The following is a 115343-nucleotide window of genomic DNA, read 5'->3' as shown; positions in this document are numbered from 1 at the left end:
GTGTTACTTCGGTGATGAAAACTAATCAAGAAGTTTCAATGAACTATTTAAATTTACTTTAAATGACAAGTGAATAATTTAAGAGAACAAAAAAGCAGCAAACATTATTCCGACAACACCAAAAGAAGCAAGGTTTACAAAAACAAAATTTACAAAGCAATATTTAATAAATGTCTTTATGTAACCTTGTTGGTAAAACTTCTTCATGGCTAAAAACAGGTAAATTAAAAAGGCTAATCCAAATATTAAGAAAGCATTAGAGTTGTTGTTTATAGTGTAAATAAACATGAATAAAGTTAATAGTATGAAAAATATGGTTTGCGTATGAAAGACAAAAACCAAATGTTCTACATACGTAAATTTTCTTCTTATATACACAAACTTAATGAAAAGGGTGAAAATAGGCAGTAAGATAAATAATGCGATAGAGGCGTAGGAAATAGCTTGTTTTAAAAAAATAGAAGGATTAGATTCCCAAGAATTAATAACACTACATCTTGTGTATAAAAACTTGTTAAAAAAAGTTTTTTCAATTTGTAGGCTGTCTAATGCAGTTTGAGTTGATGTTAAAGGTTTTCGTTTTTGGAACTTTCTCATTTTAGAAATTGAAGAAATTCCAATATTGATATTTATAGGGTTTTTATTGGTTTTTTTTACGTTTGATGAATCTAAATCTGGAAGAAGGTTTGTTAATTGCTTTTTTGTAGTAGAATCTACATTTTTAAATGTTTCGCTTAGTTCAGTTTTTAAAGCATTGTTAATGGAATCTAATTCTTGTTGTGTTAATTTTTCTGTGGCTTCTGTAAAACTAATTTTTTTTGGAGCTTCGTCGTTGTTTAAATCCGTAAAGCTTTGGTAAGTGTTTATAATACCTAGACTTATGAAAAATAAAATTGAAACTGTAAGATAAAATCGAAATGGATTTGTATATCGAGCACGTTTTCCTTCAATATAATCTTTTGATACTTTTCCTGGAGAAATTAATAAAGGGATTATGGTTTTCCAAAACTTAGCATCCCAAGAAAAGAATCCTGCAAAAATCTCTTGAATAAAACTTTTAAACGTTATTTTTTTTCCTTTGTTTTTTTGCCCGCATTCAGGACAAAATCTTTCTTCTCTGGTAAAAGGAAATCCGCAATTTAAGCAGTTAGGGTCTTTAATAACTGCTACTTTATTCTTTTTGGTCATTAGTTTAAAGTAAACGTAGAGGTTAGTTGAAAAGTTGGAATGATAACTAAAAATTCTTCAAGCGTTTTGGTGTTTATCATTTTATAGTTTCCTCCCATCGCTCCTGTTGTTGATAACAAGAAGCAGTTTGATCTGTAATTGTAAATATCATTAGGTTTTAAGGTAGGGGTTTCTCCAACAACGCCTTCGCCTTCTACATATTCAATATCGTTTAACGCATCAAAAATTACCCAATAACGTTCTAGTAATTTTACTGTTTCTTTTGATTTGTTTTCAATAGAAATATAATAACTAAAAGCATAGAACTGTTGATAGTTTCTAAGAACAGTTCCTTTAAAGGAAGTTTTAACCGATATTTTTATGCCTTTTGTTATTTGTTGAAACATAGGATAAAGATACTCCTTTTTCGGTTTTTAATCAATTTTTATAGATGCAGTTACCTATTCTGATTAAAATAACCGTTACCAACGCCAATAACTCGGTCATAAATTTCACCAAAAGGTTTGTAGTAAACAATCACAGTATACTCGTTTTCAGTTTCAAAAAAAGAACCATCAATACCGTATAAATCAACAGTGTTGTTGCTGTCTATAGTCGCATAACTGTAGTTGTAAAAACCTTGCTTGAAAGGAATTGATGCTTTATAAATTTGTTGTGAAGCATCGTAGGTCATCTTATTTTCTTCTGATAATTCATAATTATTGAAAGCCCCATAAACATAAACTTCTTTGTTGTTAAGAGGTTCGTAAGCATCCAAAGAAAAATGAACTAACGAGTAGTCTGCTTCTGTGTTGTCTTGTTCGTTAATAACATCACGTTCGGTGGTTCTAATAACAAATTGTCCGTTAATATCTGGGTTGTAGGTATAGATTTTGTCGGCTCTAGGCTCGTCAGTGTACAAGTAACTATGATAAATTTCTTCGCGTTCAACTCTAGCGACATTCAAACTACTGCTTCTAATAAATTTAGTGTCAAAATTTAAAAACTCATTACCAGCCCAAAAATTAGTTGCTACTGTGTGGTTGTATTGTAATTGTTGAGGTTTTATAAAAACAGGTTCAAGATTGTTAATTGCTGTATTCCAGTTATGATTCTGAAAAAGTGTAACATTAATTTCTTGATTTGGGTTGTTAATTTGCAGGTTTGGGTGATTTATTAAAAACTGAACAGTTTGCTGTTCGTTTGTTGTTGAAGCATTTCTACTTCTAAACACAGCAACGCCTACAGTAGTTATATCTTCATAAAATACACAGCGCCTTGTAAAAACTACTTCGTAATCTTCATCTAATACTGAAATTAGGTAATTTCCACTTTTGGTAATAATTGTATTTTGATTAGGAATTTCTACCCAATAATGCGTGTAGGGTTGTAAGGTGTTGAAGGAATTGGAGAAATTGATAATTTCATTCTGTTCAAACCCTTGAATGTATTGATTGCTGGTCATTGAGCTTGGTTTCCAATCGTGAGTCATGTGCTCAATTTTGTACTGATATTGTTTGCTGTCGGCATCCAAATCATCAAAGGAAAGTTTTAAAACATCTCCTAAGCGAACAATAGCAGTATATTGATGTGGATTGTTTTTAGGTCTTAACTGAACCGTTTTTATATTTTGACTATATACCGAAGTAGCTAAAAAAATAAGAGCTACCAAAACGTTTTTTGTTTTCATATCTAAACAAAAGTATCAAAATATACGCCAAAGACAAGATTTTTATTTAGAATTGTTATAAATAATGTTGTTTGCAAAAGATAAAAATGGTTTTGTTCTGCAATGGTTTTCAAAATTTTTAAATTTGCATGTTTTTTAAGAAAATCAAATTAATCAGTTCCTATGTCAAAAGACATCCGTATTAAGAAAGGCTTGGACATCAAGCTAGTTGGCGAGGCAGAACAAGTAACTACTGAACTTTCATTAGGTAGTGTGTTTGCAGTAAAGCCAGATGATTTTCACGGCGTTATTCCTAAAATTTTAGCTAAAGAGGGTACAGAAGTAAAAGCAGGTGAAGCACTTTTTTATGATAAAAGTGATGAGCGTATTTTATTTCCTAGTCCTGTTAGTGGAAAGGTTACAGAAATCGTACGTGGAGCACGAAGAAAAGTTTTAGCAATTAAAATCACTGCTGATGCACAGCAGGAATACAAAGATTTTGGTAAGAAAGATGTAAATGCAATGTCTGGTGAAGAAGTGAAAAATCACTTATTTACTTCAGGTTGTTGGCCATTTGTAAAGCAACGTCCGTACGACGTGGTTGCAAATCCGAATCAAGCACCAAAAGCAATTTTTGTTTCAGCGTATGCAAGTGCACCATTAGCTGCTGATTATGATTATGCGTTAAAAGGTAAAGAAGCTGAATTACAAGCTGCTTTAACTGCGTTAACAAAGTTAACTGACGGTAAAGTTCACGTATCTGTAGCGAAAAACTCAACATTATCTCCGTTTAAGGATGTTAAAGGTGTTGAATTGCATAAGGTTTCAGGACCGCACCCAGTTGGTAATGTAAGTACTCAGATTGCTCAAATAGATCCTATCAATAAAGGTGAAGTTGTTTGGGTGGTAAGTCCGCAAGATTTAGTAGTAATGGGTGAGTTATTCTTAACAGGGAAATTTAACGCTACTAGAACAATTGCTTTATCAGGGTCTAAATTTAACAAGCCACAATATGTAACTGCAGTTGCAGGAGCAAACATAGCTGATGTTGTTAAGGGTAACTTAAACAACGATAACGCTCGCGTAATTAGCGGAAACGTGTTAAGTGGAGAGCAAGTTGGTGAAGACGGATTCTTAGGGTATTACGACAACGTAGTTACTGCAATTCCTGAAGGAGATGATTATGAATTCTTCGGATGGAACAAGCCAATCTTTAACAAGATATCTACTTCTAGAGCATTAACATTCTCTTGGTTAAATCCGAAGAAAAAATACGACTTAAATACGAATACTAACGGTGAACACAGAGCATTTGTGGTAACTGGTTCGTATGAAGAAGTATTTCCGTTAGATATCTATCCGATGCAATTATTAAAAGCTTGTATGTATAAAGACCTAGACGAAATGGAAGGGTTAGGAGCTTATGAAGTTGCACCAGAAGATTTTGCGTTAACAGAATTTATTTGTGTATCAAAACAGCCTCATCAAAAAATCATTCGTGAAGGATTGGATTTAATGAGAGCAGAATTAGGATAAGATATGGGCTTAAAACAGAATTTACATAATTTAAAAGAAAAATATAAAGGTACTAAGATGGCACCTGCGTTTAACGCAATCCACACCTTTTTATATTTGCCTAATGAAACTACTCATGGTGGTACGCACATTAAGGCAGCAGACGATTTAAAGCGTACGATGAATATCGTAATTATGGCATTGGTTCCGTGTTTAATCTTCGGAATGTTTAATGCAGGATATCAACACAACGCTGCAATTAACGGATTTTCAGAAGGAATGTCTTTCTTTAGTGGAGACTTCTGGAATATGGATAATTTCTTCATTGGTTTAAAGAAAATTTTACCATTAGTAATTGTATCATATCTAGTTGGTTTAGTAATCGAATTCATCTTCGCAGTAATTAAAGGACACGAAGTAGAAGAAGGATATTTAGTAACAGGAATGTTAGTTCCGTTAATCGTACCAGTAGATTTACCATTATGGATGTTAGCAGTTGCGGTTGCTTTCGGGGTAGTAATAGGTAAAGAAGTATTTGGTGGTACAGGAATGAATATTTTAAACCCAGCGTTAACTATTCGTGCATTTTTATTCTTCGCATATCCTACTTGGATGTCGGGAGATAAAGTATGGGTTCACGGAGCAGTTGAAACTGCTGGAACTGCAGATGCTATTTCAGGAGAAACTATCTTAGGTAGTTTAGCGCAAACGCAACCAATAAATTACTCGGTTTCTGATATGTTCTTCGGATTTATTCCAGGTTCAGTAGGAGAAACTTCAACATTATTAATCTTATTAGGAGGGTTATTCTTAATCTTAACTAAGATTGGAAGTTGGAGAATCATGTTGTCTTCAGTAATCGGAGCATTAGTAATGGGATTCATCTTTAATCAAGTAGTTGATATGGGATGGATTGGTGAAACAAGTAAGTTTTACGGATTAATGAGTTTAGATTTCTGGAAACATTTATTAATTGGAGGTTTTGCATTTGGTGCGGTATATATGGCAACTGATCCTGTATCAGCAGCACAAACTAATAAAGGAAAATGGATTTACGGTTTCTTAATCGGATTTGTTTCAATTATGATTCGTGTATTCAACCCAGCATATCCAGAAGGAGTAATGTTAGCAATCTTATTAATGAATGTATTTGCTCCAACAATCGACCATTATGTGGTTCAAGGAAATGTAAAAAGAAGATTAAAACGTTTAAAAGCTAAAACTGCCTAATTATGAGTAAGAAGACAGATAGTAATGTATACACAATACTTTTCGCAATAGGAATGGTATTAGTAGTAGGTGCGTTGTTAGCTTTTACAGCGTCATCTCTTCGCCCAATGATTGATGCTAACAAACGTATCGAGAAGCAACAAAACATTTTGTATGCAATGGGTGTAAATGAAAATGACGAAACAAATGTAGAGTTTGTTTCTAAAGATAAAGTAGCAGATGAGTTTGCTAAATACATTAAAAAGCAATTAGTAATCGAAGGAGATAATGTTTCTGAAGACACTAAAGCTTATTTAATTGATGTAAAAAAACAACAAACAGCTGCTAAAGAAGGTAAAACAAGAAAATTACCATTATTTGTTGGTGAAAAAGATGGACAAACTTTTTACATCGCACCAATTAGAGGTAAAGGTCTTTGGGATGCTATTTGGGGATACGTTGCTATGGATAAAAACATGGTGGTTCAAGGTGTGTTTTTCGATCATAAAGGAGAAACTCCAGGTTTAGGAGCTAACATTAAGCAACGTTTCTTTATGGATGATTTTGCTGGAGAAGATTTAATGAACAACGGTTCTTTTAAAGGAATTGCGGTTTCAAAATCTAACGGAGATCCTAAGAATGAAGATAAGAATGATAACGAGGTAGATGCTATTGCTGGAGCAACTATTACTGGAGACGGTGTTGCTGCAATGCTTAAATCAGAATTAGCATTATACGTACCTTACTTTAAAACATTAAAATAATTATGGGACTTTTATCAAAAAAAGACGCAGCGTTAATTACTGATCCATTAGCAGATAATAACCCAATTACAATTCAGGTATTAGGTATTTGTTCTGCATTGGCAATTACAGCAGAGTTAAAGGCTTCTATCGTAATGTCAATCTCAGTATTATTTGTATTAGGAGTAGGAAACGTAGTAATCTCGTTAATGAGAAATATTATTCCATCTAAAATTAGAATTATCGTACAGTTAATCGTAGTTGCTGCTTTAGTAATTATTGTTGATCAGGTACTAAAAGCGTTTGCTTATGAGTTAAGTAAAACCTTATCGGTATTCGTAGGATTAATTATTACGAACTGTATTATTATGGGACGTTTTGAAGCGTTTGCCTTAGGAAACGGACCATGGAGATCGTTCTTAGACGGAATTGGAAATGCTTTAGGATATGCAGTAATCTTAATTATTGTAGGTTTCTTTAGAGAATTATTAGGTTCTGGTACTTTATTAGGAATTAAAGTATTAGGAGATCCTATTGAAAAGACAGGATTGTATGCTTTTGGATATGAAAACAACGGATTTATGTTATTGTCACCAATGGCATTAATCGTTGTAGGTATCATTATTTGGGTACAACGTTCAAGAAATAAAGCATTAATTGAGGACTAACCTAGTTAGTATTCATTAAAAATATAGAAAAATGGAACATATAGAATTATTTTTCAAGTCGATATTTATAGATAACATGGTATTTGCAACCTTTTTAGGAATGTGTTCATACCTTGCAGTATCTAAAAAAGTATCTACAGCTGTAGGTTTAGGAGCAGCCGTAATTTTCGTATTAGCGGTTACTGTACCAGTAAACTGGTTGTTAGATCAATATTTATTACAACCAGGAGCATTAAAATGGTTAGGAGCAGAGTATGCAGATTATGATTTAAGTTTCTTGTCATTTATTATGTTTATTGCAACCATTGCAACAATGGTACAATTGGTAGAAATTATTGTTGAAAAATTTGCGCCTGCATTATATAACTCTTTAGGGATTTTCTTACCGTTAATTGCAGTAAACTGTGCAATTTTAGGAGGATCTTTATTTATGCAATCACGTGAAATCCCTACGTTAGGTTTATCATTTACCTATGGTGTTGGTTCAGGTATCGGATGGTTTTTAGCAATTCTAGCGATTGCTGCAATCCGTGAAAAAATCAGATATTCATCTGTGCCACCAGCCTTAAGAGGATTAGGAATCACATTTATTATTACTGGTTTAATGGCTATCGGATTTATGAGTTTCGGTGGAATGTTAACAGGTGGTGATGATGAAGGTAAAAAAGAAGAAACTACAGCAGTTCAGGTTCAAAAGAAAGAAGTAGAAGAGAAAGTTGTTGAAGAAACTGAAGAGAAAGCTGAAGAATTAGCTAATAACACTAAAGAAATTACAGAATAATGGTATTTTTAGAAGTAAGCACAGGAGGAACAGTTGCTATTACAGTATTAGCGTTTTTAGCGGTAATCTTAGTTTTAGTAGCCTTATTATTATTTGTTAAGCAAAAACTGGCACCATCTGGTCCAGTTAAAATAACAATTAATGGAGATAAAACTATTGAAGTTCCTTCAGGAGGAACGTTATTGTCAACTTTAGGAAATGAAAAAATATTTTTACCATCTGCTTGTGGTGGAGGGGGTTCTTGTGTACAATGTGAGTGTCATGTAAATTCAGGTGGAGGAGAAGCTTTACCTACAGAAACACCACACTTTACACGTAAAGAATTACAACACGGTATCCGTTTAGCATGTCAGGTAAAAGTAAAGCAAGACATGGATATCTCTATTCCAGAAGAAATTTTCGGAATTAAGAAATGGGAAGCAACTGTTGTAAGAAACTATAACGTAGCAACTTTTATTAAGGAGTTTGTAGTTGAAATTCCTGAAGAAATGGATTATAAAGCAGGTGGATATATTCAAATTGAAATACCTCCATGTGAAATAAAATATGCTGATATGGATATTTCAGCACATCCACAAGATCATCCAGGTGAGCCTGATAAATTTGAGGCAGATTGGAATAAATTTAACCTAAGGCCATTGGTAATGAAGAATACCGAAACGGTAGAGCGTGCATATTCTATGGCTTCTTATCCTGCTGAAGGAAGAGAAATAATGTTAAATGTTCGTGTTGCAACACCTCCTTTCGATCGCGCTAAAGGTGGATGGATGGATGTAAATCCAGGGGTGGCATCTTCGTATATTTTTAATCAAAAACCAGGAGATAAAGTAACTATTTCTGGTCCTTATGGTGAATTCTTTATCAATGATTCTGAAGCAGAAATGTTATATGTAGGAGGTGGAGCTGGTATGGCACCAATGCGTTCTCATATCTATCATTTATTTAAAACTTTAAAGACAGGTAGAAAAGTAACATACTGGTACGGAGGTCGTTCTAAAGCAGAGTTATTCTACATTCACTACTTTAGAGCGTTAGAGAAAGATTTTCCAAACTTTAAATTCTACTTGGCATTATCTGAGCCATTAGAACAAGATAATTGGAAGGTTAAAAAAGATATTAATGATGAAGCTGGAGATGGTTTTGTTGGATTTATTCACCAAGTTGTAATAGACCAATATTTATCTAAGCATGATAGTCCTGAGGATTTAGAATTATATTTCTGTGGGCCACCATTAATGAACAAAGCAGTACAAAAAATGGGTGAAGATTTTGGTCTAGATGACGAGAACATCCGTTTTGATGACTTTGGAGGATAAGAATTTTATCATCAAAGAGATAATAAAAAGACCGATACATTTTTGTATCGGTCTTTTTTATGCCTTAAAATTAGCCGTTAGTAAGTAATTTTTAGCTATTTAGAAGTTTTTTAACTTTAAGTTAAACTTAAAGTTGTTCCTTTGTAATTAACTACTAACCAAAAGAAAAGAAACTATGAACTGCCCAAAGTGTCAATCGACATCAGTAAGAAGAAAAAGAAGAAGTGTTTTTCAAAAACTAATCTATTTTAATAAAAAAAGGTTTAAGTGTTTTGAATGTAAAACAGTTTTTTTAGCAAAGTATAACTAATAAATTACATCAAATTTATAAACAGGATTGTTCTCTTCGTATTCAAAAACTTTAGCATAATCCATAACATTAGCTATATCTTCTAACTTACATAAATAAGCTACAACAGCACACAAAGCGTTAAATAATATTTCTTTGTTGGTTGTGTTTTGTGGCTTCGGATTGTAGTGGCATAAGGGAACCATAAATCCACAAGCTTCTAAAAATACTTTTTCAATTTGTAAAAGCTCAAACGGAGTATAACCATTAAACTTTCTACCTAAGTTTTGATGTACCCTACCAACATAACTTAATTCCAACGAACCGTGACCATTTGTTAAATGTTTCCAACTATCTTGATTGTCAAGAATATTACCAACAGCACATGCCGAACAACATTCAGGATTTAATTCGTCATTATGAAAAGCGTTATAAAGTTTTATAAGCGCTTGCTCTAATCGTTTAGGTATTTCCATAATCAAAAAGAATTAACTCCTTTAAATATACAAAATATTGGTTGTACCTTTGCAGCAAATTATTGTTAATGACTACTTTTCAAGATTTAGACTTATCAAATTCACTTAGAAATTCAATTGAAGAATTAGGTTTTGTAAACCCAACACCTATTCAAGAAGAAGCATTTCCTGTAATTCGTTCAGGAAAAGATGTTGTGGGAATTGCACAAACAGGTACAGGTAAAACTTTTGGGTATTTACTACCGATACTTCGTGATTTAAAATTCTCGAAACAGCAGCATCCAAGAGTGATGATTTTAGTACCTACACGTGAATTAGTTGTTCAGGTAGTAGAAGAAATTGAAAAGTTAGCTAAATACATTACGTTAAGAACTATTGGAGTTTATGGTGGGGTAAATTTAAACCGTCATAAAGAAGCAGTAATGCAAGGAGCGGATATTATTGTAGCTACTCCTGGGCGTTTATACGATTTGGCATTAAGCAATGTGTTAAAACTAAAATCGGTTCAAAAATTAGTGATTGATGAAGTAGATGTAATGCTCGATTTAGGTTTTCGTTTTCAGTTGTTAAATATTTTTGATTTATTGCCTCAAAGACGTCAAAACATTATGTTTTCGGCAACTATGACTGAAGATGTAGAGGCTTTAATTGATGACTTTTTTGTAGCACCACATAAAATTGCAATTGCAGTTAGTGGAACACCACTTGACAATATTCAGCAAACAAGTTATGATGTTCCAAACTTCTATACAAAAGTCAATTTATTAAACTATTTATTGTTTGATAAAAATGAGTTTAGTAAAGTACTTGTATTCGCGCCAAATAAGCGAAATGCAGATAGATTGTTCGACTGTGTAGCTGAAGAATATCCATCTCAAGCTTGTGTAATTCATTCTAACAAAACGCAGAATTACCGTTTACGTTCTATTGAACAATTCAATAAGGGAGAAAAACGAATTTTAATTGCAACTGATGTAATTGCCCGTGGATTGGATTTAGAAGAAATTACGCATGTAATCAACTTTAATGTGCCACATTTTCCTGAAAACTACATGCACAGAATTGGTCGTACAGGACGTGCAGAACACGAAGGAAAAGCTATTTTATTTGCTACAGAAAAGGAGCAAGAAGCAAAACAGCGAATTGAGGAGTTAATGGACTATACAATTCCGAAGTTAGCAATTCCAGAGCAAGTAGAAATCTCTAAAGAGTTAACAGAAGAAGAGCGTCCGAAGGAAGAAAGAGAAATCAATAAAAATAGAACTTCTCAAGAATATATCCCGGGACCTGCGTTTCACGAGAAGAAAGAGAAAAATAAAAAAACGAATCAAGGTGGTTCGTATAGAAGAGAGTTGGCAAAAAAGTATAAAAAACCTAAAACTAAAGGTGATAAAAACTTTAACAAACGCAATAAGAAACGAAAATAATGCAAGAACTTACCAAACAAGAACTCCATAATTTAGGGATGAATATTATTGGTAAAAAGCTGCAAGAAATGGGCTATGAATTTATTGCGGTTAATAGCGAATTAAAAAAACATCCACAGTTTGTGTTATTCAAAAAAGGAGAGCCAACAATTTTCGTTATAGTAAAAACTACAAACAATATTCAATCTCCTCAAGAGTACGATGTTTTATGGATGGAGACCTTTAAAGAGCATGCAAAAAAGCTGAATGCAAAAGTGTGGTATGCAGGAATAGGTATAGCAAATGCAGAAAGTGTAGAGTTACCAGTTTTTAAAGATCAACCCTACTATGTTGCTTTTGATGATTTTATAAAATTTTAGTAGCAAAGAGCTTCATTTTAAGGGTTTTAATAGTAAAAGATAAAACTTTTTTTACCGTTTATACATAATTGTTTACCACTTATACATCAATGTTTATTTAGTTGTTTTACAGTGTTTTAAATACTTAAATTTGTGGTAGGGGAAAATTACAAATTACATTTATGAAAAAACAATTACTTAACAAGGGGAAAAACTTATTTAAAAATTTTATTTCAATTTTAGCAGAATTTGGTAAAGGGGCAAGTTATGCGATAAATAACTAAGATTTTTTAAAAAAGTTTAAAAAAACACTCGTTTAAATATTTAAACGAGTGTTTTTTTATGCATAAAAGTTAACTTTATAAAATGGAAGGATTGTTAACTAAAATACATCAGTGTAGAGTTTGTGAAGAGTATATTGAACCCAATCCAGTAATATTAGCAAGTAAAAGCTCCAGAATTATAATTATAGGACAAGCACCAGGAATTAAAGTACACCAATCTAACATTCCATGGAACGATGCAAGTGGCAAACAGTTAAGAAAATGGTTAGGAGTTACAGATGAAGAATTTTATGACGTTAATAACTTCGGAGTTATACCTATGGGTTTTTGTTACCCTGGAAAAGGAAAGTCAGGAGATTTACCTCCAAGAAAAGAATGTGCTCCAAAACGGCATCAACAATTGTTAGATGAAATGCCTAATGTAGAGTTAATTGTTTTGATTGGGATGTATGCTTAAAACTATTGTTTAAAAGAAAAATCAAAAGAACACTTACACAAACTGTAAATTCTTTTAAAGAATATTTGCCAAAGTATTTTGTGCTACCACATCCATCACCCAGAAACAGATTTTGGTTAACTAAAAATCCATGGTTTGAAAATGATGTCTTACCAGAATTAAAAAAGGCAATTAAAAAGGTGTTAAAAGCGTAAAAAATAATAGAATCTCAAATAGTTTAGTTAAGTACTTTAAAACGATTAATTCGTATTTTTGCAACGTATGATAGAAACACGTGAAGCCATATCTGAAAAAGCGGTTTTAATAGGAATTATAACCCAACATCAAGATGAAAAGCAATCTGAAGAATATTTAGATGAGTTAGAGTTTTTAACGTTAACAGCAGGAGGAGTTGCTGTAAAACGTTTTGTTCAGAAGTTAGATAAACCCAATCCGAAAACTTTTTTAGGAACAGGAAAGTTAGAAGATGTTAAAGCGTATATAGAATCACATAATATCGGAACCGCTATTTTTGATGATGAATTATCGCCAGCACAATTAAGAAACATAGAACGTTTTTTAGATTGTAAGATTTTAGATAGAACCAATTTAATCTTAGATATTTTTGCAAGTAGAGCACAAACAAGTTCCGCAAAAGCTCAAGTAGAACTAGCCCAATATCAATATTTACTACCTCGTTTAACACGAATGTGGACACACCTTGACAAGCAAAAAGGAGGTATTGGTATGCGTGGACCTGGGGAAACAGAGATTGAAACAGACCGTCGTATCATCCGTGATAAAATTTCGTTATTAAAGAAAAAACTCGAAACGATAGACAAGCAAATGTCAATCCAAAGAAAAAATCGAGGAAAAATGGTGCGAGTTGCTTTGGTGGGGTATACCAACGTTGGTAAATCTACTTTAATGAATGTGATTAGTAAAAGCGAAGTGTTTGCTGAAAATAAATTATTCGCAACATTAGATACCACCGTGAGAAAAGTAGTGATTAAAAATATTCCGTTTTTAATGACTGATACTGTTGGTTTTATCAGAAAATTACCAACTCAATTAGTCGAGTCGTTTAAATCTACTTTAGATGAGGTTAGAGAAGCTGATCTTTTATTGCATGTAGTTGATATTTCCCATCCTAATTTTGAAGATCATATTGCTTCGGTAAATAAAATTTTAGATGAAATAGATAGTAAAGATAAACCTACAGTAATGGTGTTTAATAAAATTGATGCCTACACTCATGAAACTATCGATGAAGATGATTTAACTACAGAAAAAACGAAAGAACATTATACGTTAGAAGATTGGAAAAAAACTTGGATGAATGATTTAGAAACTGAAAGTATTTTTATCTCTGCACTTAATAAAGATAATCTTGAAGATTTTAAAGAAAAGGTTTACGAAGAGGTGAAAAAGATACATATACAACGTTTTCCGTATAATGATTTTTTATACCAAGAATATTAGATTTTACTGTTAAAAAACATATTCGTAACAAAAAAAAGAACTTAAATAATTGGAATTTAAGTTCTTTTTTATTACATTTAGATTCGCTTAAGTATAAAAGCATAGTTTTTTAAGCGCTATAAATCAGTATTTTTAACCATTTTATCCCCCCAAAAAAATGATAAAAAACAAAACTTCACAAAAAAAGAAATCTGAAATTTTCTTAGTAGAATATCCCTCAGAAAAAAACTTAATCACTAGCTATTTATTATAGTTTTTATTAAACCTTAAACTTGTTAGTATTCATAGGCTTTTAAGAAATTTAAAAGACGGTGAAATGTCTACTCAAATTTTTGAGTTATCATGTGTTAACAAAAAACAGATTGAAATGAAAAATCTATTAATATTCTTGCTAGTAACTTGTTATAGTATGCAAATGGCTTTTGGGCAAGAAAAATGTATCTCAAAAGAAAATAATTTAGTCGATGTAAATTCGGTAAATAAATGTTTGATAGAGAAAAAAGAAGAAAAAATTAATAATAAAGAAACATCTTTTATAGCAACAGTTTCAACCAGGAGACATGTAAAAAGACGTGTTTATTTTGAAAAAGTAACATCTTTAACATCAGATTTAAAATCAAAAAACACCATAGATACATCAGTATTGAAAAAAAATGATTTAGAATTATGTTATCTAAACAACGTAGTTCCTTTAGTAAAATCTAACAAGATAAAAGAGGTAGGAATCCTTTTTGATGTTGTAGACGAAATACCAATGTTTCAAACTTGTGTAAGCTCATCCATCAATAAAGTCGATTGTTTTAATTATGAAATGCAAAGACATATTGTACAAACTCTTATATACCCTGAAGAAGCTTTAGATAATGGTTTAGAAGGAGAGGTTAAAGTAAGTTTTATTATTGATGAAACAGGTAAGGTAATTAATTTAAAAACAGAAGGAGACGGTGTTGCTGAAGTTTTAAAAGAAGAAGCTAAGAGGATAATTTTGTTGTTACCAGATTTTAACCCAGGAAAACACAAAGGAGAATTTTCAAAGGTTTTATATAGTTTTCCTATGAATTTTACGCTAGCACCAGTGTCAGACTAATATTTTAACATTTTTTTGCAAAAAAAATAGTATATTTGGCCCCCACATTCCCCCAAAATATTCAAGCGTTAATCGTTTGATAGGGAGATTTTTAAAGGCCCTAAGTATGAGAAAATTGATGTTGCTTTTAATGTTAGTTGGTATGTATGCGACTAATGTTATGTCACAACGTGAAGTTTGTGAAACCCCTGAAGACAATTTAGATCTTAATAGTATTACTAAATGTACTATTGAACAAAAAGACAAAAAAGACAAAACAACTCGACAAATTTCTGTTAAAGTATCGGCTAATAAAAGATACTTAAAAAAGAGAGAGTTGGTAAAAAGAAAAGCTGTTTCTAGTGCTACAGACTTATCTAGCACAGGAACTACTTCTATTGAAAAAGTTGACGATAACACAGAAATTGCTGAATCATTAACTTTAAAAACCAACATTGAGCATTTAACAAGTAAACTTTCTGCAGAAGAAGTTCGTAAAGCAGAGAAGTTTAGTACTGTTGATGTTATCCCACTATTTACTGGATGTAAAAAAGCAAAAAAAGGCGAAAGATTAGATTGCTTTAATGTTGAAATGATTAAACACATCCAAAAACATTTCCGATACCCAAGTCAAGCAGTAAAAGAATCGATTCAAGGAGAAGTTTGGGTTCGATTTATTATTGATACAAACGGTCAAGTAAAAAACATTAAAACACTTGGGCCTAAAAATGGTGAGCTTCTAAATAATGAAGCTGTACGTGTTGTATCACAATTACCACAGTTTATCCCTGCAAAGAAATCAGGAGACGAGGCATCTGTTAAGTACGGATTCCCAATTATGTTTTCTTTAGACGAGTAAACCCCAATACATATCAATTAACTTAAAATAAACATTATGTTTAAAAAACTACTAGTTGCAATTTTTGTTTTGAGTAGTATTGCTTTTTATGGGCAAACTACTGTTACAGGAAAGGTATACGATGAGTATCTAGAGCCTTTTCCTAGCGCATTGATTAACTCTGTAAATGGGCAAACAACATCTGATAATGATGGTAATTTTACTTTTACTGTAAAATCAGGTTTTCCATTTTCTATCCAAGTATCTGCTTTCGGTTATAAAACAGAGGTAATAGAAATTACATCAGCAAATCAAGAGATTAATGTAATTTTAAAAGAAAATACAGCTTTAGATGAAGTTGTAATTTCAGCATCTAGATCTCCTGAGCGTATTATTGAATCACCAGTAACTATTGAAAGAATAGGTATTACTGATATTAAGCGAAATACATCGGTGTCGTTTTACGATGGTTTAGCTAATTTAAAAGGGATAGAATCACGTGAGTCTAACTACGGTTATAAAGCCATTAACTCAAGAGGTTTTGCTACGTTCGATAATACTCGTTTTGTTCAATTGGTTGACGGTGTTGAAACTTCAATACCAGCCTTAAACTTCTCAGCAGGTAATATTTTAGGATTGTCAGACTTAGATGTAAAAAGTGTAGAAATATTACCAGGTGCTTCTTCTGCATTATACGGTGCTAACGCTTTTAACGGTATACTTTTAATGAGGAGTAAAAACCCATTTGATCATAGTGGTATAAGTACCTATTTTAAAACAGGTCAAATGACTCAAGAAGCAGCAGGTACTAATTGGTTTTATGATGTAGGTGTAAGAATGGCGTATAAGTTCAGTGATTATTTTGCAGCTAAAGTTAATTTTACAACTTTTAAAGCAGAAGAATGGCACGCTAATGATGATGCCAACACAACAGGTGTGGGAGGTGTTAAAAAAGAAGGTAATAGAGATTCTCATCCTGATTATGACGGAGTAAATTTCTACGGTGATGAAGTAGTGATTGATATACTAGGTATAGGAAGAGTAAGTAGAACAGGTTATGCTGAAAATGAATTGTATGATTACGACGGACACAATGTAAAGTTTGATGGTTCATTGCATTATAGACCTATGGGTAACGATAAGTTAGAGTTGATTTATAGTTCTCGTTTTTCTCAAGGAAATAACTCTTATCAAGGAACAAATAGGTTTTCTCAAGAAGGATATTTCTTAGAACAGCATAAGTTAGAAGTAGTAGGTAAAAACTTTTTCGTTAGAGGATATTACACAGGTAATAATACTGGAGATAGAACTCATGACCTTAGGTTTGCTGGTGTTGCTTTAAACGAAAAGTATAATCCTAATAGAAATTGGTTTGGCGAATATATTGCTGCTTATTCAGGAGGAGTACCAGGTGTAACACCAGGAAATGATAAAAGCGCTCGTGATTTTGCTGATAGAAATAGATTACAACCAGGTACAGCAGAGTTTAAAAATGCTTTAAACGAAATTATTGCAACACCAATAAATGAAGGAGGAGCAGGGATTAAAGATAAAACAGGGTATTATCATGCTGATGCAAATTATAATTTTAGAGATTTAATTTCTTGGGCTGAAATCCAAGTAGGGGGTTCATATCGTAAATTCAATATTAACTCTCAAGGAACATTATTTACAGATAAAGACAGTCCCATAAACTTCGATATGTACGGGGCTTATTCTCAAATTCAGAAAAGTTTCTTAGATGAAAGAGCAAAATTAACAGCATCTATACGTTATGATAAAGCAAAGAATTTTGAAGGAAACTATTCGCCAAGGATCGCATTAACCTATGATGTTGGAGGAAGTAAAAACAAGATTATTCGTGCGTCTTATCAAACAGGATTTAGAAACCCTAGTATTCCTGAACAGTATTTCGGATTAAGATCAGGACCTAATCGTTTTATTTTAGGAACTTCAGAAGAAAACTTAACTAGATTTAATACTGTAGTTACTAATTCTGGTACTGGTGCACCTGCAACTTCAGTAATAACAGGTGAAGATATATTAAGAAAGTCAGGTGTAAAGCCTGTTAAAGCGGAAAATGTTAAATCATATGAATTAGGATACAGAAGTATTATTAATATAGGAAGTACTAACATTCTTGAATTAGATTTGAGTGGATACTATAACCAATATGAAAATTTTGTAGCATTTAAAGATGTTTTAGTGCCTAATTATGGTGAAGTTTCAAACGGAGTTCCTGACGCAGAAGCAATTTCAGCGTTTGCAAATGGAGATTTTTTAGAAGTTACTTTAAACACAAACACGACAGCAGATATTGATTCGTATGGTTTTGGTGTTGGTTTAAGTACAAAAGTATTTAAGACTTTTAATTTCGGAGCGAACTACACCTATAGTAAATTAGTTTTTGATCAAGCTAGTGACCCTTCATTCCAACCTGGATTTAACATACCAGAGCATCAACTTAAAGTTATGTTTGGTAATCCTAATTTATTTGAAAATTTTGGGTTTAATATTAATGCAAGATGGCAAAATGAATTTTTATGGCAATCTAGTTTCTTAGATGGTCAAGTTGATGCTAGAACTGTTTTAGATGCTCAAATGAATTATAGAATTCCATCATTAAAATCTAAAATTAAAATTGGAGGTACAAACTTAACTGGAAAAGAGTACGTAGTTGCTCCTGGTTCTGGTTTAATTGGTTCTGTATATTATATTTCTTGGACAATTAATGAATAAGAAGTTCGTTTTTTATTTCATATAAAAAGAGGAGTGAAATTAATTTCACTCCTCTTTTGTTTTTAGTTATGTTGTGTTATTGATTTTCTTCAGAATCATTAATAATTCCTAAACGTTTAGCACGTTGTTCCCAACTTTTTCTTGCCAAACTTTGTAGGTTAGCTACATTGTCACTCTCATCCATAATTTCAAAACCTAATAAGGTTTCTATTACATCTTCTTGACTTACTAAACCGCTTACTGCTCCGTATTCATCAACAACTAAAGCTAAGTGTTCTCGTTGCTCTATTAGCTTTTCAAATAAATTAGGAATTGAAAGCTCTCTGCTAGCAATAATAATTTCTCTTTTAATGGACTTTAAAGGTTCGTTTCCTTTATTATCAACCAACGAAAGAAGTAGTTGGTCTTTTAAGAAATACCCTGTAATATTATCAGAATTTTCTGCGTAAACAGGGATTCTTGAAAAGCGTAAAGGTCTGTTTTCATTAAAAAAAGATTCGATTGTTTGGTTTTCATCTGCAGTTTTAAGCACGGTTCTAGGAGTCATAATATGTTTTGCTTGTACTTCTTTAAAGTTTAGCATATTTCTAATTACTTTTCCTTCATTTTCTTGAAATACTCCCTCTTGTTCAGCAATATCAGTCATGGCTGTAAAATCTTCTCTGCTTAACACGCTTTCACCGTGCGCTCCTTTTCCAAACATTTTAGTAAATAATTGCAAAATCCAAATAATTCCGGTGTATTTACATACAAAGATTAAGATGTTTAAAGCTCTTGTGGTAAAACCAGCAAGTGATTTCCAATAAGTAGCACCAATGGTTTTAGGAATAATTTCAGAAGCAACTAAAATTAAAATTGTCATTATTGCTGAAACGATGAATACACCATTACCTTCATCATTAAATATTTTTTTGGCTTGAGCTCCCACTAAAATTGCTCCAACAGTATGTGCAATAGTGTTTACAGTTAAAATTGCAATTAACGGTTTGTCAACATCTTTTTTTAGTGTTTCTAATTCTGTAGCATACGCTTTTCCTTCTTTTTTCTTCACGTTTACAAATGTTGGGGTAACACTTAGTAAAACAGCTTCGAGAATGGAGCATAAAAAAGAAAAGAAGATTGATAAAGTTGCGTATATAATTAATAAAGTCATCTGATATATTTTTTAGGCTAAAATACATAAAAAAGAAAACCTCAAGAACTTGTTCTTGAGGTTTAGTTTGTATAAAGTAGTGTTTTTTAGAAACCGTAGTTTATTCCTAAACCAAATACTTCTCTTGTTTGGAAACCTTCAAAAGCATTATCGTCATAAATGGCTTGTAACGCTAAGTTAGCAGATAAATACTTGTTGATTTTCATTATAACGTTTACAGTATAATCGATATCAACATTTTGAGCTTCTTCTAAATAATTACTGTATAAGTTTAAGATGTTTTCTACAGATACATTTTCCATTAAGTTAAACTTGTAATAAGCGTTTACAGCAGCACCTAATTCGTAACGAGTAGTTTCATTTGCTTTAACACCAAAATAACCACCAGCAGCATTAAATGCATCTACTTCAGCAGTTTTTTTTGCTGTAAAATGATCGTGAACTACAATTAATTTTGAAGTTGCTGGAGCAATATTCACTTTTAAATTATCAGATTTCTTCCATAACATACCTGGTCCAAATTGGAAGTAAGCAGGAGAGAAAAAGTGTGATTGTTGTACTCCGTTAACATCTGTTGAAGACATTTGAGTTTTGAAATTGAAAAACGCAGAGTAATACCAGTTTCCACTTGCTTTTTTACCAGCTAAAGAGTTTAATTCTAAACGGTCGTCAGTTTTTTGAACATCTTCACCTTTTAATTTTGTTAAACCGTAAGAAGCAATTAATTTATTGTCCCAAGTCCAATCTCCTTTTAAGTAGTTAAAATCGTAGTTAAGCCCTAAAGTTCCAGAAATGTTGTTTGTTCCACCGGCTAACCAGTTGTTAAAAGCTGATTGATTGAATAAGAATGAAATATTACCACTTCTTTTCCATCCTTCTTTAGGTTCTTCTTTTTTTTCTTCTTGAGCGTTAGCTGTTAAAGCTCCGAATAAAATAGCGATTGCTAATAATTTTTTCATTTTACTATTTTTAATTTTGATTTTTTTGAGCGCGAAAGTACACTTTATATTAGTTTAGACAAAAGAAGTATGATAAAGTCACGTTTTATGAAAAACATAGTTTAACCCTACTCCAAATACTTCTCTAAATTGGATTTTATTAGATGCATCGTCATCAATAATAGCATGTAAACCAAGATTAGTTGAAATATATTTGTTTATTTTAACGAATACATTTAATTGATAATCAGCATCTATGTTTTGCGGTTTATTTAAGTAGTCTGAATAAACAGATAAAATATTTTCAATAGTAATATTTTTCATTACTTCTTTTTTATAGTATGCCGAAAGATTAAAACCTAAACCAAAGTTTACAGTTTTACCTTCTTTAACACCGTATTTTCCTGAAAATTCGTCAGAAACAAAAGTATAACGTCCAGTAGCAGGAGCGATGTTAATTCTAGCATCATCATTCCTTTTCCATAACATACCAGGTCCAAAGCTCCAATAAGCTGGCGAGAAAAAACCTGAAACAGCTAATTTGGGCTCTTTTTTATAATCATAACCTCTAGTGTATTGAGTTTTAAAATTACTGAAAAATGAAAAGAACCAAAGTTTTGAAGATTTTAAACCTAAAAGCGAGTTAAACTCGAAACGATCGTCAGTTTTTCTTATTCCTTGGCCATCAATATAACTCAATCCGTATGCAGAAATGACTTTATTATCCCAATTCCATTTTTCTTTTTTGTAATTAAAATCGTATCCTAAAGTCATGTTTCCTGCAACAGTATTATTTCCTCCAGCTGTCCAATTAGAAAATGAAGATTGATTAAATAAAAAAGAATATTTCCCGGTTACCGACCACTTTTTGGGAGGGTTCTTTTTAATTAAAGGGTTAGGGTAAATAGTGTTATTGAAAACTACTGATGCAAAATTCTTATCTAAAGGAATATTCACTAATCCTAATGTTTTAATAACTTCTTTTGGTTTTTCTTGAGAAAAGAAAGTAAAAGAATATCCTAAAAATAAAATTAAAATTAGCTTTTTCATTTTTTTTAGTTAAAAATTACAATTTAAATTAATTATATCTTCTTAAAAAGAGGTACTGTAGAACAAGCTTCACCAAACATTATGGTTTTAGCTACAGGTTTAATTTTTTCAACTAGTAAAGTATAAGCAGTAGAAGGAATTGGTTTATTAGCACAACCTTTAATAATTACTGGTTTGTCTTTATATTCTGACACATCAAACTCGTTAATTATTTCTTGATAAATGGTGGTTTCTAATAATTCTAAATTTCCAACAACAACCTTTTTTGCAAAAGAAGTTAGTTCAACGCTTAATAATAAGTAAGTCCAAGAAGGAATAATGGCATCAGAAGAACAGGTAAGCGCAACATAGTTATCTTGGTATTGAGACCAATCGTGATTTTTTACCGAATCTCTAAAATCTTTTTCTCTTAGAATCAATTCTTCAAACAGCCAATCTTTGATGTCGAAAATTACACGATTACCACTTGGATAAAAATCTTCTAAATCAATAGTTTTTAAACTGCTGTTAGTAACTCTATTTACGATTTCTTCTGCCATTTGTTACAATTAAAGCATTCCTAATTCTAGCTTAGCTTCTTCACTCATCATGTCTTGTGTCCAAGTAGGATCAAAAGTAATTTCAACTTCACAGTCGTTAATTTCTTTTAGGGTTTTTACCTTTTCTTCAACTTCAACAGGTAAAGTTTCTGCTACCGGACAGTTGGGTGAAGTTAACGTCATTAAAATTTTGGCATCGTTTTCTTCAGAAATGAATACATCGTATATCAATCCTAATTCATAAATATCAACAGGAATTTCAGGGTCGTATATCGTTTTTAATACACGAACAATTTTATCTCCTAATTCTTCTAATTTATCTTCAGTCATTTTTGCTATTCTTTAATCTACTAATCTAGATTGTTGCGCAATCGCATACATTTTAATTTGTTTCACCATCGATACTAATCCATTAGCACGCGTAGGGCTTAAATGTTCTTTTAAACCAATCTCATCAATAAAATCAGTATCAGCTTCTAAAATTGCTTTAGGTGTTTGGTTAGAAAATACTCTCAACAATAAGGCCACAATTCCTTTCGTTAAAATGGCATCGCTATCAGCAGTAAATTCAATTGTATCACCATTTAATTCAGAATGTAACCATACTTTAGATTGACATCCTTTAATTAAATTTTCATCTAACTTATAGGCTTCATTTATTAATGGTAACGATTTTCCTAATTCAATAATGTACTCGTAACGCTCCATCCAGTCTTCAAACATCGAAAACTCATCAATAATTTCTTCTTGTATTTCTTTGATAGTCATTTTTTAAAACTATTTTTGCACTGTCGCAGACAGATTTTATTTGAAAGCGCAAAAATACGTATTAAATTTAAGATAAAGTCATTTGTGAAGTGATGATGTAAGTTCTTTAAAAATAGAATTTTCTAATCAGAAGAATAATGGCTAAATGAAATTAAGATGAGTAAATTATTAGCAGTTGGAACAGTAGCTTTTGATGCTATTGAAACGCCTTTTGGAAAAACAGATAAAATTTTAGGAGGATCAGGGACTTTTGTAGGATTAGCAGCTTCTCAGTTTGGAGTTGAAACTGGAGTAGTTTCTGTAGTTGGTGGAGATTTTCCACAGTCATATTTAGATATGATGAACGATAAAGGAATTAATACTGATGGAATTGAAATCGTAAAAGAAGGAAAAACATTCTTTTGGAGTGGAAAATACCATAACGATATGAATTCTCGTGATACTTTGGTGACTGAGTTAAATGTGCTAGAGCATTTTCAACCAGTAGTCCCAGAATCATTTAAAGATGCGCCAATTGTAATGTTAGGTAATTTACACCCGTTAACACAAGCGTCTGTATTAGACCAAATGAATGAGCGTCCAAAATTAGTAGTGTTAGATACAATGAACTTTTGGATGGATATCGCGTTAAACGATTTACACGAAGTTTTAAAACGTGTAGATGTTATAACAATTAACGACGAAGAAGCGCGTCAGTTAAGTGGAGAGTATTCGTTAGTAAACGCTGCGAAGAAAATTCATGAAATGGGACCAAAATTTGTGGTGATTAAAAAAGGAGAACACGGAGCTTTATTATTTAATGAAGGAAACATGTTCTTTGCACCAGCATTACCATTAGCTGAAGTTTTCGATCCAACAGGAGCAGGTGATACGTTTGCAGGAGGTTTTTGTGGTTATTTAGCAAAAACAGAAGATATTTCATTTGAAAACATGAAGAGTGCTATTATCTTCGGATCTAATCTTGCGTCGTTCTGTGTAGAGAAATTTGGAACGCAGCGTATGGAAGAGCTTACAAACGAAGAAATGCAAAGACGTTTACAAGCGTTTAAAGAATTAACACAATTTGAAATAGAATTATCATAAATTATAAATCCGCGCTTTTTGCTGCGGATTTTTTTATACAACACACAAAACCACAACACAACTAAATTAAAGAAATTAAATGAGCGACGCTATTAAACATGAATGCGGAATTGCAATGGTTCGCTTAAAAAAACCATTACAATATTATAAAGACAAATACGGTACCGCGTTTTATGGTGTGAATAAAATGTATTTGTTAATGGAAAAGCAGCACAATAGAGGTCAAGATGGTGCTGGATTAGCAAGTATTAAATTTAATGTAGAGCCAGGAACAAGATATATAAGCAGAATTCGATCTAACGAATCACAACCAATTCAAGATATTTTTGGAAAAATCAACAAACGAATTAATGGTGTTTTTGAAGAAAATCCTGAAAAAGTTGACGATGTTAAGTGGCAAGAAGAAAATGTGCCATATTTAGGTAACTTGTTTTTAGGTCATGTTCGTTATGGTACCTTCGGAAAAAACTCAATAGAAAGCGTACACCCTTTTTTGCGTCAAAGTAATTGGAAGCATCAAAGTTTAATTGTAGCAGGTAATTTTAATATGACCAATTCAAAACAATTATTAAATGATTTGATTGAGTTAGGGCAGCATCCAAAAGAATTTACCGACACCGTTACTGTGATGGAAAAAATCGGTCACTTTTTAGAGTCTGAAGTGTCTGATTTATACCTAAAAGCAAAAGAAGAAGGATTTAATAAAAAAGACGCTTCACCTTATATTGAAGAGCATATAGATATTCAAAGAATTTTAAAACGTTCTGCTAAAAACTGGGACGGTGGTTATGCAATGGCGGGATTATTAGGTCATGGTGATGCGTTTGTATTGCGTGATCCTTCAGCTATTCGTCCAGCATTCTTTTATGAAGACGAAGAGGTAGTTGTGGTTGCGTCTGAGCGTCCGGTTATTCAAACGGTATTTAATGTTGATATTAATTCAATAAAAGAAATTGAAAGAGGTCACGCATTAATTATTAAAAAGAGCGGAGAAACAACCATGTCGCCAATTTTAGAACAGCGCCCTAAAAAAGCATGTTCTTTTGAGCGTATTTACTTTTCTAGAGGAAGCGATGCTTCAATTTATGAAGAACGTAAAAACCTAGGAAAATATGTGTTCCCTGAAGTTCTGAAATCTATTAATAATGATATAGAAAATTCGGTGTTCTCATATATTCCAAACACTGCGGAAACTTCGTTTTTCGGAATGATGGAAGCTGCTGAAGATGTGTTAAATCAGCAAAAAACTGAAGCTATTTTAGCAGGTGAAGGTAAATTGTCCAAAGAAAGAGTGATAGAAATTCTTTCTAAACGTCCTCGTTTTGAAAAAATAGCCATTAAAGATGCAAAACTGCGTACGTTTATTACCGATGATAGCAGTCGTGATGATTTGGTTGCGCACGTATATGATGTAACTTACGGAGTGGTAAAACCAACCGATAATTTGGTAATTATTGATGATAGTATAGTAAGAGGTACTACTTTAAAGAAAAGTATCATCAAAATTTTAGATCGATTAAATCCAAAGAAAATAGTAGTAGTTTCATCGGCGCCTCAAATTCGTTATCCTGATTGTTATGGTATCGATATGGCTAAGATTAATGATTTTATCGCTTTTAAAGCTGCTTTAGAATTGTTAAAAGAAACCAGTCAATATACTATTGTTGATGAAGTATATAAAAAATGTAAACAACAAGAAAATAGCGAAGATAAAGATGTCGTGAATTACGTAAAGGAAATTTATGTACCTTTTACTGATGAAGAGGTTTCTGCTAAAATAGCTCAAATGCTAAAAACCGAAGAAATTAAAGCTGAAGTAGAAGTTATTTTTCAACCTGTAAGTGGTTTGCATAAAGCGTGTCCTAATAATTCAGGAGATTGGTATTTTACTGGTGATTATCCTACAGATGGAGGTCATAGAGTAGTAAATCAAGCCTTTATTAATTTTTATGAAGGAAATGATAAAAGAGCTTACTAAGTAGCTAGACAGTATAAAACAAAAAAGAGTAATCAATCGATTACTCTTTTTTGTTTTATATAGGTTTTACTTTACATAGGTACCACAATAGCACCTGAGAATTTTTCTCTAATTTTATTCAAAGCTCTGTCGGCATGTAGTCGAGTTTTGTAATTACCAACTTGAATTTTCCATTCAGGAGCTTTATAGGTTAGTTTAGTGTAAACACCAGGGTATTCAATTTGAAATCTACTGCGAGTACTTTTAGCAGTTCTTTCTAATCCGTTATATAATTGAATCCTAAACCCAGTTCCGTGATTTTTATTATACGTGCGTTTTTTCTCTATTAAAGAAGTGATGTCTTTGTTTTCAGTGAGATTCTCTTGTGCGTTCACATCAATAATATTGATAGCAAATAAAAATAGAATCGTTATTAATAAGCTAATTTTCTTCATTTTTTGAATCTTTTTACAAAAGTAACGACTTGTCCGCTAATAGATTGTTGATGCTTGTTATTTAGAATTGTTATAAATTATAAATTAGGAAACTCTTAACATTTCACAATTTAGACAGAAGTAGTACTTTTGTGCAACTTTCTGTGTGCTAATTTTAGATTAGTACTACAGAAAAAATTGTACCAAAATAGATACAAAACTTATATTTTATAGTATGAAAAGTGTGAATCATCACAGTAAATTAATCAAAACTCTAGTAAGGAGTTTAGCTTTCTTTTTAGTTTTCCTAGTAAGTTTTTCGGCGTTTTCACAAGATGTTGACGAGGCGCGTCAGAAAGAAGGGAAGAAATTATTTAAGTCTTTATGTGCTTCTTGTCACAAGTTAGATAAAAAACTTGTAGGACCTGCGTTAGGTGGTGTTGAAGAAAGAAGAACAAATGAGTGGTTAAAAGCTTGGATTAAAGACAATGCTGCTTTAAGAGCTTCGGGAGATAAAGATGCTATTGCGATTTTTGAAGAGTACAACGGGTCTAACATGACTGCTTTTCCACAGTTAACAGATCAAAATGTTGATGATATTCTTTATTATTCAACTGTTGGTGAGCTTAAAAAAGCAGGAGAAGCAGGAGCTGAAGTTGCCGGTGCAACTAAAGGCGATCAAGCACCAGGTTGGTTAATTTATATTTTAGCTGCAGCTATAATTGTAGCGTTTTTAATTATTGCTAGTTTATTAAAAACAATTAGTGAATTAAAAGGAGCACCAAAAACTCCAGGATTAACAGGGCAATTAGCTGAGTTATGGGAAGGTGTTAAGCAAAATACATTCTTAAAAGTGTTAACAGTAATTTTTGGTGCGTTGGTAACAGCTTACTTCTTGTTTGGTACGTTGTTTAAAGTTGGTGTTGATACTGACTATCAACCAATTCAACCAATTGCTTTCTCACACAAAATTCACGCAGGAGACAATAAGATTGATTGTCAATACTGTCACTCGTCAGCTAAACATAGTAAAACATCAGGTATTCCTTCTGTAAATGTTTGTATGAACTGTCATAAAAATATTTCTGAAGTTGCTGATGATACTAAAGTGGTGATGGATGACCATACCTTAGTAAAGGCAGATTTAGATAAAGAAATTGCTAAGATTTATGAAGCTGCTGGTTGGGATGCTGATAAATTAGCGTATACAGGTGAAACTAAACCAATCAAATGGGTTAGAGTTCATAATTTACCAGATTTTGCATACTTCAATCACTCACAACACGTAACTGTAGGTGGGGTTGCTTGTCAAAAATGTCATGGACCTGTAGAGGAAATGGAAGAAGTGTATCAACACTCGCCATTAACAATGGGGTGGTGTATCGATTGTCATAAGGAAACTAAGGTTGACTTAAAAGGTAATGAGTACTATGCTAAAATTCACGAAGAATTAGCTAAAAAGTACGGTGTTGAGCAAGTAACAATTGCACAATTAGGAGGAAAAGAGTGTGGTAAGTGCCACTATTAATCAATTTAGAAAGTAGAAAAACACATATATAAATGGCTTCAGACAAAAAATACTGGCAAAGTGTTGAGGAACTTAAAGGAAGTTCTATTGTTGAAACGCTACGTAATAATGAGTTTGTACAAGATATCCCTACAGATGAGTTTTTAGGTGATAAAGAAACCTTAGAAACTTCATCAACATCACGTAGAGATTTCTTGAAATATGTTGGATTTACCACTGCAGCAGCTTCTTTAGCAGCTTGTGAGGGTCCAGTAAGAAAATCAATTCCTTATGTAGTGCAACCTAATGATATAGTTGTAGGTGTTGCCGATTGGTACGCAACTACAATTGCTGATGGTTTTGATTTCGCAAACGTATTAGTTAAAACACGTGAAGGGCGTCCAATTCAAATCATGCCTAACAAAGAGGCAGGAGGAGTAACAAACGCACGTACTCAAGCATCGGTTTTATCATTGTATGATGGTAAATTACGATTAAAAGAGCCAAGAAAAGGAGAAACTGAAATTTCTTGGGCTGATGCAGATAAAGAAATCGTTGCTAAGTTAAACGAGTTAAAGAACGCTAACGAACCAGTAGTGTTATTAACAGGAACTTTAGCGAGTCCTTCTACTGATAAAGTAATAGCTGATTTTATTACTGCTTACCCAAATGTAAAGCACGTAGTATATGATGCAATTTCTGAAAGTGCTACAGCTGATGCTTTTGAAGCTATGTATGGTACAAGAGCGTTGCCAAATTACGATTTTAGCAAGGCAGGAGTTATCGCGTCTATCGGAGCAGATTTCTTAGGAGATTGGCAAGGTGGATACGAAAAGTCTTATGCAGATGGTCGTAGAGTAGCAACTGGTAAAATGTCTTACCATGTTCAGATAGAAAGTAACATGTCTTTAACAGGTGCTAGTGCCGATAAAAGAATTGTTGCTAAATCATCTGAGCAAGTTTTCGCTTTAATCAACTTATATAATAAGGTAACAGGAGGAAGTCTTCCTTCAAAAGCAACTAAATTTGATACTGAGGTTGAGCAATTAGCAAAAGATCTTAAAAAAGCAGGTTCAAAAGGAGTTGTAGTTACTGGTTTAAATGATAAAAATGCTCAATTAATTGCATTAGCAATCAATAAAGCGTTAAATAGTGAGGTAATCGATACCAATGCAGTAAACTTAACTCGCCAAGGTAACGATACTGAAGTTGCTCAATTAGTAGCAGATGTTAAAGCAGGTAAAGTAAAAGGTTTAGTTACTTATAATGTAAACCCTTTATTCTCTTTAGCTAACGCAGCTGATTTAGCTGAAGGAATGAAAAACTTAAAATTATCTGTTGCAATCTCTACTCAAAATGATGCTACAGCTAATGCTACACAATATACATTACCAGCACCTCATAACTTAGAAAGTTGGGGAGATGTAATGGCTACAAAAGGTGTGTATAGTTTAATGCAACCTACTATTCAACCATTATTTAATACACGTCAGTTACAAGATGTGTTGTTAAAATGGTCAGGAAGTACTGTAAACTATTACGATACGTTAAAAGAATTCTGGAGTACAAATGTATTAGGGGGAGCTTCTTGGAATCAAGCATTACATGATGGATTCTTTAAATCGGAAGCTGCTGCTGAAACTACTACTTTTGAATCTACTGCTGATGTAAATGCAGCAGCTGTTCAATTAGTAAGAACTGCAAGTAACTCTTCAAAATTCGAATTAAACTTATATTCATCAACTGCATTAGGAGATGGTAAACAAGCCAATAACCCTTGGTTACAAGAATTACCAGACCCTATTACACGTGCTTCTTGGGATAACTACTTAACTGTTTCTATGGCTGATGCTAAAGAATTAGGTTTTGAGAATCCTGTAAAAGATAACGGTGCAATTGATGGTAATTATGCTAACGTTACGGTTAATGGAGTTACAATTAACAAAATTCCAGTAATCATTCAACCAGGTCAAGCAAAAGGAACTGTTGGTTTAGCATTAGGTTACGGTAGAACACAAGGATTAAAGCCTGAAATGCAAGTAGGTATTAATGCTTATCCTTTCTATCAAAACGGAAACAATGTTCAGTACAATGTTTCTATCGAGAAAGCTTCAGGATGGCACAAGTTTGCTTGTATGCAAGTACAAAGTACTTTAGCTGGTCGTCACGATATTTTAAGAGAAGCTTCATTAAAAGAAGTAAATGATAAAAATTTAGATCCTAAGCATACATGGAATAAGCCATTTATGGTTTCTTATGATCACCAGGAAGTTGAAGGAAGTAAAATCGACTTATGGGATGAGCATGATAGAAGTTTAGGACACCACTTTAACTTATCTATCGATTTAACATCTTGTACAGGATGTGGGGCATGTGTTATCGCATGTCACGCAGAAAACAACGTTCCAGTTGTTGGTAAAGATGAAATGAGAGTTGGTAGAGATATGGCTTGGTTACGTATCGATCGTTACTATTCTTCAACTGTTGAAGATAAGCAACACGAAGCAGCCATGACATTAGAAGAGTTCAAAGCTCAAAATCCAAACTTAGCGAATCAAGAGGTTGAAAGACGTTATACTGAAAAAGTATTAGAGTTAAGTAAAGGAGATTTATTTGATGCTTTAGAAAATCCAGCTGAAAACCCACAGGTTGCTTTCCAGCCTATGATGTGTCAACACTGTAACCACGCACCATGTGAAACAGTATGTCCGGTAGCAGCAACATCTCACGGTCGTCAAGGTCAAAACCAAATGGCATATAACCGTTGTGTAGGTACTCGTTACTGTGCAAACAACTGTCCTTATAGAGTACGTCGTTTCAACTGGTTTAACTATGCTGAAAACAACGAATTCGACTTTAATATGAACAACGAATACGGTAAAATGGTATTAAACCCAGACGTAGTAGTTCGTTCTCGTGGAGTTATGGAAAAATGTTCTATGTGTATCCAAATGACGCAAGCAACTATTTTAAAAGCTAAGAAAGAAGGTAGAGCAGTAAGAAAAGACGAGTTTGAAACAGCTTGTTCATCTGCTTGTTCTACAGGAGCTATGGTGTTTGGAGATGTTAACAACTCTGAAGATACAGTTGCAGCGTTAAAAGAAGATAAAAGAGCTTTCCACGTGTTAGATTATATTGGTACAAAACCAAACGTAGTGTATCAAGTGAAGGTAAGAAATACAAACGAAGCTTAATAGTAAAATTAATAAGTATATAGATTTATGTCGTCTCATTACGAATCATCTTATAGAGAACCTTTAATACTTGGTAACAAGAGTTACCATGATATTACTGAAGATATTGCTAAACCTATCGAAGGGAAAGCAAACAAACATTGGTATGTAGCATTCTATATCTCTTTAGCAGCAATGTTATGGGGGTTCGGATGTATCTTTTATACCGTAGGTACCGGTATTGGTGTTTGGGGATTAAGTAAAAACATCGGTTGGGCATGGGATATTACCAACTTCGTATGGTGGGTAGGTATTGGTCACGCAGGAACACTTATTTCTGCAGTACTATTATTATTCCGTCAAAAATGGAGAATGGCAATTAACCGTTCTGCTGAAGCGATGACAATCTTTGCGGTATTCCAAGCAGGATTGTTCCCAATTATCCACATGGGTCGTCCATGGAACGGATACTGGGTATTACCAATTCCTAACCAATTCGGATCATTATGGGTAAACTTTAACTCTCCGTTATTATGGGACGTATTTGCAATTTCTACCTATTTATCGGTATCATTAGTATTCTGGTGGACTGGTTTATTACCTGATTTTGCAACCATTCGTGATAGAGCAGTAAAACCTTTCCAAAAGAAAATTTACGCCTTATTATCTTTTGGATGGTCTGGTAGAGCTAAAGACTGGCAACGTTTTGAAGAAGTATCTTTAGTGTTAGCAGGTTTAGCAACTCCATTAGTACTTTCTGTACACACAATCGTATCGATGGACTTCGCAACCTCTATCAACCCAGGATGGCACTCAACAATTTTCCCTCCTTATTTCGTAGCAGGGGCGATTTTCTCAGGATTCGCAATGGTACAAACTTTATTAGGTATTATGCGTAAGGTTACAAATATGGAAGCATATATTACACGTTTACACGTTGAGTATATGAACATCGTAATCATCTTAACAGGAGGTATCGTAGCTGTAGCTTATGCAACTGAATTCTTCATCGCATGGTATACAGGTTCACCATATGAAAATTATACATATTTATCTTTTGGAGCTGAAGCAGGAGCTTACGGGTGGGCATTCTGGTCGTTATTAATCTGTAACATTTTCACTCCACAGTTATTATGGATAAAGAAAATTAGAAGAAGCTTTATTTGGTCTTTCATTATCTCAATCGTAATTAACATCGGTATGTGGTTCGAACGTTTCGATATCATTGCAATTGTATTAAGTAAAGGTCAATTACCATCAACATGGTGGCGTTTTGAGCCAACGTTTGTAGACGTAGGTATCTTTATTGGAACTATCGGATTCTTCTTTGTATTATTCTTATTATATGCAAGAACTTTCCCAGTAATTCCTACAGCAGAGATTAAAACAATCTTGAAGTCGTCAGGTGAGAATTTTAAAAAATCAAGAGAAGAGAACAATGAGCACTAATAAAGTAATTCACGCATTATATAATGATGATGATATCTTAATGGATGCCGTTAAGAAAGTAAAAGCAGAACATCATCATATCGAAGAAGTATTTTGTCCATTTCCAGTTCACGGATTAGACAAAGCAATGGGATTAGCACCAACACGTTTAGCTATTACAGCTTTTATGTATGGAATTACAGGTTTATCTGTTGCAATTTGGTTAACATGGTATACTATGATTGCTGATTGGCCACAAGATATTGGAGGTAAACCAAACTTTTCTTGGGCTTCAAACATGCCAGCATTCGTACCAATTATGTTCGAATTAACAGTATTTTTTGCAGCGCACTTAATGGTAATCACTTTTTATATGAGAAGTAAAATTTGGCCATTTAAAAAAGCTGAAAACCCAGATCCTAGAACTACAGATGATCACTTCTTAATGGAAATTCCAGTTCACGGAAATGAAGAAGAGTTAATGGCATTGTTAGAAACAACAGGAGCTGTAGAAATTAACGTAGTAGAAACGCACTAATAAAGAGATATGAAGAGTTTAAAAATAATTATCGCTTTAGCTGTAGTAGCAACAAGCTTAAGTTCTTGTAACGATAAACGTAAACCACAAGTACAATACATGCCAGACATGTATGTATCTGTACCTTACGATGCAAACGGAGCAAATGGCTTAAACGGTAAAGAAGTAAACAAATTACCTGTTGCAGGTACAGTAAGTAGAAACGGTGTTGTAGCTTATGATATTCCTGATACTAATGAAGGATACGAAAAAGCAAAAGTTGAATTAACAAACCCATTACCAGCTACTGAGGCTAACTTAGAAAAAGGTAAAGAGTTATACGGAATTTACTGTGCTTCTTGTCACGGAACAAAAGGTGATGGAAACGGGGTATTATCTCAAAGAGATAAATTCAACGGTATTCCAAACTATGCAGAAAGAGATTTAACACCAGGTAACATTTACCATGTAATTATGTATGGTAAAAACTTAATGGGATCTCATGCATCACAGTTAAGATACGACGAGCGTTGGCAAGTTGTACAATACGTAGAAAAATTAAGAAGCGAATTAAAATAAGTCTATAATAGATAGTTAAGATATGTACCAGTTTTCAGGAAAATTAAAAATGCTTGCTATTATTTTAATGGCAGTAGGGCTTTTAGGAACAGGTTATAGTTTCTGGTCAGCACCTAAAACATTAGAACAAGCAAAAGAAATTTTAGCAAAACAAGATGCTCACCACGGTGGTCATGAAGCTGCAGCGACTCATACAGAGGAAGCTCATCACGCTGAAGAAGCTAAAGTTGAAGAGCATGTTGAAGAAGTAACTACTGAAGAAAACCATGCACAAGACAGTACAGCTACTCACACAGAAGAGCATAATGTAGCACAAGATTCTACAGCTGTTAACACTGAAGAAGCTCACGAAGAAGTAGCACATACAGAGGCAAAAGAAGAAGCACACAATGAAGTTGCAGTAGCACACCATGGTGAAGATCATGGAGATGCTCATGCAGAACACGCTTTTCATCAAATGCAAAACAGACCTTGGTCTGCAATGTATGTAGCGTTATTATTCTCTTTAGGAGTAACATTATTAGTATTAGCATTCTATGCGTCTCAAAGAGTTGCTCATGCAGGTTGGTCTGTTGTATTACACAGAGTAATGGAAGCTATTTCTGCTAACTTACACTATGTGAGTTTAGCAATGTTATTGTTTTTAATTGCTACTGCAATGCACATGAATCACTTATTCCCTTGGATGGGTGAAGGAGTTGTAGATCCTACAAGCCCTAATTATGATGCTATTGTAGATGGTAAAAAATGGTACTTAAACACACCAGGATGGTTAATGAGGAGTATTTTTTACTTAGTAGTTTGGAATGCATACCGTTTTATCATTAGAAGAGATTCTATCAAACAAGATAATGGAGATTTAAAATTACATAAGAGAAACTATAACGTATCTGTAATCTTCTTATTCTTCTTTATGATTACTGAAAGTATGATGTCTTGGGATTGGATTATGGGTATTGACCCTCACTGGTTCTCTACATTATTTGGATGGTATGTATTAGCTACTTTCTTAGTATCTGCATTAACAGTAATTGCAATGGTAACTATTTACTTACGTTCTAAAGGAGCTTTACCATTAGTAAACGACAGTCATATTCACGATTTAGCGAAATTTATGTTTGGTTTCTCTGTTTTCTGGACATACTTATGGTTCGCACAGTTCATGTTAATATGGTATGCTGATATGCCAGAAGAAACTACGTACTTCTTATTACGTTTTAACGAGTACAAAGTACCTTTCTTAGCAATGGTTGCAATGAACTTTATCTTCCCAGTATTATTATTAATCAACAGTGATTTCAAGAGTATTCCTTGGTTTGTAGTATTAGGAGGTATTGTAATATTAGCTGGTCACTATATCGATTTATTTGTAATGGTTATGCCAGGTACAGTAGGTGCTCAATGGGGATTCGGAATAGGTGAAGTAAGCGGATTATTATTCTTTATAGGATTGTTTATCTTCGCAACCTTTACTGCATTTGCTAAAGCAAACCCAGTACCAAAAGGTAACCCATTCTTACACGAGAGTGAAACATACCATTACTATAATATCGAACACAGAGGAGAAGATAGTAATCATCATTAATAAAAAGAATTAATAAACAAATAGTTTAGATAATATGCTCGCTTTATTTTATATTTTCATAGCAGTTGCAATAGGAGTAAGTTTTTGGCAAATTACTCGTATCATGAATTTCCGTGGTGTAATTGCTACAGATAAAGACAACGAAAAACAAGGTAAATACGCTTTAGGTTTCTTAGCATTCCTTTATGCAATGATGATTTACTGTTTAATTGCCATGAATGTAATTATGTTACCAGAATCTGCTTCTTTCGAAGGAGAACACGATGACAACTTATTCAATATTACATTTTGGTTGATAGGAATTGTTCAGTTTGGAATGCAGTTTTTAATTTTCTTCTTTACTTATAAGTACAGAGGAAACAAAAACAACAAAGCATTGTTTTATGCTGACAGCCACAAATTAGAATTAATTTGGACAACAATTCCAGCGGTAACAATTGTATTATTAATTGGATACGGTTTATGGGCTTGGAACAACATTATGTATGTTGGAGACGATGAAAACCCGATCGTTATTGAAGTGTATTCTCAACAATTCCGTTGGGATGCTCGTTACGCAGGTGAAGACAACCAATTAGGTTTAGGAAATGTAAACTTTATTAAAGGAATCAACACAATGGGTGTTGATATGTCTGACCCAAGTGCACAAGACGATAAACAAGTAACAGAATTATACTTACCTAAAGGTAAAAAAGTATTATTCAAGTTCCGTTCGCAAGATGTATTACACTCTGCTTATATGCCTCACTTTAGAGCACAAATGAACTGTGTTCCAGGTATGGTAACTCAATTCGCTTTTACTCCTAAGTATACGACTGATGAAATGCGTCAGAACAAAGAAGTAATGGCTAAAGCAGAAGGAATTAACAAGATTAGAAAGGCTAATGGTGAAGACCCATATGTGTTTGATTACTTATTATTATGTAATAAAATTTGTGGAGCATCTCACTACAATATGCAAATGAAAATCACTGTTGTAGAGCAAGAAGCATACGACAAGTGGTTATCAGAACAAAAAACATTAGCTCAAGTTATTAAATAAGATATTTTTTTAAAGTATATATAGATTATGTCAGATCATCATCACAAAGAAACATTTGTAACTAAATACATCTTTAGTCAAGATCATAAAATGATCTCTAAGCAGTTCCTTGTTACAGGTATATTCATGGGAATCATAGGAGGTTTCATGTCTATGTTATTTCGTTTGCAAATTGCATGGCCAGATACATCGTTTTCAATTATTGAAGCATTCTTAGGAAACCATCAAACAGATGGAATTATGAACCCAGATATGTACTTAGCGTTAGTTACAATTCACGGTACAATCATGGTATTCTTTGTATTAACGGCAGGATTAAGTGGTACATTCTCAAACTTATTAATTCCGTTACAAATTGGAGCTCGTGATATGGCTTCTGGATTCTTAAACATGGTATCTTACTGGTTATTCTTCTTATCATCAGTAGTAATGGTTATTTCATTATTCGTTGAAGCAGGACCAGCATCTGCTGGATGGACAATTTATCCTCCATTATCTGCATTACCACAAGCAATTCCAGGATCAGGTACAGGTATGACATTATGGTTAGTGTCTATGGCAATATTCATTGCTTCGTCATTAATAGGATCGTTAAACTACATCGTTACAATTTTAAACTTACGTACAAAAGGAATGAAGATGACAAGATTACCATTAACAATGTGGGCATTCTTCATTACAGCTATCATTGGTGTAATTTCATTCCCAGTATTATTATCTGCTGCGTTATTATTAATTTTTGATAGAAGCTTTGGTACTTCTTTCTATTTATCTGATATTTTCATTTCAGGAGAAGTATTACACTACCAAGGAGGATCACCAGTATTATTTGAACACTTATTCTGGTTCCTAGGTCACCCAGAGGTATATATCATTTTATTACCAGCATTAGGTATTAGCTCAGAGGTAATTTCAACGAATGCTCGTAAACCAATTTTTGGTTACCGTGCAATGATTGGATCTATCATGGCAATTGCATTCTTATCAACAATTGTATGGGGTCACCACATGTTCATCTCAGGAATGAATCCATTCTTAGGTTCTGTGTTTACTTTTACAACTGTATTAATTGCAATTCCTTCTGCAGTAAAAGCGTTTAACTACGTTACTACTTTATGGAAAGGTAACTTACAATTAAATCCAGCAATGTTATTCTCTATCGGATTAGTTTCTACATTCGTGACAGGAGGTTTAACAGGATTAGTTTTAGGAGATTCGGCGTTAGATATCAACGTACACGATACATACTTCGTTGTAGCTCACTTCCACTTAGTAATGGGTGTGTCTGCTTTATTAGGAATGTTTGCTGGTGTTTACCACTGGTTCCCTAAAATGTATGGTAGAATGATGAACAAAACATTAGGATACTGGCACTTCTGGTTAACAATGATTACTGCATACGGAGTATTCTTCCCAATGCACTTTATCGGATTAGCAGGTTTACCACGTCGTTATTATACGAATACAAACTTCCCAATGTTTGATGATTTAGCGGATATCAATGTATTTATGACCGTAATGGCATTAGTTGGTGGAGCTGCTCAGTTAATCTTTATTGCTAACTTCTTTATCTCAATGTACAGAGGTCAAAAAGCTACGCAAAACCCATGGAATTCGAATACGCTAGAATGGACTACTCCAGTAGAACACATTCACGGAAACTGGCCAGGAGCGATTCCAGAAGTTCACAGATGGGCTTACGATTATAGTAAAACAGATGAAAATGGAGAGTATGTTCACGGACAAGATTTTGTGCCACAAACAACACCATTATTAGATGGAGAAGAGCCATCTTAAAATAAATTACAAAAACAAAAAGCCTTCCAATTTTGGAAGGCTTTTTTGTTTCCTACCTACAGAACAACACTTTATAATACGTATCTTAGCATGAAAAAGCTACGTAACTTAGATTACATAACAAGCGTTATATTTCAAGTATATTTGTAACAATATGAATGAAAACCTAAATCCTGAAAACAAACATTTTTCTAATGAAGAGCTAGATGTAGAAAAAAAACTACGTCCGCTGTCATTCGAAGACTTTACAGGTCAAGATCAAGCTATAGAAAATCTTAAGATTTTTGTAGAAGCAGCGAATCAAAGAGATGAAGCTTTAGATCACACGTTGTTTCATGGACCTCCAGGTTTAGGAAAAACGACTTTAGCACATATTTTAGCAAATGAGTTAGGAGTTGGAATCAAAGTTACATCGGGACCTGTTTTAGACAAACCTGGAGATTTAGCAGGTTTGTTAACCAATTTAGATGAGCGAGATGTGCTGTTTATTGATGAAATCCATCGATTAAGTCCTATTGTAGAGGAATACTTGTATTCAGCTATGGAAGACTACAAAATCGATATTATGATCGAAACAGGACCCAATGCACGTACTGTTCAAATCAATTTAGAACCCTTTACTTTAGTTGGAGCCACAACACGTTCAGGATTGTTAACTGCACCAATGCGTGCTCGTTTTGGTATTAGTAGTCGATTACATTATTATTCAACCGAACTATTAACGACTATTATTCAACGAAGTGCTTATATTTTAAAAGTTCCTATTTCTATGGAAGCAGCTATTGAAATTGCAGGAAGAAGTAGAGGTACACCTCGTATTGCGAATGCTTTGTTGCGTAGAGTGCGAGATTTTGCACAAATTAAAGGAGATGGTAGCATTACTATAGAAATTGCTAAATACGCCTTAAAAGCCTTAAATGTTGATGCTCACGGACTAGATGAAATGGATAACAAAATATTATCTACTATTATTGATAAGTTTAAAGGAGGTCCAGTAGGAATTACTACGTTAGCAACAGCAGTAGCTGATAATGCAGAAACTATAGAAGAAGTTTATGAGCCCTTTTTAATTCAACAAGGGTTTATTATGCGAACACCAAGAGGAAGAGAAGTAACCGATTTGGCATACAAACATTTAGGTAGAATAAAAGGTTCAAGCCAAGGAGAGCTATTTTAAAAAATGAAGCTATTAAAAAAACTCATACCTATTTTAGATTGGTTACCCAATTACCATAAATCACAATTAAGAGGTGATATCATTGCGGGTATTACGGTAGCAATCGTATTAATACCGCAAGGTATTGCGTATGCGCTTATCGCAGGATTACCGCCAATTTATGGGTTGTATGCAGCTTTAGTCCCACAGTTAATGTATGCTATTTTTGGAACAGCTCGTCAAGTAGCCATAGGTCCCGTAGCAATGGATTCACTTATTGTAGCAACAGGAGTTTCAACGTTGGCATTAGCGGGTTCTGAAAGTTACATAGCAATCGCAATTTTACTAGCATTAATAGTTGGTTCAATTCAATTTTTAATGGGGATTTTCCGCTTAGGATTTATAGTCAATTTTTTATCAAGACCTGTAATAACAGGGTTTACATCAGCAGTTGCACTAATTATTGGATTGAACCAGTTTAGAAATTTATTCGGAGTTGAATTTATTCAAAGCGACCAGATACACATTTTGCTTGAAGATGTGTATGATAGGTTAAAGTATTTTAAAGTCAATACCACGATCATCGGGTTAGTAGCTTGTCTTATCATTATAGTTTTCAGAAAAATCAATAGAAAAATTCCGAATGCTTTGATTGTAGTTGTATTAGGAATTGTCACGATTCGTTTTTTCGGTCAACATTTTTCAGATGTAGCAATTGTGAAGGATATTCCTTCAGGTTTGCCCAAGTTTTCGATGCCCGTTTTAGATATCGCTTTGATACGAGAACTGATGCCTATAGCAGCAACATTGGTAATGGTTGGTTATTTAGAAACTATATCCATAGGAAAAACACTAGAAGCGAAACAAGATGAGTATAGAGTAAGACCCAACCAAGAATTGGTTGCCTTAGGATTGAGTAATTTTATTGGTTCTTTGTTTCAGTCATATCCATCAGCATCAAGTTTTTCACGTTCAGCAATTAATGAAGAATCAGGAGGAACAACAGGGGTATCTGCAATTGTTTCCGCAATTATTGTAGTGTTCACCTTACTGTTTTTAACTCCGATATTTTATCATTTACCAAAAACTATTTTATCAGCAATTATTATTGTAGCGGTTTTTAATTTGATAAATGTAAAAGAGGCAAGAAGACTTTGGAAAGCCAATAATTTAGATTTCTGGCTCTTATTAGCTACTTTTTTAGCTACTATTTTCTTCGGAATTGAATACGGTATTTTAATAGGTGTGGGTTTATCATTAGTCGTTTTAATATTTAGAACCTCAAGACCTTATGTAACCGAATTAGGAAAAGTACCAAATTCAGATTTTTACCGAAATAAAAACAGGTTTAAAGAAGTTATCATACATGATGAAATTTTAGTATTTCGCTTCGATGCTCAATTATTCTATGCCAATTCTAGTTATTTCCGTGATAAATTAGACGAAATGACAGAAGAAAAGGGGAAGGCATTAAAATTGATTGTATTAGATGCAGAGAGCATTAATAGAGTTGATAGTACAGGTATTGAGATGTTAAAAGAACGCATACGATACTATAACAAAAGAGGTATTCAATTTTATTTTGCTGGCGTAAAAGGTCCGGTAAGAGATGCTTTTTTTAGAGGAGGTTTGTTAGATGTTGCAAGTTTAGATCACTTTTTTATGCGTGCTAACGGAGCCGTTAATTTTTATAAAACAGGAGATAATCAAAATCAGAAGAAATACGCACAATACATACATCAAGCGTATAAATAATTTAATATTATGAAGATAGAGCAAATTTATACAGGTTGTTTAGCACAAGGAGCTTATTATATTGAAAGTAACGGAGAAGTAGCAATTATAGATCCTTTACGTGAGGTAGCTCCTTATATAAACAGAGCTGAAAAAGATGGCGCTACAATCAAATATATATTCGAAACACATTTCCATGCCGATTTTGTAAGCGGTCACGTTACCCTTGCAGAAAAAACAGGAGCAACCATTGTGTACGGTCCAACAGCGGAAACAAATTATGAAGCTCACGTTGCAACCGACGGAGAAGTCTTTAAAATAGGAAATATTACCATTACAGCATTGCATACTCCTGGTCATACTATGGAAAGCACTACATATTTGTTAAAAGATGCTGATGGTAAAAATCACGCTATTTTTAGTGGAGACACCTTGTTTTTAGGAGATGTTGGTCGTCCAGATTTGGCACAAAAAGCAACGAACTTAACACAAGAGCAATTAGCAGGATTGTTATACGATAGCTTAAGAACTAAAATTATGACGCTAGAAGATGAAGTTATTGTGTATCCAGCACACGGAGCAGGTTCTGCATGTGGGAAGAGTTTGAGTAAAGAAACTGTAGGTACGATTGGAGATCAAAAGAAAACCAATTATGCATTACGTGCTGATATGACCAAAGAAGAGTTTATCAAAGAAGTGACAGACGGTTTGTTACCTCCACCTGAGTATTTTCCTTTAAATGTAAAAATGAATAAGGAAGGATATCAACCTATTGATGAAGTTATAAAAAGCGGAGCAAGAGCATTATCTGTTAATGATTTTGAGAAAATAGCGAACGAAACAGATGCGTTGGTGTTAGATGTACGTCCTCAATCAGAATTTATCAAGGGATTCATTCCACAATCAATTTTTATTGGTTTAGGAGGAACGTTCGCCCCTTGGGTAGGTGCTTTGATAAAAGATGTTACACAACCAATTTTATTGGTAACACCAGTTGGAGAAGAAAAAAATACCATCACACGTTTATCACGCGTTGGTTTTGACAATGTTTTAGGATATTTAGATGGAAGTTTTGATACTTGGAAAGCATCAGGAAAAGAAGTAGATACATTGCGTTCAGTTTCTGCGGATGTATTAGCAGAAGCAATTACAGAAAATGCACCAGTTTTTGATGTTCGTAAACCAGGGGAATATGAAAATGAACATATCATCGATGTTCCAAGTACTCCGTTAGATTTTTTAAACGAACATATTGAAGAATTTCCAAGAAAAGAAGATTTTTATGTGCACTGTGCGGGCGGATATCGTTCAGTAATTGCAGCGTCTATCTTAAAAGCGAGAGGTTTTCATAATATAATTGATGTTGCAGGTGGGTATAAAGCAATTAAAGAAACTGCTATTCCAAGAACAGCAACTGTATGTCCATCAACTTTAAAATAGTAGAAATGAAAAAAGGTATTTTATTAGTAAGTTTAATTTTAACAGTAGTATTTTCTTGCAAACCGCAAACCAATGAAGCAAAAGATATTACTGTAGAAGATTTAAAAGTAATTTTAGACAACGAAAGTAGTATTCAGTTATTGGATGTTAGAACTCCTAGTGAATGGGCAGAAGGTGTAATAACTACTCCGATTAAAATTGATATTACTGCAGAAGGTTTTGAAGACAAAGCGATTGAAAAGCTTGATAAATCGCAACCAGTGTATATTTATTGTAGGTCTGGTGGTAGAAGTAAAAGAGCTACTGATTTATTAGTGAAAAAAGGTTTTGAAGCCTATAATGTTTTAGGTGGATATATGGAGTGGGAACAAAAAAACAAGTAAAATGAAACACGAAATTTATATAGAAAATTTAAAATGTGGCGGATGCGCAGCTACTATTACTAAAGGATTATCTGGAATAGAAGGTGTTGCTGAAGTAAATGTAAATGTTGAAGAATTGTTCGTGTCATTTACTTCAGAAGAAAGTTTATTACCAAGTGTAAAAGAAAAACTTTCTAAATTAGGTTATCCTGAAGTAGGTGACAAAAACACCTTAGGACATAAAGCAAAATCGTTTGTAAGTTGTGCCGTAGGTAGAATGAATAAAGAATAAAAAAATCCCGAGTAAATTTTACTCGGGATTTTTTTCTTTTTCACAATTAATTCTCCCTCTTTTAAAATTTTAAAGTAGCTCCAATTAAAAAGTTTCTTGTGGCTTGTGGGTAATAGAAAACTTCAGTGATAGCAATATTATTAGAGTTCTCAGGTCTATAATAGTAGCTATAAGTATAACCGTTAGCTACATATTCTTTGTTAAAAATATTATTAACTAATAAGTTTAATGTAATTTCTTTAATCCAAGTTGGTTTTATTGAATATGATGCGTTAAAGTCGCTTACAAAATATGAAGGCATACTTTTATAGTCACTTGAAGTATTGTCTAAGTATTGTTTACCAACATATTTAGATATAAAGCCTAATGATAAGTTTTTAAGAGGATTATAAGTTAGTGTACTTCCAGCTATAATGTTTGGAGAAAAAGAAATATCAGTATCTTTAAAAGTTGTAGTAATTGGTGTATACGATACGGTTTCCCAAGTATTCGGATCGTACTGAGTATCGTAAACCACATAATCAAACTGTTTAATTTTATTCATACTAAAGGTTGCATTAGCATCAATTCTAAATTTTTTAGAAAATGTATAACCTGCTTGTAGTTCAATACCAGCCCTATAGCTATCTGCTACATTTTGTCTAATAGCATCACCAACATCATCTAGTTCACCAGTTAAAACTAATTGATTTTTATAATCCATATAATACAAATTAGTATTAACATAAAGATTTTTTCTTTGATACTTATAACCTGCTTCCCAATCTAATAAACGTTCTGATTTTGGTAAAACAGGATTTTTAATTAAATCGTCTCTATTAGGTTCTCTATTACCAATTGCTAATGAAGCGTAAAAATTATTATAGTTATTTAACTTATACGATAATCCTAATTTAGGATTAAAAAAATTATACTCTTGATTTGTGTCAATGTTTAATAAATCTGAACTAATACCTTTTGCCTTGTAAGTAACCTTTCTATATTGTAAGTCGGCAAATAAAAATAAGTTGTTTAGGTTGTATTCTGCCTTAACATAGGTGTTATAGTCTCTTTTGCTACCTAAATTATTATAGTAGTTTTCTCTAATATTTATTTCTGACGGAAAAGAATCCCAAATAATTTCACCAAAATGATCACCGTCATACTTGTTATAACCTCCACCAAAATTAATGTTTAAGTTTTCTTTTTTATAATTTAAAGAATATACAAAAGCATAAAAATTATTGTCTAACCAACGTCTTCTTATTAAATTTCCTTCTTCAGTTGCATTAGGACTATTAGGAAAATAATCACCTAACTCTTCATTATCCTTAAATTGTTCGTAAAAACCTTTTCCTTTAGTGAAATTTACAGAGAAATTTCCTGTAAAATATTGATTAAATTTATGAGAAACATGTACTTGATAATGGGTTTGTTCATAATTATCTATTTCATTATCGTATAAATAATGATTGTAAGTTCTACCTGAAGTTAAAAGGTTTTGTGCTTCTGCATCTGAAGGGTAGTTTCTATCAATAAAAGCCTGAATACCCTCTGTATCTCCTTCAACAACAGCTTTAGGGGTACCATACCAAGATTGATATGTTTTTTCTTTACCTCCAAAAATAATAGCTTTTATAGAGGTTTTATTGTCAATGTAACCAGCTTCAGTATAAAAAGAGGATAAATCAGAAGATGCTCTATCAATGTATCCATCACTTTTAATTTTTGATAATCTTACATTGGCGTAAAAGTTATTATGAATTCCAGAACCAACACTTAAATTATGTTTTCTAGTACCAAAGCTTCCAATTGTATTTGTAGTGTTAGCATAAGCTTCAGCTTTAGGAGAAAGGGTACGTAAATTTAAACTAGCCCCAAATGCTCCAGATCCATTAGTAGAAGTACCTACACCTCTTTGTAGTTGAATGTCTTCAACCGAAGAAACAAAATCGGGCATGTTAACCCAAAAAGTACCTTGGCTTTCGGCATCGTTATAAGGTATACCATTAATGGTTACGTTGATTCTTGTAGCATCAGAACCACGAACACGAATTCCAGTGTAACCAACACCAGCACCAGCATCACTAGTGGTAACTACTGATGGTAGTTGATTTAACAAAATGGGTAAATCTTGTCCTAAGTTTTTAGAAGCTAATTCTTCTTTTTTAACATTTGTAAATGTAATAGGAGTGTTTTTGTTTGCACGGGTAGCCAAAACAACTACTTCATCAAGTTTTTCTGATTTAATAGAGTCTTGTGCAATTTGTTGCGCATTTGCAGATATGGTTGCAAATAATACCATTAAAAAAGCTACTATCTTCACTTGATTAATAAAAGACATCGGTCTCATTTTGTATAAAATAAAATCGAATAAAAAGAGGTAATTATCCTATGTTTAAAATTGAATAATTAAATTTTGTCATTACCAGGAAGCTTTTCAAACTACTTTGTAATAACACTCGTATTTCCTAAACAGCATTACCTGTTCTAGGTTCAATGGGTATGATCTCAGCCGATATTTGGCACCCCTTTATGAGAACGCCGCAAAAGTAGTAATGAAATATGAATAATAATTCATAAAAAGTATTTTTTTGTAAAAACACGTTACTTGTTGATTATCAATAACTCTTAATACTTAATTCCTAAATTAGCCCTAAAAGCCATCTAATTTTAATATTTTAGTGCGGAAAATATCAATTGTTTATGAGCAAATCTTTTAAAACAAGCGTTAACAAAACGCATGATTTTGATTTTACTGAAGCACAAATTTCTGCACTAGATATAGTTGAAAAATCAAAAAATAAGTATCACATAATAGAGAGTAATCAATCTTATCAAGCTACGATTGTTGCTTCCAACTTCAATAAAAAAACATATACCATTCAACTTAATGGGAATACGTATGAAGTAAATATTTCTGATGAATTAGACTTGTTAATTGGTGAGTTGGGATTAGAAGTAGCCACCGAGAAGAAAGAAAACGATATCAAAGCACCAATGCCTGGGCTAATTGTTTCTGTTGATGTAAAAGTAGGGCAGGAAGTAAAAGAAGGTGAAGGAATTTTAGTATTAGAAGCTATGAAAATGGAGAATACCTTACAAGCACCAAGAGACGGGGTGGTAAAATCGATAGCAGTTCAATCTGGAGATAAAGTAGAAAAGAACACAGTTTTAATAGAAATGGAGTAATATGAAGAAGATTTTAGTAGCAAATAGAGGAGAAATTGCATTGCGTGTAATGCGTACTGCAAAAAAAATGGGAATTAAAACGGTAGCGGTGTTTTCTGAAGCTGATAGAAATTCTCCACATGTAACCTTTGCAGATGAGGCTGTATATATTGGTCCAGCACCTTCAAATCAATCCTATTTATTAGGAGATAAAATTATTGAAGTAGCTAAGGAATTAGGGGTAGATGGAATCCACCCAGGGTACGGATTTTTAAGTGAAAATGCCGCTTTTGGTGAAGCTGTAGCTAAAGCAGGAATCACATTTATAGGGCCAAAATCACATGCTATTGAAGTGATGGGAAGTAAACTTGCGGCAAAAGATGCAGTAAAAGCATATGATATACCAATGGTTCCAGGTATTGATGAAGCGGTTACAGATGTTGAATACGCAACGAAGGTAGCCAATGAAATTGGTTATCCTATTTTGATTAAAGCATCAGCTGGGGGTGGAGGAAAAGGAATGAGAGTTGTAGAAAAAGAAGCTGATATTAAAGAACAAATGCAACGTGCTATTTCAGAAGCAGAATCAGCTTTTGGAGACGGTTCAGTATTTATAGAAAAATACGTGGGTTCGCCACGTCATATTGAAATTCAGGTGTTAGCCGATAGCCACGGTAATGTGGTACATTTATTTGAACGCGAATGTTCAGTACAACGTCGACACCAAAAAGTAGTAGAAGAAGCTCCGTCTAGCGTATTAACTCCAGAAATTAGAAAAGCCATGGGAGAAGCAGCGGTAAGAGTTGCGAAAGCCTGTGATTATTTAGGAGCAGGAACGGTAGAGTTTTTACTAGATAAAAACATAAACTTCTACTTTTTAGAAATGAATACGCGCTTACAAGTAGAGCATCCAGTTACTGAACTAATTACGGGAGTCGACTTGGTAGAGCAGCAAATAAAAATAGCAAGAGGTGAAGCGTTGTCATTCACACAAGAAGACTTAAAAATTTTCGGACATGCTTTAGAGTTACGTGTATATGCTGAAGATCCGTTAGATAATTTCGCCCCTAGTATTGGTGTGTTAGAAACCTATCAACATCCGAAAGGAGAAAATATTCGAGTAGATGATGGTTTTGAAGAAGGAATGGAAATTCCTATTTATTACGATCCGATGATTTCTAAATTAATAACGTATGGTAAAACGCGTGAAGAAGCCATTGAGTTAATGAAACAAGCCATTGATGATTATAAAGTAAAAGGAATAGAAACTACATTGCCATTTGGAAAGTTTGTATGTGAGCATGAGGCTTTTACTTCAGGTAATTTTGACACACATTTTGTAAAGAAATACTACACGCCTGAGTTGTTAGAAGAGAAATATAAGGCAGAAGCAAAAATTGCCGCACAAGTTGCTTTACAGCAATATTTAAAAGAGCAACGTATTTTAAAAACCTGTTAATTAAAAAGCATGAAATCTAAAATAGAAGAATTACAACATAAAATTACAGAGGCGAAATTAGGAGGTGGACAAAAGCGAATAGATCGCCATCATCAAAAAGGAAAATTAACCGCTCGTGAGCGAATCGATTATTTACTAGATGAAGGTTCTTTTGAAGAAGTGGGAATTTTGGTAACCCACCGTACTACCGATTTTGGAATGGAAAATCAGCAATTTTATGGTGACGGAGTGGTAACAGGATACGGAACCGTAAACGGACGCTTAGTATATGTATTTGCACAAGATTTTACGGTGTTTGGAGGGTCATTATCAGAAACACACGCCGAAAAAATCTGTAAGATTATGGATTTAGCCGTAAAAGTAGGAGCACCGTTAATTGGATTGAATGATTCTGGTGGAGCCCGTATTCAAGAAGGAGTGCGATCGTTAGGTGGTTATGCCGATATTTTTTATAGAAATGTTCAAGCATCAGGAGTGATTCCGCAAATCTCAGCGATTATGGGACCTTGTGCAGGTGGAGCAGTTTATTCACCAGCGATGACTGATTTCACTATTATGGTAGAAAATTCAAGTTATATGTTTGTTACGGGACCCAACGTGGTTAAAACGGTAACGAATCAAGAAGTTACTTCGGAAGAATTAGGGGGTGCGAGTGCACATTCAACCAAATCGGGAGTAACGCATTTAACAGCAGCAAATGATGTACAATGTTTAGAAGATATTAAAACATTGTTGAGTTATATGCCACAGAACAATCAGGAAACTACGAGAAAACTACCGTTTGAATTGGACGATGAAGTTAGAGAAGAACTAGCAAATATCGTTCCTGATAATGCAAATAAACCATACGATATGCGTGCGGTGATTGATGGTATTGCTGATGTAGATTCATTCTTTGAAATCCATAAAGACTATGCCGATAATATTGTGGTTGGATTTGCTCGTTTAGGAGGAAGAAGTGTTGGGATTGTAGCCAATCAACCAATGAGTTTAGCAGGATGTTTAGATGTAAACAGTTCAAAAAAAGCAGCGCGCTTCACCCGTTTTTGTGATTGTTTTAATATTCCTTTGTTGGTATTGGTTGACGTACCAGGATTCTTACCAGGAACCGACCAAGAATGGAATGCAATTATTACCAACGGAGCAAAATTACTCTATGCTTTGAGTGAAGCTACTGTGCCAAGAGTAAGTGTGATTACTCGTAAAGCTTATGGTGGTGCTTATGATGTAATGAATTCAAAACATATTGGAGCTGATATGAATTTCGCGTGGCCTAGTGCAGAAATTGCTGTAATGGGAGCTAAAGGAGCAAGTGAAATTATATTTAAAAAGGAAATTGCTGAAGCAGATGACCACGAAGCAAAACTAGCTGAGAAAGAAGCTGAATATGCCGATAAATTTGCGAATCCGTATAGAGCAGCGGAACGCGGATTTATTGATGAGGTTATTTTACCAGAAGAGACTCGTAGAAAGCTCATCAAAGCATTTGCGATGTTAGAGGGTAAAAAGGTAGAACGACCTAACAGAAAACACGGAAATATTCCGTTGTAAAATTAGAATTTAAACTTCTTACGGCTTTCTTTTTTATCAGAAAGCCGTTTTTTTTCGTCTAATCGTTTAGCTATTGCTACTTTTTTAGGTTTGGTAGCTTTCCTTACTTTGGGAATAACTAAAGATTCTTCTAATAGATTGAAAAAGCGTTCAATTACCAATTCTTTGTTTCGATGTTGTGAACGACTTTCTTGAGAGCTTAACGTTAAAACATTGTCTTTTGATAATCTGCTGTCTAAGTTTTTAAGCACTAATTCTTTTTCTTGATCGGTTAAGCCTAAAGAATTTTCAATAGTAAAACTCAGTTCTACTTTTGAAGAAACTTTATTTACATGCTGTCCGCCAGCACCGGAACTGCGTACAGCTTTAAAAGTAAGCTCTTTAAGGATTTGCTCTTTATTCATTAGTCAATTGGGTAATTGGTGTTCCCTAAATCTTGATGCATAAAATGCATATCTAAATCGGTAAGCGTATCTGAAAAAGAATATAAATTTTCTTTTTTAGCTAACAATTCATCAATAATACGAACTGCTTTTTGTAAACGAGTTTCTTTATCCCCTTTTAGTAAAACATAAGGTTTGTTGTGTTTTTTTAAAGCGTTTTCAAAAGCAGTAAACATTTCTAAACGTTGTTCGGGTCTGTCACGCAAATCATCGGCTTCCCAAGGAGTATCTATATAGGTTAAAAAATAGATGTCGTAACTATTTTCAGTAGCAGCTTCATCCAGTTTAGGATCAACAAAACCACCGTAATATTCTTCAGAATATACTTTGGTTTCTAGCAAATCGGTATCACAAATTAAAAGTTTATCAGCTTTTCTGGCTAATTCATTTTCAAGTTGAATTTGACCTTCTGCAATCGGAAGAATGTCTTTTTGCTCACAAATTTTACGTTCGTTGTTCCATTTTTCTTGCAAATAATCACGTGCAAATTCAGGAGCCCAAACCGTGTTATAATGGCGTGCTAACTGACGAGAAAGCGTAGTTTTACCGGTGCTTTCAGGTCCGAAAAGAACCACTTTTACTAAGTTGATAGATTGTTGTTTAAGTGTTTTTTCCATGCTAAATAACCTGCAATTGCAATAAAGGTAAAGAATAAATACTGAAAACTAGTAAAGGTAAAGCCTTTGTAAAAGTATAACGGAACTGAAATAATATCACCGATAATCCAATAAATCCAGTTTTCTATTTTTCGTTTTGCCATGAGCCACATTCCAACAAAAAAGATAGCGGTAGTAATGGTGTCAACATAAGCCGTCCAACCATTCCATTTATCAAATAAGGTATAAATAGCGTACACAAAAACAAGCGTAGCTAAAAATATGAGTACGCTTTGTTTTTTTTCTGCTGATGTGGTTTTAGAAATAGGAGTAACATGGGTTTCGTCAACTTTACGAGTCCAGATATACCAACCATACACACTCATGATAAAGTAATATCCATTAATCATCATATCACCTAATAGTTCCCATTTTAATAACAGATACACAAAAATTATAGTACTGATCATTCCTGTTGGAAACACCCAAATTTTATTTTGTTTTGAGTACCAAACGGATAAAAAACCAAAAATAACAGCGATAACTTCTAACCAAATATCAATGGGATTGTAACCAGCGTATTGACCGAAGAAAAAATCAAAAATGTGGTTCATAGTCGCTGCGATCAGATTTGACGATTTTCATGTATAGCAAGCCTTTGTCAATCATTTCAAAAGCTTCTTTTATTTCAGTTGTTAAGAGCTGCATTACGGTGTCATAATCACCATACACTTGTGTGCTTAACGGGTTTTCTAATACGGTTACATTAGATGCTCTTAGCTTTTTTATAAAATTGATAATTGGTTCTTCAAATTCGTTTTGAAGAGGGGTTAAGGTTAGTTCTACGGAGATTTTCATAGTGTTTTTAGTTGAAAAGAAACAAAGTTACAAAGTTTGAAGTTGTCATTCCTGTGTAGGTAGAGAATAATTTTATGAGATAGCTTACTTTGAACATACGTTTCACGCCTGCACGTGAATGAAAGTAAAGTTTTTAATACGCATATACACAAGTAAACCCTTCCATTTCTAAGAAATGAATATCGTACTCAGATGTTTCTCCTTCATACAGTATTTTCCCTGTTGTTTCATTGGTTTCAAAAGAAAAATCTTCGATATAAATGTTTTCTAAAAAGAGTAATTTTTTCTTTCCGTAGATTTTGTATAAACTTTCTTTAGCTCCCCAAACAATGGTGAGTTTACTTACCAAAGCATCGTGGTTAGCGATCGATTTGTATTCTTCAATCGGAGTAAATTTATGCGCAATTTTTACAATTTTATCGCGTTGCATTTCAATGTCTATTCCTACAGGTTTTTCCTTAGAAAAAATAATGGCAGAAAATGTAAAAGAATGGGTTATCGAAATATAATTTCCATCTTTTAAATGTGGTTTGCCAAATTCATCATAAGCCAAATCGTCATCGTTATATCCAATTTCATTTAACAAATGACGAATACTTAAAAAACCTCTTCGGTGTAAATCAGACTTCATCCCATCAACCCTAGCTTGATTTGAAGAAGTAAGTGTAATACCGTTAAATAAGTCTTCAAAAGATTCTTCAATCTTCCAAATCAATGCTTTAGCGTGGTTGTTAACCGTTAATGTTTTGTAAAGAGGCATATTTTAGAAAGTTATTTCGTAATTTTGCGACTCAAAAATTTTGACAAATAAATATACAAAAAATATGAGCACAAAAACCGCTACATACGTTCCTTACAAAGTTAAAGATATTTCTTTAGCGGATTGGGGAAGAAAAGAGATTGAATTGGCAGAAGCTGAAATGCCAGGGTTAATGAGTTTACGTGAAGAGTATAAAGATGAGCAACCTTTAAAAGGTGCACGAATTGCAGGATGTTTACACATGACGATTCAAACTGCGGTTTTAATTGAAACCTTACAAGCTTTAGGAGCGGAAGTTACTTGGAGTTCTTGTAATATTTTCTCTACTCAAGATCAAGCTGCTGCTGCAATTGCTGCTGCTGGAACACCAGTATATGCTTGGAAAGGAATGAACGAAGAAGAATTTGATTGGTGTATTGAGCAAACATTATTCTTTGGTGAAGATCGTAAGCCATTAAACATGATTTTAGATGATGGTGGAGATTTAACCAATATGGTTTTAGATAAATATCCTGAGTTAGCACCTGCGATTAAAGGATTATCGGAAGAAACTACTACAGGAGTTCACCGTTTATACGAAAGAGTTAAAAACGGTACCTTACCAATGCCAGCAATTAACGTAAACGATTCTGTTACTAAATCTAAGTTTGATAATAAATACGGATGTAAAGAATCTGCTGTAGATGCTATCCGTCGTGCTACGGATGTGATGTTAGCAGGTAAAAGAGTAGTGGTTTGTGGGTATGGAGATGTAGGTAAAGGTACTGCTGCTTCTTTCCGTGGAGCAGGATCTATCGTAACAGTTACTGAAATTGACCCGATTTGTGCGTTACAAGCTGCAATGGACGGTTTTGAAGTGAAGAAATTAGAAACTGTTGTTGGAAATGCTGATATCGTAATTACTACTACAGGAAATAAAGACATCGTTCGTGGAGAACACTTTGAAGCAATGAAGGATAAGACGATCGTTTGTAACATCGGTCACTTTGATAATGAAATTGACATGGCTTGGTTAAATGGTACTTATGGTGATTCTAAAGTAGAAATTAAACCACAGGTTGATAAGTATACTGTAAAAGGAAATGATATTATTGTTTTAGCAGAAGGACGTTTAGTAAACTTAGGATGTGCTACTGGTCATCCAAGTTTTGTAATGTCTAACTCGTTTACCAACCAAACGTTAGCACAAATCGAATTATGGAAGCACGCTGATAAGTACGAAAACGACGTATATATGTTACCAAAGCATTTAGATGAAAAAGTAGCAAAATTACATTTAGCTAAGATTGGTGTTGAGTTAACAGAGTTACGTGAAGATCAAGCGAAATATATTGGGGTAACTGTAGAAGGTCCTTTTAAACCTGAACACTACAGATACTAGATTCTTAGAGTCAAGAGACAAAAAATCCCGCAACATTGTTGCGGGATTTTTTATTTACTAAGTAAAGTGAAATTTCCTTTTTTTCTTACAATATTTCCTTGAGGAGTTATAAGTTCAGCATAAAACCAATAATCATTTGTAGGAAGTTTTTGACCATTATAAAGCCCATCCCACCCAGCATCATCTATCGTTAATATCTTCAAAGTTTTTCCAAAACGATCATAAATTCTTACCGTTCCGGATTTATAGATGCTTTTTCCTATTCCCTGAATATGCCAAATGTCATTTTTCCCATCTGCATTTGGGGTAAAAAAATTAGGAAAACTAATTAGAGATATTTCAAAAAAGACACTGCCACAACCATCTTTATCATTTATTTCTATAATGTAATTCCCCCCATCAAGATTTTCGAAATTTGGATCTTTTTGATAATCAACCAAAATATTAGAATTTGAATCTAATAATCTAAATTCATAATCATCTAAACCTAAATTTGAAGTGTTTATTTTGATGAAATTATTATTGGAATCATCCTGAACATCAATATCATTGATATCTATGGTAGACTTTGAAGATTCTTTAATGGTTATAGTTGCTTTCTCTGAATCGCAACCATAAATAGATGTTGCTACTACCGTGTATTTTCCACCTTTAGTAATAGTAGTGTTAGCTGAATTATCAATTACTATATTGTTTTCATCTCTCCATATATAACTATAATTTGTGTTTAAATCTTCTACACCAATTTGTAGTTTAGGGTTATTATCCATACAAATAATATCTTCATCTATTACACTTACACTTGGTTTTTCCCTTACAATGAAGTCTATAGTTGTTTCGTCATAACAAATATCGTAAATAGGATTCTCTACACGTACTCTAATAGTTTGCGTAGGTGTAATAAAAGGATTTGGTAACGGACTAGGTAGTGCTTCGTTATTTTCATCAAAATATTTCACAATTAATCCTATTTGATTTTCTAAGATTATACTTTCTATTGATGATGTGTCAAAAGCAAAAACACCATCTTTATCATCATCACATTCTTCTTGAACAGGAACGGCATTAGCAATAGGCATTTTATTTACCACAAAGTTTATTGCGGTTTCATCATAACATTGCCCATCTGGGTCTTGAGAATTATTATTAGTAATTCTGGCAGTAATTGTTTGAGATGCTGTTATGAAAGGATTTGGTAATGGGCTTGACAAAGCTACTCCTTTTTCATCTGTATAACTTACAGTAACGTTTGTTTGATTTCCTATAATTGTGTTTTGTATATTAGATGTGTCAAAAGCAAATAATCCATCTCTATCATTATCGCATTCTGGACTAATAACAACTGTATTTGCGATTGGTACAGTATCTACATTTAAAGTAATATGGGCACCTAAACCTAGACAATCATTATTAATAACATTATCTACACGAATATAAATTGTTTGTTGATTTGGTGAATTTGTGTTTTTATAGTTAGTAACATCAGTAATTTCATTTTGCTCTGCTAATGCATTTGCTTGATTTTCATAGTAAGTTATAATGAGTTGCTGATTTGGAGGAAATAAATCTTTCACTTCTTGAGTAACAGAACTAAAATCAAATGAAGCTATTCCATCTGATGTATTGGAGCCATTATCACATTTATAAAATGATTTTTGAAAACTTGATGGAATCTCTGTTGTAGAAACAGTTAAATTAATTTCACTAATTCTAAAGCAACCATTTATGTTTTCTACTCTTGCCCATATAACATCATTACTTACAATTTGATTTGTGTATGCCGTTATATCTTGAATTGAGTTAGGACTATTACTTTCTGCTAAAGCTTTTTCTTCAAAAAAAGTGATTGTATAATCTTTTGGATTTGAAATTATTTTTGTTTTGGCTTCATGTAGATTGAAAGAACTAAAACCATTAATATCTGAATTATCACATTGTTTTAAAGAAACAAAAGTCTCTATGTTTGGTAATTCATTTACTTCTATGATAAATGAAGTTTCTCCAGATTTTGATGGGTCAGATAAGTGTTCTACTTTTACATAAATAGTTTCTTTACGAACAGAGTTTTTATACTCTTTAGGGTTGGAAATTTCAATTGTTAGGTCTTCATCTTTGTAATATGATATTTGATAGTCTGATAAAGGTTCATTAATTAAAATTTTATCTTGATTTTGTGTTAAATCAAGTTTAATAATACCATCGGTATCATTACCAAAAGAAGTGCTGTCACAAAAAGATAAGTCAGGTATGTTTTGATTAATAGAATTGCCTATAATTATACCACAACTTTCGTTAAATTTAGTTATAGTGCCATCTGTTCTATTTGTACTGTTTGCACTAATGATGTGCCCAAAATTTTCATAACCCTCTGGTCCGTTGATAAAAAAACCAATATTTCTACTTATATAGTAGTTATTGTTAGAATCTTTAAAAAAACCACTTATTCTATCTTGATAAAAAAATCTTTGATTATTAATTCCATTACTAAAAATTCGCTTTACATTTCCATTAAGATCATAAATAGCTAAAAAATAATCATCAGTATGAAAAGACCCTTTAATGTGATTTCCATCCGAACTTAAAAAAGTAACTTCTGCGGATAAGGAATTAAAGTTTCTTACTGTACCTATTGTGATAATTTCATCATTTGATTTTATTATTTTATATCCAGTTCCAGTATAAGATTGTGTAGCACCTTTAATCCATTTACACACCCCATTAGTATCTACTTTAGCTATAAAAAATGTTCCTACTTTTTCTGAGGTTATTGTGCCATCTGTGTTCTCGAAGATTTGATTTGGAGAATTATTATAATGAGCATCATTACTTCCGGTTATGTAAGAATTCCCTTGTTCATCAACAGTCATAGACCAAGATTGCACACCATTAGAAGTATGATCATTTAAGAGACTCTTTACTTTCCATAAAAATTGTCCATCTTTATCAAATTTGACCAAGAATGTTTTTGTAGGGTAACCACTCCAGGTTATAATATCTGGATTATTAGTTTTTCCTGCGGAATAAATTTCTGCTTGCGAACTGCAATAACCAGTCACATAAATATTATTATTTTTGTCGCTACCTATATCTATTAAAAATTCACTATTTGGTCCAGAAGTTTTAATACCAGTATACCATAATAGTTTTCCATCAGGATTTAATTTTAATACAAAACGATTAACATAATTATAATTATTACCCATAATTTCAAAGTTTGATAAATTATCAGTTATAACTTCGTTTAAATAAAAATTAAATGTATTATTATTGTAAATATTAGCATCACCGCTCAATAAAATATTCCCATCATCATCTATATTTATTTTTTTACTATAAATATTGTTAATGATGATATGCCACAAGATTTCTCCGTCTTTATTAAGCTTAATTATGTAGCCTCCGTATAAATTATTAGTTGTATTATTAAAAATAAGTTTAGTTCCTTTAGAATCAAAAAAAGCACCATTAATAGAATGTCCAATTACATAAATATTCCCTTCTTTATCCTCTACAGATCCAAACATAATGTCTCTATATGAATATGTGTTTTTTTCGGTATAAGCAATCCATTTAAGATTACCATTATAATCGTGTTTAGCTAAATAACCTCCATCTTTATCTTCTAAATTAGTGTAAATATTATCATCATTTGAATCGAAGGTTTGTTTATTGTATTGTCCCGTTGTTAAGAAACCGCCATTAATCTCTTTTAAGTCAGTTGTTTCAGGGTCATGGTAGCCAGGGAATTCATTGTTATTATACTGACCATTATAAATATCAACATTATTGTGAATTAATGTCCAACAATCATTGTTTTGTGCGTTAAAAGATAAACTGAATAAAAACACAAAGTATAATATTTTTTTTTTCATAGCTTATTTTTAGAATGACAAATATAAGATTCTAAATAGAACTTATAAATCATGTAAATCACAAAAAAAATCCCGCAACGAAGTTGCGGGATTTTTTATTCTATATAATTGAATTCTTACATTTCTAAAGAATCAAACAATTCAGTTAATTGAGGACTAGATGGTCTAGGAGCATTTGCGTCAACAATGTTTCCTTGAGGATCTAATAAAATAAATCTTGGAATAGAGTTTACTCTGTAAGCACCTGAAAAAGCTTCGTCTCTTTTAGCGTATAACTGAACTCCTGTTAATTTCATATCAGTTACCATTTTTTTCCAAGTTTCATAATCCTTCTCTCTATCAACAGAAATACTTACAAACTCGATGTTCTTATCGTGGTATTTTTCTTCTACTTTCTTTAAGAATGGAATTTCATTTTTACAAGGCTGACACCAAGTAGCCCACATATCAATGTAAACATATTTTCCTTTTAAATCGTCTAAAGACATAGTACCTCCTTTGTGGTTTTCGTAATCAACAAACTTAGGAGATTCCATTCCTTTAGCTAATTTAGTTGCCATGTATTGCTTGTCACCGTACACCTTAGTTAAGTACTTTTCTAAACCTAAAACACTTTGCTTTTGATTCGCAACAAATGTAGAATCTAAATTTGCTCCTTCAATTTCTTTGTTAAAACCATCAACAAAGTTTGATACTTTCGATTTAAAATCTAATTCTGGTAAATCCATTAATTCTTTATCACCAAACAGTGCTTCTTGATTTAAAGATGCTTTTGCTAAAAAAGCACTTTCTTCATGACCAGCACCTGTAAATGCAATTGTTTCATCAAATTGCTCAGTATCTAAAGTCATGTTGATGTCAGCACCATTTTGCAAGTATAAAGTAGCGTACTCTTTACCATCAAAAAGTCTGTAAAAACCATCTTTTACATTCATGGTGTCTTTAAACATTCCGTTTTCATCAACTTTAATAACTCGGTTAAATTTAAATTGAGGATTTGAGATTACAACAGAATCAGAGTTTTTATTAGTTATAGTACCAGAAAAAGTTACGAAATCGTTACTTTCTTTTTTACAAGAAACAATAGCTAAAGAAACTATTGCTGCATAAATTAATTTTTTCATTGTTGTTTATTAATGATTAGTTCTAATAAGTGGCCTAAGTTAACTAATCTAAACGAATTAGAGCCCATCTAAACTTTTAAAAACCTGTTAATTTTCTGATTATGATAAAATTATCCTAACCAACCTTCACGGTCTAAACTTCTATATTGAATTGCTTCGGTAATGTGTTCTGATTGAATGTTTTCTGATGTAGCTAAATCTGCAATTGTGCGCGATACTTTTAGTATTCTATCATAAGCACGGGCAGATAAATTTAATTTTTCCATAGCTATTTTAAGTAATTCTTTACTCTCATGAGAAAGTTGGCAGAATTCTCGTATGTGCTTTACATTCATTTGAGCGTTGTAATGAATGTTGTCAAAACTTTTAAAACGTTCCGTTTGAATTTCACGAGCTGAGGTTACTCTTTTTCTAATATCAACACTACTTTCTCCTTTACGTTCTTCGGATAACTTATTAAAAGGAACGGGAGTAACTTCAATGTGGATATCGATTCTATCTAATAAAGGACCAGAAATTTTACTTAAATAACGTTGCATTTCAGCAGGTGATGAAGTCATGGGAGAATTGCTATCGTTAAAATAACCACTCGGACTCGGATTCATACTTGCTACTAGCATAAAACTACATGGGTAATTTACTGTAAAACGAGCTCGAGATATGGTAACTTCTCTGTCTTCTAAAGGTTGACGCATCACTTCTAAAACACTGCGTTTAAATTCAGGAAGTTCGTCTAAAAATAAAACTCCATTATGAGCTAAAGATATTTCACCGGGTTGAGGGTATTGTCCGCCGCCAACAAGTGCAACGTCTGAACAAGAATGATGCGGGTTACGAAAGGGACGCTGATACATCAGTCCTGTGTTTTTTACCTTACCCACTACAGAATGTATTTTAGTTGTTTCTAACGCTTCATGTAATGTCATTGGAGGTAATATTGAAGGTAATCTTTTCGCCAACATTGTTTTTCCAGCTCCTGGAGGTCCAATAAGAATAATATTATGCCCGCCTGCTGCGGCAATTTCCATACAACGCTTTATAGATTCTTGTCCTTTAACATCTGAAAAATCAAACTCAGGAAAGTCTATATGTTTATAAAATTCGGCTCTAGTATCAATTATTGTTGGTGAGATAAGCTCATCACTATTAAAATGATTGATAACTTCCATAATATTATCAACTCCTAAAACGTTTAAATCATTAACAATAGCTGCTTCTTTGGCATTTTCTTTAGGAAGAATTAAATGTTTAAAACCTTCTTCACGAGCTTTAATAGCAATGGGTAATGCTCCTTTAATAGGTTGTAAACTTCCGTCTAACGAAAGTTCACCCATAATAATATATTCATCGATATTCTCTGATTTAATTTGATTAGAGGCAGCTAAAATTCCGATAGCTAAAGTTAAATCATACGCAGCCCCTTCTTTACGAATATCGGCAGGTGCCATGTTGATAATAATCTTTTTTCCTGGAAGTTTGTATGAGTTGTTATTCAACGCAGCAGAAATTCGATACGAACTTTCACTTACTGCTTTATCGGGTAAACCTACTAAATGATATCCAATACCTTTATCAATATTTACCTCAACAGTAATCGTGGTTGCTTCAATGCCAAAAACAGCGCTTCCATAGACTTTTGCTAGCATATTTTTCTCTTTCTGTTAAAGATATAAAAAATATGTTAAGTGTTTTGTATTAGTCTTTTATGATAAATTTTGTTCTTTTTCTATGGAAGGAAAAATAAACTTGTACAATTTTCTCATTCCTAAAAACATTAAAACAACTAAAACAATAGCCACTATTGGTAAGAAGATTGAAAAGGCAGACATCATTACTGAAGTTCCAGTTTCAACTGTTGAAATTACAGGATTTGCCACACCTGCTGTGGTTGTAGTTGAGGTTAATCTTGCTGAAGCTGTTGTGCCTTTTATTGCGGTAGCTGTCCCACCACCAGCAATAATAGCTAATGCCCATGTAATAACAGGAGATAAGTCAGCTATTGTAGATACCATTACAGCGGTTCCTGCAATTGCTGCTAAAGGAACTGCTATGGTGTCTAATAAATTATCAAACCAAGGAATATAATAAGCAAATATCTCCAGAATTGTTGCTATGCCTAAAGTAATAAGAGCGGTTGAGCTCGCTACCCAAGTCCAACTTTCATTGAGTGGAATTACATTATAATAACCAGCTAAACTCAAAGCAAATAAGGGTAAGAATACCCTAAAACCAACTGAGGCTGCTAATCCTATTCCTAAAAATATACTGATTATAGTTTCTGGAGTCATGTTTTTTATGGTAAGATATAAAAAAAGCCTCTTTTTAAAAAGAGGCTTTTGAAAATATTGTAATACTATTATTAGTTGTTGTTAAAACGGTCTAGACCAGTTTTTAACCAATTATAGTAAGTTGTATGATCTGTGTACTGTTGAGGTGAGTTTAATACTTCTAACTCAGGACTCATTAATACATAAAATGGTTGAGAAGCAGTTTTAAAGTTTGCTGCTTGCAAAGTAGCCCATTTATCACCATACGTTCTAATTCTTTTTACTTTACCGTTAGATTTGATAAAATCGAATTGCTCATTTTCTGGTAATAATCTTTGGTGATCATCTACATATAATGAAATTAATACATAATCATCATTAATTAAAGAGTAGATGTTTGGCTGACTCCAAATATTTTCTTCCATTTTACGACAGTTAACACATGCCCATCCTGTAAAGTCTAATAACACCGGCTTGTTTACTGATTTTGCGTAAGCAATACCTTCTTCAAAATCTTTAAAACAGTTTAAGTTAAGAGGACAGTGGTTGTCTTTTTGGTAAATACTGTGGAATTTTGGTGGTGCGAAACCACTTAATAATTCATTTTGATTCCAAGCTGGTTTTTCCATAACACCAGGAGCTAAGTACACCGCTAAAGCTAATGAACCAAGACCTAATAATACTCTGAAGAAACTTATTTTTCCGTATTTCTTTCCGATAAATCCGAATAAGTAAAGAGCCATTAAGAATGCAATAAATGCCCAGATACCAATAAATACTTCTCTTTTTAATAATCCCCAGTGACCAACTAAATCAGCGTTTGATAAGAATTTGAAAGCGAAAGCTAATTCGATAAATCCTAAAACAACTTTTACTGTATTTAACCATCCACCAGATTTTGGTAAATTATTTAACCATTTTGGGAACATTGCAAACAATGCGAAAGGCAATGCTAAAGCTAAACCAAAACCTACCATTCCTACTGAAAGTTGCATTGCACCACCACTTAATGATCCTGCTAATAACGATCCTAAAATTGGACCTGTACAAGAGAAAGATACGATAGCTAAGGTTAATGCCATAAAGAATGTTCCGATAATACCTCCAATGTTAGAAGCGCTATCTGCTTTGTTACTCCATGCACTTGGTAATGTTAATTCGTAAAAACCGAAGAATGAACCAGCAAAGAAAATTAAAACAACAAAGAAGAATAAGTTTAACCAAATATTGGTTGAAATGTTATTTAAAATCTCAGGATCTAAAGAGTCTAAGAAGTGGAAAGGAAGACTTATTAAACCGTAAATTAATACGATAAAGAATCCGTATAAAAGAGCACTTCTAATACCTTTACCTTTTTTCTCAGCGCGCTTTGTAAAGAATGATACTGTTAATGGTACCATTGGGAAAACACACGGAGTTAAGAAAGCTAAAAGCCCACCAACAAATCCTAATAAGAAAATGTTTAGTAAACTATTGTCTTTATCTTCAGAAGCAGTATCTGTTGAGCTTTTTAATAAAACAGTGTTTTTTAAATCTAAATTTAAAGATTGAGATAATTCTTTACTTTTATCATCTACCTCAGCAACAGTTTGCTCAACTTTTTCACCAATTAAAGAGAATGTAAAATCTTCATCAAATGGTAAACAGTATTCTTTACATACTTGTGCATCAAGGTTAAGAGTAACCTTTGTTAAAGTAGAGTCGCTAACAGTAATTCTTTGGATTAATTTTCCTTCTTCAACGAAGAAAATTTCATCTTTCCCCCAAATTTCGCTAAACTCAGTTTCTGTTTCACTTTCTTTAGCCTTACCGTTTAAAGTATAACCTAATTGACCTTCTGCTGGGGAAATTGTCATTGGAAGAGAAGCGTCTTCTGGGTTGTACTGAGAGTATAAATGCCAATCTTCAGCAATTAACACGTCAAAAATTAAGTCGTACTCAGTGTCAGATACTTTTTGTACCGAAGGAGTAACAACTACAGGGTTATCATCGGATTGAGAGAAAACCGATAAACCTATGAATAATAAAAATAGAGTAAAGAATTTTTTCATTCTATGTAGTTTGAGATGGGGTTAATTAAATACTAATTTTTAATAGTTTGGTTGTTTTATTTGTGGGTAAAAATCGATTGTCTTGTCGTTTTCCTATTATCCAAATAATTTCGTCTTTACTTGTGCAAAGCAACCAAATTTTATTTTTGTTTACTATTGATATCTTTTCGTCTTTAAAATACTTGCTTACTTTTTTACGCCCTGTCATTCCTTTGGGATAAAAATAATCACCGGCATTCCGTTGCCTGAGAATTAGGGGGTAACTAAGTAATTCGCTATCAACATAAATTATATTGTTGTTGATGCTTTCCTGTTCATCAACCTCTTTTAATGTTAAGTTGAGAGGAACAGTTATTTGTTTGTTTTCTTTTGTAATGATAAACCGCTCATTATCAAATGGGGATTTTTCATCAGTGCGTAAAAGTAATAAAAAATCTCTGTCTTTCAACAAAGTATAAAGTTTTGTTAAAATTCGTTTTCCAGATTGCGCATGAATTAAGCTGTAAATATCGTTCCATTCCCTGAATTTATAAGGCTTTAAGAGATGGTAGAGGTAAGCTTGGTGATTTTGTAATTTTAACAGTTTCGGAATGTTAAATTTTAACATATCGCCCTCTTTAGTAACGATTTCGTTGCTTATTTCCGCTATTTTGTCTTCAATTATTTGTTGAGATTGGTTTAAATGATCAACAGTTTTATTGAAACTGTCTAATAGGCTGGGGTTCAGTTCTTTTAAAATAGGTGTTATTTGATGACGAATTTTATTTCTTACATATTTTGTTTCTGAATTGCTTTCGTCTTCTCTCCACTCAATATTGTTTTGATGTGCAAAATTTAGGATTTGCTCTCGAGAAAAAACAAGAAGCGGTCTAACAATTTTGCCATTTATAGGTGGAATTCCTGTTAAGCCATCTAAACCAGTTCCTCTAGTAAAATTGATTAAAAATGTTTCTAAATTATCGTCAGCATGATGTGCTGTTAAAATATAATCGAAAGATTTTTCTTCTAATAATTTTTTAAACCAATTGTAACGTAATTCTCTCGCAGCAAGTTGAGTTGATAATTTATTTTCTGTAGAATATTTGGTGGTGTTAAACTTTATTGTGAAAGTTTCAGTGTTTAAAGTTGCTCCTAAATTTGTAACAAAATCTTCATCTAAATCACTTTCTTTTCCTCGTAACTGAAAATTACAATGTGCTAAAGAAATAGTAAACTTTAATTGATGCAACAAATGTGTTAGTACCACGCTATCTACTCCACCAGAAATAGCAATGAGTAGTTTTTTATCCTTTAAAAAAGGGAAATTAGTTTCAATATGTGTGGAGAACTCTTGAAGCATGCAGTTTTAACCTTGTTATAGTTGAGAGTTTAACCAATTAACAACGTCTTGTAGCATTTCTTCTTTGCATAAGTCGTTTTGAAGCTCGTGATAGCCTTCTTCGTATAATTTTAAACTTGCTTTTGTTGAGTTATCAGCAAAAGCTTCGGCGCCTTTATAATCAATAATTTTATCTCCTGTACCGTGCAATAATAGCATTGGGGTTTTTAAAGAAGATGCATTTTGAATTGCCCATTCACCAGAATCAATAAATGATAAAGAAAAGTTCGGGCTAATTTTATCATGAACTAAAGGGTCTTCAACATATTTTTTTACCTCAATAGCATCTCTTGAAATATCATTTGGGTCTAATTCGTTACCTAAAGTTATTGATGGAGCAATTTTTTGCATCACTTTTCCTAAAGATAATTTCCAAGCTGGTGGTTGAAAAGCTAAGCGTAAAAACGGACTGGTAGCAATAACTCCTTTTAAATGATGGTTTTTTCTTAAGGAATAATTAATTACAGCATTTCCACCCATTGAGTGTCCGTATAAGAAAATAGGTTTGTCGCCAAAAGTGTTTTTAGCTTCGTTAATTAATTTGGTAATGCTTCCTAATACCAAATCATAACCAGGATTATGACCTCTTTTTCCTTTTGTTTTACCATGCCCGAAATGATCAAAAGCGATAACACCAAAATTATTTTCAGTTAGTTTTTTAGCAACGTGTTCATATCTTCCAGAATGTTCTCCCATTCCGTGAACAACTACGACTACTGCTTTTATGGTTTCTGGTTGCCAATACTGACTAAAAAACTCGGTTTTATGATAATTGAATGTAAATGTATTGTGTGTCATTAGTCTCTTGTAATATTTCCGTCTTCTAAAATATTAAAAATAATGGTAGAAGAGTCATCAGAAATATGTTCAACCAATTCAATGCTGTTTTTGTTTAGTGTAGATGTAGTTTTTAACACACCTTCAACGATTTCGTCATAGGCTAAAACTTGACTATTAATAATGTTGTAGTTTTCATCATAATTAACTAACATTGAAATAAGTTCGGTGTTGTTAGGGTAAAAATAATACACTACCGATTTATAGTTTTCTGATAATTTAGGAAGATAAGAAACTCCTATTTTAGCTTTTTCATCATCTAATTGCTCTTCAAAAATTGAAGGTAATTTTAATAAATCTTGTTGCGTTTTTGTTAGTAATTTAGTTTCTACATGATTGCTGAAATTAGTGCTGTCAACTAAAGGAACAGTTTTAGCAGGATACTCATTTAAAAATGAATATTTATTTGATTTACATGATGTTATTGACGCAATAATAACAACGAAAAGTATAAATTTAATTGTGTTTTTCATTTCTTTATTTTTTATAATAGTTTTTGATTAGAAGTGCTTTTTCTGATTATTTGTTATAAATATAATTAAGTTTTGTTCGTCAGCACATATTTCATGGCTTTTGCTTTTAGCAAACATTCTTCGTATTCTTTTTCTGGAGTAGATTTAGCAGTAATTGCACCTCCTACAGAATAAGAAACGTATTTATTTTCACTATTGTATAAAATACTTCTAATAACCACGTTAAAATCAAAATCGCCATTTGGGGTAAAATAACCAACGGTTCCAGAGTACAATCCTCGTTTGGTTTCTTCTAATTCTTCAATGATTTCCATTGCTGATATTTTCGGAGCTCCAGTCATGCTTCCCATCGGGAAAGTGTCTCTAATAACATCAACAGGATGTGTGGTGTTGTCAATTTCTGAAACTACGGTAGAAATTAGTTGGTGTACCTGTTTAAAAGAATATACTTTACACAATTCTTCTACTTGCACACTTCCCTTTTTTGCGGTTCTTGATAAGTCGTTGCGAACTAAATCAACAATCATAATATTTTCTGAACGTTCTTTTTCGTCACGAGCTAAATCGAACGCAATTTTTTCATCTTCAATAGGGTCGATAAATCGTTTAGCAGTTCCTTTTATAGGTTGAGAAATGATTTTAGAACCTTCTTTACGTAAATATCTTTCAGGAGTTGCAGATAATAGATAATGATGCTCGTTTCTGAAAAAAGCAGCAAATGGTGGTTCTGAAATTTTATTTAAATGTGTGTAAACTTCATACGGATTAATTGCTGTGTTTTCAGCGTAAAATTCCTGACAAAAATTGGCTTCATAAATATCTCCTCTATGAATGTGTTTTAATACATTTTCTACTTTTTGATGGTATTCGTCTTTATGAATTCTTAGTTTTATTTTGATTTCATCTTCTTGTAAGGGTTCATCATTAAAACTTGAAATGATATTCGGATTTGCTTCAATAATATCTTCAAAATCTTCTTCTAACTCATCATCAATCATTTTTAAATAATGAAATTCAGCTGTGTTTCCTTTAATAAAAATGAGTTTTTGAGGTTGAAAGAAATACAAATCAGGAAAATGCAATCCATCAAAATTATTCGAAGTTAATTTTTCTACGTCATTTTTAACATCGTAAGAAATATATCCGAAAATATAGTCTTTAGTATAAGATTGATATTCTTTTAGCTGATCAAAAGCACTGTTGTAATCGGTTTTAATTGAAGTAAATTCTTCAACAGCCAAGGCGCAATCGAAAGAACTATAATTTTGTTTGTAATTGTTAGAATCTAACCAAATAGCAGTTTCGAATTGTTTAGCCCAAACAAAGAGTTTTTGCTTGAATTTGCTTGGGTTGTCGATAGAAAAAATACGAATGGTTCTTGACATCGCACAAAAATAAGAAACCCGATAGAAATACAACTATCGGGTTTGTGTTTTATATACATTGAAGTTTATTCTTTTTTTGAATTTTCAAAAGCTTCAATTTTACTCTTAACTTCCTCTAAAGTTCCTTCAAAAATTTCTTCTTTTGTTACTTCTTCACCATTTTCAACAGTAGTAGTGGTGACAGTAGCTTTAGCAGTTCCATCGTCATTTTTTTCAATGTTTACTTTAACGATTTTTTCTGTCATACCTTCAGAAATAAATTTCGCATCAGTAGAAAGTTTCATTTCATGCTTTTCACCGTTATCATCAACCCAAATTTTTATGTTTTCTGTTTTTTCATGAGATTCAGAAGAAGTATGTCCGCCTAAAATAGGTGCGATTACTAACCCTACTAAACAGGTTAATTTGATTAAGATATTCATTGATGGTCCAGAGGTGTCTTTAAAAGGATCACCAACGGTATCACCAGTTACAGCAGCTTTATGAGCATCTGAACCTTTGTAGGTCATTTCTCCGTTGATTTCAACACCAGCTTCAAATGATTTTTTAGCATTATCCCATGCACCACCAGCGTTGTTTTGGAAAATCGCCCACATAACACCAGATACACATACACCAGCCATATAGCCACCTAAAGCTTCTGCTTTAAAAATAAGTCCTATTAGGATTGGAGTAATGATGGTAATTAAACCTGGTAATAACATTTCTTTTAAAGCAGCTTTGGTTGAAATATCTACACATTTTGCGTATTCAGGTGTGCCAGTTCCTTCCATAATTCCAGGAATTTCTCTGAACTGACGACGTACTTCATGTACCATTTCCATAGCGGCTCTACCAACTGATTGCATCGCTAAAGCGGAGAAAATTACTGGCACCATACCACCCACAAATAAAGCCGCTAATACATCAGCTTTAAAAATATTAATTCCGTCAATTCCTGTAAACGTAACGTAAGCAGCAAACAGTGCTAAAGCAGTTAATGCAGCAGAAGCAATGGCAAATCCTTTACCAACAGCAGCGGTTGTGTTTCCAACTGAATCTAAAATGTCGGTACGTTCACGAACATGATCTTCTAGTTCACTCATTTCAGCAACTCCACCAGCGTTATCAGCAATTGGTCCGAAAGCGTCAATAGCTAATTGCATAGCAGTGGTAGCCATCATTGCAGAAGCAGCTAAAGCAACACCGTAAAATCCTGCAAAATAATACGAACCGTAGATTGCAGCAGCAAATAATAAAACTGATAAGAACGTAGATTTCATTCCTACAGCTAAACCAGCAATAATATTGGTTCCTGCACCAGTTGCACTATTTTGAACGATATCTAATACTGGTTTTTTACCTAAACTAGTATAGTAAGCAGTTACCATTGAAATTAATGCTCCAACAGCCAATCCTATACATGCTGCCCAGAAAACATTCATTGAAGAAACATCTTTAATTCCTTCACCAAAGAAACTCATTTTCATAGTTTCTGGTAACATCCATTTTATTAGAAAGAAACTCGCAGCTAAGGTTAGTAAGATTGATGCCCAGTTACCAGTGTCTAATGCTTTTTGCACTTGAGCTTCTTTTGCTGTATTGTCTTTGATACTTACTAAAAAAGTACCAATAATTGAAGCTAAAACACCAACTCCCGCAATAACTAAAGGAAGTAGGATAGGTCCCATTCCGTTGAAATCATCAGTAAAAGGAGTAGATAAAGACATGTCTCTAATTACATAATTTCCTAATACCATAGCAGCTAAAACTGTTGCTACATAAGAACCAAACAAGTCAGCTCCCATACCAGCTACGTCACCCACATTATCACCAACGTTATCAGCAATTGTTGCTGGATTACGAGGGTCGTCTTCAGGAATTCCTGCTTCTACTTTTCCTACTAAATCGGCACCAACATCGGCAGCTTTTGTATAAATACCTCCACCTACACGAGCAAATAAGGCAATAGATTCAGCTCCTAATGAGAAACCAGCTAAGGCTTCTAAAACAATGGTCATTTCATTGTAAAAATTTCCTCCTTCGGTAATAAATTGTCCAACAAACAATAAAAAGAATAAACTTAATCCTAAAACAGCTAAACCTGCTACACCAAGTCCCATTACGGTTCCACCGCCAAAAGATACTTTTAAAGCTTGTGGTAAACTTGTTTTGGCTGCTTCTGCTGTTCTTGCATTAGCATCGGTGGCAATTCGCATTCCTATATTACCTGCTAAGGCAGAAAAAATTGCTCCGACAATAAAAGCAGGAACAATCATTATACTTGTTGTTTCAACTAATTGAGAGATTCCGAATAAGGCTAATGAAGCTATTACTACAAATATTAATAATAATCTATATTCGGCAGCTAAAAAAGCAAGAGCACCATCTTTAATGCTTTTTGAAATGGATTGCATTTTGTCATTTCCTGCATCTTGTTTTTTTACCCAGACCATTTTTACGTACATAAAAACGAGTCCTAAAAGTGCCAAAATTACTGGCACATACATCATGTTTTGTTTCATGTTATTGTTATTTGATTAGTTATAAGTGTTCGTAAATATAACAAAATCAATAACTAAACAAAAAACCTCTCAGCGATAACTGAGAGGTTTTCTATAATTATAAGGTTGTTTACTTATTAAATAGTAAAGTTTCCTTTTGTTTTATGGTCGCTGTTTTCGTAACGCTCTAAACACTTATCTAAGATTTCATAAGCTTCGTTAGCATCACCCCAATCACCTACATCAACTTTTTTCTTTTCTAAATCTTTGTATACTTGAAAGAAGTGAGTAATTTCTTCTTTACGGTGTGGGTTTAAGTCTGATAAATCGTTGTATTTATTCCAAATCGGATCTGACATTGGTACACAAACGATTTTTTCATCTGGACCTTTCTCGTCTGCCATATGGAAAACACCGATTGGTTTTACTTCCATAACACACATAGGAAAAGTTGGTTCCGCACCTAAAACTAACACGTCTAATGGATCACCATCTAAAGCTAAAGTTTGTGGAATGAAACCATAATCTCCAGGATACATCATTGATGAGAATAACATTCTATCAAAACGAATTTTTCCTAAATCAAAATCGTATTCGTACTTATTTCTACTTCCTTTTGGAATTTCAATTAAAACATCAACTGTTTTTCTTTCTTTTGCCGTCATATATTCTTAACTTTTCTTCGTTTCTAAAATCGGATTGCAAAAGTAGTGATTTATTACTTTTTTGAAAGAAAAATTATAGGTTATTTTATAGTTAAATGTATGATTATAAGCCAGGTTTAATTCCGATACGAATTGCGAACTTTGGAGTAGGTGCTACAGTTGATCCAGCTGGCGGTGTGTAATTGCTTCTCCAAACAGCATCAATTCTAAGAAAACGCAAGTTACCATACCCAATATTTTCTAACCCTACACTGTATTCGTAGTATAGCTTATTAGGTGCGTTGTAGTTAACGTTTGATCTACTAATAGCTATGTTCTCCTTTGAAATAGTACCATAAGCTGCTCTAAAAGTAACAAGGCTTCGTAGGTTTAGCTTTTTTAATAGCGGAATTCTATTTAAAATATAACCGTTAAAATGATGCTCTAGATGTCCTGCTAAATACTCATCCGTAACAAAATCATAATAGTTAAGAAGTGTAAAAGTATCTTTAACTAAAGAAAATGATTGGTTTGCTGGTACAACATCTAACAAAGCAACTGGGACTTCTCCAAACGTTTTTCCAGCTTCAAAAGTTGCATCTAAAATTCCGAATTTACTTAACAGAATTGGTTGGTTGTATTTAAACTGAATTTTATCATAGTTGTGTGTTCCGTTAAAAGGTCCTTTGTAACCTTTTCGGTAATTTAACACAAAGGTTGGGAATACGTTTTTACCGAAGCGTCTTTCTACTCCTAAGCCGTAAACAAAACGTCCTGGAGTAAATGACACATAAATATCAGATGCTACATCCGTTAATTTTGATTGTGTATTTCCGTTTTCATCAATATAGTTCATAGAGAAATCCTTTTCAGAAGCTGAAGAGATTTTTGCATGTGAAAAATTGATTCCTAAATGTAAATTTTGCTGAATTTGATAATCGAAATTCGTTGCAATTTTCTCAACATTTGATAAATAAAAATTATCTCCTCTGTTAAAAACTGCAGCGGTACCAAAACTGGTTCCTAATAGTTGTGTGGTGTTTAATAAGCTACTGCCTAATTGTTCAATGTCTTTTTGATAAGCTACACCAACAGCAATTCTAGGTTTGTATGATAGTAAGTATCTACCTTCAACACCATATTTTGTTTTTTGGTCTTTAAATCCGTAAGCAATATGTCCACCTAAACGAAAACGATCGTCTTTAGTTACAAATGTTCTAAAACTTAATTTGGTTCTAAAGCCTTCAACTTGATTGTTAGCAAAAAGTGTCCATAATGGACCTATTTGAAAACCTGCTCCGGTATCAACATATCCACTAGCAACAGTGTTAATTAACCCTGTAAGGTTTTTAATTTGTTTTTTCTTTTTTACGCTTTCAATTAATTTATACGTTTTTTTGCTTTGTTCTTTTTGAACAGTTTCCCAGTAAGAATCGTCTTTTTTATATTGATCAGGTCTAATTTTTTCTACTTTCTGCTCATAAAAGCTTTTAGGGAAAGCTTTGTTTAAAACATAATTTTCAAAAGTGATATCTTTTTTTATGGTCAAACCTTTATTACTGTCATTTTTATCTATAAAAGTAAAATCACCTTCGTAAGCATTTTTGGTTGGAATATAGATGCTGTCATTTCTTACTTCAAATTCCTTTTCAAAAGATAGACCTCTTACAAAATTTAGGTTAACACTTTTGTGTACCTTCATTTTTATCTTTTTTATAGAGAAATTTTTGTCTGCTACCCAAACATTTCCTTGAAAGGCTAAGTCTCCATCTCGTCTTGGGAAGAAGTATATATTGTATAGTTTTTTGTTGTTGTCTACAATACTATCGTAAAGAACATAATCATAAGTAGAAAAGCCATCGCTAGATAATGGGCTGATAAATGGCTTCTGTAATAAAGTAATGTTGTTTTTGAAAACATCAATATTTTGAAAAGTGTTAGACATTCTATCAAAAATAAACCCTTGAGCACCTAAACCTTCTGATTTTTCAGCTTCAATATCTTCTCTTACTGCATTGTTTTTGTTGTCCCCGTACACATTAGCAACTTGTTCATTTAAAAATATAGGAATGTAATAATTGATTCCATCGCTATCGTACTTTACTTCTTTTATAGCTTGTTGATATTCGTTTTTAAAGATTTTCTTTAAAAAAACGGTGTCTAGATTGTTTAGCCCTATTTCAATTGAAGTATTCTTTTTGTACTGGTAATGATCTACTAAATCAAGTCCATTTTTTCTTTTACGCTTCCAAATTTCTTTTAAAATTTTATATGCAGGATTTTCTTCTTTCTTTAAGCGTTTTTTAGGTTTAGTAACAATAACTACTTCGTCTAGCTCATTGCTTTCTTCTTTTAAAACAATATTTAAAAATTTTGTTTTTTGATTAACTTTTATGGTTTGCTTTTGAAAACCAACAAATGAAACTTCAAGTACTCCTCTAAACTTCTGAGTTTTTAAAAAAAACTTACCATCATCATCAGTTGTAGTACCGTAATTTGTTTTTTTCAAAACGATATTTACAAATGGTAAGGGGTTGTTAAATTCATCAACTACTTTTCCTTGAATAGTTATTTGAGCACTTATGTAACTGGTTGTGAGTAGTAGTAGGAATGCAAGCAGATTTTTCATTGGTTTATTTACTGCAAAATCCTTTTGACGAGGGTCAAAAGGATTTTAATTTATTTTCAATTTCTTTTTTCTTCAATTATTAGCGATACATCACTTCTTTTACTGCTGCAATAACATCATTTGCGTTTGGTAACCATTCTTCCAATAAAACTGGAGAATATGGTGCAGGTGCATCGGCTGTAGTAATTCTTTTGATAGGAGCATCTAAATAATCAAATGCTTCATCTTGAACTCTAAATGTAATTTCTGAAGATACACTTCCGAATGGCCATGCTTCTTCTAAAATTACCAATCTATTTGTTTTTTTAACAGATTCTAAAATAGCTTTATGATCCATTGGACGAACTGTGCGTAAATCGATAATTTCAACAGAAATACCTTCTTTTGCTAATTCATCAGCAGCTTTGTAAGCTTCTTTAATAATTTTACCAAAAGAAACAACTGTTACATCAGTACCTTCTCTTTTAATATCAGCAACTCCAATAGGAATGATATATTCTCCTTCAGGAATTTCCATCTTATCACCATACATTTGCTCAGACTCCATAAAAATTACAGGATCATCATCACGAATAGCTGCTTTTAATAAACCTTTTGCGTCGTATGGATTAGAAGGAACAATTACTTTTAATCCAGGACAGTTAGCATACCAGCTTTCAAAAGCTTGTGAGTGTGTTGCAGCTAATTGACCTGCAGAAGCAGTAGGGCCACGGAAAACAATAGGGCAGTTAAACTGTCCACCACTCATTTGACGGATTTTCGCAGCATTGTTAATGATTTGGTCAATTCCTACTAAAGAGAAATTGAAAGTCATATACTCAACAATAGGGCGGTTACCGTTCATTGCTGATCCTACAGCAATACCACCAAAGCCTAATTCAGCAATAGGAGCATCAATAACGCGTTTGGCACCAAACTCGTCTAACATTCCTTTACTGGCTTTATATGCACCATTATACTCGGCAACTTCTTCTCCAATCAAGTAAATGCTTTCATCTCTACGCATTTCCTCGCTCATTGCTTCGCAAACGGCTTCTCTAAATTGTACTGTTTTCATACGTTTTATAAGTAGTTGTTTATCAAGAGTGCAAAAATAATAAAAATAGGGGTAATATTGTAGCTTTAAAATCAACAAATCATAAAGTGAGAATAATAGCTTAAATTTGAGGCAGATTGAAGTTGGATAAAAAATTTATTATGCACGCATAATAAATTAAAAAAAATGCGTAACTTCGTCGCACAAAATTAAGTTTCTTTAAAACAACGATATATGAAAATATTAGTTTGTATCAGTCATGTACCTGATACTACTTCAAAAATCAACTTTACTGATAACGATACAAAGTTTGATACTAACGGAGTTCAATATGTAATAAATCCATACGATGAGTTTAGTTTAACTCGTGCTATGTGGTTTAAAGAAAAACAAGGAGCAAGCGTAACAGTTGTAAATGTTGGAGGTGCTTCAACTGAACCAACTTTACGTAAAGCATTAGCAATTGGTGCAGATGATGCAATTCGTGTAAATGCTGAACCTACTGATGGAATGATGGTTGCTAAAGAATTAGCTGAGGTTGTTAAAAACGGAGGGTACGATTTAGTATTAGCTGGAAAAGAATCTGCTGATTATAACGGACAAATGGTTCCTGGAATGTTAGCTTCTTTATTAGATTTCAATTTTGTAAACGGATGTGTTGGAGTTGAGGTTGATGGAACGAATGCTACATTAAGTAGAGAGATTGATGGTGGTGAAGAAAAAGTATCTTCAACGTTGCCAATGGTAGTTGCAGGTCAAAAAGGAATTGTAGAAGAAAAAGATTTACGTATTCCAAACATGCGCGGTATTATGATGGCGCGTAAAAAACCTTTAAGTGTTGTTGAGCCTGTGGGAGCTTCTGCTGCAACGGTAACTCAAAATTTTGAGAAGCCAGCACCAAAAGGAGCAGTGAAGTTAGTTGATAATGTTGATGATTTAATCAATTTATTACACAACGAAGCGAAAGTAATCTAAGTTAAAGTTTAAAACACGTCATTGCGAACAAAGTGAAGCAATCTTGTTATTTGTACTCGTAATGATATAAAAAATATAAAAATATGTCTGTATTAGTTTTTGCCGATTCATCGGAAGGGAAATTCAAAAAAACAGCTTTTGAAGTTGTTTCATACGGAAAAAAAGTAGCAGAGCAATTAGGAAGCGATTTAGTAGTTGTAACTATTAATGGAGGAGATGCTTCTGAATTATATACATACGGAGCAGAAAAAGTTGTTGAAGTAAAAAATGATTTATCATCATTCAATGCTAAAGCATACGCTTCAATTATTAAGCAAGTTGCTGATGCAAAAGGAGCATCTACAGTAATTATCGATTCAAGTGTTGACGGATTAACTTTGGCGCCATTAGTAGCAGTAGCTTTAGAGGCTGGATATGCGTCTAATGCAGTAGCATTACCTAGTAGCACAAGTCCTTTTGTAGTGAAGAGAAAAGCGTTTTCAAACAAAGGATTTAACAATACCGAAATTTCAACTGAGAAAAAAGTAGTTGGTGTTGCTAAAAATTCTTACGGAGCTCATGAGAATTCTGTAAGTGGATCTACAGAAAGTTTTGATGCAACTTTACCTGAGTTAGGAGTGAAGTCTGAAGAAATCAGTAGAGCAACCGGTAAAGTAACAATTGCTGATGCTGATGTAGTTGTTTCTGCTGGTAGAGGTTTAAAAGGACCAGAAAACTGGGAAATGGTTGAAGAGTTAGCAGATGTTTTAGGTGCTGCGACTGCATGTTCTAAGCCAGTATCTGATTTAGGATGGCGTCCTCACAGTGAACACGTTGGTCAAACAGGTAAGCCTGTAGCGTCTAACTTATATATTGCGATTGGTATTTCTGGTGCAATTCAACACTTAGCGGGTATTAACGCATCAAAAGTAAAAGTAGTTATCAATACTGATCCTGAAGCTCCTTTCTTTAAGGCTGCAGACTATGGTATTGTTGGTGATGCTTTTGAAGTTGTTCCGCAATTAGTAGAGAAATTAAAAGCGTTTAAACAAGCATAAAAAAGTGGGGTACTTTTCTTTTTCTATAAATTAGAGGTCAACTCATAATTTTTAGTAAATTGTGCCCACTTAATAAGGCTGTCTAAATTTTAAGCGAAGAGCCTAAATTTAGACAGTTTTTGTTTTTTTTGATGATTGTAAATGAGCTTGATAAAACTAACTATAAAAGGTATTTCGTATAGCCAAACACAAAGTGGGGCATACGCTTTAGTGCTAAGTGAAATGGAAGGTACTAGAACACTTCCAATTATAATAGGAGCTTTTGAAGCACAATCAATAGCAATAGCTTTAGAAAAAGAAATTCGTCCACCAAGACCTCTTACCCACGATTTATTCAAAACATTTTCTGATAGATTTTCAATCGTAATAAAACAAGTAATCATCCATAAATTAGTAGATGGAGTGTTTTATTCAAGTTTAATTTGCGAACGAGAAGGAGTAGAAGAAGTAATTGATACTCGAACGTCAGATGCAATAGCATTAGCGGTTCGTTTTGAAGCGCCAATTTACACCTACGAAAATATTTTAGATAAAGCAGGTATTTATTTAAAAATGGATGAAGAATTGTCGTTGGAAGAAGATTTAGGTATAGACGAAGATGAAGATGAAATAGAGTTTTCATTTGAAGAAGAAGAAAACGAAGATTATTATTCAAGTTTAACATTAAAAGAGTTAAACGAACAACTCGATGAAGCTGTAACCAATGAAAATTATGAATTGGCAGCCAGAATTAGAGATGAAATTAGCAAACGTTCTTAATTAAATTTATAAAAAAAATGAAGAAACTATTTACTTTCATAATGCTTTGCATTACTATGATATCTTTAGGGCAAAGTATTGAAAAAAAGTGGAATTTCTCATCAATAACTACAACTGAAGGAGAATCGATTGTTTCGATAAACCCTAACGATGTTTTTAACTTATCAGAAGGAAATTTCAACTACTCATTAGTTGAAAAAGATAGTTTACAAGCCTCAGGAAACTATATTCACCAAAACAACTTATTAATTTTTAACTACAAACAACCTAATGATACGGTTCGTTATTACAATGTAGTTGAATTAACAGATGAAGCTTTAACACTTTCAGAAAAAAATGTGTTGTACAAATTCACTACAAGCCCTGAAGTTGTTACGACTACAGAAGTTGTAGAAGTTGAACAAACTAAAGGTAAAATTATTCCAAGTCAAGGATTTTCTATGCAGAGTTTGTGGAGAGGAGTTTTAGGAATGCTTTGTTTGTTAATTATTGCTTTCTTGTTTAGTTCAAATAGAAGAGGAATTGATTGGAAAACTGTTGGGATAGGATTAGCATTTCAGTTGTTAATTGCTGTTGGAGTGCTTAAAATTCCTTTTGTTCAAAAAGCATTTGAATTAGTGGGAAGTTTATTTGTAAGTGTTTTAGATTTCACACGTGCTGGTAGTGAGTTTTTGTTTAGTGGTTTAGTGTCTGATATGAATTCTTTCGGATTTATTTTTGCCTTCCAAGTATTACCAACTATTATTTTCTTTTCGGCATTAACATCAGTTTTATTTTATTTGGGTGTTATTCAAAAAGTGGTAAAAGGTTTAGCTTGGTTGTTATCTAAGGGATTAAAAATTTCTGGAGCTGAAAGTTTATCAGTAGCTGGAAATATTTTCTTAGGTCAAACAGAAGCTCCATTATTAATCAAAGCTTACTTAGAAAAAATGAACCGTTCAGAAATCTTATTAGTGATGATAGGAGGTATGGCAACGGTAGCAGGAGCGGTTTTAGCAGCTTATATTGGTTTCTTAGGAGGTGATGATGAAGCGTTACGTTTGTTATACGCAAAACACTTATTAGCAGCTTCTGTTATGGCAGCACCAGGAGCAATTATTATTTCTAAGATTTTATATCCACAAACTGAAGAAGTAAATACCGATGTAAAAGTGTCTTCAGAAAAAATAGGATCAAATATTTTAGATGCCATTGCTAACGGAACAACAGAGGGGTTAAACTTAGCAATGAATGTAGCAGCAATGCTACTAGTGTTTATTGCTTTTATTGCGATGATTAACGGAATTTTAGGTTGGGTAGGAGACGTTACAACTTTAAATACTTGGATGGCTGAAAATACTGCGTATGCTAAGTTTTCTTTAGAAGCTATCTTAGGATATGTTTTCGCACCTTTAATGTGGTTAATTGGAGTGGCTAAAGAAGATATGGCGTTAATGGGTCAGTTATTAGGAATCAAATTAGCGGCAAGCGAATTTGTTGGGTATATTCAATTAGCGGATTTAAAAAATGTAGCAAATGCTACACATTTAACATATAACAAGTCGATTATTATGGCAACATATATGTTGTGTGGATTTGCAAATTTTGCTTCTATTGGTATTCAAATTGGAGGAATTGGTTCGTTAGCTCCTGGGCAACGTAAGAACTTATCAGAGTTCGGTATGAAAGCCTTAATTGGTGGTACAATTGCTTCGTTAATGTCGGCAACAATCGCAGGAATGATAATTGGATAATTGGTTATTACAGATAAATAAAAAGTTAATAACTTATTGATATAATTTTGAAGAAGCATCTATTTTTTAATAGATGCTTTTTTATTTTTGAAAAAATCAAAGGGTAAAAAAATGAAGCAGTATCACGATTTAGTAAAGCATGTTTTAGAAAACGGAAACGAGAAAGGAGATAGAACAGGAACAGGAACTAAAAGTGTTTTTGGGTATCAAATGCGTTTTGATTTAAGCGAAGGTTTTCCAATGGTAACGACTAAAAAGTTGCATTTAAAATCGATTATTTATGAACTGTTGTGGTTTATAAAAGGAGATACCAACATTAAATATTTACAAGAAAACGGAGTTCGAATTTGGAATGAATGGGCTGATGAAAATGGTGATTTAGGTCCAGTGTACGGACATCAATGGCGTAATTGGAATAGCGATGAGGTAGATCAGTTAAAAGAAGTAATTGAAACGTTAAAGGTGAACCCAAATAGTCGTAGAATGTTAGTGTCTGCTTGGAACCCTTCAGTGTTGCCAGATACTTCTGTTTCATTTTCTGAAAATGTAGCTAATGGTAAAGCTGCGCTTCCACCTTGTCATGCATTTTTTCAGTTTTATGTTGCTGATGGTAAGTTGTCTTGTCAATTATATCAACGTAGTGCTGATATCTTTTTAGGTGTTCCGTTTAATATTGCGTCGTATGCGTTGTTTACCATGATGATAGCACAAGTTTGTGGCTATGAAGCAGGGGAGTTTATCCATACATTTGGCGATGCTCATATTTATAACAATCATTTAGAGCAGTTAGAACTGCAGTTGTCGCGTGACTTGAGACCACTTCCGAAGATGAAAATAAATCCAGTAATTAAAAATATTGAAGAATTTACTTTTGAAGATTTTGAGTTGGTAGATTATAATCCGCATCCACATATTAAAGGAGTGGTAGCGGTATAATTTAACTTTATTTTTTATAGCTTGTTTAGTAAATTTGTAAGAACCAGCTAAAAACTATAAAAAATGACCACTGAAATAGATACGTTAAAAGACGCACTATATGATAAAATTGCCGATATACATGATGAAAATGTGTTAAAAGCAATTCATACATTAGTTGATAATATAAAAAATGAAGTTTTTGAAGAAGCAACTACCGAAAAAATTGATCTCACAGGATATATAAAAGAATGGGTAAAGAGTATGTAAACCCTTCAAGTAAAATTTATGATTACACTTATTGCAGCCATTGCAAAAAATAATGCTTTAGGAAAAGACAACGACTTAATTTGGCATTTACCTGCCGATTTAAAACGATTCAAACAAGTTACTTCGGGTCACCATATTTTAATGGGGCGTAATACTTTTGAAAGTATTGGTAAACCCTTGCCTAATCGTACTTCTATAATTATTACGAGAAGCAATGATTATTTTAAAGACGGATGTTTGATTGCGAATAGCTTAGAAGAAGCGATTGAGTTAACCGAAGGTAATGATGCTTTTATTATCGGTGGAGCGCAAATTTATAAATATGCCTTAGAGAAAGATTTGGTTGATCGATTGGATATAACCATTGTACACGAAGAATTTGAAGCAGATGCTTTTTTTCCAGAAATCGATATGAAAGTTTGGAAAGAAATAGCAAGAGAAGATTTTAAAGCCGACGAGAAGAATAAACACGATTATAGTTTCGTTTCTTATACAAGAAAATAATTTATGTCAATACAACTTACAGATATATCTAAAGCATACGGAAATCAAAAAGCAGTTAATACAATTTCTTTTGAAGCTAAAAAGGGAGAAATTGTTGGGTTTTTAGGTCCTAATGGAGCAGGAAAATCTACCACGATGAAAATCTTAACAGGATTCATTCAACCAACTGAAGGAACTGTTTTAGTCAGCGATGTAGATGTTGTTGCAAATCCTATTGAAGCTCAAAAAAAGATAGGGTATTTACCAGAGCACAATCCGTTGTATTTAGATATGTATGTGCGAGAATATTTGCAGTTTAAAGCATCCATTCATAAAATTGATAACGAAAAAGTTGCTGAAGTTATTGAGCGAGTTGGATTAACGGTTGAAGCACATAAAAAAATCAATCAATTATCTAAAGGGTATCGACAAAGAGTTGGTTTAGCTGCTGCCATTTTACACAATCCAGAAGTGCTGATTTTAGATGAACCAACAACAGGTTTGGATCCAAATCAATTAGTAGAAATACGTGAACTTATTAAAGAATTAGGAAAAGATAAAACCGTATTGCTTTCTACGCATATTATGCAGGAAGTAGAAGCGGTTTGTGATCGAGTAATTATTATAAACAAAGGAGAAATTGTTACAGATAAGTTGTTAACCGAATTAAAAACAAGTAACGAGCAAATTATACGAGTAACCTTCGATTACAAGTTAGAAGAGCAATTTATTAAACGATTGCCTAATATAACTGCTTTTAAAAATACCATTGAAAACAACTGGATTTTAACCTTTGATACATCCGAAGATATGCGTCCGGTAATTTTTGACTTTGCACAAGAAAACGGATTGAAAATTCTTGGTTTAAACACAGAAAACAAAAACTTAGAAGGCTTGTTTAGAGAGTTAACTAATTGATAAAATTATGATAATAAAATTTTTAACCTATTTGGTTTTAATTACATTGTTTTTATCATCGTTAATGACTGTAAGCATAAATGTGTATAGTTTTTTTAATAATAAACTAGAAAAAGGAATAGTCTTTAAAACAGAAGAACTTGATTTTTCAGGTCATGATCAAACTTCATCTTATACTACTTTTTATATAAAACAAAAAAGAAAAAAACTAGAAGGAAGTTATGGTGAATATAAGAGTTTTTCTATAACTAAAGGAGATACTGTGGTTTATAGAAGAATAAACTTTCAAAATCAAATAAGACCACTAAAAGTAAACGGTAAAAAAGTTCAGAGTTATTATGGGCCTTGGGATTATTTAAGCTTAATAATTCTTGTTGTTATGATATTAATATATTTTTATTGGAATAAATTTATTGAAAGGTTAAAGAATAGTAATTAAGAGAATGTTCTTTCTTTAAAAGCTAATAGTTTTAATCAAATCATAATTAATGAAAATCAAAAAAAATATAGTTTTAAAAAGAGTTGGTAAAAAACCAATTTTAATAGATGTGTTTTTTTCGGAAGAATTTATAAATCAATCCGTAGTTGTTTTTTGTCATGGTTATAAAGGTTTTAAAGATTGGGGAGCATGGAATTTAATGGCGGAATCTATCGCTAAAGCTGGATTTTGTTTTGTAAAGTTTAACTTCTCTCATAATGGCGGGACTATAGAAAACCCAATTGATTTCTCAGATTTAGAAGCTTTCGGAAATAATAATTATACCAAAGAATTAGATGATTTACACGATGTATTAAGTTGGGTGCAGTCTTACTTCGAAAATAATAAAATTGTAAATACAAATAATATCAATTTAATAGGTCATAGTCGTGGTGGAGGCATCTCAATAATTAAAGCTTCCGAAGATAAAAGGATTAAGAAGTTAATTACTTTGGCTAGTATAAGTGATTTTGGTAGAAGAACAGCTACAGTTGGCGACTTACAAGAATGGAAAGAAAAAGGGGTGAAATATGTTGTTAACGGAAGAACAAAGCAGCAAATGCCTCATTACTATCAGTTTTATGAAGATTTTAAAGCGAATAAAAACCGACTTCATATTCAATCGGCAGTAGAAAAATTAAGCATTCCGTACTTAATTATTCATGGAGATGAAGATACTTCAATCTCGATTAACGAAGCAAAAGAACTTCATGAATGGAATCCTAAAAGTGAGTTGGAAGTTATTCCTAAAGCAGATCATGTGTTTAATGTAAAACATCCATGGAACGAATCAAAATTATCTAAAGAATTAGAAAGTGCAGTTGAAGTTGTTGTAAGCTTTTTGAAGAAATAATTAACTAGAAAAATTATTTCGAAACCATACTTTTTTCCAAACCCTTTTTAAAATTAAGAAGGTTGCATTTTCAGAATATTCATCAATATTAGTTGACTCAATATTTTGCATTTCTCTTTCAGAAACATCAATTCGATATAGAAGGTTTGTGTAAGAATTATAATCGTTTTGAATTAATTCTTTTATCAATTTTTGAAGTTCTTCTTTTAATTGTATAGGTGAATAATCTTCTGAAAAAACAATATCAATACCAATTAGGCTAACATCTTTATTAAGTTGAAGTATAAGTTCTTTAAATAACTTGGCGTCAGCTACGCGTGTTAATAATTCAATACTATTTTGGTAGCTAGGAAGCATAAAAGTTAATTCAATTTATAATTGATAAACTGCTCATCTAAAGCTTTTAAAAATTCACTAGACACCTTTATTTTAGTGGATCTACTAGGCAAGTTTAACTCTATTTTTTCTTCAGAATCCCAAATAGTAAAATATAAACTTTGCGAACCTTTGTTAGTAGCAAAAAGGTGCTGCAATTCTTTAATAGTGTTTTCTTTTACCTCTTGCAACGGAATTTTAATAGTTAATTTTTTACACATTTTATCCATGATATCATGTAGTAATAAAAACTCATTAAAGCCAATTCTAGGTTCGCCTTTAACGCCTTCTTTGTTTGTCCATCCAGGTTTAATGGTAGTTTTGATAAACAAGAAAGAATTCGGAACTAAAAAGTGCTTAAATTTTAAATAATCTTCCCCAAAAATTCTAAACTCATAACTATCGTTGTAATCTTCCATTATAAAAGAAGCCCATCCTTTTCCAGCTTTTGAAACTCGGTGTTGCACATCGGTAACAATTCCTGCAAACGATAAACCTAAACCTTCGTATTGCGCAATATTTTTAAAATGTGCTAAGGTAGCGTTACAGAAGTTCATTTCGTTTTTAAAATCATCTAAAGGATGCGCAGAAATATACATTCCTACTACTTCTTTTTCGCGGGCTAACAACTCCATAGTTCCCCAAGTGTCGCATACTGGAACTTGAGGTTCTGGTAAATCAACTTCTGAAGCTTCTCCAAATAAAGAAACTTGAGAAGAATTTTGATTCTCTTGATATTTATTTCCGAAACGGATAGCTTTTTCTAAAAAAGTTTGCCCTTTCTCATCTTTTACATAGTATTGAGCACGGTGTGTATTGGTAAATGAATCAAATCCGCCTGCCAAAACCAAACCTTCAAAAGCTTTTTTGTTGGCTACACGTAAATCTACACGTTTGGCTACATCAAAAACAGAAGAATAATGCCCGTTTTCTTTACGTTCATCAATAATAGCTCTTACTGCTGATCCTCCTACACCTTTAATCGCCGCCATACCAAAACGAACAGCGCCGTCTTTGTTTACCGAGAATTTTGCATACGATTCGTTTACATCAGGTCCGAGTACTTGCAACCCCATTCGTTTACATTCTTCCATAAAAAACGAAACAGACTTAATGTCGTTCATATTGTTGGATAGTACTGCAGCCATATATTCAGCAGGGTAGTGGGCTTTTAAATAAGCAGTTTGATATGCAATCCACGCATAACAAGTAGAGTGCGATTTGTTAAAAGCGTAGGATGCAAACGCTTCCCAGTCTTTCCAAATTTTTTCTAAAGCTTTTTCATCGTGTCCGTTAGCTTTTGCTTGATTTACAAACTTAGGCTTCATTTTAGCAAGTACCGCAGCTTGTTTTTTACCCATGGCTTTACGTAATACATCGGCTTCACCTTTGGTAAAATCAGCTAGTTTTTGCGAAAGTAACATTACTTGCTCCTGATATACTGTAATTCCGTAAGTTTCAGCTAAGTATTCTTCCATAGCAGGAAGATCGTATTGAATTTCTTCATCACCATGTTTTCTTCGGATAAAGGAAGGAATATATTCTAAAGGACCTGGTCTGTACAAGGCGTTCATGGCAATTAAATCGGCAAAAACTGTTGGTTTTAATTCACGCATGTATTTTTGCATCCCAGGAGATTCGTATTGGAAAATCCCTACGGTTTCTCCACGTTGGAATAATGCATAGGTTTCTTCATCATCAATAGGAAAACTCTCAGGATCAAGTTCTACTCCGTGACGTGCTTTTACAATTTTTACGGTATCTTTAATTAGGGTTAAGGTTTTTAACCCTAAGAAATCCATTTTTAATAATCCAGCACTTTCTACTACCGAGTTGTCAAACTGGGTAACGTACATGTCGGAATCTTTGGCAACCGATACAGGTACGAATTTGGTAATATCATCAGGAGTAATAATTACTCCACAGGCGTGAATCCCCGTGTTACGAACCGAACCTTCTAAAATTCGAGCTTTGTTAATGGTTTCTGCTTCTAATCCGTTTCCGTCTGCGATGGCTTTAAGTTCATTTACCATTTCAATTTCTTCAGAACGAAGTTTTTCTTTTAACCCTTTCTCATCTAGAGAAAAGATTTTTTTCAATTTCATTCCAGGAATCAATTTGGCAATTCTATCAGCTTCAAAAAGTGGTAAATCTAATACACGAGCAGTATCACGAACCGATGATTTTGCTGCCATTGTACCATAAGTAATAATTTGCGCTACTTGATTAGCTCCGTATTTTTGAATTACATAATCCATTACTCGCCCTCGCCCTTCATCATCAAAATCGATATCAATATCGGGCATGGATACACGCTCAGGGTTTAAGAAACGCTCAAAAAGTAGGTCGTATTTTATCGGGTCAATATTGGTAATCCATAAACAATAGGCAACTACTGAACCTGCTGCAGAACCACGACCTGGACCTACAGAAACGTTCATGTTACGAGCTTCTCTAATAAAATCTTCAACAATAAGGAAGTATCCTGGGTATCCTGTTTTTGCAATTACATCGAGCTCAAAATCTAAACGTTCTCGGACATCATCGGTAATTTCACCGTATCGTTTTTTTGCTCCTTCGTAGGTTAAGTGACGTAAAAAATTATTTTCTCCGCGTTTACCTCCATCTTCCAAATCTTTCTCATCTCTAAATTCTTCAGGAATATCAAAAGCAGGTAATAATACATCACGAGCTAAACCAAAAGGCTCAACTTTATCTACAATTTCTTGAATGTTAATAATGGCTTCGGGTAAATCGGCAAAGAGTTTTTTCATCTCTACAGTCGATTTAAAATAGTACTCGTCGTTAGGCAATCCGTAGCGATACCCTCTTCCTCGACCTTTAGGAGTTGCTTGTTTTTCACCATCTTTAACACACAATAAAATATCGTGTGCGTTGGCATCTCCTTTATCTAAATAAAAAGTGTTGTTGGTAGCAACTATTTTTATGTTGTGTTTTTTTGAAAACTCTAAAAGAGTTTTGTTTACCACTCTTTCATCCTCTTGTCCGTGGCGCATTAATTCGATATACAAATCGTCTCCGAATTGCTCTTTCCACCAAAGTAAAGCTTCTTCAGCTTGCGTTTCACCTACATTTAATATTTTACTAGGAACTTCTCCGTATAAATTTCCTGTGAGAACAATAATGTCTTCTTTGTATTGCTCAACTATTTTTTTATCAATTCTAGGAACGTAATAAAAACCATCAACAAAAGCGATTGAAGACATTTTTGCTAGGTTATGGTACCCGTTTTTGTTTTTGGCAAGTAGTACAACTTGGTATCCGTTATCTTTTTGATTTTTATTGGTGTGGTCTTCACAAATATTAAATTCACAACCCACTATAGGTTTTAAAATACTTTGCGTAGGTGCTTCACCTTTTTCAATAGCTTCTTGATTGGCAGCTTCCGCAGCTTTGTTGTGTCCCAACACTGCTTGCACGAAATGAAATGCAGCCATCATGTTTCCAGTATCGGTCATAGCTACTGCCGACATATTGTCTTTAGCTGCAGCATTTACAATATTGCCAATTTGAATGGTAGATTGTAAAATAGAGTACTGTGTATGATTGTGTAAATGTGCAAATTGAACACCTTCAAGTTCAGCTAAGCCTTCTGCAGTAGAAATAGTGGTAGCTTCTTCTGTTTCTGAAGATTTTCTTTTGCGAATTTTTTCACTTTCCTTTTTTAAGTTTAAGTGAGTAAGTCCGATTACCTGAATCGGATTTGGGTTAGCCTCTGTATATCGTTTGAAATAATCTGAAGGAACATCTAACTGTTCTTCGGTATACTGGCGTAAACGTATTAACTCTAAGAAACATCGTGTAGTTGCCTCTACATCGGCTGTTGCATTGTGAGCTTCACCAAAACCTGTTCCGAATAAATGATTGTGTAACTCTGTAAGAGTTGGTAACTTAAATTTTCCACCACGACCTCCAGGTATTTGACATAATTCGGCAGTGTGCTCAGTACAAGTGTCTAAAACAGGTAATTCGGTTAAGTTGTTTTCAACGCCCAAACGATGGAATTCACACCCCATAATATTCACATCGAATCCAACATTTTGCCCAACAATAAATTTCGTTTTTTGTAAAGCGTTATTGAACAATTCAAGTCCTTCACTTAGTTGAATACCTTGTTCTTCTGCTAAATCTGTAGAAATACCATGAATACGTTCAGCATCGTACGGAATGTTAAATCCGTCAGGTTGAATTAAGAAATCATTATGTTCAACAAGATTTCCTAATTCATCATGTAATTGCCATGCAATTTGTATGGCTCTTGGCCAGTTGTCGGTATCGGTTATTGGAGCGTTCCAGCTTTTTGGTAATCCAGTAGTTTCGGTATCGAAAATTAAAAACATGGGCAAAAATTACTTGAAGTGTTTTTGATTGAAAACAAAGTGTAAAAATACGAAGAATTTAGCTTGATGTTGTTAGAAGTTATCAACGAGTTTTTAAAGTATGATAAAAGCTTGAATAACTGATGTTAACTAAAATGAAGTGTTATGAATAGGTTAAATTTAAAATAAATATGATAAAAAGTGATTGACAATCAATTAATAAGATTACATTTGCACTTTAATATAATTTTTTTACAATGAAAGAAGGAACAGTAAAGTTCTTCAATGAGTCTAAAGGTTTTGGATTCATTACAGAGTCAGGGTCAAACACAGAACATTTTGTACACGTATCAGGTTTAATCGATGAGATTAGAGAAGGTGATACTGTTGAGTTTGAACTTAAAGAAGGAAGAAAAGGATTAAACGCAGTTAGCGTTAGAGTATTATAATATACCTCAGTAATTTATTTTTCTTAAGAGCCTGTTAAACAGGCTCTTTTTTGTTGTAATAAAATTATTTTTTAATGATTAAATAAAAAAGATTTTATAAATTTGCGCCCACTTATCACGAGATGGTAAGATTTATTAATAATCAAGGTCGCGAACCTTAAAAATTAAAATTATGCCTGTAAAAATTAGATTACAAAGACACGGTAAAAAAGGAAAACCATTTTATTGGGTAGTAGCTGCTGATTCTAGAGCTAAAAGAGACGGACGTTTCTTAGAGAAAATCGGAACGTACAACCCTAACACAAACCCTGCAACTATCGATTTAGATGTTGATGGGGCTGTAAAGTGGTTACAAAATGGTGCTCAACCAACTGATACTGCTAGAGCTATCTTATCTTACAAAGGAGCTTTATTAAAGAATCACTTAGCTGGTGGAGTAAAAAAAGGAGCTTTAACTGAAGAGCAAGCAGAAGCTAAATTTACTGCTTGGTTAGATGCAAAAGCTGCTAAAGTAGCTGGTAAAGTTGATGGTTTAGCAAAAGCTGAAGCAGAAGCTAAAGCAAAAGCTTTTGAAGCTGAAAAAGCTGTAAACGAAGCACGTATCGCTGCTGCTGTTCCTGCTGTTGATAGCGAGGACGCTGTTGCTGAAACAGGTGCTGATAGCGAAGAATAAAAACATGTAATGCGATGATGCAAAAAGAAGATTGCTTTTATCTTGGCAAAATCGTTAAAAAACATAGTTTTAAGGGTGAGGTAGTTATTAAGTTAGATACTGATGAACCCGATCTTTACGAAAATTTGGAATCAGTTTTTGTCGATTTAGGCAATAATCTGGTTCCTTTTTTTATTGAAAAATCTTCATTAAGTAAAGGTACTATGTTTAGAGTAAAGTTTGAAGATGTAGATACCGAAGCCGATGCCGAAGCTGTTTTGCGATCAGAAGTGTATTTGCCTTTAGACTTACTTCCTAAACTTTCAGGAAATAAGTTTTATTACCATGAAGTTATTGGTTTCAATGTAGTTGATGCTTCTTTTGGTGAAGTAGGAAAAGTTGTAAGTATTAACGATACTTCTGCACAACCTTTGTTTGAAATAGATAGAGAAGGTAAAGAAATTTTTATTCCGATGATTGATGACTTTATCAAAAAAGTGGATAGAGAAAATCAAACTATTGAGGTAGCAACTCCTGAAGGATTAATTGAATTATATTTAGGATAATAGATTTTAGATAACAAAAAAGCGGAAAGAATATTCTTTCCGCTTTTTTGTTTTAATTTTTATGACTTTAAAAAGTATATTCAAATACACAATCTTCTTCTCCCTCAAAAATTTCTTGCAGTCCTTTATAGTTAAATCCTAAGTTTTTAAGGAGTTTTTGTGAAGACTTGTTTTTGGGTAGGGTAAAAGCATACACTTTTTCTTGCTTAAAAGTAGTTCTTACATACTCTATAATTAATTGAGTGGCTTCTTTAGCGTACCCTTTTCCTCTTCCTTTAGGTAAAAAACCATAACCAATATCAATAAATTCCAGATTATCTCTTTGTAAAGCAGAAGAACAACCAATAGCTTGGTTAGTTTCTTTTAAAATTACTGTGAAAAAACCTAGTCCACCTAACTGTAAATTTTTTAGCAAGATATCTTTAAGGTAGATCTCTGTTTCTTCTACAGTTCGTAAACCTTTGTCGTTAATATTATCAATCCAATCAGGATCGTTAAACAATTCAAAATAAAAAGGAGCATCACTCACTTGAGCATCTCGTATAATTAGTCTTTCGCTTTCTAATAACATAGACTAAATATAAATTAAAAATGTACTTTTGCGAAGCAAAAAAACAAGAAAATGAGTTTACTACAAGAATTACAAGATAGAAGCGGAAATCAATGTGAATTATGTTCATCAAAAGAAAATTTATCAATTTATGAAGTACCACCAATTTCAACAGGTGGTGTTGATGGTAGTTTGTTGGCTTGTAGTGTTTGTGTAGAGCAAATTGAAAACCCAGAAGCTACCGATGCTAATCATTGGCGTTGTTTAAATGATAGTATGTGGAGTGAATTTAGAGCGGTAAAAGTAGTTGCATGGAGAATGTTACACCGCGTTAAAAAAGATGGTTGGTCGCAAGATTTACTAGATATGATGTATTTAGAAGACGAAGAATTGCGTTTTGCTGAAGCTACTGGTGATCATTTAGATGAAAGTGAAAAAATCATTCACCGTGATGTAAACGGAGCTATTTTACAAGCGGGAGATAATGTAGTGTTGATTAAAGATTTAAAAGTAAAAGGATCTAGTATGGTAGCTAAACAAGGAACAGCGGTACGTAGAATATCGTTAGATCCTGAAAATGCTAAATATATTGAAGGAAAAGTAGAAGGAACACAAATCGTAATTATTACCGATTATGTAAAGAAAATGAGTGAGAAAGAGTAAGTGAGTTTGAATTGCTATGATAAAACATTACAAAGAAAAACATTTACAAGCGACAAAGTATAAAATAGAAAATATTATTCGGCAACAGGACTTTATACTTAGACATAGAGTGAAAGTAGTTATTGCTGGTATAGTTTTTAGTTTTTGGGCTCCAACTTATAGATCAGGACATTATTCTTCAAACAAAGAGTCTATACTTGAGAAATCAGATTATTCTTATTTGAAATTGGTAATGCTTAGTGCATCGGTCTATATGATTTTTTGTATTCTATATCATTTCTCGAGTAGGTATCAAGATAAAAAGAAACTAAAAGAGTTAAGAGATTTAGAAAAAAGGTTAGAGAAAGAAATTTCAGAATTAGACTGATAAAAAAAGCGTCATTCCTAAGAATGACGCTTTTTTTATTATTTCTCGGCGTTATAATAAACCTTATAAAACTTCATTTTTTTCTCTTCGTCGTAACCTTGTTCTAAATATTCTGAAGAGGCATCAGGAGCGTCAACATCTATCTTAATTTGAATGTTGGTGTCGAGTTTAATTTCTGTTTTAAACTTACTTTTTTCCTTTTTTAAAACTGCATCTGAAACCTCAAAATTATTACGGATTAACACATCGTTTAATTTTTCGAAGTGTTTTTTATAATCTTCAAATAAATCTTTGTGCTTGTCTTCTTCAAAAATTTCGTCTTTAAAATTATGATAATCTACACTTTCGTGTTCCTTAAAATAATCAACAGTATTGGCTAAAAAAGTACTTTGTTCTTGTTTTCCGTATTCAGGTTTTATAACTTCTTCAGAAAACTCCTTGCACATTTCTAGGTAGTTCTGAGTGTGTAGATTGCGGTCGTCTGCATACTTTACATTTAAGAAATTCTTAATCCAGTACTGTGCGTCATAATTGTTATTGTCTACCGATAAAACCACTGTTCCTTCTCCGTCAGAAGAATTTAAAATTAAACAGCCTTTGTCCAGTTTTTTTGTTGAAATTCCTTTTTGAACCACTACATCAAAACTATCATCATCTAAATAGGTTTGAAAGAAATCTACTTTACTTTCAATTTTAAAAATTCCGACAGCTTCGGTTAATACATCTTTATATTCGATACCCTCAAAATATGCAACAATAACATCTCCTGCTTTAATGTTTGCGGAGTTTGATTGCTCATATAAATGATTAATCATGTTTTTTGAATGCTCAATGAAAACCTCTTTGCTTTCGTCTTCAAAAATATCAGAAGTGTATTTGTTGATTTCGTTTAAACGAACATCGGCATGATGATTAAAACGATAGCTTTGTGTAACCGAACCGAAAGGTTTTAATAAAAAAGGAAGCAATAATTCGTAGCTTTCCTCGTCAAAACGCACCAAATTTTCAGACAAAGCATTTTGTCCGCTATTATATTTGTTAGCAACTTTGTGGATAATACATTTACTGATTTCGGTACGTGTTCTTTTAATCATCTTCAAAAAAATTGGATGACAAAAATAGAAAAATTACAATTCTAATTTTAATTGTTCGGGTAACAATTTGAATGATTTTCGGTGATAAGGAGTCGCACCAAATTGACGAATGGCTTCTCGATGCTCTTTGGTTGGATATCCTTTGTTTTTTTTCCAGTTATACTGCGGAAATTCTTCATGGATTTTCTCCATATACTCATCCCTGTACGTTTTAGCTAACACAGATGCAGCTGCAATACTCATAAATTTAGCATCACCTTTTACAATAGTTTGATGTGGAACTTGTTGAAAAGGTTTGAACTTGTTTCCGTCAACAATTATAAATTCAGGATTTACGTTTAATTGATCAATTGAACGATGCATTCCTGTAATTGAGGCTTGCAAAACATTCAATTCATCCACCTCTTCTTGGTGAATAAAAGATACTCCAAAGGCTAAGGCGTGTTCTTCTATGTAAGGGCGTAATTCTTTACGTTTCTTTTCAGAAAGCTGTTTGGAATCGTTTAATAATTCATGCTGAAAATTGTCAGGTAAAATTACAGCTGCAGCTACAACGGGTCCGGATAAACAACCTCTGCCAGCTTCGTCGGTTCCTGCTTCTAAAGTATATCCGCTATAATTTAATTTCAACATGCTACAAATTAACAGTTTTCAAAGAAATTATTCATGATTTTTGTCGTTAAATTATTTTACTTTTGCTGTTATGAGGAATTTTTTTTTAGTGTTTTTTTGTTTGATGAGCGTTCAAGTTTTCTTTGCTCAGATAAGATCTATAGATAAAGGCTTGGGAAGAGGTAGAGGAGGATTTAATCAAAGTACAGATTCTTTGCCTGAAAATGAAATCAAAGTAAAACTAAGTGGAAAAACTAAGTACACTGATTATAAAATAATATCTCATAAAAACGACACAACGATTGTAGACACTACACTTACAATCCAAAAAGAGTACAAATTTAATTTTTTAAGAAAAGACAATTTTGAATTGTTAGCATTTCATAACCAAGGACAAACATTTAACAATTTAGCATACGATTTCACCACTATCTCTCGATTTCCAGATATTGGTTTTAGCTCGAAGTTTTTTAATTATTCAGCTATAGAAGATGTAAAATACTATCAAGTTCCTACACCTACTACAGAAATTATGTATCGCACTGGTTTGGAACAAGGTCAGGTTTTAGATGCATTTTTTACTGCAAATTTTTCAAAGAGATTTAATGTGGCTATTGGTTATAAAGGTATTCGTTCTTTAGGGAAATACAGACGTTCTTTAGCAAGTTCAGGGAATTTTAGGGTGAGTTTTCATTACGAAAGACCGAAAGGACAATATGCAATAAGAGGACATATAGCAAATCAAGATTTTTTGAATCAAGAAAGTGGAGGACTTACAGCAACTTCGTTACAAGCTTTTCTAAATGATGATCCTAACTTTAGTAAAAATAGAGAGCGAATGGATGTGAATTTGAATGATGCTGAAAATAACCTTGATGCAAAACGTATTTATTTTGAACATACATTTAAATTACTTTCATCAAAAGACACTACGAATCAAAAAGATTTTTCAAATCTAAAACTAGGTCATGCTTTTACCAGAGATTCTAAATCGTATCGATTTAAACAAAGTACAGTAACTACCGACTTTTTTGGAAAAGCAAACACATCTGGCGGAATTAATAACAAAACGGATTATTTGTTGTACAATAACCAACTGTTTTTAGACTTCAATTCAAAATATGTCTTAGGGAAATTTAGAGTAAAAACAGAGTTGTCTTCATATAGTTATGGATACGAGTACTTACAAAACAATACTGTTGGAATTACAAAAAACAAACTAAAAGGTGATGCCGTTTCTTTTGGTGCAGATTGGAATGGGCGTGTTGGAAACTTTCACGTAAATGCATCTGGGAGTTTAACTCCAGGTAGCGGTCGTTTATCAGGAAACTATATTTCAGGAGAAGCTTTTTATAAAAAAGATAGCGTGTTAACTGTTAAAGGTAGATTAGGTATCAGCAATAAATCACCTAATTTTAATTATCTATTGCACCAAAGTAGTTATGACGATTATAACTGGGAAAATAATTTTGAGCAAGTTGGTACGCGAACTTTAGGTGGAGATATCAACTCTAAATGGGGAAATGCTTCTTTAGATATTTCTAATATTAGCAATTACACATATTTTGATGAAAACGGAAAACCAAAACAATATTCAGGAGATGTGAATTATTTAAAAGCAAAAGTTTCTAAAGAGTTTACCTTCGGAAAGTTTGCTTTAGACAATACGCTGATGTATCAAAAAGTAGCAAACGGAGAAGAAGTTTTTAGAGTTCCTGAGTTTGTTACTCGTAATACGTTGTATTATACTGATGAGTGGTTTAAGGGAAAACCTTTGCTAGTGCAAATAGGTGCTACCTTTAAATATTTTTCTAAGTACAAGGCAAATGCTTATAATCCGTTATTAGCGGAGTTTACCATACAGAACGATACAGAAATTGGTTATCCGACGGTTGACTTGTTTTTTAACGCAAGAGTACGTAGAACGCGTATTTATTTTAAAGCAGATAATATTAGTTCGTTTGTGTTAGATAAAAATTATTTTTCTGCACCAAATTATCCGTACCGCGATTTTGTGATTCGTTTTGGTGTCGTATGGAATTGGTTTATTTAACCACAATATGTTTGTCTTTATTTTTCTTTATACAGCAATTCTAATAATATTTTGTATTTATCTTCTTTATCCTTGGAAGAAGATTAAACAATTTGTTTTTTTAAATGTTTTATTATTTGTTAGTTATACTATTCCCATAATTTATTTAGATGAGTATATTTGGGGAGAAGATCTTTTTGGTTTAGGAAAATTATTCAGACTGTTTCTAGTAATAATTATTCATGTAACCTTGTTGTTTATCTTCTCCTTAGTTAAAAATCCTCAATTAAGAAATGAAAAATCAAATTAAACACAACTGGAAGCTGTTTTTAATAGCGAGTTTAACTTTAGGGTTGGCGCCATTTAAACCACCTCATATTGTTGGTAAACTACAATGGATTGCTGGAGGAAATGCTTTTTCAGGAGAACACGCTATGCAATTTATGGATTGGTTTGATGTGTTTTTACACGGAACTCCTTGGTTACTTTTAATAATTTCTATTTTATTAAATCTTTCTTCATTATTGGTAAAAACCGATTCGGAATAGAACTTTCTTTTTTTCCTGTTGAAATAAATCCATGACTTTCATAAAATGCTTGCGCATTAGGGTCAGCTAATAAGGTCATAGCTTTTGCATTTAGCAAAATAGCTTTTTCAATAGCATGTGTTAATAATTGCTTACCAATTTTTTGACCAATTGAATCTGGATGTACAAATAGAAACTCTAACTCGATAGTGCTATTTTTGGGTTGGTTGAGAATGTAGAAGCCAACGATTTTGTTGTTTGAAATGAATTTAAACACCATCATTTCTTCAATCATTTTATGAGTTACCGTCAAATCTTCCGTCCAAGATTGAATTTGTTCTTCAGTATATCCCCAATACGCTTTAGAAATTAAAGCAATTTGTGTTAAATCTTGAACATCGTTTTTTGTAGCGGAAACAATCATAATAAAAAAACCTCTCAAAAAAGAGAGGTTGTTATGTTATTTTGAAGTTAGTTGTCTAATCTTAATTCTAAAAGCAGCGAATAACAAGGTTGTAAACGGACTTAAATAATTAAAGAACGCATACAGTGCATATTCTCCAACACCAACACCTAAAACTCCAGATTGGTATGCTCCACACGTATTCCAAGGAATTAAAACCGAAGTTACCGTACCAGAATCTTCTAAGGTTCTACTTAAATTTTCAGGAGCTAAGCCTTTGTCTTCATAAGCTTTTTTAAACATTTTACCAGGAATTACAATCGCTAAGTATTGATCGGATGCAATTGCATTTAATCCTAAACAGCTCACAACCGTACTTGCAAATAATCCAAATACAGAAGAAGCGATAGAAAGTAATGCTTTGGTAAGTTTAGCTAAAGCACCAATAGCGTCCATAACACCACCGAAAACCATGGCGCAAACAATTAAAAAGATAGTCCATAACATACCTTTCATTCCACCAGCACTAAATAATTCAGTCAATTTCTCATTGTCTGTTTTTACTTGAGTATCAGTAAAAATTGAATTAATAACTGATTGAAGTTTAGATTCTCCTAATCCTGCTAAAACATCACCTTGAAAAATAAAAGCAAAAACACCAGCTAAAACAACTCCTGTACCTAAGGCAACTAGAGGTTTTGTTTTTAGTAAAATCATTGCAATTACGACCACAGGAACAATAAATAAAAGTGGAGTAATATTAAAAGAGTTATCAATAGAATTTAATAAATTACTAATATCTGCACTACCAGTAGTATCAATAGTTGTACTTAAAATTGAGAATAAAACTAAAGTAACTAAAATTGTAGGTACCGTTGTATATGCCATGTATTTTATGTGGGTGAACAAGTCGGTTCCTGCCATGGCTGGCGCTAAGTTTGTAGTGTCTGAAAGCGGAGACATTTTATCGCCAAAATACGCTCCTGAAATTACAGCTCCAGCAATCATTCCTGTAGGTATTCCTAAAGCACTTCCAATTCCTACTAAAGCTATACCCACGGTTGCTGAGGTTGTCCAAGAGCTCCCCGTAGCAATAGATATAATTGCAGCAATTATAACCGAAGCAGGTAAAAATATTGCAGGACTTAATACTTGTAAACCGTAATATACCATGGCTGGAATAATTCCGCTTACTAACCAAGTTCCAGCTAAAGCACCTACCAAAAATAAAATCATAATAGGAACAAAAACACTTTTCCAGTTTTCCCAAACTTCAGCAACCATTCTTTGTACCGATACTTTATTGAAAAAACCAACACCTGCAGCAATTAAACCTCCAATTAATAAAATGTATTGATTTGAGTAGTCTCCTAACCAAGCACCATCAGCAAAGAAAATATTATAAGCTAATAAACCCATTAAGATGATTACAGGGGTTAAAGCTTCCCAAATATTCAACTCTTTATTGTCAATTATTTTTTGGTCTTCTATTTTTATTTCAGATAAGTTTTTATCGTCTTGCATGTGTAGTAATTTTTGGAGTGTAATGTTACGATTTTGAAAAGAATTACACAAATAGAATACGTTTACTACATTTGCTGCTTATGGATTCATTAACTCAAATTGTGTTAGGAGCTGCTTGTGGTGAAGTAGCTTTGGGAAAGAAAATAGGAAATAAAGCAATGCTTTTTGGGGCAATTGGTGGTACTATCCCCGATTTAGATGTTTTTGTGGGAAGTTGGCTCTACGGAAATGAGATAGATGCTATGTCTTTTCATCGAGGGTTTATGCACTCAATAGTTTTTGCTTTTTTAGGAGCTTTTGCTTTCGGTTATCTTTTTTTTAAACTCTATAATACAGGAAAACGGAAAGATACAACCACTCAAAAAGATTGGATTTGGTTATTTTTTCTATCCATTTTTACGCACCCAATTTTAGACAGTTTTACACCTTACGGAACACAATTGTTCTTGCCTTTTTCTGATTATAGAGTAGCGTTTAATACTATTTCAGTTGTTGATCCAATGTACACTGTTCCGTTTTTGCTATGTGTAATTATCGCTATGTTTTTCAATAGAAGAAATACTAAGAGAGGTAAGTGGAATAAAGCAGGAATTTATATTAGTTCTGCTTACATGTTGTTTACTATTGGAAATAAGTTGTATGTAGGCACGGTTTTTAAAAAATCATTTAAAAAATCGGATATTGATTATAGTCGATTTTCGGTACAACCTACGATATTTAATAATATTTTATGGTATGGAATTGCAGAAACTTCTAACAACTATAAAGTAGGTTTTTATTCGTTGTTAGATTCAAAAAATGAAGTAGATACGATTTTAACTATTCCAAAAAATCATGATTTAATTGATGTTAATCATCCAGATATTAAACGATTGGCTTGGTTTAGTAACCGATATTTCAATTTGGTTAGAATAGATTCAACAAAGGGAATAAAGTACAACGATTTACGATACCCGTTACTAAATGCAGAGGATGCTAGCTCATCAGTTTTTAGTTTCGATTTGAAAAAAGAAGGTGAACGTTGGGATATTCTTCCTTTTCAAGGAAAACCACCTTCAGAAAAAGATTTACAATTATTTTGGAAACGAATTAAAGGGAAATAAAAAAGATTGTCTAAAAATTCGTCATTCCGAATGAAGTGAAGGAATCTATAAAAATCAAGTTGTTAATTAATAAGATTACTTCGAAATAAAAATTTCTCGTAATGACATAAAAGGTTACTATTTAGACAATCTCTTTATTATTAATGAAAGTGAAGTTTATAAAACACCAACTTCTTTCATACAAGCTTTCATCATTTCATAAGTACGCTCAATATCATTATCTAACCCGATAGAAAAACGGATTAAACCGTCAGTTAATCCCATTTCAGCTTGTTCATCTAATGGAATTTCTGAAGAGGTTGACGTACCCGGTGCAGAGAATAACGTTTTATAAAAACCTAAACTTACAGCTAAATATCCTAAGTTACGCTCTTGCATTAATTCCATTAAAGCATTTGCTTTATCTAAAGAACCAGCATCAATAGTTAACATTCCGCCAAAGCCATATTCTTCATTCATCATCGATTTAAAAACTTCATGGGAAGGATGTGATTGTAAACCAGGATATACAGTTTTTAATCCGTCAGCTTCAAATTTTTCAGCTAAAAAAGCAGCGTTTTTACTGTGTTGCTTCATGCGAATATGTAAGGTTCTCATATTCTTTAAGATTGAAGAAGAACGTAAAGAATCCATTGAAGCACCTAATAACATGCTCGCCCCATCAATTACACTTTTTTGAGAGTTGATAAAATCAGCAGAAGCACAAACTACACCACCCATAGTGTCAGATGATCCGTTAATAAACTTTGTTAAACTATGTATAACCACATCGGCTCCTAATTGAGCTGGAGAAATTGATAATGGAGAAAATGTGTTATCAACAACTAATTTCAAGTTATGTTTTTTAGCTAAATCAGCTAAAGCTCTAATATCTGCAACTTCTAATAATGGATTACTTACGGTTTCACAATAAATCATTTTAGTGTTTTTGTTTATTGAGGCTTCAACTACATCTAGTTTTGTGATATCAACAAAAGAAGTTTCAATCCCCATTCTAGGAGTGAAGTTTTTTAAGAAAGCATAAGTTCCTCCATAAATAGTTCTACTTGATACAATATGATCTCCATTTCCACAAATTTGTAAAATAGTAGGTGTAATTGCTCCCATTCCAGAACCAGCTACGTTAGCAGTTTCTGTTCCTTCCATAGCAGCTAATGCTTGACCTAAATATAGGTTAGAAGGAGAGGTATGACGAGAATATAAATAACATCCATCTGTATTACCTTCGAAAGTATCAAACATTGTTTTTGCTGATAAGAAAGTGTAGGTAGAAGAATCAGAAATTGACGGGTTAACACCACCAAATTCTCCAAAATATTGTAAGTCTTGAATATTGTCTGCAGGTTTAAAATCCATAATAAAAGTGTTTAGTTGTTTTTAAGACTATAAAAAACATGTTTATTTGATTAAAAATCAACAATAATTTTTATTTATAGATATTTTTTCTTTAAAATGAATTATTTTTAGATTTTGAAATTAAATTCTTAGATATAGGTCTTTTTAAAACGTAATTTTTTCAGATGAAACTTGATACTATTGATAAAAAACTAATCACTTTACTACAAAAAGATAGTAAGCAAACCACAAAACAATTGTCTTTACAGCTTGGGTTATCGGTAACTGCTGTTTATGAAAGAATTAAAAAACTTGAAAAAGAAAAGGTTATTACTCAGTATGTAGCATTAATAAATAAGAACAAAGTAGGAAAGTCATTTTTGGTTTTTTGCCATATCAAATTAGAAAAGCATACCAAAGAATATATTTCAGTTTTTGAAAGAGAAATTGAAAAATTACAAGAAGTTACCGAATGTTTTCATGTAAGTGGAGATTACGATTATATTTTAAAAATATATGTAAAAGACATGGATGAATATCGTGAGTTTATGGTAAACAAGCTTACCGCATTAAAACACATTGGAAGCACACACAGTATTTTTACCATTGGTGAAGTAAAGAATTCGAATACTATCGTTTTATAAAAAAAAAGTGAACGAATTATTCGCTCACTTTTTCAATTTCAATAAAAACATCTTGAGATTTTATAATTTGATTATAAAACTCTTTTAAATAATGATATTCTTCACTACTATATACTTTTTTATTGATGCTAATTTTAGCATACACGGTTAAGGTGTTTTCATTTTTTCTATAGCTTAAGATATACCTACCTCCTTTGTTAGGTAATGAAAGAGTTTTGTTTTCTGGTAGTTTTTTTATTGTGTAATTTTCTGGTAGGTTTAGAGATAACATATAAGTGTCATTTCTTGGATACGCAAAATCTACTGGATATTCTCTTGTGTTAAGTTTAAAAGGGTTTACTGTGTGTTTTTTAATTAAAAAAGGATTTAATCGTAGCTTGTTTTTAAAATCTACTTCATCAAATGTTATGTTATATATTTGATGTAAAGCCTTGTCATTATCTTTAATGTTTTTAAAATCAAAATCCTCAATTTCTATATTTGAATGGTCAGATTCAAAATTTTCAACAAAATCTTCATGACTTTTTAAGCTTAATTTATCTCTATTCTTAACTGCAAAATAACCATCACTCGAAATCATTAAGTTACCGCTTAACTCATTATTATCATTTAAAGTTAATTGAGCCTTTGTGTTTCTATACGTTTTTTTGTTTGAAGTTATGGTTTCCCAAAAGCTACCTTTTTTAAAATCCATTACACGTCCATCTCCGTTTAAAGCTTGATACTGAACTAAGCCAAAAGGGAGTTGTTTTTTTGTGGCATCTAAGAAATAGGTTTTATTATCAACTATAATTTTAACTATTAGATAGTTAAATTCATCAATAACTGGATGAAGTTTAGTTGGTACTGCTCGGTTTCTTGTAGAAGTAAGCGTTAAGTAACTTTCAATTTCAGCAGCTTGTAAAGAATTGTATAAAGCTAAATTTATATCAAAAATATTACCTGATTTATTTTCAAAAGCTTCCTTAATCCTTACTTTTCTAGAAGGCCAATACTTTTCATTCCAATGAAAATGATTTTGAATAAAACTATATACTTTTTTTGCCCTTTCTAAATCATTAATAGTAGTCAATATACTGGGATCAAGCTGTTTTTTAAAGAAGTTTTTTTTAGATATTTGGTTGTCTAAAAAATTATATTTTAAACTTCGATCAGCATCTTTCCAAGTTTTTGTAAATTTTTCTACACCTCCTCTAGGGTTCGAATATGATTCAAGCTCAAAAGAAACTTTAGAGATAAAGTTTTCTTTACTAAGCATGTAGTCTTCTTCTTTAAAAGCTGGAATATCATCAATACCATATTCTAAAATTAAGCAAGAACCACTACCTAATCCTGGTATACTAATACAGTTTTTTTTAACAGAAGCATTATTTCTAATAAGTTTAAGGAATCCAATAATTCGGATATTGTATTTCCAGTTTCCTAAAATAGAAGCGGTAAAATCACTTTTAATTTTAGGAATATCAGATTGAAAGTACCAGTCGTCTATTTTTGAATAAGGAGATGTAATAGAATAAGTGTATTCAATAACACTTCCTTCTTTAATGTTAGGTAAAGTAAAAGTGAGTTCTTTCCATTTAGTGTAAAGATCTTTTGTGTAAATTTTACTTTCTAGCAAATGTGTTTTGTGAACTGAGTTATTTTCAGACAAATTATAAGTTATTCCTTTTATAGAATGAACTTTTTCTTCTCCATAAAAAGGTATTTTAATTGTTGCTTTTTCTGCACCTTCTTTTTTTAAGATTTTTATTTTGAAGTAGTAGTCGGTAGTTTTTTTATACTCTTTACTTTCGTCTAAATAATAGTTAGCATGTTCAAAAAGAACAACCGCATTTGCAGTTGAATCTTTTTCATAAGTACTCATTTTGAGTTCGTCTATATTAACATTGCCTATTTTAGTAGATCTCTTTTTTTGAGAGAAAATAGAAAGACTAAAAAGGAATAACAATAGTAAAAATGTCTTTTTCATTATTGTTTAATTAAAATAATTTTCTCTGTTTGTTTTTCAACTAATTGCTTATAAAAATCTTTTACAGATTCATAGTAGTGAGGTGGGATTATAGCTTTATTAAATTGAATAATTGAGTTTAACTTAATTTTGTTTCCTTGAGTTATTATTTTGTATTTAAAAATTCCCATGCCTTCAGGTAAACCAATAGCTAAATCTCCAGGAAATGATTCTACAGTATATCCTTCAGGTATCGTTATTGAAACTGAAAATTGATCTTGCCAAGGCAAACTAAAATCTATAGGAAAATTTCTTTCTTTTGCTTTAAAAGGGTTTTCTTTAGTAGCTAAAAAGAATAACGGCGAGAAATATAATTTATCATTTATTCCTTCAATAAAATCTTCTCCGTTAAATTTGATGTTTTGTACGATAGGTTTCGATATGTCTTCTGAGTTTAGAACTTTAAACTCATCAATTTCAATAGTATATTTTTCCTCTAAATTTGTAATTACATCTTCTTCTTTTATAACGTTATTTCTTTGACGGTAAAACATAGCGTTATGATCTGAAAATGTTTTTCGTAGCATCCCTTCAACAGATCCAGATTCATCAAGTTTAACATGTAAAATGTTGTTTTCTTTTGCATGGTTTGAAGGTATTAGGTTGATTTGTCGTGAAGAACCGTCTTTAAGAACTTCTCTGCCATACCAATTTAAATTTCTATAAGGTAAAATGTTTGGAAAGGAATATTTTTCGGTAGCATCTAGTAAAATATACGTTCCATCCGAAAAATTAACTTTGGTAGTAACATAATTAAAGCCATCAAGAGTAGGGAATAAAGGTATCCCATAATCTTTAGTACTTACTAAAACAGGATTTGCATTTAATCCTGCACTTCTTAACATAGAGGTAAGAATTAGATTAATTTCAGCAGCATTACCAACTCCTTCTTTATAAACTTTTTTTACACCATCTTCTGTATATTTAGCATTATAACCATTCCATTTAATTTTTGATTTGACAAACTGAAAGATAGAAGCTATCTTTTCATAATCATTTTTAGCAGAGTTTACAATAGTGTTTAAATCATTCTTATAATAATTTGTTTTATCTAGTTCATTACCAAAACTAGAAGATTTATAAATTGTTTTACTTACGTCTTCCCAATTGGTAGTGTAATTTTTATAGCTCCCGCCAACTTTAATAAAATTTGTTCCAGATAATTCAAACTCTAAACCTCCTCTGTAGTTATTAATATTTCCTGAATAAGGTTCGTTCTCTTTGATAGCAGGGATATTTTTTTGAAAAAAAGCACTTACTTTAGAAGTATAGTCGACCTTTGAAGAATGGTAAGTTGTTTTAACAGGAGTCCAGCCACCACCAGATCTAGATTTTGAGCTAAACGTAATAGTTTTATTTTTTTTAGATTCTTTAGGAGGGATATGATAATATCCTTTTGAAGTTTTACTAAAAATGAAATATTCAGGAATTTCAACTTCATAATCTAATTGTTTTACTGGTATTCCGTATTGGAAATTTAAAGCTTTAATGTTCCAATATGGTGAGGTTAAGGTGTATTTTAAATCTATAACGCTACCTTCTTTTATATTTGGATATGTTATTTTTTTTTGGCTTCTGTATTTGTTTAATTGTTCGTCAAAAATATCTTTTTTCGAAACTTTTTCATCTATAATTTTACTATCTTCGATATTAAAAGTGTAAGCCTTCATTGAGCTAATTTTTTCAGTATCTCCTGATTCAGGTTTGTAATAAGTTATTTTCTTTGTAGCGTAATTGAAACCTTCTTTTGTGTAAATTTTTATACGTTCATGATATTCAGTTACAACAACAAAACCATCATTAGTATCATATTGGAAGTAAGTTCTTCTTTTTTTTAATAAATAAGCTGCATCGGCAGTAGAGTCTAAAGGATAAAACTTTTCTTCTAATTCTTCTTTTGACACTTTTCCAAACTTAATTTCTTGAGCTTTAGTTTGTAATGTAAATAGAATAATGAATAGGTATAATATATTTTTCATAGCTTTTATTTTTTAATTAATTCAGTTCTTAAATTATCGAGTTTTACAACTTCCTTTATGAAGTTTCGGTATAGTTTGTAGTCTTCTTTAGGAAATACTCCTTTTTTTAGCGAAAATTCTCTTTTGTAGGTGAAAGATGTCTCATCTATCTTTTTAAACGAAATGGAATAAACACCAAACTTGTTGGTGATTTTTTTGTTTTCAGGTAAAGTAGTAATTGTATAACCCGACGGAATTTTAAAAGTAAATTCATCTTTATCGGTAAAACCTCTATCAATTTCTAAAGGTCTTAATCGAGTTCTATAACGTTTTGGGATGCCTGTTATTCGATTAAAAATATTCAATTTAAATAGGTAATTGTTGTCTCTAATTGAAGCAAAATCTTGTATTTTTATATCTAACTTTTCTGTAAATTCAACTTTGTCTTTATCGTTGTTCAGTTGAATATTATTTGTTTCTAAATTATTGTTATAATCCCAAACTTGAGTTTTGTAATATTTAGACAGTTCTTTTTCAGTATAACCCTCAATATAGAATTTATCATCATATTGTGTTGCGTATGATTTTCTTTCTAAAGAAGAAGAGATACTTCCGTTAGGAAGTAGTTCAATGGTAGCATTTATTAGTTGTAAATTATCATCATTAATATATGCAGGAGTTCTTTTTATTAGGCCACCTTCTGGTGTGATTACTAAAACATCTCTATCATCAGTAAAATCACCTAAAAAATTAAAAGGCATTGTTTGACTAGTGCATTCTAACCAAATATCTTCTTCCTCATTAGGGATGTTTAAAATAACATGATTTCCTTCTATAGAAGTAAAGTCTTTATCTATATTTCTTCGGTTTTTCGCATAAACTACAGTATAGTATGATTCAACATTTACAGCGTCTAATAAAGCTTTTGTATAATTAGTTAATCCTTTACAATCACCGTAACTAACGTCATCTACTTTATTTGCAGCTATAGGTTCCCAACCTCCAATATCAATTTGTACACTAATATATCTAGTTTTATTTTGTACATAGTTGTAGATAATTTTAGCCTTCTCTATTGGATCTTCTACATTTTTTGTTAGGTCTTTTACTTTAGCAATAGTTGATGGAGTTAGTTCGGTTTTATCTTTTAATAAATCATCGTACATCCATTTTCCAAATTCTTTCCAATTTTCTCCTTTTCCTTGAATGTTTTTTAGAGAGAATTCGTTTAAAGCTATTTTTAAATTAGGAAGGAATTCATCAATGTTTACTGAATGTCTTTCGTAATCAATAGCTTTTTGATTTGAAAGAGTGTAGGTTATACCGTTTTCTACTGTAGATTGTTGAATATTATATCCTTTAAATTTCTGTTCTCTTTTTCGATAAGGAATATTTTGCGGGTTATTAAAAGTATATATGCTTTTTTCAATAGCTAAATTATAGTTCTCAACAGGAAACCATCTAGGAATAAATCCCGTAGAAGAATTAGTTTCTTCAGATTCGAAAACTACTGTATATGGGTATGATGTTGGTGTGTGTTCTAAATATTTCACTCTTGAATCTGAATATAAAGAAACATCATCAACAGCACTAACATCTAAAAAATCATTCTTAGCGTATTTTTTTATTTTATTTCCTAGCGCATCGTATATAACAGCTGTAAGTTTTGTAACCCTTGTGTCATCATTATAATGAGCGTAGGCATCAACATGAGTGTTACCTAATTTATTTAATACGGTTACTATACGTTTTTTATGTATTGTTTGTTTATTTACCGCTTCAATGTTTACGGTTATGTGGTTAAGTCTAACAACAGCATTAGCATCTTCTTTTAATTCTTGTGGAATAAATAATGAAGAAAGATTAATGTTTTTTTGAGAGTAGAGTTGAGTACATAGGAGAGTAACTATCAAAAAGATAGTTTTTTTGGTTTTTTTCATGCAATTGATTCATTTTGTTTTCTTGAGTCAAAAGTAGAAAAAAATATGTTTTTTTATTATAAAATCTCTTGCTGATTTTTATAAAAAGAATCCGCTTGTAATTTTAGTAGGTTACGAGCCATTTTTTGTTTGTAATTGTACAGTTCTTCCTCTGTTTTTAAATCGGAATAAATTTTATCGTTAAGGTCTTTATCGGTTTGTAAAATAGCTTCTCGTTGGTGTACTTGTTGCTGAATCCAAGTTCGGATTTTGGATTCTTCGTTTTCTAGTTTAAAATCATATTCGCTTTTTGAGCTGATTAGTTTTGCAAAAATTGGAGCAGTTTCTATCGCTAAAAACAACAAAAAAATAAAAAATGAAGGCAACCAAGGAAGTTTGTTTAAGGCATTCACGCGAGCCATTAGCCCATCAAAATTAGAAATAATAGGTTGGGTTTTCGTCTCGTATTCTTTTTGTTGTTGAACTAAGTTGGTAACAGTTTCTTCTTTAGCTTTTATCTTTTCTGCAGTATCAGTTTTTAACTGATTTAATTCTTTTAAAGCAGCATCGTGTTTCTCTCTTTTTTCTTTATAAACAGGTCCTTTTCCGATTAACTTAGTACCTTTTCTTCCTTCTGCTTCTGAAATATAGGTTTCATACAATGAATTCACTTCATTTTCCTTAGTAGCAATTTCCTCTTTTAAAGAAGCTATTTCTGAATTTATTTTTTCAATTTCTGGCGTAAATTGTTGTGCGATTTGAGTTTTGTTATCAAGTGTCATTTGGTTTTTCTCTGTTAACAAAACTTGATTAATTTCCTTTTCAAAAATCTTTAGTTCCAACGGTTTTGAAATCACAACAGCAATTATCATTGCGAGTAATAAACGTGGAATAACTTGCACAATTTCCTGACGTTTAGAATCTCTTTTTTTAATAGTGGATACAATAAACCTATCGAGATTAAAAATTAACAATCCCCAAATAATCCCGAAGAAAATAGCAGTATAAATAGTATCAAAAACTGTGTATAAAGCGTATGCAGAAGCAATGGTAGCCATTAACGCAGTGAAAAAAATAGTAGCACCAATACCAGCGTATTTATTTTGTTCTCCGTTAGCACAATCTTTAATTAAGTTTTGATCTACACCAGAGCAAAGAATGAAAAAATCTTTTATCATTAATATAAGCTTATACAATAAGAACGATAGTTTTAAAATAATGTTACAAAAAAACCTCACATTGTGAGGCTTTTAACAAAACTTTTAATATCCCTTTTGCATTAATTCAATAATTTTATTTTCACTTTTTGAAATATACATATTTAAAGCGCTTTTTTCTTTATCAGTGTAAGCTGAACCATAATGATATTCTTTATTGTTTTCAAGATGCTTAAAAAACTCTTTTTTAGATACTTTTTTATCCTCAATGAAATAATTCTTTTTAAAATTTTCATCCAACTCTACAAACTCAGTATTATTTATAGATGAAGGTTTACTAACTAGGTCTCTTCTTTTATAAACGGTTCCAGTTTCGGTATTGACATCTTCTACTACATGTACTTCGTTTCCTACTACCCACTTATTCTTTGTTTTTTCTTTTGATTGTGGAGGTGGAATATTAGATTCTTCTCCTTTTTTTACTTCTGGAAAAATAGCTTTTGGAGGAGGTGGAGGTAAATTACTTCTTTTAAATTCACTTACTACTTTATCATCTTTATATACTTTGGTGATGTTTTGACCAGGTATAACTTTGTCAGAAGCAGTTTGCTCTGGATTGATAATTTCACCTTCTTTCGTTACTTCCTGCCCCCAGCGGTTGTAATAGGTTGTTCCTTTTTCATTTTTTACATAATATAATGTTTGATTTTTTGCATTAATAAAACCAGTTTTAGGTTTTTTATTAAAATCTTTAGCAGGTGGGGGTGGAGGAGGCAACTGCTTTTTAATTTTCAGTATATGTTTCTTTGTGTTTAACTGATATTGATATTCTTGTGGAAAACGTTTACTTCTAGCATTTTTATGAACAAAACTACCAGAGTAATTGTAAAAATCGGTGTTTTTGTAACTGTTTAGTGCATTATTATCTACTACTTTTCCATCAATCCAAATAGCATATTTCTTTGAGTTTTTTAGCTCTTGAAATAATTTAGTACTTAATTTTTTCTCTTTTAAAACTACGGGTGCTGGTGGCGGAGGCATTAGTTTCTTTTCCTCATCTGTTAATTCAGAGAATTTTTTAGTAATCGTTTTACCGCCTTTTGTTGTGTAAGTAAAAGTTTCATTTTTACGATTAACAATTCTTTTTAATGTTGGAATGGAATCTTTGTTTTTTCTTGAATCATATCCGATTTTTGAAGTTTTTAAAGAAGTTCCATCGTTATAGATATATGATTTGCTATTGGTTAGTATAATTTCATCCAAATATTCTTTACTCAGTTTTTCACGAATAGTTTTTATAAGAGACATCAAAACTTTTCCAGTAGTAAAAATTTCTAAATTTGATTTTTCTCCTTTAGTTTCTTTAAGGAATTCACTTCTGATATTTTCAATATTTATTAATCTGTTGTTTAAGTAATAGTTATTAGTTTTTTGATCAATAAACAAGGTTGGGGCTTCTAATTTAGTATATTGCTTAATTGCTTTTTCCAAATTATCTTTTTGGTATTCAAGAGATCCTTGTTGATTAAAGAAATGTTTTTTGTTATTTAAAGGAGGTGTTATGCTATTCCAAGAAATGTTTTTTATTCCTTTTAAAATAACTTCTTTTTTTGTTGCTTTAATGGTAAAAGCATATTTTCCAATTTCTACGTGTTTATCTGTTGAAAATCCCCAATCTGTAATGGTGTATTCCTTGTTTAATGGGATTTCTAGTCCTGCCCATCTTTCACAATTGTAGCATTTTAAGAAAACATAATTATCGTCTCTTTCAACTGAAGCAATAAAATTTTCAGATACGTTATTATTAGTAATACTCATTTTTAAAGAGTTTGCATCTTTGAGTTTTTTATTGATATCTGTTAGTATTTCAGAAGTATTTGAAGTTTGCATGTCAGATATTTCTTTTTTCTCAATAACAGTATCTAAAAACTCGTTATTGTTTACCTTTTCATAGGTTTCTACTCTTTCAGCAAAAACATAAATACTTCCTGTAAGTAGCGGTAGTACCGCCAACTTTTTTAGCCAATTATTGACTTTTGATGTTTTAGTAGTCATCATAACTAATCGTTTTTTTGTTAATGAATAATTCAAATTACTGGCCAAGTAATAATCGTTGTTCCAAGCAGCTTTGTTCAGTAATAAATATTGGTACTCAGAAATATTTTTACAAGAATTTATCACTTTTTCATCGGCAATAAATTCATGGTTTAGTTGCATTAATTTTTTTAGGAAATAGAATAGCGGATTGAACCAAAACACAATTTTTAACACTTCAATCAACAAAACATCAAACGTGTGTTTTTGAGTAACGTGTGTAAGTTCGTGTGTAAATAATTCGGTTTCTATTTTGTTTGAATGGTATTCTTCTTTATTGATGAATATATGGTTCCAAAATGTATGCGGACTTATAGCATCATCAACCAAAACCAACACAGCATTTTCAAGTTTTATAGTTGAATTTGAAGCTATTTTTTTATAGATTTTATGTAAGTTTAATACAAATCGAACACTTAAAACAGAAGATATAACTATTGATATTCCAATAATGATGTTCCAATAGTTTATAGGAGTTTCTGTGATGATTTGCTGATTAAAAACTACGGGTTCAATATACTCGGTAGGAACTTCAACTACTTCAATTGGTATTTGAGTTGTGATAGTAAATAACGGAGCAATAAATGAAAACAATGCGCTTCCTAATAAGTAAAAGCGATTGAATTGATGCATTTTTTCACGCTCTAAAACTAAGTGATAAAACACTAGCAATATTGCTAAACAACCTGTTGATTTTAGTAAAAACTCAATCATTTTTTTGCTGTTTTATTTGGTTGTCAATCAATTTTTTTAATTCTTCTAATTCACTCACTGTTAAATCGGTTTCAGAAGTAAAAAACGAAGCAAACTGACTTGCAGAATTGTTAAAAAAGTTTTTAATCAATCCGTTTACATGTTTTGAGAAATAATCGGATTTTTTCACTAACGGAAAATATTCTCTCGATTTACCGAACAACGTATAATCAACAAAACCTTTTTCTTGCATTCTTTTTAGTAAGGTAGCAACAGTGGTGGTTGCCGGTTTTGGTTCAGGAAATTCAGCTAATAAATCTTTCATAAAAGCTTTGTCTAATTTCCACAATAATTGCATTACTTGCTCTTCGGTTTTTGATAGTTGCATTTCTACAAGTTTAGAATTAACTCTACAAATGTAGAAAATAAATTTAATTCTACAAGTGTAGAATATAAAAATAATGCAAAAAAAATAGCCTTGAATGTTAAGTCAAGGCTATTTTACTGAGTTTTTATGTGTGAATTATTTTGATAATTCTGTAAAATATTGATAGAAATAAGGAATCGTTTCTATTCCTTTTAGGTAATTCCAAACACCAAAATGTTCGTTTGGAGAGTGAATTGCATCAGAATTTAAACCGAATCCCATTAAAATAGTTTTACTCTTTAATTCTTGTTCAAATAAAGCGACAATAGGAATACTTCCTCCACTTCTCTGCGGAATAGGCGTAACGCCAAACGTTTCTTGATACGCTTTACTTGCAGCTTGATAACCAATATTATCGATAGGAGTTACATATCCTTGTCCTCCATGATGAGGTTTTACTTCTACTTTTACCGATTTAGGAGCAATGCTTTCAAAATGCTTTTTAAATAATTCCGTTATTTCTACCCATTCTTGTCCAGGTACTAAACGCATAGATATTTTTGCATAAGCTTTTGATGCAATTACTGTTTTTGCACCTTCACCTGTATATCCACCCCAAATTCCGTTAACATCTAAAGTTGGTCGGATGGAGTTACGTTCGTTAGTAGTATAGCCAGCTTCACCATGAACATAGTCTATATCTAACGCATTTTTATAGTCTTCTAATGAAAACGGAGCTTTAGCCATTTCATCACGTTCTTCACGAGATAATTCTTCTACTTTATCATAAAATCCTGGAATGGTAATATGATTATTTTCATCATGCAATGAAGCAATCATTTTAGTTAAAATATTGATAGGATTTGCAACTGCACCTCCATATAAACCCGAGTGTAAATCACGATTAGGTCCTGTAACTTCAACTTCAACATAACTTAATCCACGCAATCCAGTAGTAATTGATGGAATGTCGTTAGCAATCATTCCTGTATCAGAAATTAAAATTACATCGTTTGCTAATTTTTCTTTATTTCTTGGTACAAACCACGCTAAACTTTCCGATCCTACTTCTTCTTCACCTTCAATCATAAACTTAACGTTACAAGGAAGGTTTCCTGTATTCGTCATGTATTCTAGGGCTTTTACGTGCATGTACATTTGCCCTTTATCATCACAAGCTCCACGTGCAAAAATGGCTCCTTCAGGATGAATATCTGTTTTTTTAATTACGGGTTCGAAAGGTGGTGAAGTCCACAACTCAATCGGATCAGCTGGTTGTACATCGTAGTGTCCATAGACTAAAACAGTTGGTAAGTTTGGGTCGATAATTTTTTCACCATATACGATTGGATATCCAGGAGTTTCGCAAATTTCTACTATATCACATCCAGCTTTTTCTAAACTTTCTTTGATAGTATCTGCAGTATTTAATACATCTTGATTATAGGCTGGATCTGCACTTACTGAGGGGATTTTTAATAAATTGATAAGCTCGTTAATAAAACGGTCTTTATGTTGAGCTATGTATTCTTTTACGGTTTGCATGTATTATAAATTAATGAGTTTCAAAAATAAGAAAAATAGTAGAGTTCTTCTTTGTAGTTTGCAAGTATTGTTTATATTTGCATCCACAATTTCAAAAGTACGCGGGCGTGGTGGAATTGGTAGACACGCTAGACTTAGGATCTAGTGCCGTGAGGTGTGAGAGTTCGAGTCTCTCCGCCCGTACTTAATAAAGCTTTAATTCATTAAGAATTAAAGCTTTTTTGTTATAGTATTATAACAAATTTGTGTTTTCTTGATTAATTGAATATTTTTAAGGAAACAAAAGAGCTTGATTTCAACAATACTTATTACAGTTTATTTATTAATAATAGTTGCGGTTGCAATTTTTATTGTTAACAACACATCACCACTAAAAGCACTTGCTTATCTTTTTTTATTACTAACGTTTCCAATAGTGGGAGTTATTATTTATTTGTCTTTTGGGGTAAATCACAGAATTTATAAGTTATACAATAAAAAGCTTGAAGTTGACAAACGTGTTTTTTTTGATATTAAAGAACAATTAAAAAAATACACCGAAAAAACACTTGATGAAGCTAAAGAAAACCTTGAACATTTTTATGGGTTGACAAAATTCATTCACCAGGCTAACGTGTTAACTACTAATAATAAAGCGACTTTGTTTTTTAACGGAGAAACAAAATTCCCAGAAGTTATCAAAGCATTGAAAGAAGCCAAAAACCATATACATATTGAATACTATGTGTATGAAAATGATACAATAGGAAAGCAAATAGGTGAGGTGTTAAAAGCTAAAGCTAAAGAAGGTGTTAAGGTTCGTTTTATTTATGATGATTTTGGCAGTAAAAGCATTAGAAAATCTTTTGTAAAATCACTAATAGACAGCGGTGTTGAAGCGTACCCTTTTTATAAAATTAAATGGTTGTATTTTGCTAATAGAATTAATTATAGAAATCATAGAAAAATTATAGTTATTGATGGTGAAGTAGGTTTTGTTGGTGGAATTAATGTTTCAGACAGATATATAAATCCGAATAATTTTAAGTTTTATTGGAGAGATACACATTTAAAAATTGAAGGATTAGCAGTTTTAAATCTACAACGTATTTTTATTGCAGATTGGAATTTTTGTGCTCAACAAAATATTGTTGTTACTGAAGAACTTTTCCCTGTTGAAACTCAAAAAAATATTGAAGATAGTGATCAATTGGTGCAAATTATTGCAAGCGGACCAGATTCTGATCATCCAGATATTATGTATGCTATGATTCAAGCTATTTTGTTAGCAAAAAAAGAAATTTTAATTACTACTCCTTACTTTGTTCCTAGTTCTTCATTTATCGATGCGTTAAAAATTGCACGACTAACTGGAGTAACAGTTAAATTGTTAGTTCCTGGAGTATCAGATTCAAAAGTTGTAAATGCTGTATCCAACTCTTATTATAACGATTTACTAGAAATTGGTGTTGAGATTTATAAATATCAAAAAGGATTTGTTCATGCAAAAACTATAGTTTTTGACGAGCTGGTAGCTACGGTTGGAACTTCTAATTTAGATCAGCGAAGTTTCGATTTAAACTTTGAAATTAATGCTTTTGTTTATGACGCTGAATTAGCAAAAGAATTAAAAGAAGCTTTTTTAAATGATATAAAAGAGAGTAAAAAAATAGAACTTAAAGAATGGAATGAAAGATCGATTTTTATTCGATTTACAGAAAAATTAGTCAGACTAATATCACCTATTTTATAAGATTATCTAAAACTCCAATTTTTATAATTGGTAGTAGCTTCTAGTTTGTTTTCTATATCGTTTGGAAGTTCTGGAAAAAAATCAACACCTGTTTTTTGCTCTAACTCATCAATAGAAATTACAAACTCATATAAAGGCTTTTTACTGTCTTTGTGAGGTAACAAAAATGCAATCGCTTTTATTTCTGGTTCAGTGTAATCCAATAAAACTTTATAAAAATAGTTCGGAACACTTACTTTTTCTTTTCCGATAGTTTTTAAATTTGATTCTAAAACACCACCGGTAACTACATATAAATGATTGTATTTCTTAGCCCAATAACGTGTTTTTTGTTCCAATTTGTTCCAAATTCCAGAGTTGAATTCGTGATTTTGAGGAGAAATATTTGAGGTAAAAAACGTTTCATCATGCGCTTTTTTTGAATAGCGTTTATCACCAGCAGGACATAAATGCCCTTTGTCATAACCAGAATTCTTATAATTTCTCCAATCAGCAGATTTTGTTGTTACTTTAGGGTCTTCAATAAAAAAGGGGCGTTTATGATTTGTATAAGCAATATCATTTTTATGTAGAGAATACGCTACCCATTCAGCTTGCTCATGTTGTTCTTTGTATGATAATTGATATCCGTTATGCTTAACAATTACGCCAGTTGTTGAAGTAGGAAGGTAGTTAAAATCTAGAACCTTAGTTGCTTCTTCAGGAGAAGAAGTTGTATTTGTGTTTTCTTTTTGTTGTAACCAATACCCAACAACCAAAACAATAATGGTAATAATAACTTTTATCTTCCTTGAAGTACTCATATTAGTTGTTTAAAAGAATTTCTTTAAAATCTTCTGTTTTTTCAACCTTATTAAAAATTGTTTGAAACTTTGTTGGAGGTACGGTTAGTTTTCGTTTTTGTAAATCTAACCAAGCTCCATAAACGGTTATAATTGCAGATAATTTTCCTTCTTCATTAAAAACTTCATGCTGAATTTTCCAACGTTCTCCCTTACTCGATAACCCTAACACTTTTAAATTAACGGAAATGTCGGTTCCCATGTGAATTTCTCGTAAAAACTTAGTGTTTTCTTCAAATAAAATAGGACCTACATTCTCGTTTGTAAAATCTTGAATTGTGACGTTATGTTCTTTAAAAAAGCGAAGACGCAATTCTGCAGCATAATCGTTGTATGCGGTATGCCGCATGTGTATGTTGGCATCAAAATCTGCCCATCGTGTTTTAAATTGTACACTAAAACTCATATAAAAAAAATTGAAGGAACGAAATTACGAATTTTTAAGCTTTCACATCTAAAGCATCACGAAGCGTGTTTCCAATGAGCATAAAAGCCATTACCAAACTCATAATTGCCAAGCCAGGAATCAAGGCTAAAAAAGGTTTTCCAAGAATAATGTAATTGTAATGATTCTTAATCATAGCTCCCCAAGAAGGTGTTGGAGGTTGTGCACCAATTCCTAAGAAACTTAAACCACTTTCAATTAAAATAGCAGCAGCAAAGTTAGCCGCAGAAATAACAATAATAGGAGCTAAAATATTGGGTAAAATATGTTTAAAAATAATTCTGAAATCAGAAAATCCTAAAGCTTTTGCAGCTTCAACATATTGTTGTTGTTTTGTCGTAATTACTTGTCCGCGTACCACACGAGCAACCTCTACCCACATGGTGAGTCCAACTGCAATAAAAACTTGCCAAAAACCTTTGCCTAAAGCCAAAGTGATTGCTATCACCAATAAAAGCGTTGGAATAGACCAAGTAATATTGATAATCCACATGATGAAGTTATCTACTTTTCCACCAAAATATCCTGCAATTGCTCCGATCGGAATACCAATAAGAAGTGATATAAACACAGCGATAAATCCGATAAAAAACGAAATTCTAGCACCGATTAATAATCTACTTAATAAATCTCTTCCATATTTATCGGTTCCGAAGTAAAATGTTTTTTGTTGAATGTATTTCTCGTAGGAAGCTGGAAATTCTTTTGGCAATCCATCAGCATATTTAATGACTTCGAGTTGATTGTTTTTGATTGAGTAGGATTGTATTGGGATTTCTGTTGCAGTATTTTTTTTACCATTTATGAAAATTGAAAACCAAGATTGTTGACTTTCAACTTCAGATGGAACACTTAGCATTTGAACAGAGAAACCTGGAGATTTAGAGTGAATTTCTAAATGCATTTGGTTTGCAGAGTTACTGTTGTCTGGTGCTAATACATAACAAAAAATAGCGGTGAATCCGCACAAAATGATATACCAAAAACTTAGCATTCCTGTTTTGCTGCGCTTAAATTTTTCAATAGCTATTTGCCAAAGAGATTTACTAGAAATACTATTCACTAGGTTTTGTTTGTTTTAAATTGTTAATGTCGATACTAGATGGATTTTGAAAAACTTCCAAATCAAAATACTTAACCGATGCTAAAATATGATCAAAAATATTAGCCATGACACGCTCGTAATCTTCCCAAACTTTTTCTTTACTAAAAGCATATATTTCTAGTGGAATTCCGTTAGGAGTTGGTTCTAACTGACGAGACATTAACAACATGTCTTGATTTATTTTTGGATGATTTTCGATGTATTTATCTAAATAAATTCTGAAAGTTCCGAAGTTGGTTAGATTTCGTCCGTTAATTAAAACAGATTTGTCAATATTATTTTCTTTGTTGTACTTGTTCACTTCGTTGCTAACTTCTTCTATATAGTCAGAAATTAAATGTATTTTTTTGAAATATTCAATATCATCATCAGTTAAAAAACGAATACTATTTATTTTAATTAACACAGCTCTTTTAATACGTCTTCCACCAGAACTATTCATAGTTCTCCAGTTTTTAAACGAATCG

Annotated in this window: 101 protein-coding genes, 1 tRNA gene and 1 pseudogene (2 of these 103 running past the window's edge); 54 read left to right on the top strand and 49 right to left on the bottom strand. The window is 32.4% G+C overall.

The window, feature by feature from the left end; all coding sequences use genetic code 11:
• A protein-coding gene (locus tag ACKTST_RS11300; RefSeq protein WP_408047853.1) for an NRDE family protein crosses the window boundary here: on the top strand, window positions 1-62 show its 3' end. Its footprint begins 616 nt before the window's first position; only the last 62 of its 678 coding nucleotides appear in the window; its start codon lies off the left edge, out of view; its stop codon occupies window positions 60-62.
• Between the two features lie 16 nt (window positions 63-78).
• Here the strand turns inward: ACKTST_RS11300 and ACKTST_RS11295 are convergent, their stop codons facing one another.
• The 3 genes from ACKTST_RS11295 to ACKTST_RS11285 are packed head-to-tail and all read right to left on the bottom strand — an operon-like array spanning window position 79 to window position 2857.
• Window positions 79-1188, bottom strand: coding sequence for a DUF3667 domain-containing protein (locus tag ACKTST_RS11295; RefSeq protein WP_408047852.1), 1110 nt, complete (start codon window positions 1186-1188; stop codon window positions 79-81).
• Window positions 1188-1574, bottom strand: coding sequence for a Co2+/Mg2+ efflux protein ApaG (gene apaG, locus ACKTST_RS11290; protein ID WP_408047851.1), 387 nt, complete (start codon window positions 1572-1574; stop codon window positions 1188-1190). Before apaG ends, ACKTST_RS11295 begins: the two co-directional genes overlap by 1 nt.
• 50 nt (window positions 1575-1624) lie before the next feature.
• The gene (locus ACKTST_RS11285) at window positions 1625-2857 is read right to left on the bottom strand and encodes a type IX secretion system plug protein (protein ID WP_408047850.1); all 1233 of its coding nucleotides are present in this window, start codon (window positions 2855-2857) and stop codon (window positions 1625-1627) included.
• Window positions 2858-3019: 162 nt separating this feature from the next.
• On the opposite strand from ACKTST_RS11285, the gene ACKTST_RS11280 reads away from it, so the two are divergent.
• The 6 genes from ACKTST_RS11280 to nqrF are packed head-to-tail and all read left to right on the top strand — an operon-like array spanning window position 3020 to window position 9068.
• Window positions 3020-4372: a Na(+)-translocating NADH-quinone reductase subunit A gene (locus ACKTST_RS11280; RefSeq protein WP_408047849.1), complete on the top strand. Its 1353-nt coding sequence runs from the start codon at window positions 3020-3022 to the stop codon at window positions 4370-4372.
• Between the two features lie 3 nt (window positions 4373-4375).
• Window positions 4376-5581 (top strand): NADH:ubiquinone reductase (Na(+)-transporting) subunit B, encoded by a 1206-nt coding sequence (locus tag ACKTST_RS11275; protein ID WP_408047848.1) that lies wholly within the window; start codon window positions 4376-4378, stop codon window positions 5579-5581.
• Window positions 5582-5583: 2 nt separating this feature from the next.
• The gene (locus tag ACKTST_RS11270) at window positions 5584-6324 is read left to right on the top strand and encodes a Na(+)-translocating NADH-quinone reductase subunit C (protein WP_408047847.1); all 741 of its coding nucleotides are present in this window, start codon (window positions 5584-5586) and stop codon (window positions 6322-6324) included.
• A 2-nt stretch (window positions 6325-6326) separates the two neighbouring features.
• The gene (locus ACKTST_RS11265; RefSeq protein WP_408047846.1) at window positions 6327-6971 is read left to right on the top strand and encodes an NADH:ubiquinone reductase (Na(+)-transporting) subunit D; all 645 of its coding nucleotides are present in this window, start codon (window positions 6327-6329) and stop codon (window positions 6969-6971) included.
• A gap of 31 nt (window positions 6972-7002) precedes the next feature.
• Window positions 7003-7752 (top strand): NADH:ubiquinone reductase (Na(+)-transporting) subunit E, encoded by a 750-nt coding sequence (gene nqrE, locus ACKTST_RS11260; protein ID WP_408047845.1) that lies wholly within the window; start codon window positions 7003-7005, stop codon window positions 7750-7752.
• Window positions 7752-9068 (top strand): NADH:ubiquinone reductase (Na(+)-transporting) subunit F, encoded by a 1317-nt coding sequence (nqrF, locus tag ACKTST_RS11255; protein WP_408047844.1) that lies wholly within the window; start codon window positions 7752-7754, stop codon window positions 9066-9068. Before nqrE ends, nqrF begins: the two co-directional genes overlap by 1 nt.
• 306 nt (window positions 9069-9374) lie before the next feature.
• On the opposite strand, the gene ACKTST_RS11250 is transcribed toward nqrF, so the two are convergent.
• Entirely contained in the window at window positions 9375-9833 is a 459-nt protein-coding gene (locus tag ACKTST_RS11250) for a Na(+)-translocating NADH-quinone reductase subunit F (protein ID WP_408047843.1), read from the bottom strand.
• Window positions 9834-9901: 68 nt separating this feature from the next.
• Between ACKTST_RS11250 and ACKTST_RS11245 the strand changes: the two genes are divergently transcribed.
• From ACKTST_RS11245 to ACKTST_RS11215, 7 genes and pseudogenes are all read left to right on the top strand, one after another.
• Entirely contained in the window at window positions 9902-11260 is a 1359-nt protein-coding gene (locus ACKTST_RS11245; protein ID WP_408047842.1) for a DEAD/DEAH box helicase, read from the top strand.
• Window positions 11260-11619, top strand: coding sequence for a Na(+)-translocating NADH-quinone reductase subunit F (locus ACKTST_RS11240; RefSeq protein WP_408047841.1), 360 nt, complete (start codon window positions 11260-11262; stop codon window positions 11617-11619). The genes ACKTST_RS11245 and ACKTST_RS11240 overlap by 1 nt, the downstream gene beginning before the upstream one ends.
• Window positions 11620-11964: 345 nt before the next feature.
• Window positions 11965-12533 (top strand): annotated as a pseudogene (locus ACKTST_RS11235) (uracil-DNA glycosylase family protein).
• 67 nt (window positions 12534-12600) lie between these two features.
• Window positions 12601-13800 carry a GTPase HflX gene (hflX, locus tag ACKTST_RS11230; RefSeq protein WP_408047840.1) on the top strand — a complete coding sequence of 400 codons (1200 nt, stop codon included), beginning with the start codon at window positions 12601-12603 and terminating at the stop codon, window positions 13798-13800.
• A 367-nt stretch (window positions 13801-14167) separates the two neighbouring features.
• Entirely contained in the window at window positions 14168-14887 is a 720-nt protein-coding gene (locus ACKTST_RS11225; RefSeq protein WP_408047839.1) for an energy transducer TonB, read from the top strand.
• A 106-nt stretch (window positions 14888-14993) separates the two neighbouring features.
• Complete coding sequence (locus tag ACKTST_RS11220) at window positions 14994-15725, top strand: energy transducer TonB (protein WP_408047838.1); 732 nt, start codon at window positions 14994-14996, stop codon at window positions 15723-15725.
• Window positions 15726-15761: 36 nt separating this feature from the next.
• Window positions 15762-18443, top strand: a complete 2682-nt coding sequence (locus ACKTST_RS11215) for a TonB-dependent receptor (RefSeq protein WP_408047837.1) — start codon at window positions 15762-15764, stop codon at window positions 18441-18443.
• Between the two features lie 76 nt (window positions 18444-18519).
• Here the strand turns inward: ACKTST_RS11215 and ACKTST_RS11210 are convergent, their stop codons facing one another.
• The 6 genes from ACKTST_RS11210 to ACKTST_RS11185 all read right to left on the bottom strand — a co-directional run bounded on the left by ACKTST_RS11210 (window position 18520) and on the right by ACKTST_RS11185 (window position 22891).
• Window positions 18520-19596, bottom strand: a complete 1077-nt coding sequence (locus tag ACKTST_RS11210; RefSeq protein WP_408047836.1) for a CNNM domain-containing protein — start codon at window positions 19594-19596, stop codon at window positions 18520-18522.
• A gap of 86 nt (window positions 19597-19682) precedes the next feature.
• Entirely contained in the window at window positions 19683-20555 is an 873-nt protein-coding gene (locus tag ACKTST_RS11205) for a DUF3078 domain-containing protein (RefSeq protein ID WP_408047835.1), read from the bottom strand.
• Window positions 20556-20633: 78 nt separating this feature from the next.
• Window positions 20634-21584, bottom strand: a complete 951-nt coding sequence (locus tag ACKTST_RS11200; RefSeq protein ID WP_408047834.1) for a DUF3078 domain-containing protein — start codon at window positions 21582-21584, stop codon at window positions 20634-20636.
• A gap of 32 nt (window positions 21585-21616) precedes the next feature.
• Entirely contained in the window at window positions 21617-22123 is a 507-nt protein-coding gene (locus tag ACKTST_RS11195) for a DUF2480 family protein (protein ID WP_408047833.1), read from the bottom strand.
• A gap of 9 nt (window positions 22124-22132) precedes the next feature.
• A complete protein-coding gene (locus tag ACKTST_RS11190; RefSeq protein ID WP_132795138.1) occupies window positions 22133-22453 on the bottom strand; it encodes a DUF59 domain-containing protein in 321 nt (106 codons plus the stop codon).
• 12 nt (window positions 22454-22465) lie between these two features.
• Window positions 22466-22891 carry a SufE family protein gene (locus ACKTST_RS11185; RefSeq protein WP_408047832.1) on the bottom strand — a complete coding sequence of 142 codons (426 nt, stop codon included), beginning with the start codon at window positions 22889-22891 and terminating at the stop codon, window positions 22466-22468.
• A gap of 156 nt (window positions 22892-23047) precedes the next feature.
• Between ACKTST_RS11185 and ACKTST_RS11180 the strand changes: the two genes are divergently transcribed.
• Both ACKTST_RS11180 and ACKTST_RS11175 read left to right on the top strand, forming a co-directional pair.
• Window positions 23048-23974: a PfkB family carbohydrate kinase gene (locus ACKTST_RS11180; RefSeq protein ID WP_408047831.1), complete on the top strand. Its 927-nt coding sequence runs from the start codon at window positions 23048-23050 to the stop codon at window positions 23972-23974.
• A gap of 79 nt (window positions 23975-24053) precedes the next feature.
• Window positions 24054-25952, top strand: a complete 1899-nt coding sequence (locus tag ACKTST_RS11175; protein ID WP_408047830.1) for an amidophosphoribosyltransferase — start codon at window positions 24054-24056, stop codon at window positions 25950-25952.
• 71 nt (window positions 25953-26023) lie between these two features.
• Here the strand turns inward: ACKTST_RS11175 and ACKTST_RS11170 are convergent, their stop codons facing one another.
• Window positions 26024-26386 (bottom strand): SPOR domain-containing protein, encoded by a 363-nt coding sequence (locus ACKTST_RS11170; protein ID WP_408047829.1) that lies wholly within the window; start codon window positions 26384-26386, stop codon window positions 26024-26026.
• Between the two features lie 214 nt (window positions 26387-26600).
• Here ACKTST_RS11170 and ACKTST_RS11165 point away from each other — a divergent pair, with 214 nt between their 5' ends.
• From ACKTST_RS11165 to ACKTST_RS11105, 13 genes are all read left to right on the top strand, one after another.
• Complete coding sequence (locus ACKTST_RS11165; RefSeq protein WP_408047828.1) at window positions 26601-27893, top strand: c-type cytochrome; 1293 nt, start codon at window positions 26601-26603, stop codon at window positions 27891-27893.
• A 32-nt stretch (window positions 27894-27925) separates the two neighbouring features.
• Complete coding sequence (locus ACKTST_RS11160; RefSeq protein ID WP_408047827.1) at window positions 27926-31066, top strand: TAT-variant-translocated molybdopterin oxidoreductase; 3141 nt, start codon at window positions 27926-27928, stop codon at window positions 31064-31066.
• Window positions 31067-31093: 27 nt separating this feature from the next.
• A complete protein-coding gene (nrfD, locus tag ACKTST_RS11155; RefSeq protein ID WP_408047826.1) occupies window positions 31094-32494 on the top strand; it encodes an NrfD/PsrC family molybdoenzyme membrane anchor subunit in 1401 nt (466 codons plus the stop codon).
• The gene (locus ACKTST_RS11150; protein WP_408047825.1) at window positions 32484-33011 is read left to right on the top strand and encodes a DUF3341 domain-containing protein; all 528 of its coding nucleotides are present in this window, start codon (window positions 32484-32486) and stop codon (window positions 33009-33011) included. Before nrfD ends, ACKTST_RS11150 begins: the two co-directional genes overlap by 11 nt.
• 9 nt (window positions 33012-33020) lie before the next feature.
• Window positions 33021-33569 carry a c-type cytochrome gene (locus tag ACKTST_RS11145; RefSeq protein WP_408047824.1) on the top strand — a complete coding sequence of 183 codons (549 nt, stop codon included), beginning with the start codon at window positions 33021-33023 and terminating at the stop codon, window positions 33567-33569.
• 22 nt (window positions 33570-33591) lie between these two features.
• On the top strand, window positions 33592-35154 hold the full coding sequence (locus tag ACKTST_RS11140; protein WP_408047823.1) for a quinol:cytochrome C oxidoreductase: 1563 nt from the start codon (window positions 33592-33594) through the stop codon (window positions 35152-35154).
• Window positions 35155-35188: 34 nt separating this feature from the next.
• Entirely contained in the window at window positions 35189-36196 is a 1008-nt protein-coding gene (locus ACKTST_RS11135) for a cytochrome c oxidase subunit II (RefSeq protein ID WP_408047822.1), read from the top strand.
• A gap of 27 nt (window positions 36197-36223) precedes the next feature.
• On the top strand, window positions 36224-37993 hold the full coding sequence (locus tag ACKTST_RS11130) for a cytochrome c oxidase subunit I (protein ID WP_408047821.1): 1770 nt from the start codon (window positions 36224-36226) through the stop codon (window positions 37991-37993).
• A 154-nt stretch (window positions 37994-38147) separates the two neighbouring features.
• Window positions 38148-39170: a Holliday junction branch migration DNA helicase RuvB gene (gene ruvB / locus ACKTST_RS11125; protein WP_408047820.1), complete on the top strand. Its 1023-nt coding sequence runs from the start codon at window positions 38148-38150 to the stop codon at window positions 39168-39170.
• A gap of 3 nt (window positions 39171-39173) precedes the next feature.
• Window positions 39174-40904: a SulP family inorganic anion transporter gene (locus tag ACKTST_RS11120; RefSeq protein WP_408047819.1), complete on the top strand. Its 1731-nt coding sequence runs from the start codon at window positions 39174-39176 to the stop codon at window positions 40902-40904.
• Between the two features lie 9 nt (window positions 40905-40913).
• Window positions 40914-42323 carry an MBL fold metallo-hydrolase gene (locus ACKTST_RS11115; RefSeq protein WP_408047818.1) on the top strand — a complete coding sequence of 470 codons (1410 nt, stop codon included), beginning with the start codon at window positions 40914-40916 and terminating at the stop codon, window positions 42321-42323.
• 5 nt (window positions 42324-42328) lie between these two features.
• Window positions 42329-42706 (top strand): rhodanese-like domain-containing protein, encoded by a 378-nt coding sequence (locus ACKTST_RS11110; RefSeq protein WP_408047817.1) that lies wholly within the window; start codon window positions 42329-42331, stop codon window positions 42704-42706.
• A 1-nt stretch (window position 42707) separates the two neighbouring features.
• Window positions 42708-42977, top strand: coding sequence for a heavy-metal-associated domain-containing protein (locus ACKTST_RS11105; RefSeq protein WP_408047816.1), 270 nt, complete (start codon window positions 42708-42710; stop codon window positions 42975-42977).
• Between the two features lie 61 nt (window positions 42978-43038).
• Here the strand turns inward: ACKTST_RS11105 and ACKTST_RS11100 are convergent, their stop codons facing one another.
• Window positions 43039-45300: a TonB-dependent receptor gene (locus tag ACKTST_RS11100; protein ID WP_408047815.1), complete on the bottom strand. Its 2262-nt coding sequence runs from the start codon at window positions 45298-45300 to the stop codon at window positions 43039-43041.
• A 362-nt stretch (window positions 45301-45662) separates the two neighbouring features.
• Between ACKTST_RS11100 and ACKTST_RS11095 the strand changes: the two genes are divergently transcribed.
• From ACKTST_RS11095 to ACKTST_RS11085, 3 genes are read left to right on the top strand one after another with little or no spacing between them, the layout of a single operon-like run.
• The gene (locus tag ACKTST_RS11095) at window positions 45663-46148 is read left to right on the top strand and encodes a biotin/lipoyl-containing protein (RefSeq protein ID WP_408047814.1); all 486 of its coding nucleotides are present in this window, start codon (window positions 45663-45665) and stop codon (window positions 46146-46148) included.
• 1 nt (window position 46149) lies between these two features.
• Window positions 46150-47586: an acetyl-CoA carboxylase biotin carboxylase subunit gene (accC, locus tag ACKTST_RS11090; protein ID WP_408047813.1), complete on the top strand. Its 1437-nt coding sequence runs from the start codon at window positions 46150-46152 to the stop codon at window positions 47584-47586.
• Window positions 47587-47595: 9 nt separating this feature from the next.
• Entirely contained in the window at window positions 47596-49137 is a 1542-nt protein-coding gene (locus tag ACKTST_RS11085; protein WP_408047812.1) for an acyl-CoA carboxylase subunit beta, read from the top strand.
• A 2-nt stretch (window positions 49138-49139) separates the two neighbouring features.
• On the opposite strand, the gene arfB is transcribed toward ACKTST_RS11085, so the two are convergent.
• The 5 genes from arfB to ACKTST_RS11060 all read right to left on the bottom strand — a co-directional run bounded on the left by arfB (window position 49140) and on the right by ACKTST_RS11060 (window position 51794).
• Window positions 49140-49541, bottom strand: coding sequence for an alternative ribosome rescue aminoacyl-tRNA hydrolase ArfB (arfB, locus tag ACKTST_RS11080; RefSeq protein ID WP_408047811.1), 402 nt, complete (start codon window positions 49539-49541; stop codon window positions 49140-49142).
• Complete coding sequence (locus tag ACKTST_RS11075; RefSeq protein ID WP_408047810.1) at window positions 49541-50197, bottom strand: AAA family ATPase; 657 nt, start codon at window positions 50195-50197, stop codon at window positions 49541-49543. The genes arfB and ACKTST_RS11075 overlap by 1 nt, the downstream gene beginning before the upstream one ends.
• Window positions 50161-50790, bottom strand: coding sequence for a nicotinamide riboside transporter PnuC (gene pnuC / locus ACKTST_RS11070; protein ID WP_408047809.1), 630 nt, complete (start codon window positions 50788-50790; stop codon window positions 50161-50163). The genes ACKTST_RS11075 and pnuC overlap by 37 nt, the downstream gene beginning before the upstream one ends.
• Window positions 50774-51034, bottom strand: a complete 261-nt coding sequence (locus tag ACKTST_RS11065) for a thiamine-binding protein (protein WP_408047808.1) — start codon at window positions 51032-51034, stop codon at window positions 50774-50776. The genes pnuC and ACKTST_RS11065 overlap by 17 nt, the downstream gene beginning before the upstream one ends.
• Window positions 51035-51167: 133 nt before the next feature.
• Window positions 51168-51794: a 4'-phosphopantetheinyl transferase family protein gene (locus ACKTST_RS11060; protein ID WP_408047807.1), complete on the bottom strand. Its 627-nt coding sequence runs from the start codon at window positions 51792-51794 to the stop codon at window positions 51168-51170.
• Between the two features lie 64 nt (window positions 51795-51858).
• Here ACKTST_RS11060 and ahcY point away from each other — a divergent pair, with 64 nt between their 5' ends.
• Window positions 51859-53175 carry an adenosylhomocysteinase gene (gene ahcY, locus ACKTST_RS11055; protein WP_408047806.1) on the top strand — a complete coding sequence of 439 codons (1317 nt, stop codon included), beginning with the start codon at window positions 51859-51861 and terminating at the stop codon, window positions 53173-53175.
• Window positions 53176-53225: 50 nt separating this feature from the next.
• Here the strand turns inward: ahcY and ACKTST_RS11050 are convergent, their stop codons facing one another.
• The 13 genes from ACKTST_RS11050 to ACKTST_RS10990 form a co-directional block, all read right to left on the bottom strand.
• The gene (locus tag ACKTST_RS11050) at window positions 53226-57047 is read right to left on the bottom strand and encodes a T9SS type B sorting domain-containing protein (RefSeq protein WP_408047805.1); all 3822 of its coding nucleotides are present in this window, start codon (window positions 57045-57047) and stop codon (window positions 53226-53228) included.
• A 116-nt stretch (window positions 57048-57163) separates the two neighbouring features.
• Window positions 57164-58171: a TlpA family protein disulfide reductase gene (locus ACKTST_RS11045; RefSeq protein WP_408047804.1), complete on the bottom strand. Its 1008-nt coding sequence runs from the start codon at window positions 58169-58171 to the stop codon at window positions 57164-57166.
• A 110-nt stretch (window positions 58172-58281) separates the two neighbouring features.
• Complete coding sequence (locus tag ACKTST_RS11040) at window positions 58282-59817, bottom strand: YifB family Mg chelatase-like AAA ATPase (protein WP_408047803.1); 1536 nt, start codon at window positions 59815-59817, stop codon at window positions 58282-58284.
• A 57-nt stretch (window positions 59818-59874) separates the two neighbouring features.
• Entirely contained in the window at window positions 59875-60459 is a 585-nt protein-coding gene (locus ACKTST_RS11035) for a DUF4126 domain-containing protein (protein ID WP_408047802.1), read from the bottom strand.
• Between the two features lie 71 nt (window positions 60460-60530).
• On the bottom strand, window positions 60531-62489 hold the full coding sequence (locus tag ACKTST_RS11030) for a protein-disulfide reductase DsbD family protein (protein WP_408047801.1): 1959 nt from the start codon (window positions 62487-62489) through the stop codon (window positions 60531-60533).
• A 25-nt stretch (window positions 62490-62514) separates the two neighbouring features.
• Window positions 62515-63828 (bottom strand): tRNA lysidine(34) synthetase TilS, encoded by a 1314-nt coding sequence (tilS, locus tag ACKTST_RS11025; RefSeq protein ID WP_408047800.1) that lies wholly within the window; start codon window positions 63826-63828, stop codon window positions 62515-62517.
• Between the two features lie 15 nt (window positions 63829-63843).
• Window positions 63844-64665: an alpha/beta hydrolase gene (locus ACKTST_RS11020; RefSeq protein WP_408047799.1), complete on the bottom strand. Its 822-nt coding sequence runs from the start codon at window positions 64663-64665 to the stop codon at window positions 63844-63846.
• The gene (locus tag ACKTST_RS11015; RefSeq protein ID WP_408047798.1) at window positions 64665-65177 is read right to left on the bottom strand and encodes a hypothetical protein; all 513 of its coding nucleotides are present in this window, start codon (window positions 65175-65177) and stop codon (window positions 64665-64667) included. Before ACKTST_RS11015 ends, ACKTST_RS11020 begins: the two co-directional genes overlap by 1 nt.
• A 65-nt stretch (window positions 65178-65242) precedes the next feature.
• Window positions 65243-66562 (bottom strand): aminodeoxychorismate synthase component I, encoded by a 1320-nt coding sequence (gene pabB, locus ACKTST_RS11010; RefSeq protein ID WP_408047797.1) that lies wholly within the window; start codon window positions 66560-66562, stop codon window positions 65243-65245.
• 65 nt (window positions 66563-66627) lie between these two features.
• Window positions 66628-69066 carry a sodium-translocating pyrophosphatase gene (locus ACKTST_RS11005; protein ID WP_408047796.1) on the bottom strand — a complete coding sequence of 813 codons (2439 nt, stop codon included), beginning with the start codon at window positions 69064-69066 and terminating at the stop codon, window positions 66628-66630.
• 116 nt (window positions 69067-69182) lie between these two features.
• On the bottom strand, window positions 69183-69710 hold the full coding sequence (locus ACKTST_RS11000) for an inorganic diphosphatase (RefSeq protein ID WP_408047795.1): 528 nt from the start codon (window positions 69708-69710) through the stop codon (window positions 69183-69185).
• A 103-nt stretch (window positions 69711-69813) separates the two neighbouring features.
• Window positions 69814-72318, bottom strand: coding sequence for a DUF5686 family protein (locus tag ACKTST_RS10995; protein WP_408047794.1), 2505 nt, complete (start codon window positions 72316-72318; stop codon window positions 69814-69816).
• A 79-nt stretch (window positions 72319-72397) separates the two neighbouring features.
• Window positions 72398-73375 carry a pyruvate dehydrogenase complex E1 component subunit beta gene (locus ACKTST_RS10990; protein WP_408047793.1) on the bottom strand — a complete coding sequence of 326 codons (978 nt, stop codon included), beginning with the start codon at window positions 73373-73375 and terminating at the stop codon, window positions 72398-72400.
• A gap of 213 nt (window positions 73376-73588) precedes the next feature.
• On the opposite strand from ACKTST_RS10990, the gene ACKTST_RS10985 reads away from it, so the two are divergent.
• The 10 genes from ACKTST_RS10985 to ACKTST_RS10940 all read left to right on the top strand — a co-directional run bounded on the left by ACKTST_RS10985 (window position 73589) and on the right by ACKTST_RS10940 (window position 81775).
• A complete protein-coding gene (locus tag ACKTST_RS10985; protein ID WP_408047792.1) occupies window positions 73589-74329 on the top strand; it encodes an electron transfer flavoprotein subunit beta/FixA family protein in 741 nt (246 codons plus the stop codon).
• An 83-nt stretch (window positions 74330-74412) separates the two neighbouring features.
• Window positions 74413-75366 (top strand): electron transfer flavoprotein subunit alpha/FixB family protein, encoded by a 954-nt coding sequence (locus ACKTST_RS10980; RefSeq protein WP_408047791.1) that lies wholly within the window; start codon window positions 74413-74415, stop codon window positions 75364-75366.
• Window positions 75367-75507: 141 nt separating this feature from the next.
• A complete protein-coding gene (locus ACKTST_RS10975; RefSeq protein ID WP_408047790.1) occupies window positions 75508-76125 on the top strand; it encodes a bifunctional nuclease domain-containing protein in 618 nt (205 codons plus the stop codon).
• A gap of 17 nt (window positions 76126-76142) precedes the next feature.
• On the top strand, window positions 76143-77858 hold the full coding sequence (locus tag ACKTST_RS10970; protein ID WP_408047789.1) for a NupC/NupG family nucleoside CNT transporter: 1716 nt from the start codon (window positions 76143-76145) through the stop codon (window positions 77856-77858).
• Between the two features lie 111 nt (window positions 77859-77969).
• Window positions 77970-78794 carry a thymidylate synthase gene (locus tag ACKTST_RS10965; protein WP_408047788.1) on the top strand — a complete coding sequence of 275 codons (825 nt, stop codon included), beginning with the start codon at window positions 77970-77972 and terminating at the stop codon, window positions 78792-78794.
• 63 nt (window positions 78795-78857) lie between these two features.
• Window positions 78858-79043: a hypothetical protein gene (locus ACKTST_RS10960; protein WP_408047787.1), complete on the top strand. Its 186-nt coding sequence runs from the start codon at window positions 78858-78860 to the stop codon at window positions 79041-79043.
• An 18-nt stretch (window positions 79044-79061) separates the two neighbouring features.
• Complete coding sequence (locus ACKTST_RS10955) at window positions 79062-79547, top strand: dihydrofolate reductase (protein WP_408047786.1); 486 nt, start codon at window positions 79062-79064, stop codon at window positions 79545-79547.
• Window positions 79548-79550: 3 nt separating this feature from the next.
• Window positions 79551-80444: a gliding motility-associated ABC transporter ATP-binding subunit GldA gene (gldA, locus tag ACKTST_RS10950; protein WP_408047785.1), complete on the top strand. Its 894-nt coding sequence runs from the start codon at window positions 79551-79553 to the stop codon at window positions 80442-80444.
• 7 nt (window positions 80445-80451) lie between these two features.
• Window positions 80452-80883: a hypothetical protein gene (locus ACKTST_RS10945; protein WP_408047784.1), complete on the top strand. Its 432-nt coding sequence runs from the start codon at window positions 80452-80454 to the stop codon at window positions 80881-80883.
• A 49-nt stretch (window positions 80884-80932) separates the two neighbouring features.
• A complete protein-coding gene (locus ACKTST_RS10940; protein ID WP_408047783.1) occupies window positions 80933-81775 on the top strand; it encodes an alpha/beta hydrolase family protein in 843 nt (280 codons plus the stop codon).
• On the opposite strand, the gene ACKTST_RS10935 is transcribed toward ACKTST_RS10940, so the two are convergent.
• Together ACKTST_RS10935 and dnaE are read right to left on the bottom strand one after the other, a co-directional pair.
• A complete protein-coding gene (locus tag ACKTST_RS10935) occupies window positions 81776-82132 on the bottom strand; it encodes a hypothetical protein (protein ID WP_408047782.1) in 357 nt (118 codons plus the stop codon).
• Window positions 82133-82137: 5 nt separating this feature from the next.
• Window positions 82138-86511, bottom strand: coding sequence for a DNA polymerase III subunit alpha (dnaE, locus tag ACKTST_RS10930; protein ID WP_408047781.1), 4374 nt, complete (start codon window positions 86509-86511; stop codon window positions 82138-82140).
• Window positions 86512-86747: 236 nt separating this feature from the next.
• Between dnaE and ACKTST_RS10925 the strand changes: the two genes are divergently transcribed.
• The 3 genes from ACKTST_RS10925 (at window position 86748) to rimM (ending at window position 88157) form a co-directional block, all read left to right on the top strand.
• Window positions 86748-86939, top strand: a complete 192-nt coding sequence (locus ACKTST_RS10925) for a cold-shock protein (RefSeq protein WP_086031585.1) — start codon at window positions 86748-86750, stop codon at window positions 86937-86939.
• Between the two features lie 172 nt (window positions 86940-87111).
• Window positions 87112-87612: a 30S ribosomal protein S16 gene (locus ACKTST_RS10920; protein ID WP_408047780.1), complete on the top strand. Its 501-nt coding sequence runs from the start codon at window positions 87112-87114 to the stop codon at window positions 87610-87612.
• Between the two features lie 17 nt (window positions 87613-87629).
• Window positions 87630-88157, top strand: coding sequence for a ribosome maturation factor RimM (gene rimM / locus ACKTST_RS10915; RefSeq protein WP_408048089.1), 528 nt, complete (start codon window positions 87630-87632; stop codon window positions 88155-88157).
• Between the two features lie 67 nt (window positions 88158-88224).
• On the opposite strand, the gene ACKTST_RS10910 is transcribed toward rimM, so the two are convergent.
• Window positions 88225-88728 (bottom strand): GNAT family N-acetyltransferase, encoded by a 504-nt coding sequence (locus ACKTST_RS10910; RefSeq protein ID WP_408047779.1) that lies wholly within the window; start codon window positions 88726-88728, stop codon window positions 88225-88227.
• A gap of 51 nt (window positions 88729-88779) precedes the next feature.
• On the opposite strand from ACKTST_RS10910, the gene ACKTST_RS10905 reads away from it, so the two are divergent.
• Entirely contained in the window at window positions 88780-89370 is a 591-nt protein-coding gene (locus ACKTST_RS10905; RefSeq protein ID WP_408047778.1) for a PhnA domain-containing protein, read from the top strand.
• A gap of 109 nt (window positions 89371-89479) precedes the next feature.
• The gene (locus ACKTST_RS10900; RefSeq protein WP_408047777.1) at window positions 89480-89737 is read left to right on the top strand and encodes a hypothetical protein; all 258 of its coding nucleotides are present in this window, start codon (window positions 89480-89482) and stop codon (window positions 89735-89737) included.
• 38 nt (window positions 89738-89775) lie between these two features.
• Here ACKTST_RS10900 and ACKTST_RS10895 read toward each other — a convergent pair whose 3' ends face one another.
• The gene (locus tag ACKTST_RS10895) at window positions 89776-90831 is read right to left on the bottom strand and encodes a nucleoid-associated protein (RefSeq protein ID WP_408047776.1); all 1056 of its coding nucleotides are present in this window, start codon (window positions 90829-90831) and stop codon (window positions 89776-89778) included.
• Window positions 90832-90864: 33 nt separating this feature from the next.
• Window positions 90865-91464 carry a ribonuclease HII gene (locus tag ACKTST_RS10890; RefSeq protein ID WP_408047775.1) on the bottom strand — a complete coding sequence of 200 codons (600 nt, stop codon included), beginning with the start codon at window positions 91462-91464 and terminating at the stop codon, window positions 90865-90867.
• Window positions 91465-91567: 103 nt separating this feature from the next.
• On the opposite strand from ACKTST_RS10890, the gene ACKTST_RS10885 reads away from it, so the two are divergent.
• Window positions 91568-93496: a putative porin gene (locus tag ACKTST_RS10885; protein ID WP_408047774.1), complete on the top strand. Its 1929-nt coding sequence runs from the start codon at window positions 91568-91570 to the stop codon at window positions 93494-93496.
• A 272-nt stretch (window positions 93497-93768) separates the two neighbouring features.
• Window positions 93769-94023: a hypothetical protein gene (locus ACKTST_RS10880; RefSeq protein ID WP_408047773.1), complete on the top strand. Its 255-nt coding sequence runs from the start codon at window positions 93769-93771 to the stop codon at window positions 94021-94023.
• Here the strand turns inward: ACKTST_RS10880 and ACKTST_RS10875 are convergent.
• Both ACKTST_RS10875 and ACKTST_RS10870 read right to left on the bottom strand, forming a co-directional pair.
• Window positions 93974-94444 (bottom strand): GNAT family N-acetyltransferase, encoded by a 471-nt coding sequence (locus tag ACKTST_RS10875; RefSeq protein WP_408047772.1) that lies wholly within the window; start codon window positions 94442-94444, stop codon window positions 93974-93976. The two genes, ACKTST_RS10880 and ACKTST_RS10875, sit on opposite strands and share 50 nt — an antisense overlap.
• An 18-nt stretch (window positions 94445-94462) precedes the next feature.
• Window positions 94463-95929, bottom strand: coding sequence for a Na+/H+ antiporter NhaC family protein (locus ACKTST_RS10870; protein ID WP_408047771.1), 1467 nt, complete (start codon window positions 95927-95929; stop codon window positions 94463-94465).
• Between the two features lie 80 nt (window positions 95930-96009).
• Between ACKTST_RS10870 and ACKTST_RS10865 the strand changes: the two genes are divergently transcribed.
• Entirely contained in the window at window positions 96010-97032 is a 1023-nt protein-coding gene (locus ACKTST_RS10865; RefSeq protein WP_408047770.1) for a metal-dependent hydrolase, read from the top strand.
• A gap of 156 nt (window positions 97033-97188) precedes the next feature.
• Here the strand turns inward: ACKTST_RS10865 and ACKTST_RS10860 are convergent, their stop codons facing one another.
• Window positions 97189-98388, bottom strand: a complete 1200-nt coding sequence (locus tag ACKTST_RS10860; protein ID WP_408047769.1) for an aminotransferase class I/II-fold pyridoxal phosphate-dependent enzyme — start codon at window positions 98386-98388, stop codon at window positions 97189-97191.
• A 164-nt stretch (window positions 98389-98552) separates the two neighbouring features.
• Here ACKTST_RS10860 and ACKTST_RS10855 point away from each other — a divergent pair, with 164 nt between their 5' ends.
• The gene (locus ACKTST_RS10855) at window positions 98553-99011 is read left to right on the top strand and encodes an Lrp/AsnC family transcriptional regulator (protein ID WP_408047768.1); all 459 of its coding nucleotides are present in this window, start codon (window positions 98553-98555) and stop codon (window positions 99009-99011) included.
• A 16-nt stretch (window positions 99012-99027) separates the two neighbouring features.
• Here the strand turns inward: ACKTST_RS10855 and ACKTST_RS10850 are convergent, their stop codons facing one another.
• The 7 genes from ACKTST_RS10850 to ACKTST_RS10820 all read right to left on the bottom strand — a co-directional run bounded on the left by ACKTST_RS10850 (window position 99028) and on the right by ACKTST_RS10820 (window position 110752).
• The gene (locus tag ACKTST_RS10850) at window positions 99028-100980 is read right to left on the bottom strand and encodes a DUF3857 domain-containing protein (RefSeq protein ID WP_408047767.1); all 1953 of its coding nucleotides are present in this window, start codon (window positions 100978-100980) and stop codon (window positions 99028-99030) included.
• Entirely contained in the window at window positions 100980-102998 is a 2019-nt protein-coding gene (locus tag ACKTST_RS10845) for a DUF3857 and transglutaminase domain-containing protein (protein ID WP_408047766.1), read from the bottom strand. The genes ACKTST_RS10850 and ACKTST_RS10845 overlap by 1 nt, the downstream gene beginning before the upstream one ends.
• A gap of 5 nt (window positions 102999-103003) precedes the next feature.
• Window positions 103004-104917: a DUF3857 domain-containing protein gene (locus ACKTST_RS10840; protein ID WP_408047765.1), complete on the bottom strand. Its 1914-nt coding sequence runs from the start codon at window positions 104915-104917 to the stop codon at window positions 103004-103006.
• A gap of 56 nt (window positions 104918-104973) precedes the next feature.
• Window positions 104974-106074 (bottom strand): DUF4407 domain-containing protein, encoded by a 1101-nt coding sequence (locus ACKTST_RS10835; protein ID WP_408047764.1) that lies wholly within the window; start codon window positions 106072-106074, stop codon window positions 104974-104976.
• Window positions 106075-106158: 84 nt separating this feature from the next.
• Window positions 106159-108861, bottom strand: a complete 2703-nt coding sequence (locus ACKTST_RS10830) for a M56 family metallopeptidase (protein WP_408047763.1) — start codon at window positions 108859-108861, stop codon at window positions 106159-106161.
• On the bottom strand, window positions 108854-109228 hold the full coding sequence (locus ACKTST_RS10825) for a BlaI/MecI/CopY family transcriptional regulator (protein WP_408047762.1): 375 nt from the start codon (window positions 109226-109228) through the stop codon (window positions 108854-108856). Before ACKTST_RS10825 ends, ACKTST_RS10830 begins: the two co-directional genes overlap by 8 nt.
• A 135-nt stretch (window positions 109229-109363) precedes the next feature.
• Window positions 109364-110752, bottom strand: coding sequence for a dipeptidase (locus tag ACKTST_RS10820; protein WP_408047761.1), 1389 nt, complete (start codon window positions 110750-110752; stop codon window positions 109364-109366).
• A gap of 101 nt (window positions 110753-110853) precedes the next feature.
• Between ACKTST_RS10820 and ACKTST_RS10815 the strand changes: the two genes are divergently transcribed.
• Together ACKTST_RS10815 and cls are read left to right on the top strand one after the other, a co-directional pair.
• A tRNA-Leu gene (locus ACKTST_RS10815) sits at window positions 110854-110935 on the top strand.
• 106 nt (window positions 110936-111041) lie between these two features.
• The gene (gene cls, locus ACKTST_RS10810; RefSeq protein ID WP_408047760.1) at window positions 111042-112484 is read left to right on the top strand and encodes a cardiolipin synthase; all 1443 of its coding nucleotides are present in this window, start codon (window positions 111042-111044) and stop codon (window positions 112482-112484) included.
• A gap of 2 nt (window positions 112485-112486) precedes the next feature.
• On the opposite strand, the gene ACKTST_RS10805 is transcribed toward cls, so the two are convergent.
• The 4 genes in view from ACKTST_RS10805 to ACKTST_RS10790 are tightly spaced (at most 34 nt apart) and all read right to left on the bottom strand, a layout consistent with a single transcriptional unit that may run on beyond the window.
• Window positions 112487-113287, bottom strand: coding sequence for a DNA/RNA non-specific endonuclease (locus tag ACKTST_RS10805; RefSeq protein ID WP_408047759.1), 801 nt, complete (start codon window positions 113285-113287; stop codon window positions 112487-112489).
• 1 nt (window position 113288) lies between these two features.
• On the bottom strand, window positions 113289-113732 hold the full coding sequence (locus ACKTST_RS10800) for an acyl-CoA thioesterase (protein WP_408047758.1): 444 nt from the start codon (window positions 113730-113732) through the stop codon (window positions 113289-113291).
• 34 nt (window positions 113733-113766) lie between these two features.
• Complete coding sequence (locus tag ACKTST_RS10795; RefSeq protein ID WP_408047757.1) at window positions 113767-114834, bottom strand: ABC transporter permease; 1068 nt, start codon at window positions 114832-114834, stop codon at window positions 113767-113769.
• Window positions 114827-115343: the 3' end of a mechanosensitive ion channel family protein gene (locus ACKTST_RS10790; protein WP_408047756.1), read on the bottom strand. Its footprint extends 587 nt past the window's final position; the window shows 517 of its 1104 coding nt (coding positions 588-1104); the start codon falls outside the window, past its right edge; it ends in the stop codon at window positions 114827-114829. The genes ACKTST_RS10795 and ACKTST_RS10790 overlap by 8 nt, the downstream gene beginning before the upstream one ends.

The organism is Tenacibaculum crassostreae (genome assembly GCF_964512405.1).
Taxonomy (GTDB): Bacteria; Bacteroidota; Bacteroidia; order Flavobacteriales; family Flavobacteriaceae; genus Polaribacter; species Polaribacter crassostreae.
This window is presented reverse-complemented; position numbering and strand designations above follow the sequence as displayed.

Bases quoted from the DNA above. Each gene is read 5' to 3' on its own strand.
- ACKTST_RS11295 (WP_408047852.1), bottom strand. From the start codon at position 1,188: ATGACCAAAAAGAATAAAGTAGCAGTTATTAAAGACCCTAACTGCTTA.
- apaG (WP_408047851.1), bottom strand. From the start codon at position 1,574: ATGTTTCAACAAATAACAAAAGGCATAAAAATATCGGTTAAAACTTCC.
- ACKTST_RS11285 (WP_408047850.1), bottom strand. From the start codon at position 2,857: ATGAAAACAAAAAACGTTTTGGTAGCTCTTATTTTTTTAGCTACTTCG.
- ACKTST_RS11280 (WP_408047849.1), top strand. From the start codon at position 3,020: ATGTCAAAAGACATCCGTATTAAGAAAGGCTTGGACATCAAGCTAGTT.
- ACKTST_RS11275 (WP_408047848.1), top strand. From the start codon at position 4,376: ATGGGCTTAAAACAGAATTTACATAATTTAAAAGAAAAATATAAAGGT.
- ACKTST_RS11270 (WP_408047847.1), top strand. From the start codon at position 5,584: ATGAGTAAGAAGACAGATAGTAATGTATACACAATACTTTTCGCAATA.
- ACKTST_RS11265 (WP_408047846.1), top strand. From the start codon at position 6,327: ATGGGACTTTTATCAAAAAAAGACGCAGCGTTAATTACTGATCCATTA.
- nqrE (WP_408047845.1), top strand. From the start codon at position 7,003: ATGGAACATATAGAATTATTTTTCAAGTCGATATTTATAGATAACATG.
- nqrF (WP_408047844.1), top strand. From the start codon at position 7,752: ATGGTATTTTTAGAAGTAAGCACAGGAGGAACAGTTGCTATTACAGTA.
- ACKTST_RS11250 (WP_408047843.1), bottom strand. From the start codon at position 9,833: ATGGAAATACCTAAACGATTAGAGCAAGCGCTTATAAAACTTTATAAC.
- ACKTST_RS11245 (WP_408047842.1), top strand. From the start codon at position 9,902: ATGACTACTTTTCAAGATTTAGACTTATCAAATTCACTTAGAAATTCA.
- ACKTST_RS11240 (WP_408047841.1), top strand. From the start codon at position 11,260: ATGCAAGAACTTACCAAACAAGAACTCCATAATTTAGGGATGAATATT.
- hflX (WP_408047840.1), top strand. From the start codon at position 12,601: ATGATAGAAACACGTGAAGCCATATCTGAAAAAGCGGTTTTAATAGGA.
- ACKTST_RS11225 (WP_408047839.1), top strand. From the start codon at position 14,168: ATGAAAAATCTATTAATATTCTTGCTAGTAACTTGTTATAGTATGCAA.
- ACKTST_RS11220 (WP_408047838.1), top strand. From the start codon at position 14,994: ATGAGAAAATTGATGTTGCTTTTAATGTTAGTTGGTATGTATGCGACT.
- ACKTST_RS11215 (WP_408047837.1), top strand. From the start codon at position 15,762: ATGTTTAAAAAACTACTAGTTGCAATTTTTGTTTTGAGTAGTATTGCT.
- ACKTST_RS11210 (WP_408047836.1), bottom strand. From the start codon at position 19,596: ATGACTTTATTAATTATATACGCAACTTTATCAATCTTCTTTTCTTTT.
- ACKTST_RS11205 (WP_408047835.1), bottom strand. From the start codon at position 20,555: ATGAAAAAATTATTAGCAATCGCTATTTTATTCGGAGCTTTAACAGCT.
- ACKTST_RS11200 (WP_408047834.1), bottom strand. From the start codon at position 21,584: ATGAAAAAGCTAATTTTAATTTTATTTTTAGGATATTCTTTTACTTTC.
- ACKTST_RS11195 (WP_408047833.1), bottom strand. From the start codon at position 22,123: ATGGCAGAAGAAATCGTAAATAGAGTTACTAACAGCAGTTTAAAAACT.
- ACKTST_RS11190 (WP_132795138.1), bottom strand. From the start codon at position 22,453: ATGACTGAAGATAAATTAGAAGAATTAGGAGATAAAATTGTTCGTGTA.
- ACKTST_RS11185 (WP_408047832.1), bottom strand. From the start codon at position 22,891: ATGACTATCAAAGAAATACAAGAAGAAATTATTGATGAGTTTTCGATG.
- ACKTST_RS11180 (WP_408047831.1), top strand. From the start codon at position 23,048: ATGAGTAAATTATTAGCAGTTGGAACAGTAGCTTTTGATGCTATTGAA.
- ACKTST_RS11175 (WP_408047830.1), top strand. From the start codon at position 24,054: ATGAGCGACGCTATTAAACATGAATGCGGAATTGCAATGGTTCGCTTA.
- ACKTST_RS11170 (WP_408047829.1), bottom strand. From the start codon at position 26,386: ATGAAGAAAATTAGCTTATTAATAACGATTCTATTTTTATTTGCTATC.
- ACKTST_RS11165 (WP_408047828.1), top strand. From the start codon at position 26,601: ATGAAAAGTGTGAATCATCACAGTAAATTAATCAAAACTCTAGTAAGG.
- ACKTST_RS11160 (WP_408047827.1), top strand. From the start codon at position 27,926: ATGGCTTCAGACAAAAAATACTGGCAAAGTGTTGAGGAACTTAAAGGA.
- nrfD (WP_408047826.1), top strand. From the start codon at position 31,094: ATGTCGTCTCATTACGAATCATCTTATAGAGAACCTTTAATACTTGGT.
- ACKTST_RS11150 (WP_408047825.1), top strand. From the start codon at position 32,484: ATGAGCACTAATAAAGTAATTCACGCATTATATAATGATGATGATATC.
- ACKTST_RS11145 (WP_408047824.1), top strand. From the start codon at position 33,021: ATGAAGAGTTTAAAAATAATTATCGCTTTAGCTGTAGTAGCAACAAGC.
- ACKTST_RS11140 (WP_408047823.1), top strand. From the start codon at position 33,592: ATGTACCAGTTTTCAGGAAAATTAAAAATGCTTGCTATTATTTTAATG.
- ACKTST_RS11135 (WP_408047822.1), top strand. From the start codon at position 35,189: ATGCTCGCTTTATTTTATATTTTCATAGCAGTTGCAATAGGAGTAAGT.
- ACKTST_RS11130 (WP_408047821.1), top strand. From the start codon at position 36,224: ATGTCAGATCATCATCACAAAGAAACATTTGTAACTAAATACATCTTT.
- ruvB (WP_408047820.1), top strand. From the start codon at position 38,148: ATGAATGAAAACCTAAATCCTGAAAACAAACATTTTTCTAATGAAGAG.
- ACKTST_RS11120 (WP_408047819.1), top strand. From the start codon at position 39,174: ATGAAGCTATTAAAAAAACTCATACCTATTTTAGATTGGTTACCCAAT.
- ACKTST_RS11115 (WP_408047818.1), top strand. From the start codon at position 40,914: ATGAAGATAGAGCAAATTTATACAGGTTGTTTAGCACAAGGAGCTTAT.
- ACKTST_RS11110 (WP_408047817.1), top strand. From the start codon at position 42,329: ATGAAAAAAGGTATTTTATTAGTAAGTTTAATTTTAACAGTAGTATTT.
- ACKTST_RS11105 (WP_408047816.1), top strand. From the start codon at position 42,708: ATGAAACACGAAATTTATATAGAAAATTTAAAATGTGGCGGATGCGCA.
- ACKTST_RS11100 (WP_408047815.1), bottom strand. From the start codon at position 45,300: ATGTCTTTTATTAATCAAGTGAAGATAGTAGCTTTTTTAATGGTATTA.
- ACKTST_RS11095 (WP_408047814.1), top strand. From the start codon at position 45,663: ATGAGCAAATCTTTTAAAACAAGCGTTAACAAAACGCATGATTTTGAT.
- accC (WP_408047813.1), top strand. From the start codon at position 46,150: ATGAAGAAGATTTTAGTAGCAAATAGAGGAGAAATTGCATTGCGTGTA.
- ACKTST_RS11085 (WP_408047812.1), top strand. From the start codon at position 47,596: ATGAAATCTAAAATAGAAGAATTACAACATAAAATTACAGAGGCGAAA.
- arfB (WP_408047811.1), bottom strand. From the start codon at position 49,541: ATGAATAAAGAGCAAATCCTTAAAGAGCTTACTTTTAAAGCTGTACGC.
- ACKTST_RS11075 (WP_408047810.1), bottom strand. From the start codon at position 50,197: ATGGAAAAAACACTTAAACAACAATCTATCAACTTAGTAAAAGTGGTT.
- pnuC (WP_408047809.1), bottom strand. From the start codon at position 50,790: ATGAACCACATTTTTGATTTTTTCTTCGGTCAATACGCTGGTTACAAT.
- ACKTST_RS11065 (WP_408047808.1), bottom strand. From the start codon at position 51,034: ATGAAAATCTCCGTAGAACTAACCTTAACCCCTCTTCAAAACGAATTT.
- ACKTST_RS11060 (WP_408047807.1), bottom strand. From the start codon at position 51,794: ATGCCTCTTTACAAAACATTAACGGTTAACAACCACGCTAAAGCATTG.
- ahcY (WP_408047806.1), top strand. From the start codon at position 51,859: ATGAGCACAAAAACCGCTACATACGTTCCTTACAAAGTTAAAGATATT.
- ACKTST_RS11050 (WP_408047805.1), bottom strand. From the start codon at position 57,047: ATGAAAAAAAAAATATTATACTTTGTGTTTTTATTCAGTTTATCTTTT.
- ACKTST_RS11045 (WP_408047804.1), bottom strand. From the start codon at position 58,171: ATGAAAAAATTAATTTATGCAGCAATAGTTTCTTTAGCTATTGTTTCT.
- ACKTST_RS11040 (WP_408047803.1), bottom strand. From the start codon at position 59,817: ATGCTAGCAAAAGTCTATGGAAGCGCTGTTTTTGGCATTGAAGCAACC.
- ACKTST_RS11035 (WP_408047802.1), bottom strand. From the start codon at position 60,459: ATGACTCCAGAAACTATAATCAGTATATTTTTAGGAATAGGATTAGCA.
- ACKTST_RS11030 (WP_408047801.1), bottom strand. From the start codon at position 62,489: ATGAAAAAATTCTTTACTCTATTTTTATTATTCATAGGTTTATCGGTT.
- tilS (WP_408047800.1), bottom strand. From the start codon at position 63,828: ATGCTTCAAGAGTTCTCCACACATATTGAAACTAATTTCCCTTTTTTA.
- ACKTST_RS11020 (WP_408047799.1), bottom strand. From the start codon at position 64,665: ATGACACACAATACATTTACATTCAATTATCATAAAACCGAGTTTTTT.
- ACKTST_RS11015 (WP_408047798.1), bottom strand. From the start codon at position 65,177: ATGAAAAACACAATTAAATTTATACTTTTCGTTGTTATTATTGCGTCA.
- pabB (WP_408047797.1), bottom strand. From the start codon at position 66,562: ATGTCAAGAACCATTCGTATTTTTTCTATCGACAACCCAAGCAAATTC.
- ACKTST_RS11005 (WP_408047796.1), bottom strand. From the start codon at position 69,066: ATGAAACAAAACATGATGTATGTGCCAGTAATTTTGGCACTTTTAGGA.
- ACKTST_RS11000 (WP_408047795.1), bottom strand. From the start codon at position 69,710: ATGACGGCAAAAGAAAGAAAAACAGTTGATGTTTTAATTGAAATTCCA.
- ACKTST_RS10995 (WP_408047794.1), bottom strand. From the start codon at position 72,318: ATGAAAAATCTGCTTGCATTCCTACTACTACTCACAACCAGTTACATA.
- ACKTST_RS10990 (WP_408047793.1), bottom strand. From the start codon at position 73,375: ATGAAAACAGTACAATTTAGAGAAGCCGTTTGCGAAGCAATGAGCGAG.
- ACKTST_RS10985 (WP_408047792.1), top strand. From the start codon at position 73,589: ATGAAAATATTAGTTTGTATCAGTCATGTACCTGATACTACTTCAAAA.
- ACKTST_RS10980 (WP_408047791.1), top strand. From the start codon at position 74,413: ATGTCTGTATTAGTTTTTGCCGATTCATCGGAAGGGAAATTCAAAAAA.
- ACKTST_RS10975 (WP_408047790.1), top strand. From the start codon at position 75,508: ATGAGCTTGATAAAACTAACTATAAAAGGTATTTCGTATAGCCAAACA.
- ACKTST_RS10970 (WP_408047789.1), top strand. From the start codon at position 76,143: ATGAAGAAACTATTTACTTTCATAATGCTTTGCATTACTATGATATCT.
- ACKTST_RS10965 (WP_408047788.1), top strand. From the start codon at position 77,970: ATGAAGCAGTATCACGATTTAGTAAAGCATGTTTTAGAAAACGGAAAC.
- ACKTST_RS10960 (WP_408047787.1), top strand. From the start codon at position 78,858: ATGACCACTGAAATAGATACGTTAAAAGACGCACTATATGATAAAATT.
- ACKTST_RS10955 (WP_408047786.1), top strand. From the start codon at position 79,062: ATGATTACACTTATTGCAGCCATTGCAAAAAATAATGCTTTAGGAAAA.
- gldA (WP_408047785.1), top strand. From the start codon at position 79,551: ATGTCAATACAACTTACAGATATATCTAAAGCATACGGAAATCAAAAA.
- ACKTST_RS10945 (WP_408047784.1), top strand. From the start codon at position 80,452: ATGATAATAAAATTTTTAACCTATTTGGTTTTAATTACATTGTTTTTA.
- ACKTST_RS10940 (WP_408047783.1), top strand. From the start codon at position 80,933: ATGAAAATCAAAAAAAATATAGTTTTAAAAAGAGTTGGTAAAAAACCA.
- ACKTST_RS10935 (WP_408047782.1), bottom strand. From the start codon at position 82,132: ATGCTTCCTAGCTACCAAAATAGTATTGAATTATTAACACGCGTAGCT.
- dnaE (WP_408047781.1), bottom strand. From the start codon at position 86,511: ATGTTTTTAATTTTCGATACCGAAACTACTGGATTACCAAAAAGCTGG.
- ACKTST_RS10925 (WP_086031585.1), top strand. From the start codon at position 86,748: ATGAAAGAAGGAACAGTAAAGTTCTTCAATGAGTCTAAAGGTTTTGGA.
- ACKTST_RS10920 (WP_408047780.1), top strand. From the start codon at position 87,112: ATGCCTGTAAAAATTAGATTACAAAGACACGGTAAAAAAGGAAAACCA.
- rimM (WP_408048089.1), top strand. From the start codon at position 87,630: ATGCAAAAAGAAGATTGCTTTTATCTTGGCAAAATCGTTAAAAAACAT.
- ACKTST_RS10910 (WP_408047779.1), bottom strand. From the start codon at position 88,728: ATGTTATTAGAAAGCGAAAGACTAATTATACGAGATGCTCAAGTGAGT.
- ACKTST_RS10905 (WP_408047778.1), top strand. From the start codon at position 88,780: ATGAGTTTACTACAAGAATTACAAGATAGAAGCGGAAATCAATGTGAA.
- ACKTST_RS10895 (WP_408047776.1), bottom strand. From the start codon at position 90,831: ATGATTAAAAGAACACGTACCGAAATCAGTAAATGTATTATCCACAAA.
- ACKTST_RS10890 (WP_408047775.1), bottom strand. From the start codon at position 91,464: ATGTTGAAATTAAATTATAGCGGATATACTTTAGAAGCAGGAACCGAC.
- ACKTST_RS10885 (WP_408047774.1), top strand. From the start codon at position 91,568: ATGAGCGTTCAAGTTTTCTTTGCTCAGATAAGATCTATAGATAAAGGC.
- ACKTST_RS10880 (WP_408047773.1), top strand. From the start codon at position 93,769: ATGAAAAATCAAATTAAACACAACTGGAAGCTGTTTTTAATAGCGAGT.
- ACKTST_RS10870 (WP_408047771.1), bottom strand. From the start codon at position 95,929: ATGCAAGACGATAAAAACTTATCTGAAATAAAAATAGAAGACCAAAAA.
- ACKTST_RS10865 (WP_408047770.1), top strand. From the start codon at position 96,010: ATGGATTCATTAACTCAAATTGTGTTAGGAGCTGCTTGTGGTGAAGTA.
- ACKTST_RS10860 (WP_408047769.1), bottom strand. From the start codon at position 98,388: ATGGATTTTAAACCTGCAGACAATATTCAAGACTTACAATATTTTGGA.
- ACKTST_RS10855 (WP_408047768.1), top strand. From the start codon at position 98,553: ATGAAACTTGATACTATTGATAAAAAACTAATCACTTTACTACAAAAA.
- ACKTST_RS10850 (WP_408047767.1), bottom strand. From the start codon at position 100,980: ATGAAAAAGACATTTTTACTATTGTTATTCCTTTTTAGTCTTTCTATT.
- ACKTST_RS10845 (WP_408047766.1), bottom strand. From the start codon at position 102,998: ATGAAAAATATATTATACCTATTCATTATTCTATTTACATTACAAACT.
- ACKTST_RS10840 (WP_408047765.1), bottom strand. From the start codon at position 104,917: ATGAAAAAAACCAAAAAAACTATCTTTTTGATAGTTACTCTCCTATGT.
- ACKTST_RS10835 (WP_408047764.1), bottom strand. From the start codon at position 106,074: ATGATAAAAGATTTTTTCATTCTTTGCTCTGGTGTAGATCAAAACTTA.
- ACKTST_RS10830 (WP_408047763.1), bottom strand. From the start codon at position 108,861: ATGATTGAGTTTTTACTAAAATCAACAGGTTGTTTAGCAATATTGCTA.
- ACKTST_RS10825 (WP_408047762.1), bottom strand. From the start codon at position 109,228: ATGCAACTATCAAAAACCGAAGAGCAAGTAATGCAATTATTGTGGAAA.
- ACKTST_RS10820 (WP_408047761.1), bottom strand. From the start codon at position 110,752: ATGCAAACCGTAAAAGAATACATAGCTCAACATAAAGACCGTTTTATT.
- ACKTST_RS10805 (WP_408047759.1), bottom strand. From the start codon at position 113,287: ATGAGTACTTCAAGGAAGATAAAAGTTATTATTACCATTATTGTTTTG.
- ACKTST_RS10800 (WP_408047758.1), bottom strand. From the start codon at position 113,732: ATGAGTTTTAGTGTACAATTTAAAACACGATGGGCAGATTTTGATGCC.